The sequence below is a fragment of the Larkinella knui genome (assembly GCF_003858645.1).
GTDB classification, from domain to species: domain Bacteria; phylum Bacteroidota; class Bacteroidia; order Cytophagales; family Spirosomataceae; genus Larkinella; species Larkinella knui.
Genome location: NZ_RQJP01000003.1, coordinates 403,701 through 519,043 on the forward strand (window position 1 = coordinate 403,701; position 115,343 = coordinate 519,043).

Below are 115,343 nucleotides of genomic sequence, written 5' to 3' on the forward strand. Positions count from 1 at the left end.
AGGCAACCAGTGTGTCGTAAATGTTTTTTTTCCAGATCATAACGGGTACACTTTCTCGGGTTAGTTATTCATAAAAAGTGGCTGAAAACCGCCACACGTGGCCTGTTCAACTATAAGCGGTTCCTCGGGATTCAACAAACCGCTGGCGCGCCCAGACCCGCGCTTCATTGATACTGGCTGAAATGACTTCTTTCTTGTCAGGGCCACCCTGTTCTAAAAGTGAATTGGCAATTTCGATGGCCTTTTCACGAACACTGGGAGGGAGCGAACGCATCGCTGCGGGAAAATGAGTTTGATTCCAGACCATGTTCTTGTTTCGCTTGTTGATGCCAATCCTATTGAGATAATTATGCCATTTTATTCCACCAGAAGCTCATCAATTTCAGAATAGCTATAGAACTATCAATCAGTATCTTACACCAAAGTTATCTCGGTAAAACACAACACCGGCGCATGTGGATGGAATCGATTTGTAGAAATCAACTTCCTCACTGTAGAACTATTTCCACAATGAAATTCGCAAAAAAATGGTCCCGGAAAATTCCGGGACCAGCCAGTGATTTTGAATTTAAGCAATGAATTATTTGGGGAAAATTAATCGAAATGTTGTCCCTACTCCTTCCTGACTTTCCACTTCGATAGACCCCCGGTGACTATTGATAATATTTTGAGTGGTGGTTAGCCCCAGCCCCATACCGCCCTGTTTTCCGGTAAAAAACGGATCAAAAAGACGCTGGCGGTTCGCTTCCGAAATTCCCGACCCATTGTCTTCCACACAAACCATTATAGCTCGCTCGTTGATCGGAATGGTTTTCACCGTCAATACCCCCGAAAACTCCTTCATGGCCTCAACAGCGTTGATCAGGATGTTTAGTAAGGCGGTTTTGAACTGTTCTTTGTCGAGGGGAACTTCGCAATCTTCCGTGGTAAAATCGGTTACCAATTTCATTCCTTTCAACTGCAACCGGTCATGAACCAGATACAGGGTTTCCCGTACGGCGTCATTCAGATTGTGCGAAGTCAATTCCAGATCACGTGGCTTCGATGAATTGAGCATTTCAGTAATCAGCTGACCAATCCGTTCGGCATTTCGGCGTATAATATTGAGATACAGCGTCAAACCCGGATCATCCGCTGGTAAATCTTCCTTAAGCTGCTCGAGGGCCAGGTGCAGATTCGTCAAAGGATTTCGCACTTCGTGGGCAATACTGCGGGCGATCTGGCCCGTCATACTCAGTTTTTCAGCAATCAACAGATCCCGCTGCGCCTTCTTTTGCTGCGTTACATCGCGAACAATGGCCTGATACCAGTTGGTCACCCCGCCCTTGTCGGGTATGGCCACCACCGAAAGCAGGCAATCGATCTTTTTGCGGTCTTTACTGACCAGCACGATCTCCGTATCTTTAACCTGCTCCGAACCGTCGATTTGCTGACGCAACTGGTCGTAGACTTCCGTTTTGTCAAACAGTTCGCGGACGTCCATCTTCTGCAATTCTTCGTTTGAATACCCCGTCAGTTTTTCCAGCGAAGGATTTATTTCCTGAAATTCAAAATTGCGGTCAGTCACAAAAATGGCATCGATCGAGCGCTCGAATAACGAACGGTATTTATTTTCTTTTTCGGCCAGTTCGCCCACTACGTTAGCCTGCCGCAGGGCGTAGCGAATACTCCGGCCGAGCAGCTGGGCATCGATCCGGCCTTTCACCAGGTAATCGGCAGCTCCCAGCTTCAAGGCCGAATAATCGACCTCCAGATCGTCCTGACCCGTCAGCAGGATCATGGGCGTCTGGCAACCGGCTTTAAAAGCTTCATGAATCAGCTCGATACCGGTCCGTTCGCCCAACCGGTAATCGACCAGATAAACGTCGTAGGCATTGCGGTAAATATTTTCTAAAGCCGAGTCAAAATCACTGACCCAATCGAGGTGAATATTGGCATTATCGCGGGTGGAGACCAACGATTTTGTCAGGACAAAATCATCTTCATCATCCTCAACCAACAGAACCCGGATAGGCTTTTCCGATAGTTCATCGGGCTGAGTCATCAGGTAAGGAAACGGTGTCAATCCAGTATTTTTTTATAGTGTTTGTAATATCCAGTAACGTACTGAAATCGAACGGCTTGGAAATGTAGGAACTCACGCCCAAATCGTAAGTTCTCAGGATGTCTTCTTCGGCCGTCGAAGTCGTCAATACAACGACGGGAATTTGCCGGAATTGCTCATTAGCTTTGATTTCCCGAAGGGCCTGAATGCCGTTTTTCCGCGGCATATTCAAATCCAATATGATCAGACTGGGGCGCATAACCGATTCATAGGGAGAACGTTGATAGAGGTAATCCATCAGATCCTCTCCATCTTCCACAAAATGCAACTCTGATGTCAGGTTGCATTCCCGGAAAGCCTGCTCGATCAGCATGCGGTCATCCGCATCGTCGTCAGCAATCAGTATACTGGTATTAAATTGCTTATTTGTCATTTTAGTGGATATATTGACATCAACACTTTCCCGTATTACTCACTAAAGACAAAGTTAGAAGTACTCTCCTTGTTAATAGGAACAAGTTTGCCTGGAAGGTGTTTTTTTAATTCGATAAATTTTACTCACCATCTTCTACAGTTTGAGTATTAACTTCCACAAAGCCACTTGCTGCAATTGGACTACAATAGAATAAAGGCTCTCCTATGCATTATTTCAACTGACTGGTTTACAAAACATTACACCTATACCCGGGTATAATGTTTTCGATCTGGCACAGATTTATCAGCATCGTTACGGTATACCAACCTTTTTTTAATTCATGAAAAGCGCGATTGTTACCGTATTATTTTCAGCAGTGCTTGTTAGTACAATACCGGTTTTGGAAGTTTCGGCCCAGACGAAACCCCGCACCGGAATTAAAGGCGGTTTAAATGCCAGCACCCTGTATCTGAATAATGTAGATGATCGGAATGAACGGATTGGTTTTCACATCGGCGTTTTTACGCAAATACCGGTAAGCTCATTTTTTGCTATTCAACCCGAACTACAGTACACGACCAAAGGTGTCTCCGCCAACTACAATATTCTGGGTGCCCGCGGAAAAAGTACATTCAAGTTGAATTATGTAGAGCTTCCGGTGTTGGCCACATTCAAGTTAGGCAATTCAGTTGATTTGCAAGTGGGTCCGTATGCTTCTTATCTCATCAATTCGAAAGTAACCTCAGACGGTGATCTGGGTTCCGATTACCGGGATATCAACCAGGACAATTTCAATAAATTCGATTACGGTATCGCCGGTGGATTGACGATTTACTTCGGTCCGGCTTTACTGGGATTACGCTATGGGCAGGGTTTACAACCCGTGGCTAAAGATGAGGCCGCCCGGTTTGTAATGAGAAAATCCAAAAATGCAGTCGGACAGATTTCGGTAGGATTTACATTTTAAACGAGATCGCTGGACCGAAAACTGGTCGGCTTGCGGTCCAGCGATCTTACTTTCACAAATGAATGTCGTAGGCTTTGAGCTTGTTGTAGAGCGTTTTCCGGTCAATGTTAAGAACCTCGGCCGCTTTCGTTTTATTGTAACCGGTTTTTTCCAGCACTTTAATGATGGCAGCCCGTTCGGCATTTTCGGAAACCGACTTGAGGTTATTGGCGGGAGTAACGGTGGAGACTGCCGAGCCGCTCTCTTCGATCATATAGCTGGGCGATATGATTTCATAAGGCAGGCAGTCCAACGTGATCATGTCGCTTTGTGACAACAAAACAGCCCGCTTGACAACGTTCTGAATTTCACGCAGGTTACCGTGCCAATAGTAGTCTTTCAGTTTATCTTTCACTTCGTCGTCAAACCCCAGCACATTCTTTTCAAGCTGGTCATTTGCCAATTCCAGAAAGTGTTCCGCAAAAAGCAGAATATCGGCTTTCCGTTCCCGCAAGGGCGCCAGATCGATCCGGAATTCGTCCAGACGGTGAAAAATATCTTCCCGAAAACGGCCCTGACGAACGGCTTCACGGAGATCTTCATTGGTGGCGACCAGAATACGGACATCCACGACAATGTCGGTGTTGCTGCCGATCCGCCGGATCTTACGCTCCTGCAAAACCCGCAGCAGTTTGATCTGGTTTTCGTACGAGAGATTACCGATTTCATCCAGGAACAGAGTGCCGCCATTGGCATACTCAAAACTACCCATTTTATCGGAAGTTGCCCCGGTAAAGGCACCTTTGGTATGTCCAAACAGCTCACTACCAGCCAATTCTTTTGATAAAGCTCCGCAGTCGATCGCAACGAATGGTTTACCCACCCGCTTACTTTTCTGATGGATGGCGTTGGCAACAAACTCTTTACCCGTTCCGGTTTCGCCGGTGATAATCACCGACATATTGGTGGGGGCAATCAAGTCGATGTGTTTCTGAAGCATTTCGGCAGCCCGGCTTTTTCCGAAGATAAACCGTTTGCCGCCGTTGATAATCGTGGCGGCTTTTGCAGTTCTGGCAACGGGTTTTACCGGACTGATTTCGGGCATTTCCTCGCCTTCATGGTCCGAAGCAGCAATAGCAACCGGCCGGGCATCAGTCCGCTGACTACGCCGGTCGAGTGCACTTTTGATGGTATAGAGAATTTCGTCCGGATAAAGCGGTTTGGTAACGTAATCATACGCACCATGCTTCACGGTCTGCACCGCCATTCGAACATCGGAATAGCCGGTGATGATGATAACAGCGGTAGTGGGGTCAAGTATTTTTATTCGGCGCAGCATTTCAAGACCATCGACATCCGGCAGCTTGAAATCGCAGATAACCAGTTCGAACGAGTCTTTACGCAGCAGAACCAAGGCGTCATCTCCTCGTTGAACAGAAGCCGTCTTATATCCTTGTTTTGACAAAAAGCGTTCTAAAAGCAGGCATATATCCGTATTATCGTCAACGATTAAGATTCTTTCCATAGAGGGACAGTTACAGTGCCCAAATACTTAATGAGGGGATAAAGTTAACTAAACTTGGATATATTGTAAAGCCTGTTCGATGGTCTTGCGATTAAAAGGTTTGCCAATAAAATAATCGGCTCCTTCCTGTGAGGCACGTTTACGCTCAGCAAGGCCATCAAAAGCACTGATCATGATCACTTTCGTGTTGGTTGTACTCATTCTGATGTGAGACAACAATTCAAAACCAACGCCATCGGGTAAACTTAAATCTAAAAATACGGCATCATAGGCCTGCTGCGCCAGCCGTTGCCGGCCTTCTTCCAGAAAATTTGCGCAGGTCGGTTGATAACCCATTCTTTTCAATAAACCGGAAAGCAAGAGACAAATATCAGCTTCGTCGTCGACGATAAGTACCCGTTTCGTATTTGTCATGTTCGATAGTACCGGCTTATACTGAGTTCCGGTTTGCCAGCCCCTCATGCTCTCCACGATTTTGTCCCGTTTTTCATCATACAAATGTTACGTCAGACTATAGTATAGATAATAATGTGCCTAACTATTACTCATGATCGTAAATACGGCTCAATAGCCTGATTTAACACTAAATTAATACGTTCGGAGGTAAAAAACATCAAATGGGGATACGCTTAAACCCGAAAAATATTTTCCGGTTTGGGTAGAAAGATGTTTTTTTTCTACACTTATTTCTACAACTGTGGATAATATTCTACACTATCCGAAACGTACGTATGAATTCACTAATCAACAAGCAATCATTTTTTCGAGGAATGGTACCAATATATCAGCTTTTTTTGTATTTTTTCAGGATAGTACAACAAGTTTGGCCCGTTTGGCATAACATTTTCATAGAAAGAGTCAGAAGCATACACTTGCTTTGTCGTTTTTACACTTAACCGATTGCTATGGGAAACTTACTTTACACAGTTGCAGTAATATTAATTATTATTTGGGCTTTAGGTTTTTTTGGCATACTCGGGACAGGAATAGCAGGTAGTAACCTGATTCACATATTATTAGTCATTGCAATCATTGCAATCCTGCTCCGCGTGATTCGCGGAAGAGGAGTCTGACATACGCACATCATTTAAAAGCGCCGTTGACCCAACAGTCAAACGAAACATAGACACCATCGCTACGATAACTAGTCCGGCGATACGTTTAGGTTTAGGTGGTTTCATTTTAGGTTAAGTACAAGTTACGGTGGGTACGGAATCCCTGCACCAGATTTGAGTGCAGGGATTTTTTGTGCTTAAACCAGGCCAGCAAGCAGCGTGACTACGGTGGCTTTTACAGCTTGATGGGTGAAGGACACCGCCCGGACACTGGCGCAGAAAGCAGATTGATTCTACAGTATGTAGAAATTATTCCTCACCGTCCCACCGGTTTGCTTTTTTGAAAGAGGAGAAAGTAAAAAATAAATAGTACTGTCTATCAAGAGGTTACCTCTTCTTTTTAACAGCCTATGCCGAGTGTGGTACGAATTTTTCTATATACGTCCTGTATCCGCCGTGAGCGGTAATTATTCACTTAAACCGTTTGAAAGGTTATGAAACCGAATTTCAGTGGTCTACTAGTTGCTATTTTGACAGGAGCAGCCCTGGGTCTTTTACTGGCACCGCGTAGTGGAAAAGATACCCGTAAAAAAATTACCAATGATTCCGATAAATTCCTGAAAGATTTGCAGGATACCATCACCAATGGATTCAATAGCATCCGGAATCAGTATGATGATGCAAAAGACAACCTGACTTCAAAATACAACGATGCAGTTGACACGGTAGCATCCCGGTCAAAAGGCGCTGTAGAGCGAGTTGAACGTAATTCTAAACATTAATAGCATTAATTTGCTACCTTCATAAGTCGCAAACTTAAAATTCAGGAAACACCATGAAAAGTACAAGAGATTTTCTGCTGGGATTCATCACAGGCGTAGTTGCCGGGATTTTGACAGCACCAAAAAGCGGTCAGGAAAGTCGGCAATGGATTCAGGATGAAGCCGATAAGCGCACCAAAGATCTTCAGGATCAGTGGAGCAAAGGGGTTGAGCAGGTAAAAACACAGGTTGAGCAAGTGAAGTCACAGGTCAATCAGTGGACAGGCAAGCTACAGGAAGAAGGCGAACAGAAAAAAGAGAAGTACAATGATCAGGTCGAAAATCTAGCCGACAAAGCGCACGGCAGCGTTGATGATGTAAAACAATCGATCAAAGCGGAATAACCTGACTACCCAACCGTTTGAAAGCCAGACTTTCAAGCCATTCATTTGATTTACTCAACGATATGATAAGTAGCGAAACGCCTGGTTAGCCAGCGTTTCGCTTTTTTTGTACTCAATTAATCTGCACAAATTCCCTTCAAACGAATAAATTTAAATTTTTACAGATTTTGATATTTGATAAGAAAACGGCATTTTTATAACCTGTAGGCCATTTTTTCAGTTAAATTGCATTGGCATCTGACTGAACCAGAAAATAACTAAGTATTTTTCTTTGCTTTTTTGGAGATACTTTAGTGCCGATGCTGTAAACAACTATTATATTTGCATACTAATTGTAGAAACAACATATTGAAGATATGGATCTGATTTCATTCAGGTCGCAAACAAAGACAGCCTAAGCCTGAACGGGCGGCTGTTTTTAAATGGTGTGGATATAGTCGGAAAGCTATTCGGGCAGTCTCGGATAGCTTTTTTGTTTTCAGGCATTCGTGATTTCACCGGTTTTTAACCTGTCTTTAACTTGGGTTTAATCTGCTGGTTCTACTTTTGGTCGATCAAATTTCCGCTGTAAGTCAGCTAGTTTCTTACAAAAGGGAGGTTGAACATCAGAGCTGATGTAAATTAGCTTTGAATGGTGTGGATAGGATGAAAAAAGCTACCTGAAGATATATTTCGGGTAGCTTTTTTGTTTTATTGCGTTATATATGGTATTTCGAGCCGGATTTACTCACTTCCGGGCAAGCTAGCCTATGCAATTATGAAAATTCTGGTAGTAGAAGACGAACCCAAACTCGCTTCATTCGTTAAAAAAGGCCTGGAAGAACAATCGTTTGAAGTTGATGTGGCATTCGATGGCCAGATTGGGCGGAATATGGCATTGAGTACGGGCTATGATGTCATTGTACTGGATGTAAATGTCCCAAAAATGAATGGCTACGATCTGGCGAAATCGTTGCGCGCTGAAAACATCAAGACGCCGATTCTGATGTTGACCGCCATGGGATCACTGGATAATAAAGTGGCCGGTTTTGAAGCCGGTGCCGACGATTATTTGGTTAAACCGTTTGAATTTCGGGAGTTACTGGCTCGATTGCGGGCGCTCAGCAAACGAACGATCGATACGAGCCTACAGGCCAATCTGCTGAAAGTGGCAGATCTGGAACTGGACCTGAATGAGAAAATTGCCCGGCGGGGTGGCAAGCGTATCGAATTAACGGCCAAGGAATTTGCACTGCTGGAATACCTGATGCGAAACCGGAGTCGGGTGGTTTCCCGAATCGACATCGCCGAAAAAGTGTGGGATATTCACTTCGATACCGGTACTAACGTCATTGATGTTTACGTGAATTTCCTGCGGAAGAAAGTAGATAAAGATTTTCCGGTCAAGTTAATTCACACCGTGATCGGAATGGGATATATGTTAAAAGAGGAATGATAGAACCCGGAAAGAGGACTCCTCTCCTGCCCTTTCCGGGTCTGTTTTACGGCTATGAACATCAGAACACGGCTAACTGTACTTTTTGCGCTGCTGGTTGGTTCGATCATCCTGCTGTTTTCGCTCACGATTTATTATTTATTCGATCAGTACCGTGAACGGGAGTTCTATGAGCGGCTCCGTCAGAACGCTTTTGCAACGGCACAATTGCTGGAAAATGTTGAAGTTAGCGGCATTACCGACAAGATGCTTCAACAGATTGAGCTCAATTACATGTCGTTGTATAAAGGCCACGTGACCATTTATCTGCCCGATAACCGCATTTTGCATTCGACCGACTCGAAACGGGAGATAGTTTCACTCCAGTTTCTGGAGCAGGTGCGCAATGGCAAGGAAATCTTCAAACGCAACGGAATGGTGGAAACGCTCGGCATCCGTTTTGCCGACCGCCACAACCGCATGCTGGTGGTGGTTGCTACCGCCATCGACCGCTACGGTTTCACAAAAATTGAATGGCTCCGCGATATCCTGGTGATCAGTTGGATCGTCAGCATGGGCATTGTCCTGCTGGCCGGGTGGTTTTTTGCCGGTGACGCCCTCAAACCGGTTTCTGATATCATCGACCAGGTAAAGGATATTTCGGCCACTAACATTTATGCCCGGCTGCGCGTTGGGCGACCCAAAGACGAACTCGCCAAACTGGCCGCCACCTTCAACGAAATGCTGGAACGGCTGGAACAGGCCTTCATTCTCCAGAAAAGTTTCGTTTCCCATGCCTCCCACGAGTTGCTCACGCCCTTAACCGTTATGATGGGTCAGGTCGATGTGGCCCTGATGCAACCCCGTAACGAGCTGGAATACAAACAGGCCCTCGAAAGCGTTCTGGAAGAAGGTAAAAAGATGAACAGCCTGGTTAACGGCCTGCTCGAACTGGCCCGGGTTAATGCCGATGCCGCTACACTGTCGTTCAAACCGGTTCGGATCGATGAGCTGCTCTGGCAGGGGCGTACTCGGTTGTTGCAAAAAAATGAGGAGTACCGAATCGATATTGAATACGAAAAATTACCCGGTAATGAAGAAGAGTTAATCGTTATGGGCGAAGAATCGCTCCTGCAGATGGCTTTTCAGAATTTAATCGAAAATGGATGTAAATACTCTGAAGATCATCACATTATTGTAACCTTAAATGCCGGTGATGACCAGATCAAACTGACTTTCACGGACCATGGGTATGGCATTCCGCCGGAAGATCTTCCTCATTTATTTGAGCCCTTCTTTCGCTCCGAAACGACCTCCGGCATTATCGGTCACGGTATTGGGCTGGCTTTGACGCATCGGATTGTTACCATTCACAAAGGTCAAATCCGCGTAGAGTCTGAAATAGGAAAAGGCACTACCGTTGAAGTAACGGTACCGGTCCGAAAACCGATAACTTCCGAAAAACCAGTGGTTTTCGAACTGGATGAGTGACCGGAGAGACCGATTTAACCTGTTTTTAACTTGCCATTAATTCACTTTTAACAGCATTCCATCAATTTTGATCTTTGAGTCACAATTTGATGGCGTATGGAGTCTGCTGTTTTTATATTTACTGCTGCTGGTAGCCTCGGAGTGTTTCTCTTCCGGGGTCAGACGAAATATTTCTACAGCCTTTTTCTCCATATTTTACTCATCGTTACCGCATCTTCCTGGGCTTTTCGGGCTTTATCGACGGGCGGGTTGATGCAATTTAATCTTCTGGAAAAAGCCCGGCTTTTTTTACCCGTCAACATTGATAGCTTATCCGCCTTTTTTCTGGCCGTTATCAGTCTGACCCTGCTCATGGGCATACTCTACGCCCGGGGCTATCTAAAACTGTATCGGCAGACGCGCTCCGATCTGCAATTATCGATTCATCACCTGGCACTGCTGTGGCTGCATATTTCCATGTTGCTGGTTTGCACCCTGCGCGGAGGAACAGCCTTTCTGATTGCCTGGGAACTAATGGCTGTGGCGTCGTTCGGATTGGTAGTGTTCGAAGGCGAACGCAAAGACATCCTCAAAACCGGTCTTATGTATCTGCTCCAGATCCAGATCGGTTTCGGAATGATACTGGGAGCCTTTCTGATTGCCTATTCAAACGGTCACGCTTTTGGTTTCGACAGCCTCGGGTTCTACTTCACCCACCACGAGCTGTTACCGGTTTTTCTGCTGCTATTTATTGGTTTTGGGAGTTATGCGGGGTTTGTGCCCCTGCACAACTGGCTCCCTCAATCGCAGCTGTCGGCTCCTTCCCACGTGGCAGGCATCATGTCGGGCATTCTGATTCAGATGGGTATTTACGGTATTCTACGGGTTCTAACGTATATCCATTCGGAGTTGCCCACGGTTGGCCTGATTGTTCTGGTGGTGTCTCTGCTATCAGGATTTGTGGGTATCCGGTATGCCTTTATCCAACAGGACGGCAAAAAACTACTGGCTTACAGCAGCATCACGACCACCGGAATCATTGGGATTGGAATCGGTGCCGGGCTGCTGGGAGTTGCTTTTAAATCCCCCGCGCTGGCCGCCCTGGGTTTCACCGGTGGTATTTTACACATCGTCAATCACGCCTTATCCAAGTCGATGCTCTTTTACAGCTTTGGCTCCATTTACCGCGCTACGCATACCCGGAACATCGAACAGTTGGGTGGTTTAATCAAAACGATGCCAAAAACGTCGGCCACTTTCCTGCTTGGATCCCTTGCCATTTGCGGATTGCCGCCTTTCAACGGGTTTGTTTCCGAATTCATGATTTTTATGAGTCTTATAAAAGGCATCGGCACTGAAACCGGATATCTTAACTTATCATTTTGGATCGTCCTGGTGGGCCTGACGCTCATTAGCGCCTTAACCCTGGCGGGTTTCAGGAAGTTATTCGAAACTGCCTTTCTGGGAACTCCCCGCTCCGAAGCCGCTGCGCACGCTAAAGAAGTTACCGATGACATGATTATGCCCAAGGTGCTGGCCGGAATTTTCATCCTGGCAATCGGATTGCTGCCAGGCATTTTTTTGAAACTGACCAGCAAAGTGACCGCGTTATACGTCACCGATCTGAAACCACTCGACGCTGTCGTTCCGGACCTTCTTTATTCCACCGTCATTGGAGCTATTTTGGTTGGCGTAACACTCCTGTTTCTGTGGACCCGGAATAAACCCCCAAAGCCCGTAAGGATCGACTACCAGCAACCGAATTCGTTTCATAAACCCAAAAGCGAACACTGGTTTGGCTAATTATTTTTAATTCTAATTGTACACTGTAACTACGTCCTATGCACCACGTCCCTACTACCGGCCTAAAGGGCTTGAAAGAAAACTGGCAGTCCGATTTATTATCGGGCTTTTTAGTATCGCTTATTGCACTCCCCCTATCCCTGGGGATTGCTTCTGCGAGTAATTTTCCGCCCATTATGGGTGTGATGACCGCTATAGTGGGTGGTATTATCGTCGCTTTTTTTGCGGGATCAGAGCCAACGATCAAAGGGCCGGCTGCGGGGCTTATCGTTATTGTTGCCGGTGCAGTTGAAGAACTGGGTCGCGGAAACCTTGAACTCGGCTGGAAATTGGCGTTGGGTGTTATCATCGTAGCCGGTGCGCTTCAGGTGCTGCTGGGTTTGTTGAAAGTGGCCAAGCTGGCTGATTTCTTTCCGCTAGCCGCCGTCCACGGTATGCTGGCAGCCATCGGGGTAATCATTATGTCGAAGCAGCTCCACCTGGCGGTCGGTATTTCGCCTGCCGAACTCAAAGGCAAAGAGCCGCTGGAACTCATTGAGATGGTTCCCCACAGCCTCGCTCACATGGAATGGCACGTGGCACTCATTGGTCTGGTCAGTCTGGCTATTTTATTTGGCCTTCCGATGATCAAGAATAACCTATTGAAAAAAGTCCCCCCCGCACTCATCGTGCTGATCGTATCCATTTTTATGGGCTTGGGCTTCCACCTGTCGGATGTTCATGAATATGGCAACATCAAACCCCTGGTAAATCCGGGCGAATTCAGTCTGAAAGTAAATGCTATTTTTGGTGCCTGGAGTGGCGACCTCTTGCCAATTGCCTTTAAATATCTGGCCATGTTTACACTGATCGGCAGTCTGGAATCATTGCTGACCGGTAAAGCCATCGACTTACTCGATCCATTTAAACGGAAATCCAACCTGAGTAAAGACCTGACGGCCGTAGGAATCGGAAATATGGTTTCAGCCGTACTGGGTGGGTTGCCCATGATTTCGGAAGTAGCTCGGAGTTCGGCTAACTTAACCAACGGCGGCAAAACCCGCTGGTCCAACTTCTTTCACGGTTTGTTCCTGCTCTTTTTTGTGGTCGTATTGACTCCGTTTATTAAAATGGTCCCGGTAGCTGCTCTGTCGGCCATGTTAATCGCCGTCGGTTTCCGGTTAGCCAATCCGAAGGAGTTCCGCCATATGTATCATATTGGGAAAGAACAGCTTGTTGTCTTTGTCGTAACGATCATTGCCACTTTAGCTACCGATCTATTGATCGGGATCGCCGTTGGCATTGCCGTTGAATTTCTGATTCAGGTCATTTTGGGCATGCCGGTGAAATACATGTTCAGCCCCGTAATCAGTGTAGACACCACCGGAAAATCGCACGTGATGACGGTTCGTGGCGCTGCCGTTTTCACCAATTACCTGTCCATCAAGAAGCATTTGGATCGATTACCGCTTGGCGAAGAAGTCGTTATCGACCTTGAACATGCGCTTTACGTCGACCACACGGTTATGGAAAACTTGCACAACTATAAACGGGATTATCTGTCGAACGGAGGACAGTTTACCGTTGTCAATATCGATGAGCATAAACCTTTGTCGGAACATCCCCTGGCAGCCCGTCGGAAAACCAAAGTAACTACTATGGCAACCCGTTAATTATCTGTAATTATTTAGGTTATTGAAGTTCAGACCGGTCAACTGACCGGTCTGACTTGTTTTAGTTAGTTCAGAAGTCCTTCCAGCGAGGCTGGCGAATAATTCACATTTTTCAGGGTCTTGTTGTCAGCCGTGCGATACACCAGGTATTTGCCATCCGATTCAACGTAATGACAGGCCACACCTTTAGCCTCGTAATGTTTCACCGTTGCCTCGGCTTCTTCAACCGTCAGGCAGGCTTTGCTGAGGTTCGAGCGCTGCACTTCGTCAAATAAGGCTTTGAACTTTTCGCCCAGGCCGAATTCCAGAATTGCGCCCGCCAAAACGTATTGCAAATCGCAGAGCGCATCAGCCACTTCGACCAGGTCTTTTTCAAGAATTGCGACTTCCAGCTCTTTCAATTCTTCGGCCAGCAAAGCAACCCGAAGCTGACAGCGGGTTTCGGATGGAATCTGGGGCTGCTCTAAAACCGGATGATGAAAAGTTCGGTGAAATTCGGCAACAGCGTTTAATGAATCGGGGGTCTGCACTATGATTTCAGTGATTAAAGTGATAAACTATGATTTCAGAGGTCAACGATGGCTAGAAATTATTTTTGATGAGCTTGATTGAAATCGCCAGCAAGATAATGCCGAATACCTTCCGCAAAATATTGATGCCCCCCGGCCCAATCCGGTTTTCAATCCATTCCGATGACTTCAGCACGGCATAAATCAGCACCAGGTTGATCAGGATGCCCACCAGAATATTGGCGGTTGCATATTCAGCTTTCAGTGACAGAATGGTGGTCATGGTCCCGGCTCCGGCAATGAGCGGAAAGGCGATCGGTACAATGTGTGACGAACCGGCCCCGTGGTCGTCCGCCTTGAAAATATTCCGGCCCAGAATCATTTCCAGCCCCAACAAAAAGATAATCAGCGCCCCCGCCACCGCAAATGATGACACATCGACGCCAAACAGTTTCAGGATGGATTCGCCCACAAACAGGAACGCAACCATGAGCAAAGCCGATGCCAGGGTTGCCTTTTCGGACTCGATCTTGCCCGTTTTCTTCCGAAGGTCAATGATAACCGGCAACGTGCCGATGACATCGATGACCGAAAATAAGATGAGCGTGACGGAAATAATTTCTTTGAAGTTCAGCATTCGTCCCACGAACGAAAATCCGCGATTTAGTTGATTAGAAATCCATCCTATAAAAAAGTAAACTCAGAAGCCATAGAGCCATCCTTCGGTCAATACGTACGCAAAAAGCTTTTCAACTGCTCAATTTCCCACTCCTCAATAGCCGGAAAGTTAGCAATTCGAAATGTAGTCGATTTCCAGTCGCCGTATCCATTTCCGAGGGTAATACCGCTTTTCAGGGCGTCGGCTTTCACCGCCCGAATCGCTTCTTCACGCCCGCGAACCGCAATAACCGTGTCCGATCGCTGTTCCGGTTTCTGAATGAGAAGTTCCCACCCGGTTTCATTTTCGAGAAACTGATACCAGTCCGCAGCCCGGTTTCGGATCAGTTCATCCACATCAGAAATAGGCGGAACCTGCTGCATCACCCTCATTAATAAATAGATACCTAAACCGTTCGGTGTAAACGGGGTCTGGTCTTTCGCCATATTTTCGTGAATGAACAACAGGCTATTGTAATACTGCCGGTCATGGATGATCTCCGCCTGTTTCAGGGCCTGGGGCGAATAAATCAATACCGCCAGACCCGCCGGCAAACCGAGGCACTTCTGAACCGAAGCAAACCAGACGTCTGCCAGCGACCAGTCGAATGCCAAACCGCCCAGCGACGAAACGGCATCCACCGCAATCAATCCGCTAAACTCGCGCCGGAACTGGGCCAGCGTGTCCATCCGTACCTGCGTGCCGTTCGACGTTTCATTCTGAACCACACACAACACATCGGCTTCGCCGGGCACAATCATCGGTTTGATTCGATGGGCGTATTCCATCCATTTTTTCCCGAAAGCCCCGCCGTAGGGATGCAGGCTCGTGGTAACCGTCAGCGACTGGGCAACGATTTCCCAGCATTCCGTTGCGGAGGAGACAAAAGCGATGTGATAATCCGACGGAATCGCCAGTTTCTCGTGCAACAATCGCCGTGTTTCCTTCACAATGTCCATAAAACCGGCGCTACGGTGATTCAGACTAACCACACCCGACCGAATCGCTTCCTGGGCATAATCGGCAACCTGTGAGTAAACTTTTGAAGGACCGGGATAAAAAGTAATCATTTTCAAGAAGCTGTTTTTCAGCTTTTTACTTCTCTAAACTCACTAAATACCGTACGGCCAGATCGTAGCCCAACAGGCCCAGTCCAACGATAACTCCTTTGCATTTGGCCGATAAATAGCTGTGATGCCGGAATTCTTCGCGGGCGTGAACATTGGAAATATGCACTTCCACTGCCGGGGCCGGAACTGCCGATAGCGCATCGGCCAGCGCAATGGACGTATGCGTGTAGGCACCGGCATTGATCACAATTCCGTCGATGGTAAAACCCAGTTCGTGAATTTTATCGATGAGTTCGCCCTCGTGATTAGACTGAAAATACCGAATCTGGATGTCCGGAAACGCCTGCTCGATGGTTTCCAGATAATCGACAAAAGTGCGGCTACCGTAAATTTCCGGCTCGCGCTTACCGAGCAAATTGAGGTTAGGGCCGTTTAGAATGAGAATTTGTTTCATGAATGATAAAGTATGGTCGCCGGACGCCCCCTTACGAATTCCGGACCCCAGGCATTGCGTATCTCCGAATTAAACCGTAATTCGCAATCTGTAATCCGTAGGTGACACCGTGTGGCAAAGTTACATTAACGCTTTTAAAAACTACCTGAAACTGGAACGTTCGCTGGCCGAAAATTCCGTTGAAGCGTATCTCCATGATATCAGCAAGTTACGGGAGTTTTTGGAATTGTCCGGCTCACCGGTTTCGCCAATGCTGGTTACGGAGGACCTTATTTTCAGTTTTCTGGCCTACCTGACCGACCTGGGCTTATCGGCCCATTCGCAGGCCCGAATTCTGTCCGGCCTGAAAGCTTTTTACAAATTTCTGTTGCTGGAAAATGAGATTCAGATCGACCCCACGCAACTGATCGATGGTCCGAAACTAAGCCGAAAACTACCCGACACCCTCAGTTTTCCCGAAATTGAAGCCATTTTGAATGTGATTGATCTGTCGACTCCCGGTGGCACCCGCGACCGCGCCATGATCGAAATGCTATATAGTTCCGGTTTGCGGGTTTCCGAATTACTGGACCTGCGACTGACGAGCTGTTATTTTGAAGTCGGCTTTATCCGAATTACCGGAAAAGGCAATAAAATGCGCCTGGTGCCGATCGGGAAAGACGCAATCAAATACACAACGATTTACATCGATCACGTTCGGAGCCAGCTGGAGATCCAGAAAGGAGACGAGGATACGGTATTTTTAAACCTTCGCGGCAGTTCGCTCTCCCGCGTATCGGTTTTTAAGACGATCAAAAAGCTGGCCATCGAGGCCGGTATTCAAAAGGAAATCAGCCCGCATACATTCCGGCATTCGTTTGCTACCCATTTAATTGAAGGTGGAGCCGATTTGCGGGCGGTTCAGCAAATGCTTGGTCACGAATCGATTACGACAACGGAGATTTATACCCACCTCGACCGCGACTATTTAAAGCAGATCATTACCGACTTTCACCCCCGGTCGTAGCAAACAAAAGTACCCGCCATCAAAAATAGCGGGTACTAATCTCGTCGGTTAACCCTAACCCAAATCACATTAGCTTTTATGATTCGCCGGCCGTCTTTTCGCCGGAAAAATAATGTTCTGGTTGCTTGAACAGAACATTGAATGAGGTCATGCTTCCGTATATACGGGTGATGTATTGCTGCATATTGACTTTCTCTTCGTCATCAATCGAACTGGCATTGATCCGTTGTTCCAACACCCGCAACCGATCGCGCATCATCACAATTTTATGAAAAAAGGCATCGATCGGTAGTTCTTTAGACGCTAAATCCGTTCGTCCCGGTTTCAAAATCAGTTTGCCGCCTTTCCATTTATCGCCTAATGGCACGATTTCCGACACATCCGCCCACTTTTGCAGGATTCTGGAAAGTGATTGTTCAACATCGAATAAGCTGACCAGGTCCGTATCCGGTTCTACCAATTCGATGATCTCCAATGGCGTGGTCAGCTTTACTATTTTGACGCCAGTTTCAATAAAAGTCACAACATAGCCGTTCGATTTTACATTAATTACCACACCAATGCCAAATTCGGCGTGCCGCACCCGCGACCCGATTCCTAAAATTGTATCCATAAAAAGCAGTTTATCAATGTTTGTACACAAACCACATACCAAAAAAGTGAAGAGTTAAAAGTTAAGAGTGAAGAGTTGGCGGACGCACTCGTTTCAGCTTGCGTCCGCCAATTCTTAACTCCTAACTCTTGATTTTCAAAGGAATCAGGACTTTGCAAACGCAGGTGGATTTGGAGGTGACGGTGGTGGCTTCATCCAGAAGCTCAAAGCCGTCTTTGATGCTGGTCCAGAGCTCGTCGCTGTGTTTGTGGTTATTGATGGTAACAATCAGCAACCCGTTGGCTTTCAGATACGTTGCGTAGCGCTGCAGCGTTTTGAGGGGATGTTTACTATAATAGATCGACTCATTGAAAATGATCAGATCGAACTGACCGCCGGGTTCGTATTTATCCATGTCGGCCACCAGATACGTGCATTTTTCATCGGCCTGCGCCTGAGCCGCCTGAATAGCACTGTCCGAAATATCCAGCGCCACAAACCGACCATAGTTCTGAGTTTGCAGCCGCTGTTGCAAAAAACCGGCACCACACCCAATTTCCAGCAATTCGGGCTGACCGGGTTTGAGGTATTTTACATACCCGACAATCACACTGAATCGGGCCAGTTCATCGAGTCCTTTCAGCCCATCCCACAAGCCTTTATCATATTGATAATTCCAGCGGTCGCGATCGATACGAAGAATTTTACGTTTGAAAAATGAAGTAAGAGATTGCATACGGCTCGGTTGATTTGCAAAATAGGGCTTCAGGAGTTCGTTATCGACTGGTACTATCGTCAACAAACAGCGTGTCGGCTACGTCCAAAGCCGACGTATCGAGGCCCGTACCATCCGGCTCCATGGGCAGAGCCCGTTCAAGCTGACGTTTTTTATTCCAGGGTGCTGTCGTCCGTCGGCCCATGTCGATGGCCACAATGACAACAATGATGGTAAAGATTAAGGCTACCGTGAACAGGATACGCCGGTTTTTATTCATGATTCTTTCATTTTTTTAGGCGAAATCAGGTCGATCAAATGCCCCGTCCGCCCAGACACGGCCGCCCAGTCCAGATCTTCAAATTCAATAATGGCCACGGCTCCTTTACTCATTGAACCCACATCTGCATGGGTCAGGTATTCGGCGAAATAGGAAATGTCGGGATTATGACCGAAAAGCATCACCGACCCGCAATGTTGGTCTACGCCGTTAATAGCCGCAATATACGCCTTTGGGCCGCCATCAAACAATTTCGGCTCCAATACCATCTTTTCAGGGTCAATGTGCAGTTGTTCGGCCATTACTTTACCCGTGTCCCGAGCCCGGTTGGCCGTGCTGCTGATCAAAAAATCGGGTTTAATGCCTTGGTCTGCCAGATGACGACCGATCCGGGCGGCTGCCATAATGCCCTCCGGAACCAGTTCCCGGTCGTGGTCACGCTGGAAACTGGCCCGGTCTTCGGCTTTGGCGTGCCGGACGAGGTATAACGTTCTCTTCATGTGAGTAGGTTAAGTAAAGCAGTTTTTTCTCAAAACTAATAATTCTGACGAAAAGACAATCAGTCAACTCGCCGAGTCTGCGTATTGTTGCTCAGACGGCCCCTGAAAAATTCGTATCTTTGTAGTTGCCATACTAAAAGAATTAAAAGTGGTCCGCCAGCGGCCAAATACGAATGAGTACACTAGAAGAAATCAGCCGTCGCCGAACGTTTGCGATCATTAGTCACCCGGATGCCGGGAAAACGACATTGACCGAAAAACTGCTGCTCTTTGGGGGCGCCATCCAAACAGCCGGAGCCGTTAAATCGAATAAAATCAAGAAGTCGGCCACCTCGGACTTCATGGAAATTGAAAAGCAACGCGGTATTTCGGTGGCTACATCGGTGATGACTTTCGAGTATAAAAACCTCAAAATTAATATCCTCGACACCCCTGGTCACAAAGATTTTGCCGAAGATACCTACCGGACACTGACAGCTGTCGATAGCGTGATTCTCGTCATCGACTGCGTAAAAGGCGTGGAAGAGCAAACCGAACGGCTGATGGAAGTGTGCCGGATGCGCGACACACCGGTTATTATTTTCATCAACAAGCTCGACCGCGAAGGCCAGAATCCCTTCGATTTGCTGGATGAACTGGAGTCCAAGCTCAACATCCGCGTTCGCCCGCTCACCTGGCCCGTCAACATGGGGTCAGATTTCAAGGGCGTTTACAGCCTGTACGATAAAACGATGAATTTCTTCCGCGTCAATAAAACGAAAGTGGAAGAGGATATTCTTGAAATAGATATCAATACGCCGGTTCTGGAGCAGAAAGTGGGCGAACGTGACGCCGAACAACTGCGCGAAGATACTGAACTCATCGAAGGTGTTTATGATCCTTTCGACCGCCAGACGTATCTGGAGGGAAAAGTGGCTCCGGTATTTTTCGGATCGGCGGTCAACAATTTTGGCGTCAAGGAACTGCTGGATACGTTTTGCACAATTTCACCCGAACCGATTGCCCGCGCCACCGACAAGCGCGTTGTGTATCCGGACGAACCCAAGTTTACCGGCTTTGTCTTCAAGATTCACGCCAACCTCGACCCGCGCCACCGCGACCGGATTGCCTTTCTGCGCATTTGCTCGGGCGTTTTTGAACGGGGAAAGTTTTACCACCACACCCGGCTGGATAAAGATGTACGGTTTTCGAGCCCCTTCAGCTTCATGGCCGACAGCAAGAGCATTGTGGATGAGGGCTTTCCCGGCGATGTGGTGGGGCTGTATGATACCGGTTCGTTCAAAATTGGCGACACGCTGACTGAAGGCGAAGAGATGCGGTATGTCGGCATTCCGAGCTTTTCGCCGGAAATTTTCAAGGAACTGATCAATACCGATCCGATGAAATCCAAGCAGTTGGACAAAGGCATCCAGCAATTGACCGACGAAGGTGTGGCTCAGTTGTTTACGATGATGAGCGGCAATCGAAAAATTGTCGGCACGGTGGGTGAACTTCAGTTTGACGTCATTCAATACCGTCTCGAACACGAATATGGGGCCAAATGCCGCTGGACGACCATGCCAGTTTCCAAAGCCTGCTGGCTGACGTCGGATGACAAGAAGAAACTGGACGAATTTATCCGGCTGAAGGGTCTGGCCATTGCTTACGACAAAGACAGCAATCCGGTTTTCCTGGCTGAATCAGACTGGATTCTACGAATGAATATGCAAAATAATCCCGAGATCAAGTTTCACTTTACCTCGGAGTTTAAGACGGCGGTGGAGGCTTAAATCCAGCTGCGTTCCATTTTACTTTTGAATCATACCATGTTGCAAAATACGTCCGTTACCAAGCGGTTTCTTCGTTACGTCCAAATTGACACGCAATCCGATCCGCGCTCAACGACTAATCCGTCGACTGAAAAACAGAAAGATCTGGGCCGGGTTCTGGTCGAAGAACTGCACGAAATTGGAATCACCGACGCCGAACTGGATGAATTTGGATACGTTTATGCAACCATTCCGGCCAATACGGACAAGCCAAACGTGCCGGTTTTGTGCCTCTGCGCCCACATGGATACGTCGCCCGATGTGACGGGTGAAGGCGTAAAACCGCTGACCCACCACGGCTGGGACGGTGCCGACATCGTGCTCCCCGACGACCCTACGCAGGTCATTCGTCTGGCCGATCACCCGGATCTGCACGACCAGATCGGCAATGACATCATCACCGCCAGCGGAACCACGTTGCTCGGAGCCGACAACAAAGCGGGGGTAGCCGAAATCATGGCTGCCGCAGAGATCCTTGTTAATCAGCAGGTTATCAAACACGGGCGAATTCGCTTGCTGTTTACACCCGATGAGGAAGTGGGACGCGGAACGGAGAAAGTGGATATGAAAAAGCTCGGTGCCGATTTTGGGTATACCATCGACGGCGAAATGCGCGGTACGCTGGAAGATGAGACGTTTTCGGCCGATGCGGTTAAAATTGTGATCCAGGGGGTGAGTACCCATCCGGGTTTTGCAAAAGGCAAATTGGAAAATGCGCTAAAAATTGCCGCCGATCTGCTGGCCGCTTTGCCCAAAGATACCCTCTCTCCCGAAACGACGGAAGGTCACGAGGGCTTTATCCATCCGGGCCACCTGGAAGGCAATCAGGATCAGGCCATCGCGGAATTCATCATTCGCGATTTTAGCGTTGCCGGTTTGCACGAGAAAGAACGGCATCTTCAAAATATGCTAACTACCGTCCTGGAATCCTATCCTAATTCCAGCGCAACGTTTGAGGTCCGGGAGCAATACCGCAACATGAAAGAAGTGCTGGATCAACATCCGGCCGTTGTCGAAAATGCCCTCGAAGCCATCCGACGGAGTGAGCTGACGCCCGAACGCCGAAGCATCCGGGGGGGCACCGACGGTTCGCGGTTGTCGTTTATGGGCCTCCCCTGCCCCAATATTTTTGCGGGTGAACACGCCTTCCACTCGCGCCTGGAATGGGTTTCGGTTCAGGACATGGAAAAAGCCGTCGAAGTGATCGTCAACCTGTGCCAGGTTTGGGAAGAAAACGCGTAGCCCAATTGATCTAAAGTCAAAAAGCCTTTTGCAGGATAAAGAAATCCTGGCAAAAGGCTTTTTGATAAACAACTAGTTTTCAGGCAATTGTCTTCGTCACACCTCCATCGACCCGAATAGCGGCTCCGTTCGTCGCCGATGCCAGGGGGCTGGATAAATACGCTACCATACTGGCAATTTCCTGCGTCGTCGCAAACCGCTGAATAATGGAGGTTGGGCGGGCATTCTTGAAAAAATCCTTTTCCATTTCTTCCACGGAAACCTGGTTCATCGTCGCCATATTTCCGATAAAATCACCGACGCCTTCCGAAAAGGTGGGACCGGGCAAAATGGAATTGACGGTCACATTGGTCCCTTTCGTAAGTTCAGCCAATCCCCGCGAAATGGCCAGTTGAGCGGTTTTCGTCGTTCCGTAATGAATCATTTCCGTCGGGATTTGCAGGGCAGACTCGCTGGATATGAAGATGATCCGCCCCCAGTTTTTCGCCAGCATTTTCGGGAAATAATGGCGGGAAAGCCGGACGCCACTCAGTACGTTGACTTCGAAAAACCGCATCCAGTCCTCATCGGGTATGTCTGCAAAATTTTTTGGCTCGAAAATACCGATGTTATTGATCAAAATATCCACTTCGGGCAACTCCGCCAGCAGGTGGTTAACGTCATCGACCTTGCTAAAATCGGCGGCAATTCCCCGAAACCGGGTGCCGGGCCATTCATCCGATAATTTCTGAACCAGCGCATCGACGCGTTCCTGGCTCCGCCCGTTAAGAATCACGTCCACGCCTTCCTGTGCCAGCGTTCGGGCCACTGCCAAACCAATTCCGGCCGTTGAGCCGGTCACTAAAGCGGTTTTTCCGCGCAATTGTAAATCCATACCCGTGTTGTTTTTAAGAATACCGTTCCGTGATGGTTCTGGCCCGCTCCCGCGTTTCAGCAATCAACGGATGAACCGGTTTGGCAAGTGCTTCCACCACGTCCGAAACCGTATCCTTGAACAACAAATTAAGCGGTAATTCGTGCCGGTCCTGACCGGTTTTTAACACCACAACCGGTCGGCTTTGTCCCTGAGCTGCCCGCTGCCCATACCAGGTTTTGGCTTCCTGCCAGGTGGCCTCAACGGATTCGGCGGTTGTATCCAGCACAAACTCCTCCGAAGGCAGGTGCAGGTTTTTCCGATCAGCCATCCGAACATCCAGATCGGCCAGTTGCTGGCGCAAGCGGACGGTATCCTTGCCCGTACGAATGCGTTCACGCAGCGACTGACGGATAAAATACGTAATGGCTTGCGTCACATTCAGTCCAATTTCGGCCATTTGCTTGAAAATGAGCGAGGTCGGTGACATCCCGGGAATGGTGTTCGGATCGTGGAGCAGCACACGACCCGGCTCATCGGTTTGATCGGGCGTTAAAAAACCGTCGATCCGGGCGCAGACATTCATTCCCAGGCGGGTGAAAACGTCGGCGACGTTCAACTGAATTTCGCGATTGTGTTCCAGGCTGGTCTCGACCGGAATCCGCTTTTTCGTTGTGCTGGACTGGTATTTCGATTTGAAATCGAAACTCGTAACATTGTAGATTTCAGTGGGTGGCAGCGCAACAGCCACGCCGTCGTCATCCTGAAGAACGCCACACGAAAACTCCTGTCCGCTGATGAATTCTTCAAAAAGCAGCTCATCTTCGGAATTCGCCGACGCAATCACCAGCGTTTGATTGCCCGATGCGGCCCAGGAATCCGCTTTTTCGAGCAAATCCTTCGGATGATAAACGAATTCACCGGTTTCCTCCAGTACGATGGGAAATCCGATACCCGAATCCAGTTCGGTAATGTCCTGAACAAAACTTAGTTTACTAGCTTCCGAAAGCTGATTCCAGGCTTGCAAATCGATTTCCTGCCGGAAAAAGCATTGGTCGACGGCTTTAATGAATGTACTCAGGTCATTCTCCCGAACGATAACCACGCCGATGGAGGAGCCCTGGTGCGGAGCTTTTACGACGATGGGCAAACCTAACAGGCTTTGCAAGGATTCGAATAAACCGGCTTTGTCGGATTGGTCCCAGGCACTGCGGCTAACGACCGACATTTTTTTCTGTTGCCCATTGATTAGTTGAATCAACTCGTTTTGCAGAATTTTATTGATACCCACTGCCGAACCCATTAAACCGGGTCCGGTATACGGTATTTTATACCATTCGAGCAGGCCCTGAATACCGCCGTCTTCACAGTCGGGGCCATGCATGGCCAGAAAGGCCAGATCGAAATGCTGGGTAAACGCCTGCGGTTGAATGCGCTGACCAATCAGACTGATTTGTCGTTCCAGTTCTTCTGCGGACAAGCCGGCTAACGATTCGATGTAAACGCTGAAGCGGCTATCGGATTGCTGCGGATAAAACGCCCGGATCGATCCCTTGCTCAGAAACTCTTCCCGAATCAAAATGAAATTGCCAAGACCATCTACAAACACCATGACGGGTTGAAACAATCCTTTGTCAATGTGGGTCAGGGCCGTACGGCCACCGGCAAATGAGACTTCCCGTTCACGTGACGGGCCACCGAAGAAGATTCCTATTTTCATTTTATGTAACCACGGACCGCACGGGCGGCCCCGTTTAGTCCATGAGCGGATTAGAATGCCGATGTAAAGTATCAGTTTATACAAAAACACGGATGTTAGTCCGTGGGTACGTGGTCGCAAAATAACAAAAAAGCCGCTTTTCTATCAGAAAAGCGGCTAAACTCTTAACGAGTATCAGAATCTTGAATTTTCAACTATTAAAATGCCGGCGTTAAATTGATCGCTTCAACCCGTGAAACTTCCGGGACGGCTTTCAGAATTGCTTCTTCCAGACCGGCTTTGAAGGTCATGGTTGACATTGGACAGGAGCCACAGGCACCGACCAGTTCCAACCGGACTACTTTATCGCTGGTTACTTCCAGCACTTTCACATTGCCACCATCTGCTTCCAGATAAGGCCGGATGCTATTCAGCGCCTTTTCGATACGATCTACTAATATTTCGTTATCCAGTACAGTTTCCATTCTAACAGTAAACAAAAGGTGGTCAATGACTAGGGTAAAAATACGTTTTTTCCCTCTTAAATCCAATAGCTACGTCCTATTGACGAACAATTTCGACGGGCCGGGTTTTATCGAGTGTCGCGTTGCGAACCGATATCTGCTGAGCGAGTGCTTCGGCGGCTGACCGGAAGGCTCCAGAGGTGATGGGGTCGTTTTCCGTGACGACGGGCTTGCCCTCATCGCCTGCTTCCCGAATGCTCTGCACCAGCGGTACCTGCCCCAACAGCGGCACATCAAATTTGTCGGCCAGCAGTTGGCCACCGCCTTTACCGAAAATATAGTATTTAGCATCAGGCAGTTCAGCCGGAGTAAAATAGGCCATATTTTCGATTACACCCAAAACCGGTACGTTAATTTGGGGCTGCCGGAACATCGCCAGTCCCTTCGTCGCATCGGCCAGGGCCACTTTTTGCGGTGTCGTTACAATCACGGCTCCGGTTACGGGTACGGTCTGCACCAGTGTCAGGTGAATATCGCTCGTGCCCGGTGGCAGGTCGATCAGCAGGTAATCGAGTTCGCCCCAGTTGGTGTCCGCAAAAAATTGCTTCAATGCCTGACTCGCCATTGGCCCGCGCCAAACAACGGCATTATCTTTCGGCGTCAGAAAACCGATCGACATCAGTTTAACGCCAAATTGCTGGATCGGTTGCAGCATATTCCTGCCGTTCACCTGCCCCACCGCCGGTTGCAGATCTTCCGCTCCAAACATAACCGGGATGGAAGGCCCGAAAATATCGGCATCGATGATTCCGACTTTCGCACCGGATTTATACAACGCCACCGCCAGGTTCGCCGTGACGGTCGATTTGCCGACACCGCCTTTCCCGGAAGCAATCGCAATGATGTTTTTCACACCCGGCAACACTGGCGCATTGAAACGGGTTGAGCTGACATCAGCCGTCAGGTTTACCAGAACCTCAATATCCGGGCCGATGTAAGTATGAATCGCATCGATACACCGTTTCCGGATCAGTTCTTTCAACGGGCAGGCCGGGGTGGTGAGCACCACCGTAAACCGAACCTGATCAATTCCCAGTTCAATGTCTTTCACCATGTTGAGCGTAACCAAATCACGCTTCAAATCCGGTTCTTCGACATGCCCAAGGGCGTTTAAAACACTTTCTTTGGTAAGTTTATACGTTGACATAAATACAAGTCTGTTGGGTGAACAGCGAATCAGGCGGCCTGGTTCGCACCGGGGTCAATCGTTTTGAAGGCACGCAGCCGACGTTCTACTTCTTTTTTCTCCTGCGTAACATCTGCTTTTTTAGAAACGGCCTCCAACTGCTTCAGCAAATTCTCCAGAAACCGCCGGTGCGACTCGGTTCCTTCGTGAAAAGGCCGGTGTTCCAGCGCTTTCCGCAAATTTTGCCATTCAGTGATAAAGCTGCGAAGTTCGTCATCAAATGCGCTTTCGGCAAACTTTTGGAAAATATAGGTTTCGGCGATGGCATTGGGATGAATCAGATCGGCTTCGTAAAAACGATAATCGCGCAAATCGTCCATCATAAGTTCGTAAGCCGGAAAATAATGCACCTGATCGTTCCAGACATTCAATTCGTGGCTTACCGCCCGCAGAATGGCTTTGCTGGCCTGATTCAGCGGCAGCGAATCCTTGGTATGGCGCACCGGACTAACCGTCAACAACACGCGCAGAGCCGGGTTGACCCGCTTCATTTTTTTTAGCAGATCGGTCAGCGTCTGCTGAACGTGTTCGTAAGCATACAGATACTTTTCAAACAGAAAACCGGGCATTTTCTGGCAGTTGGCTACCACCTTCCCGGTTTCGAGATGCCGGTAAACCATGGCAGTTCCCAGGGTGAGAACGAGCCAGTCGGCTTTTCTGAGCGCGTCACCGGTCTGGGTCAGGCATTCCGTCAGACGGCCGTGGAGTTCGTCACGCGTGCGGCCCCACAGGGAGGAATGGAAATCGTAATGAAACCACAATCCGTCGCGTTCGACGTACAGATCCGGGTCCGGTTCTGCTTGCTGAACGGCCGCCAGAATCAGCTTGGCGATGGATACGGGGTTGAACAACGTACCGAACGGATTGCTCAGTATATCCATTTTGTTATCGGTTAACTGGCGTCCCAGCACTTCGGCGAAGCACGAGCCAATGGTCACCATCCGGGCGTCGGGCCGGATCAAAGCCGGTAGTTTTTCCGGCGATAGTTCAGTACGAAAGTCCATACTTTACTAACAAAAAAGCGGTTCGAAAAGCTCCGAACCGCCTAAAATAATTTACACATTAACGTGCTGATTATCACTATTATTCAGCCGCAACAACGTCAAATTTGATCGTTTGTTTGACGTCTTTATGCAGGTTGACAATGGCATTGTAAGAACCCAGCACTTTGGCTTCGTCGATGGTAATTTTCTTCCGGTCGATGTCGAATCCTTTTTCTTTCAGGGCATCCGCCACCTGGGTGTTGGTCACCCGACCGAAGATTTTACCGCTTTCTCCGGCTTTGGCCAGGATGGTCAGCGACAGTTGACCGATGGCTTCGGCAATGGCCAGCGCATCGTTCTTGGTTTTTTCGGCTTTGTGGGCTGCCTGCCGAATATTTTCGGCCACCACTTTTTTGTTTGATTCCGTGGCCATCACGGCATACCCTTGCGGAATCAGGTAATTACGGCCATAGCCGGGTTTTACGACCACCATGTCGTTCTTAAAACCCAGTCCGGCGATGTCGGTTTTCAGTATGATTTGCATGATTTGAATGAGTTTTCCGTTTATGGTACGCGATTTTCAGTAAACGGTTTTTGGTTTTCAGACAAACTGATCGCCGTAAACTGTATACCGTAAACCGAACACCCTAAACTTATTTCAGTGAATCGCCTACGTAAGGTAATAAGGCCAGATGGCGCGCACGTTTGACCGCCTGCCCAACTTTACGCTGGAATTTCAGGCTCGTACCGGTGATTCGCCGGGGCAGAATTTTGCCCTGCTCGTTCAACAGTTTCAGGAGAAAATTAGGATCCTTGTAATCAATGTATTTGATACCGGACTTCTTGAAACGGCAATATTTCTTGCGATTTTCGTTTTTGCTAACGGGTTCGTTCTGCAGACTCATGATTATTTGGCCTCCTCTCCTGCTTTTTCGGTTTGTTGTTTACTCTTACCAAGTTGTCCTTTCCGACGACGCTCATTGTAAGCAATCGCGTGCTTATCCAGAACCGTCGTCAGGTTGCGAATAATACGCTCATCGCGACGGAACTCGATATCCAGTGCTTCGGGAACCTTCGTCTCAGCCGAAAACTCAAACAGGAAATAGTACCCTGTATTTTTGTGTTGGATCGGGTAAGCGAGTTTCCGCAGACCCATACTCTCTTCGTTTACAATTTCCGCACCGTTATCGGTTAAAATTTTGCGGAACTTGTCGACAGTGTCCTTTATCTGGGTTTCAGATAAAACGGGAGTTAAAATGAACACCGTCTCATAGTTCTTGGTGAACTGCATGACAATTGTGTTAAATGGATAATGATTTCAAAATGAGGACGCAAAGGTACGAACAATGCCGGAAAAGTGAAAGGGAAGAAAGGATTTTTTGTCTCCTTTTCCGGCTCGTTGCCTTATTTTACGGTAAACTCGCCCTGACCGATCTTAAACCCTTCCGAATACAGCTCAATCTGGTGCGTCCCTTCCTTGAATGGAATGCTGCCGCGACCGTAAATAAAGGCGACTTGTTGCCCGGTATTGTCGTACGTAACGGTTTGCCTGGCCGTATATACCATCTCCTGACCACTGAAAATGAATTGTCCGGAACCCGTTGCCATATCCGAGATAACCGACCCGCTCGGGTCCAGAATTCGCAAATAAATCTCCTTCTCGTTTTGTTCTGCCAGCGGATTGGTGGATAACCGAAAGCTGATTTTTATTTTTTCGATTCGACGGGCCCGGTATTCGCCCCCGTCACTTTCTTTTCCGCGTCGGTTTATAGCGTTCACAACCAGATTTTCCGCCTTAAGTGCCGAAGCCAGGGTCACTTTTTCGGCCAGTTCCCGGTTTTTTTCCGAGTAATTATTCACCGTATCGTTCAGGGCCTGCCGTTCGTTTTTAAGGCTGGCGTTTTCCTGGGTAAGTGTTTGATTCTGCGAGGTCAGAATGCTGTTTTCTTCTTTTAGCCGACCGATTTCCTTGTCTTTTTCGTCCAGTATGGCCAGGTAATCCTTGATTTTTACACTGTATCTTTTGATGTCAAAAGCGGCCACATTTCTCAGATTTCGCTTATCGGCTTCCAGTCGCTCTTTCACCTTCAGCAGCGAATCGACGCGCCCTCCCAACGACTGAATTTCGGCAATTTTCGCGTCCAGCTGGGTTGAAATGGAATCCAGCCGCGTTTTGGTCGCCAGCATATCCTGCGTTTTGTCGGTCAGGGTGGTCTGCTGTGATTTATTGGTTTGTCTTTCCTGATAATAAAAATAGAGTAGTAACAAATTCAAGGCGGCCAAAATCCCTAAAGCCACTAATAAGTAATTTTTACGGTTATTACGTCGGTCCTGGTTATACGACTCCATGGATAGTATTCCTTAATTTGATTCGTGTTATTTGACGTAAAGTAAGAGTTTCCCGTACTTATTTCAATGAAACCGGGTATTATTCTTTACTATTTTCCAGCCATTGGGAGCTTGATCGGATTCCCCGGAGATTTAATTTACATAGTTTATCTTTGGGACTAAATTGAGTAACAACAGAATGACAATTGCCGCCAGCATCCAACAGATTGAAGGCCAGTTACCGGCCCAAACCAAACTTATTGCCGTTACGAAAACCAAGCCTGTCGCGCTGCTTCAGGAAGCCTACGACGCGGGTTGCCGCCGGTTTGGCGAGAACAAGGTGCAGGAAATGGTCGATAAACAGCCCCAGCTGCCGCCCGATGTCGAATGGCACCTGATTGGTCATTTACAGACCAACAAGGTAAAATACATGGCGTCGTTTGTCAGTCTGATCCATTCGGTCGATAGCCTGAAAGTGCTTCAGGAAATCAACAAACAGGCCGCCCGCCACGACCGCGTCATCGACTGCCTGCTCCAGATTCACATTGCGCAGGAAGAAACCAAGTTCGGATTTGACGAATCGGAAGCCGAAACGCTGCTCCAGTCTGGTCACCTGGATCAACTTCCGAACATCCGTATTCTGGGTCTGATGGGGATGGCGAGCAATACCGACGACGAAGCGAAAATCCGGCAGGAGTTCCGGGGACTCAAGCAACTCTATGACCGGCTAAGCGGTATGCAACGCGCCAATGTGGCTTTTCAGGAACTATCGATGGGCATGAGCAGCGATTATTTGATCGCAATTGAAGAAGGCAGTACGATGGTACGGGTTGGAAGTGCGATATTTGGAACACGAAACTGACAAACACCGCTGCCATGCATAAATTTTTTTTACAATCCGGGGCCATTCTGGGTTTTCTGGGCGTCGCTCTGGGCGCTTTCGGGGCTCACGCCCTTCGGGCCATGCTTGAACTATCCAAGCGGGGAGACACGTTCGAAACCGCCGTAAAATACCAGTTCTACCACGCCCTGGCTTTGGTAGCAATCGGCATTTTGCTCCAGTTACCGGCGACGTCGGCGGCTTCGGCAAACTATTATACCTGGGCAGGCTACGCTTCGCTGTTCGGCGTTATTATCTTCAGTGGCTCACTCTATGCCATCTGTTTTACCGGTATTACCAAATTCGGCGCCATTGCTCCCATCGGCGGGCTGCTGATGCTGGCAGGTTGGGCGTTGTTGCTGATCGGGAGTTTGAAAAGTTAAGTGCCTATGAAAAAACATCACGTCCTTACGAGTTTGGCAATGCTGGCAGCCGGATGGTTCACTTTGTCGGCCTTGTCGCCGGCTTCGTCTTCCCGCCAGACCAAAATTCCGGCAGTCGCCGACTCATTGAAACAGGATCCCGCTACCGGATTAGTCGTCGATGAGCGGCTCAATCTGGTGGTTGCCCAATGCACGGCCTGCCATTCGAGTAAACTGATTCTGCAAAACCGGTTCACGCGGGATGGCTGGAAGGAAAAAATCCGTTGGATGCAACGTACCCAGAAACTCTGGGACCTGGGAGAAACCGAGCCCGTGGTGCTGGATTATCTGGTGAAGTATTATGGCCCGGAACAAAAAACGTTCGATGGTCGGCGAAAACCGCTCCCGACGGTGCAGTGGTATAAATTGTAAGCACAAGAAATGAAAAAAAACGCTTACCACTATCTTTTTGGGCAAGATACGCTGTATCAGGCCGATGAACCGGAGCCGGTTCATCGGGAGCCGGTTCTGCCCGGCCCACCGGTTAGTCAACCCGAAATCACGGTCGATCAAGTGGAGGTTGAACCGGAAATCGAACCGGTAAGACCGGAAGTAATGCAGCCAGTTGCGATAATTCAGCCGGTTGCGGTAGTTGAGCCCGTACTACCGCTTGTGGCTTCGGCCGAACCGGAAACCGTACCCTCTCCGGTCCCGATCATTGAGTCGAATACCCCCGGCCCACTGCCCCAAAAACCTAAAGTCCTTATTCTGATTGACGAAGAGTTAACGCCCGGCGAGTTGATTTTTCTGGAAAACATTCTAAAAGCCATTCATCTGAATCTCAACGAGATCGACATTTTGAATCTGGCCGGATCAGGACTAGTGGATTTCCACGCGGTTCTGGAAAACAAAACGCTTCACCATTTCATCTCCTTCGGCGTTCCCTTCAAAACCATTCACCTGAACATTCAGATGGACCGTTACCAACCCATCCGGATTTTCGGTATCACCTTTTTGCTGGCCGACCCGCTTTCGGCCATTGAAGCCGACTCGAAACTGAAACGTAAATTGTGGGAAGTGCTGAAAAAAGTATTTTTGGATTAATCCTAAAAATGACTTTTATTTAGATGGCAGTCCCGAATCCCGCTGTTTCGGGCCATACCCTTGTACTTTTCCCGTATATTTTTTACTTAACAGATGGTCGAATCCTCTACAGATTCCACGCCGGTGCATTCCGACGAGTCGACGGGCCAGCCCGGTTTGCGGAAAGTGATTACGACCGCGCAGTTGTGGTCGATTGCTGTGGGTATGGTGATTTCCGGCGAGTATTTTGGCTGGAATTACGGCTGGGCCGTGGCCGGCACCATCGGTTTTCTGGTGGCAACCTTGCTGGTTACGGTCATGTATCTGGCCTTTATATTCAGTTATACCGAACTCACCGCGTCCATTCCCGACGCGGGCGGGCCGTTTACCTACGCCAACCGTGCGTTCGGCTCAACGGCGGCTTTTATTGCCGGTTTTGCCACGCTCGTCGACTTTCTGATGGCTCCACCGGCCATTGCCGCTGCGCTCGGTGCTTATGCCAACTTCCTGAATCCGGCGCTGCCCGTCCTGGGCGTGGCGATGGTCACCTACATCGTTTTCATCACCATCAATATTCTGGGCATCAAGGAATCGGCCAATTTTTCGATGATCATCACCGTTCTGGCGGTGGTCGAATTGCTGATTTTCATGGCCCTGGTTGCGCCCTCTTACCAAACCAAAAACCTGGTTGCTAACAACGAATCGTTTGGAGCGGGCGGGGTTTTTGCCGCGCTTCCGTTCGCCATCTGGTTTTATCTGGCCATCGAAGGTGTGGCGATGGTGGCCGAGGAAGTAAAAAATCCGAAGAAAACAATTCCGCGGGGCTATCTGCTCAGTATCGGAACGCTGGTTTTTCTGGCACTCGGTACCATGATCCTCACCGCCGGTGTGGGCGACTGGCGGCTTTTGAGCAAAATCGATTATCCATTGCCCGAAACGCTGGCGATGGTGCTGGGTCGCCACAGTCCCTGGTCAAAAGTTTTCGCCAGTCTGGGTTTATTCGGGCTAATTGCCTCCTTTCACTGCAACACCATCGGCTATTCCCGGCAGATTTTCGCCCTCGCCCGCAGCGGTTACCTGCCCGGTTTTCTGGCTACGGTCAATCGCCGTTTCCAAACTCCGCACTGGGCACTCATTGGGGGCGGTGTAGTCGGATTTATTGCCCTGTTTTCCGGCACAACCGGCGATATCATCATTCTCTCGGCGCTCGGTGCCGTTGTCATGTACATCAGCAGCATGGTCAGTCTGTTTAAATTACGCCAGAAAGAACCGGCGCTGGAACGCCCTTTCATGGCTCCGCTCTATCCGTATGTTCCGGCTATTGCGCTCATTTTGTCCTGCATCTGTCTGGTGGCCATCATCTATTACAACGTTTGGCTGAGTATCCTTTTTGCGGGTTTGCTGGCGGTTTCATTGCTGCTGTTTCGAATCATTGGCATCCGTTTGCCCGATTCCCCACCCACCCGTTAGCAAAAAGTCCCGAACCTTTCAGAAAAACCGGTTGTTAAACAATATTATTCGGCCAGACCGGTTTTTATACAGCACGCAGGCAGGTAGTTAACGTTCCGCTATGACGTTTGAAGAGCAGCTAAACAACCATACGACTTTACCGGATTTCGCCACGTATTCTTCCGAACCGCTACCGGATTGGCTGGAAGACGATGATCTGCTCCGCGACGAAGCTGCTCTCCTGGGTTTATCCGATGCGCGGCTGGACGAAAAAACAACGCTGATCAGGCTGTATTTTAAACGGCAAACGGCTTTTCTTGAACGCGAACGGGAGCAGGTTGGCGAAAAAATCGGCGAACTGAATTTACTGATTGAGCAGAAAGCAAACCGGGTTGATGAATTAAAACAAAAAATCGCCCGCCTTGAAACAACCAAACCGGCCGGCGAACCCCAGTTTCTGCGAACCGGTAGTGGCTTGCTGGCGTTCCTGATTCTGCTCATCGGCACCTATTTTCTGATCGCTGAAACCCTAAAACCGCATTTTCAGGAAAGCCGGTTTATTGCCATCGGCGTGTTACTAGCCGGCGTTTTTGGACGTTATGACCGAACGACTGTTGCCAGCGAAGCCGCTGTAAACGTCACGATCCGGCGGCTACTGGCCGAAACCGGTTTGCCATTGGCGGCTTCATTTTTTGTGAGTATGCAGGCCCTCGAAACGCAATCTGCTTTGAAAACCGCCGGCCTTTTTCTCTTTATGTTCTTTCTGTTTGTAGCCGCAGGCAAATCCATTCCCAGCCTGCTGACGGCTTTACAAAACGATTTTCGGTATTGGCAGCAGGGAAAAAAGCTCGAAAAAGAGCGAATCCCGAAAACAGAAGCGTGGGAAAATGAGATTAATGGAGTAACCATCAGCCTTGACGCCCTCCGGGTTCAGAAGTGGCAACTGTTGCCGCAGCTGAACCGGGCCGACGCAGAATGGCACCGCATCAACACCCGGCGGGATGTGTTGATCCAATTGTTTGAAAACGAATTTAACCTGGCCCGCAGCCTTCGCGACCGGCTTTCGGAGCGCCAGAAACGGGCCATTGTGGCGAGTTAACGAGTTGTCGGCATCCAGTGTGCCCCAAACTCTTAAACTGAAAAAGATATGAATGAGCAGCAGCCAAAAGATAGTCAGGATTTTCAGCACGGCTACACCAGCGGAGTTGAAGGCACCGATCGCCAGAACTACGAGGGGTATTTGTCGAGTCAGGTCAGTGACGAATGGATTAAGGACCGGGTTGATAACAAGCGCGACGAAATCCGGCAAATCGATCAGAAACTAGCGGATACCACGGCCCAGCGTCGGGCCGCCTATGACCGGCTTCAGGATCACATTATGCAAACGACGCTGGCTGGCAAAAGCGCCGAACACCTGGAAGCTCAAATCAAAACCGTGGAGGACGAGCGCGAAAAACTGAAAGAACGGCGCGAAAATACGGCGTCGGAATATTCGCTGCTGGCCGGTATTATCTTTGTGGTCGCCGGTATTTCGTTCGTTGCCGGTGACCTGATTATCTCGCATGAAATTGTGGCCTACGCGCTCAATATCCGCAATAACGTCGAAGCCTGGATGTTTGCGGTTGGTCTGGCGATGGTTTCGATCCTGTTAAAACCGGCTTATGATCGACTGATCGAAGAACCGTATCTGACCAATTCTTCGCCCGAAGCGTCTCGCCGGTACGGCTGGTTCAAGATGGGACTGGCGATTTTGTCGATTGTTACGCTCGTAATCCTGGGCTGGTTCCGGTATGATGCGTACCGGACTGACAAACTGAAAGAAGCGATCAATAAAAGCATCAAAAATATTCAGCTGAATGCGACTCCGCTGGACCCAACCAACCCCAATCCGGTTGCCGACCAACGGGTTTTGCAAAAAATTGAACGGCAACTCCAGCAGTCCGACGAACTCAATCTGCAACTTGTCAACAGCCCGTGGGCCCTGATGTCGTTTGTGCTGAGCGGGGTCTTGTTTGCCCTGGCGGGTGCCGTGTGTCTGGGAATTGGATTACCGGTTTTGCAGAAATTCTGGTTTCGGTGGTTGCAGGCCGACCCGCGTTTGTGGCGGCTACGCCGTCGGCGCCGGAAACTGGAAAAGCAGCATCAGGCGGTTCAACAGGAAATTGCCAAACATCTGACTCAGAAGAACATCATGGATCATGAGTTGGCCGTTCTGCCGTCGCTCGACGAACTGCGTCAGCGCAAACAGCAACTTGTCGACGACATCGATCGCCTGAACGATGATCAGAAACTGGCCCGAACCGACAGCCGGATTGCGTCGTTCAACGATGGCTATGAAAAAGGAATGGCGGCCCGGCAGGCGATGAGTGAAGAAGAATTTAATCAGTTTCGGAACGGTTTTTTCTCCGTTTCCAACCTCGCAACGAAAGCCCGCTCCGCTTCTGATCAGGAACGGCTGGCTTCCGGCAAAACTAATTTTACCAACCCGCGCCCCGTCAACGGATTGCGTCCCCATCAGGCCGTCCGAAAGCACCTCGCCGATGGATTGGACACTGATAATGAATGAATTGTGACTGGGTGATTGAGTGAATAGCCTGCCGGATTCTTGGCATTTTATTCACTCAATCACGCATTCAAAACCCATGCCTTGTTATTGAATCGGTGAATAATCCGTTGGTTTCATGTAAACGGACTCGACTTTGGTAGTGAGCGGTCCGTTTTTCTCCGAATCCGCTTTTGCCTTCACCCATTTCGGGTCGGCCCGAAACTCATCGAAATGTTTTTTCCCTTCGGCTTCGCTCGGGTGAGCCAGAATATATACCAGTTTCGGCTGACCACTTTCGTCCGGCTGAGTCGTTAACCAATACCCGATGTTGGTCATCCCGTGTTGCTTGAACAGCTTGATTGTGTGATTTTTAAAGCGGGCAATCAGATCGTTCAGTTTGCCGGGAGCGGGCGAATACGTACGCAATTCGAAAACGCGCCCCGGTTTTTTGGACGCTTTGATTTTGGGAGAAATTTCGGCTTCCGTCATAAAAATCTGGTCGACTTTCGCCACGATCTTCCCGTTTGCTTCGGTTTTTGCTACCACTTCCTTCCATTCCGGATCGCTGCCAAACGCCTTCCAGGAAGCATCGCGGGCTTCGCGGTTTGGGTACGAAAGAATGTAAATCAGTCTTTCCTGCGAAGCGTCGGTCGGCGTCCAGTACCCAACGTTGGTCATTCCGTGTTTTTCGAAAATTTTAGTGGTGTATTTCCGGAAACGATCGATGATGTTCTCATAATTACCGGGAGTCGGGTAATAAATCCGGACTTCGTACAAACGCGACGGATCGGCGGGTTTGGTGGTTTCGGGGCCCGAATCAGCTACCGAAAAACTTAATGCAGTTACAATAAGGCTACAGGTTAACAGGAAATTTCTCATTGATACGCGGCTGTTAGTTGAATTACAAAAATAAGCACAGTTTAAACAGAATTAATTGTTTAACCTTTATTTTGACTAAGACGCTCTTTTCAGATAAAAACCTATCTTTACAAAGAATATATCCCTATAAAATTTTGATTTTATGCTGAGTCGCGTTGCAAACTCTATCTACTGGATGAACCGCTATATCGAACGGGCCGATAATTATTCCCGTTTTATGAGTGTCAATTTTAATCTGGCCTTGGATTTACCACCCAATGTCGACGAACAATGGGAACCTCTTTTAATTGCCACTGCCGATAATTACCTGTTTTACAACTACTACCAGGAACCAACCCGCGAGAATGTCATCGATTTCATGACCTTCGACAAGCGAAATCCCAACTCCATTGTCAGCTGCCTCAACAACGCCCGTGAAAACGCCCGCACGATTCGGGAGAGCATTTCGAAGGAGATGTGGGAGAATATCAACGATCTGTATTTGCGCGTTCGTGACACGACCACCAAAGGCGAATCGAACCTCAACCGCCTGCAGGAGTTTTTAAACAATGTAAAAAACGGTTGCCAGCATTTTTACGGGGTGATCGACTGCACCATTACGCGGAACGAAGCCTGGCATTTTGGCCGGGTTGGCCGGTTTTTAGAACGCGCCGACAAAACATCGCGGTTTCTGGACGTAAAATATTTTACCCTTCTCCCCGACGCCGATGCGGTGGGCTCAACCCTCGACCTGATGATCTGGACGGCGGTTTTGAAGTCGGGCAGTGCGTATAATATGTACCGCCAGCAGTACAAAATGATCAGTTCGTCGACAATTGTTGAGTTTCTAATTCTGGACAAACTCTTTCCCCGCTCGGTAGCCCACTGCATTCGCCAGGCGGAGTTGTCACTTTACGAAATTTCGGGGAATGTGATCACCAATGGTTTTAAGAACGAAGCCGAAAAAGCCTTGAGCAAACTGCGGTCAGAAATTGAGTTTACCGAAACCTCCGAACTTTTCAAAACCGGCTTACACCAATATCTGGATCGCTTTCAGACGCGGACCAACGAAGCCGCCAAAGCCGTCTACGAAACGTATTTCAGCCTGAAACCGGTGGAAGTGTAGCGAATTGCCCCGACTTTCTGTAGGATGCGGTATAGACCTTCAGAAAGTCGGGGAATTTTATTTATAGAAGGGAAATGTCAGCGCCACATAGGCCATCGACGCCCGGTTGCGGAAACGCTGGTTATCGTCGTCAATATTCACATTGCTCGCTCTCATTTCGGTCGTAATCCACTGATAGCCAGCCTTCACGCCCAGCCGCTCCAGCACCTTCAGCCGAACGTAAACTTCGGTTGATAACGAACCCAGGTCATTGTCTCCCAGTAATCGTGCGTTAAACCGCTGGGGTTGTGCGTATTGTTTTGGATGTAGCTGAAAGCTTAGGTTAATGGCTTTACCAGACGTGTCGGCACCTTCAAACCGCCCCGTCGACGACCGGTAACGTCCCTCACGGGATTTTCCAAAACCGACTCCGAGCAAATCGGCACCAGCCCCAATTTCCACCGGCCCCAGGCGAATCTGAGCCCGCAATCCAAAATTGATGGCCGTAGCCGTTACCAGGTCAAACCGCATGGTGTCGAGATTGGCGGGCACGAGCGGGGCCGACAGGGCGGCAAACCCGGATTTTTCACGCGTAAGTTTGGCGGGAGCCGTGGTGTAATTCAGATTGTCTCCGTAAAAAGTATTCAGTTTTGCGGTCCAGCCAATGGAAAAAATCCGGTTGGCATCCAGATTCAGCAGTTCGTAATACGTAAGTGACGGAACTACATAATCCTTTTTGAACGCGGCCCCAACATCCAGCCCGCTGCTGATGCGAACGGAAGTTGGTGTTTGTGAGAAAGCGACAGCAGAGATGAGGATAAATACTAGTGTTACTATTTTTCTCATATGGTGAACTTACTTTGTAATGCAAAGTTAATGGGATAAACGGAAACGGAAAGATTTTGTTTCGGGCCGGAAGCAGCATTTTTTGTCCGGAAATGAATTTTTACCCGACAAAAATCCACCCGGCTTCACTTGACTAGGCACGGTCGGACGGGTGAACTGGTACAGAAGATGGTTTATTTAAAAGACGGATGTCAGGCAGACGCCCCCCCAGCTTCCCTGGTATACCGGAAGTAAAACCGTCTGTTTCCGGCGAACTACCAGGTGTTTCAGCCAGGGATACAATTGGTAGACGGCTTCCGTCGATGCGATTCCGACGCCGGCCCCAAACAGGACATCGGCCAGCCAGTGGCGGTTTTTAATGATCCGAAAGCCCCCAACCGTGGTGGCGGCTGCGTAGCCCGCGAAGCTGTACCAGCCGCTGCGCCCGCCATACTCGTGAGCCAGCAGCGTTGCCCCGGTAAAAGCACTGGTTGTGTGCCCTGAGGGAAAGGACTGATGGCCATTTTGATCGGGCCGGGGATAAGAAACGGCAAATTTAAGCGTCGTCGTGATGCCCTGCGCCACACTGTTTGCCAGCACAGCCAGCACGAGTTGATCGCCAAACCGGTGTTTCCCTTTCACACCCGCAGCTCCTAAACCCAGCATCACCACGGTTGGCGCAAATTGCAGGTAGTTATCTACGGGTGACCTGAAGCCGGGAAATTGTTTCACCACTTCACGCTCTACCTGGCGGCTCAAGTGGCCCTGAGTCAGCAAACCGGCGGTCATCAGGGCCGCCGGGAGGATAAAAGCCTTGGGACGAAAAGCAGGCCGGGTGCTTGCAGCCAGCAACTCGCTCGGAGTTGCCCGCCCGGCACTGGTGGAATCAGCCGGATTTACCGGAGCCTGGGCCTGAACTAGAGAAGTATAGCTAAGAAAAATAATTAAAAACCACTGAACACGTTGTTGCTTCATTATGTGCAAACGGAATGACCCACACTGGTATTGCTGTTTGCAACGAAGGTAGTTGCCAATTCTAAAGAAATTCTGAAGGATGGCTTTCCGGGTTGAGATACCGCACAAACGGGAGATCAAGCCAACGTCCGCCCGGTCTTCAGAAAGAATTCAGAATATATACCTTACTTTGAAAATCGTACCACATCCGGACTTATGAAAGTTTTACTGATTGAGGATGAACCCCTTCTTTTGAACACCATGAAGGTCTATCTCGAAACGGAGGGGTACGTCGTTACGACGGCCGCCACGTTTCGGAACGGCCTGGAAAAAATGTACGATTATGACTACGACTGTGTGGTGGTCGACATTGGCTTACCCGACGGAAACGGTCTGGACCTGATCCGGCAACTGAAAGCACACCAGGCCCAGACGGGCATCATCATCGTATCGGCCAGAGACTCATTGCATGACAAACTAACCGGGCTGGAGCTGGGTTCGGACGATTACCTGACCAAACCGTTTCATTTACCAGAACTCAACGCCCGGATCAAATCCGTGTTGCGCCGACGCCTGTATGGCGGTCAAAATCAGATTCATTTTGGAAAAATCACCATCAATTCACACACGCATCAGGTAGACGTTGCGGGGCAACTGGTGTTATTGACCGAGAAAGAATACCAGATTCTGCTGTTTTTTGTGGCTAATCCCGACCGGTTTCTTACAAAAGCCGCCATTGCCGAGTTTGTCTGGGGCGACCACATGGATCTGGCGAACTCCCACGATTTTCTGTATACCCACATTAAAAACCTGCGGAAAAAGCTGATTGAGAAAGGCTGTCCCGATTATTTACGAACCCGCTACGGCGTGGGGTATCTTTTTACGGCCCATCCATGAAACTGCTGCACAAAATGATGCTGAATTTGCTGCTGGTGGCCATACCGGTGGCTTTGGGCGGAGTGTGGCTTTTCTATTCGTTCATCCACGCCGGCATTCAGTACGAAGTCGATGAACAGCTCAGCAGCGACCTGGAATCCATCCGGTATCAATGGCAACATCCGGGCTCCGACACCCGGCGGATTGCGTCGTCGCGCATCGAAATCACGCGGACCGGTATGCCCATTCTGCCAACGTACAGCGACACCCTCGGGCTGGACCGGCGCGAAAAAATCCTGGTTCCCATGCGCCAGTTAACGGCCACCATCAAAACCGCACCGGGCGTTCAGTACCGGGTTGTGATTCGGCAGCCCATGGGCGAGTTTGATGAAATCGCCCGGCTTCTGTCAATCGGTGTAGCGGCAACTTTTGTGGTTTTGATGGCGGCCCTCATGGTTCTGAATGGCTGGCTAATTCGCCGGTTGTGGCACCCTTTTTATCGATTGATCGACCAGTTACGCCAGTACCGGCTGGACTCCACGGGAAATCCGCAACCGGTGATGACGTTTCCCCAAAGCACCACCGATGAGTTTAACCAGCTCAGTTCGGCCCTGAATACGATGAGCCGCAATCTTCAGGAACAATTCAGGGCGCAACAGCAGTTTACCGACAATGCCGCCCATGAAATGCAGACGCCCCTGTCCATTGTGGGTCATGAACTTGAAAATCTGCTGGCGATCGATCCGCTGAACGCCGAGCAGGTGATCGGGATTGAACGGGCGCAGGATTCGATTCGTCGGCTGGTTCGGCTGAATAAAAGTTTATTGTTGCTGACCCGCATCGAAAACCACCAATTCGTCGGCGAACACATCAACATCAGCCGGATTGTGGACGAACTGGCGCAAACCTACCACGACTTTGCCCGCCATCACGGTTTACGGTGGGAGTGCCGCCTGACACCCGATGTTTACCAAACGATGAACCCCTATCTGGCCGAGGTACTGGTTAGCAATCTCCTGCAGAATGCCATACGCTACAGCGAGCCGGCTTCCAGGGTAGAAATCACGCTCACCCCCTCCTGTTTCATGATTCAGAACCAGGGCGAAGCACTTCCTTTTCCGGCCCATCAGCTGTTCGACCGGTTTAGGAAGCATCCGGCCCACCCCGATTCAACCGGCCTGGGGCTGGCTCTGGTACAGCAAATTGCTCACCTCTACGGAATTGCCGTTCACTATTTCTACCAGACCGATACGCGACTGCATGTTTTTCGCCTTGACCTTCCGCAGCCCGCACCCACCGTCGGTTTCAATACGGTTTAGCATCTTTAGTTTTCCTTCAGAATTAACGGGTAGCTTTGGTTTCCGGGAAATAACTATGAAAAACGTACTGATCATCGGAATTACCCTGCTGCTGACGCATCTGGCACAGGCGCAATCCCTCCACCTTCGGGTCGAAGACAGCGTGACGCACGCGCCCCTCTCCGGTGTTACCATCCGAACCAGTGCCGAACCGCCGACCGGTACAACGACCGATGCCCAGGGACAGGCCCAGCTCGCCAGCCTCCCCAATGGCCCAAACCAACTGATAGTCACCCTCGTCGGTTATCAACCGTACCGTTTTCGTCTGACGTTGCCCCTGGCCAGTCCCGACTCTGTGGTCCTGATTGAACTCGCCCCGACCGAAGCGGCTTTGGAAGAAGTTACCGTTACGGCCACCCGAAGCAATTCGCGCCTTGAAGACTTGCCCATCAAAGTAGAAGTGCTCGGTCTGGAAGAAATGGATGAGGAATCGGCCGTTGTTCCCGGTAATGTGGCCAGCATTCTGGGTGATATTTCAATTATTCACATTCAGCGTACGTCGCTGACAACCGGTAATCAAAGCATCCGCATGCAGGGGCTCGATCCGAAATACACGCAGATTTTGCGGGATGGGCTGCCGCTTTACGAAGGCTTTTCCGGTAATCTGGGCGTGTTGCAGATTCCACCGCTCGATCTCAAGCAGGTGGAGGTAATCAAAGGGTCTGCTTCCACACTCTACGGTGGAGGAGCCATCGGCGGATTGATCAATCTGGTGTCGCGCCAGCCGGGCGCCGAGCCGGAACTGACAATGGTTTTAAACCGGTCCAATCTGCGGGAAACAAACCTGAATGCCTATTATGCCCGCCAATACAATCCCAAAACAGGGCTGACGGTTTTTGCCGGACTCACGAACCAGCCCGCCGTCGATGTCAACCAAGACGGTTTTTCGGATGCACCGCTCATTCACCAGGTTACGGTTCACCCCCGGCTGTTTTTAACGCCCAGCACCAGAAACCGGCTGAATCTGGGCTACACGTTTATCACCGAAAAACGCAGCGGGGGCGACGTAACGGCCCTAAAACAACCCGAAGGGCTGCATACTTACGTGGTCAGCAACACGATTCAGCGGCATTCGGCAGACGCCACGTTCGACCACCGGTTTTCGGAAAAACACACCTTCACGGGTCGCGGAACCCTGAGTTTTTTCGACCGGACGGAAGTGAACAACGGCTTTCATTTTTCCGGACGGCAACTCTCCGGTTATTTCGAAGCCGCCGATTACTCGCAACGCGGAGCGCACGCGCTGGTTGCCGGTGCCAACCTGACCCTGGAACACTTCCGGAAAGGAGCCAGCGACAGCAGCCGGATTTCAGATTTTACCTACAATACCGTGGGTTTATTTCTTCAGGACGACTGGCGGGCGGGCAACAAAGTTACGCTTCAGGGTGGGTTGCGGCTCGATCATCATACCGTGTTCGGCAACTTTTTCCTGCCCCGGCTATCGGTCTTGATCAAACCAAACGAGCAGTGGTCGGTGCGAACCAGCGTTGGAACGGGGTATAAAACCCCCAATATTTTCGCGAACCTGACGGCGGCCGATTCCCGTACCCAAAGCCGGCTGTCGTACCGGTATCTGCTGCCGTTGCGTGCGAATCTGAAATCGGAACGGTCGGTGGGACTCAATCTGGACGTTGCCTACAAAAGCACGCTAGGTGAACACCTGACGGTTCAACTCGATCAGGCATTTTACTACACCTTCATCAGCAATCCCATCGTCGCCCTTTCGACCGATACCACCGCCAACCGCCGGACTTTACTACAGAATGCCAACTATGACCTGCGAAGCGTGGGCACGGACACGTACCTCCGGTTAGAATATGATGAAATCGAATTTTATCTGGGCTACAACCATACCCTGGCCCGTCGGCAGGCCGCTAACGGCACGAACCTGAGCGAAAATACGTACGTTCCTTTCAGCCCACAGGACAAGTTTTCGCTGACGCTGGCGTATCATATTCCGGAAAAATGGCGGTTTGGTATTGAATCCAGCTGGGTTGGCAATCAGTATGTGTACGATAACCGGCGGGTGGCCAATTACTGGTTCTGGGCCGCAGCCATCGAACGGATGCTGGGTCATTTCAGCCTGATCCTGAATGCCGAGAACATCTTTAATATCCAGCAACTCAAGTACGGTCCGGTGGTGACGGGACCCATCAACAACCCGACAGTTCAGCCACTCTGGGCTCCCCAGGAAGGGCGGATTGTCAATCTGGCGATCAAGTATAAATGGCATTGACGCGGTTTACGCAAGTGGATGGGAACGCGGATCGAACAGATCAAAACAGCGTTTAATCTGCGTTAATCCGGGCCATCCGCTCAATCCGCGTTCCCATCAAAAACGTCAATTTCAATTATTCTGGTATTTCAGCACCACGGCTGCCAGGGGCGGAATGGTCAATACAACCGAGGTTGAACGGCCGTGCCATTCCTGCGGCTCCGAAACGATCGGCTGGGTATTGAGCAAACCGCTGCCAAAAAAAGCTTTGTCATCGCTGTTGAATACCTCAGCCCAGGTGCCGGCTACCGGAACACCAATTCGGTAGTCGGTTCGCGGTATGGGGGTCATGTTCAATACAATCACGACCTGTTCTTTCGTGCGCGTACCTTTCCGGGCATACACAATGGTGCTGTTTTCGCGGTCCATGGTGTCGATCCACTCAAATCCATCCTGAACGAACTGCAGTTCGTGGAGGGCCGGTTCGTTCCGGTAGAGCTTGTTCAGCGCCTTGACGCATTCTTTCATGCCCTGATGAGGAGCAAAATCGAGCAGGTGCCAGTCGAGACTGCCTTCAAATTTCCACTCCGAGGTTTGTCCGAATTCACAGCCCATAAACAGTAGTTTGGTGCCGGGGTGCGTAAACATGTACGTAAACAACAACCGCAGATTGGCAAACCGCTGCCATTCGTCACCGGGCATTTTGCTGATCAGCGCCTTTTTCCCATAGACCACTTCATCGTGGGAAAACGGCAGCATGAAATTCTCCGAAAACGCGTATACCGTACTGAATGTCAGCTCGTCCTGGTGCCAACGGCGGTAGTAGGAGTCGCGCTGGAAATACCGCAAGGTGTCGTTCATCCAGCCCATCATCCACTTCATGCCGAAGCCCAAACCGCCGGCATAGGTAGGTCGCGTCACGCCCGGAAAAGCCGTTGACTCCTCCGCAATCATCTGTGCTTCCGGAAAATCCTTGTAAACCGCTTCGTTCAGTTCCTTGAAGAGCGAAATGACCTCCAGGTTTTCCCGGCCCCCAAATATATTCGGCTCCCATTCCCCGTGATTGCGGGAATAATCCAGGTACAACATCGACGCAACCGCATCGACGCGCAACCCGTCAGCATGAAAGCGGTCCAGCCAGAACAGGGCATTACTAAGCAGAAACGCCCGGACTTCGTTGCGTCCGTAGTTAAAAATGTAGCTTTTCCAGTCGGGATGGTAGCCCTTCCGCATGTCGGGATGCTCGTACAAATGCGAACCGTCAAATTCGTACAACCCGTGCGCATCACCCGGAAAGTGCGAAGGCACCCAGTCGAGATACACACCGATATTCTCCTGATGCAGCCGCTCGATCATCTGCATGAAATCCTGGGGAGTACCAAACCGGCTCGTCGGTGCAAAATAACCGGTCACCTGATAGCCCCACGACGGATCGTACGGATGTTCCATGACGGGCATAAACTCGACGTGGGTAAAGCCCAACTCCTTGATATATGGCACCAGCGCATCGGCAACTTCCTGGTACGACAACTGCCGCGTGGGTTCCGAAGGGTCCCGTCGCCACGAATTCAGGTGGAGCTCATACACGGAAATGGGCTTGTTCAGCGCGTTGAATTTGCCCCGGTTTCGCATCCAGTAATCGTCTTTCCACTCATGCCAGGTATCCCAGATCACCGAAGCCGTCCGGGGCGGTATTTCCCACCAGAGGGCAAACGGGTCTCCTTTTTCGACTTCACGGCCGCTGGTGTGCGTAATGGCATATTTGTAAACCTCTCCCCGGCCAATGTGCGGAACAAATCCTTCCCAGATGCCCGAACTGTCCCAGCGTGCGTAGAGCGGATGGCTTCCCTTGTTCCAGCCGTTGAAATTTCCGATCACCGACACGTAGCGGGCCGACGGAGCCCAGACGGCAAAATACGTACCGACAACCCCGTCTACCTCAACGACGTGAGAGCCCAGTTTTTCGTACAGCCGCGTGTGTTTTCCGGCCCGGAACAGATAGATGTCAAATTCGGTCAACCGACTGTAAGCCCCTTTTTCTGTTGGCTGTTCCGACTGAGTCGTGGGTACCGTTTCCGGTTTTGCGTCAGTGGTGGTGGTATTTTTGGTGGTCGTACGTTTCGCCATTGGAAAGCTATTTCGTTTAGCTCGTGAAATATAGACAAATTTTTCTCTGATGAATCACCGTGATTCCATCGGATTTATTCTTCGAAACCTTTGTTCAAATCAATCTGCAAGTCCTGAAAAAACCGGCGTCAGCAAGTCGGTCTTTACATAAGGATGTTGCCGATCCAGTGTCCGTGCTCAGGAAGCGTATAGACCAGTACGTTATTCCATTCCGGCAGCACAACCCACTCGTCCCGAACGCCCGTTGCTTCGCAGGCATCAAACCTTTTGCTTCCTTTCTTTCTTCATCCCGCTGGTCCAGACCGGTTATTTCCATAGAAAGGCTCGTTTCCACAAACTTACTCTTTTTTCGTCTGCAACAGCCCCATTTGTAGCAGGGGGAGGTCCGAATTTCGGGTGGGATCGGCAATCCGTATTTTTTCAATTTCCCGAATCACATCCATGATTCCCTTCAGCGGGATTTTGACCCAGGCCGGGCGGTAACTGATTTCATACCCGAGTTCATAGACGGCTTTTTCCAGTAGGTAAACCAGCAGCAAAAAGTTAACTTCACTGTTGTTTTTATACAGCGGATGCGGACTGCCAATGGTTTCCAGGTAAGCGTCCATGTACGTGTCCCGAATGAGTTTGTACCAGCGTTCGGAAACGCGTTGCAGGTGGTCGGGGTCGATGTGTTCCGTTTCGGTACTCCCAAAAAGCTTGGCCGAAACCGCATAATGGTACGACCGAATCATGCCCGCAACGTCTTTCAAAGGCGAGTGTTTGATTTTTCGTTCCGAAATACTGCTTTCCGGTTCTCCTTCGAAGTCGATGATAATGAAGTCGTTACCCGTTGCCAGCACTTGCCCCAGGTGATAATCGCCATGAATGCGGATGCGTAGCGATTCAAGCGGGCGATGGCGAAAATCGTTGACAAACTCATCGATCATCTCCTTTGCCTCCATAAACACCCACGCCAGCCGCTGCGCCAGTGGGTCCAGTTTCGCGTAATTGTCGATCACCAGCGTATACCGGCGTTCCAGCAGACTTTCAAACCGCCGGATGATAAACTCCCGGTAGTCGTCGGTAAAGGGTTCGGGCGCAAACGAAGGGTCGTTCGATTCAGGACTGTAGAGGGCCAGATGCATCTGCGCCGTTCGGCGGCCCAGCAACTCCACCCGATCAAACACATCTTCCTTGATGGTAAACAGACGGTGTGGCACCGCATACAGAAAATCGTTGAGGTAGTCGCCGGTTTGATTCCAGCTATCCTGCTGATTTTCAACCATCAACTGCATCATTCCGAGCGTAACATCCGGAACGCCTTCCTGTTGCCAGATCAGGCTTCCGGCATACGCCGGAATGTGCGTAAAGTGGCTGTGTTCCGTCAGAAAGCTAACCAGATCCACTTCCGGGTTGGTTTCCTGAAAGAGTTTGCGGTATAGTTTCAGGAAATAGGTTTCGCCCTGATTCGGGACGCCAAAAACCAGTGCCGAATTACTCGAATCGACCGGAAGCACCCGGCTCGTCACCTCCGCATCGATGTGTTCAGCCGCCAGCCCACGACCCCGGTGGAAGACGATCCGGCCGGTTTTCTGGGCCAGTGCGTTCTGGTGGGCCAGATTGAAATACAGCACCTGCCGAAACCGCTCGTCGTAAATGGCATCGACAATCAGCCCCGGTTTTTGATCGAAAACCGCCGTTGTCACAATTCCTTTGGGCAACACATCCGGAACATCGGGCCGATCGGTTTCTATAAAAGACAGCGGGAGCAGGTAGTTTTCCGTCTCCCCATTGGCGTATCCGGCTTCAACGATGATCAAATACGCTTTTTCGGCGGTGTAAGAATCGGAACGAAACGGAATTTCGTGAACAAAACGAATCCGAAAGTGCTCCTGCTGGCGGGCTTTACCGGCAAACCAACGGCACGAATTCAGATACGGCGGCAGAATCGTTGTTTCCAGAAACCGGATTGCGTCCTGGTCCTGAATCAGATTAGCCCACGCAGATGAACTGGTCAGGTTTGAAGTAGTTGAGTCGAACATGCAAACAGAGGAGTGACAGGTAAAGCGGTTCTACCCGTAATAATACAAAGTGATTCGACAAATAAGGCTATTTTATGTGCATAAAAGACTATACATCTTACTCTTCCACCAGATAAGCGGTCAACGTCTTCCATTGTATCTTCTGGTAGAACAGCCAGCCGGCTCCGGCAATTACGGTATTGACGGCGCCCCGGTTGCCTGATTCCGCGTCTTCGTTGTTAACACGCTCATTTTTACCGATCTGGCAGGCCGTGATCGTGAGTCCTTCCCGTTCTACGTGGAAGGTACTGGTTGACGTATCCGAAAAAAAGTGTTCGGTTTCGGCGGCTTTATCGTTCGGATCGGCGCAGGGCCGGGCCGTAAAACCGGCGCGGGTTTCTTCGTCGATGATGTGAATCACTTTCACCCAGTTTTCCGGCGCTGGTCCGGGCAAATCGACTTTGATGTAGTCGCCAACGACCGGACTGCCGGTTGTTTTCCGGTTTCCGGCCTGGTCATACAGGTGAAAATCCGCCGTCAGACTGGAGAGATCAGACCAGCGGTCGACCGCAAACAGTTTTTCTTTGGCCCGGTCAAAGGCGCGTTGGGCCGTCGGCTCGTCGGCGTGGGTTTTGTCGCTGCAATAGGTTTTGTCGACTGTTTCTTCGCCTTTCAACAGGTCAACTCCGTGTCGAATCGTATCGATGATGCTGGTGAGTTTCATAGAATTTGGAGGAAAACAGGTTCAACACTGATGTATCAAAAACCCATTCCAGTTGGTGGCCGGAATGGGTTTTAGAAGCTTGAAATTCAAAAAGCCGCCGGGCTAGTTGTTGGTATCTTTTCCGGTATTGCCAAACGTCCGCCCGTTGCTACGGTCTTTCTTGGGTTTCGGATACGACTTATCCCGGCTTTTGCCGGATACGGCACCGTCGGCCGTCGACGGAGCGCGGGAAGTGCGCGCTTCCTGCCCGCCCGTACGGCCAAATTTATTGGATAACCGGTTGCTGTCCGGGCGCGAGCCGGTTACGTTGCGGCTGGTTCCGGTCCGCGATTTTCCGGCATCGGACCCCGGATCTTTAGAACTGCCATTTCGGCTCGGAGCGGCATTGCCAGCCTGGCCTTCCGAACTACTCGTTTGTGCCTGCGTTGGCAGCGATGTGGCCAGAATGGCCACCAGCATGGCTGCCGACATAAGTATCTTTTTCATGCGTTTTTCTGTTGAGTAAACTCGTTTCGTTACTTTTTTTCGTCTTCGTCGTAGTGGTAAGGGGTTCCCGAAGTAACCTCGCCACCACTCGTCCAGAGACCACCACCCCGCTCGCCGTCATTTTTGGTATTTTCACCACTGGGGCCATCGTCCGGTACATTCCGTTTTTGCGTGGGATCGGTATCCTCGATATGCCCTTTGGGAGCTTCTGCGATGGTGTCACGAACTTTCTGCGTTGGTCCTTTCGTTTTCATCCGTTGCGTCGATTAGTTGGCGTATTGCGTTTCCTGGCCGGGTTAGTTTCTGATCCCGCTCGCCTTTGTATTCCGTCCGGAATGTTGCCCAAAAAACCGTTCCGATGCCGGGCTTTCCGATCCAATTCGGGCGGAATTATTCTTGATTAACTCCATTCCGGCGGTATTGTTAAGGAAAACCGGCCTCTGGCCAACCGATTTCTATTCACTGGACTCCCGCGTGTGCGGCCGAATGAGGATTCGGTCCGACGGCTTTAGCGGGTTGAGAATCCTCATTCGCTTTGCCGGAGCAATCGGTTCGGCTTACGGCTGATTGGCCAGGGTTTTCTTCTGCTGGTAAATAAATTCATGGAGACTGCGGGACTTTTCGCGGGTTTCGCGGGCTTTCTCCGAAAACTCTTCGGCGGCTTTGTGGTTACCGGCCTGCGCAAACTGCTCGGCCGACTGATCGAGCAAAAGAATGGTTTCTTCCAACCCACGAACACTTTTCCACAACGCTTCTTCAACGTTTTGGGTCACTTCCGCCAGCAAGGCAGCCGCCGTATACGCATGGCCGGTATGACACCGGTACCGAATCAGTTTTCCTTCTTTAATACTCACCAGGACACCACTGCATTCGGGACAGGCCAGCGGACTGAGTTGACCCATTTTCAGGATTCCCATATCGAAGGCGTTTTCTTCAGCCGCAATGGTAATTTCGGCCGCCATCCGTTTTTCTTCGTCCACCGAAAGTTGGGGTTTGCCAGCAATCTCCTCGGTGGTCAACCGGTTCAGCAGGTCGACCATATCAGCAATCGGAACGATGTAATCGACATCGACGTACTCCAGCACGCTGTCGGGCATACTGGGATACAGGGCCTCTTCGGGTTGTTGAATGATGGTTACTCCACCCAGCCGTTTGACGGACCACATGCCCGATGTCCCATCGTTCAGCATTCCGGTCAAAATAATACCGATCACCCGGGGACCGTACGTATACGCGGCCGACCGGAACAAGGCATCGATGGAAGGCCGAAACCGGTTTTCTTTAGGCCCCTGTTTCACAACCAGCTGATTATCCTCAATCAGAATATGGTGGTCGGGGGGAGCCACGTAAATCTGACCGGCCTGAATAATTTCACCATCCTTGGGATGAGTCGCTTTTATCGAGCCGGAATGAGTCAGAATCTGGGGCAATAAACTCGGAGAATGCGGAGATACATGTTGCACAATAAATACGGAAGCCGTAAAATTTAGCGGAAGGGTCGCCACCAACTGTTTTAAAGCCGTTACGCCCCCCGCCGAGGCCCCGATCACCACGATATCGCGTTTCGCCATAATTGTCAATTCCAGGAACTTTGGATAATTAGATAGATAGATAGATAATTTTTACAACCGGCTTTTGTTTAAATTTGATATAATTACTTTTCAAGTCCGCTAAATACATATACATTCATATTCATCAAAAATCCAGCTTTCTTCGTCAATCGATCCCGGTAACGTTGGGTTTGACCTATTTTATGAGTAAAAAACCGCCTGTTGAACCTCTATCTACCGACGTGATTGTCCCGGTTGTGGCCATCGGGGCTTCCGCCGGGGGACTGGAAGCCGTATCTCAACTTTTTGAAAATCTATCGTCTACCACGGGATTTGCCTTCGTATACATTCAACACCTCGACCCGAATTTCGAAAGCCAGATTGCCACCATCATCGGCCGGGTGACGGCCATGCCGGTGCGGGAGGCTGAACACGAAATGCGAATCGAGCGCGATTACGTCTACATTATTCCTCCCAATAAAGACATTGAAGTGGTCGATGGCGTACTGACGCTTTCGCCCCGACGCCCGCAGCCCCACATTCAGATGCCGATCGATCAGTTCTTTACTTCGCTGGCCAGTCGCCAGCGGGAAGGCGCCATCGGTATTCTGCTGTCGGGCGCAGCATCCGACGGCACGCTGGGACTGAAGGCCATAAAAGCCGCCGGTGGCATCACCATTGTGCAGGATGAAACCGCTCAGTTTCAGAGTATGCCAAAAACGGCCATTCACGAGGGGGTGGTCGATTTTGTGCTTCCGCCGAAAGGGATTGCCAAAGAACTGGAGCGGCTGAGTCATCAAACTTTTCTTTTCCGGCTAACGGCGCTGGCGGAAGGGCCGAATGATGTTCAGACGCCGGACGAGGACCTGAAAGCCGTTATTCAATTTCTGAAGAAATCGACCGGCGTTGATTTTACCCACTACAAGGTGTCCACCATTCGCCGGCGCATCATCCGGCGGATGCTGCTGTATAAACTCGAACACCTGCAGGACTATATCCAGTATCTGAAACAGCATACCTCCGAAGTCGATGCACTCTACAGCGACTTGCTGATCAACGTAACGCACTTTTTCCGGGACGAGGAGACGATGGATTATCTCAAGAAAATCCTGCTGCCTCAGATCATCAAGACGAAGACGGCCCGCGAACCGCTGCGGATCTGGATACCGGCCTGCTCGACCGGCCAGGAAGCCTACTCGATTGCCATGCTGATTCTGGAAGTGCTCGACGACCGGACGCCGGGCATGCCGGTTCATATTTTTGCTACCGACCTGAGCGAAACCGCCATTGCCAAGGCCCGGCACGGCAGCTACTCCCGGAGCGAGGTGATGGATATTTCACCCCAGCGACTGCAACGGTTTTTTACGAAAGTTGACGATCAATACCGCATCAGCCGAACCATTCGTGACCTGTGCGTATTTGCCCCGCACAATATTTTTAAAGATCCGCCCTTCTCCCGGCTCGACCTGATCAGTTGCCGAAATCTGCTGATTTATCTGGACAATGTACTTCAGAAAAAAGCCATCGCCACGTTTCACTACGCGTTGAATCCGACCGGTTATTTGCTTTTGGGAAAATCCGAAACGATTGGTTCCTCGGTATCGTTTTTTGCTCAGCTCGAAAAAAACTACAAGATCTATGTCCGCAAAAACGACGTTGCCAGTCGGCCTTCTTTTGAAATGAACCCCCGGTTGCCAGCCACTGAGCTTATGGAAGAACCCAACCGAATACCGCCCGCTCCCAAATCCGGGGCAACCGCCCCGAATCTGGATAGCCTGGTAGACAGCCTGTTATTGAGCCAGTATGTTCCGGCCAGCGTCGTGGTCAATCAGGATCTCGATATCCTTCAGTTTCGCGGGTCAACGGGTCTTTTTCTTGAACCGTTGCCGGGAAAAGCCAGTCTGAACCTGCTCAAAATGGCCCGCCCGTCGCTGCTCTTCGAATTGCGCAATACCGTTCATAAAGCGCATAAATCGGGCGAATCGGTGCGGAAAACCGGTTTGGAAATCAAACTGAAAAACAAAACCCATCAGGTGGCTATTGAAGCGGTTCCGCTCAAAACCGACACGGAAGAACGGCTTTTCCTGATCATTTTTGAAGAAATCATAGCCTCTTCGGTTCCCGAAGCCGGGTTGGCGGGTGTTCGCAACCGGCGGATCAAGCAACTGGAAGATGAACTGGCTACGCTGCGGGAAGATCTGCACTCGATCATCGAGGAGCAGGAAGCCAACAACGAGGAACTGCAATCGGCCAACGAAGAAATTATCAGCAGCAACGAGGAACTGCAAAGCATCAACGAAGAACTGGAAACCAGCAAGGAAGAGATCGAGTCATCGAATGAAGAGCTTCAGACCATCAACCAGGAACTCCAGCAACGCAACGACCAGTTGACCGAAGCCTATGAGTTTGCCGAGGACATCTTCGCCACCATCCGGGAGGCCACCGTCGTTCTCAACCGCGACCTGAAAGTGATGAGTGCCAACCGGGCCTTCTATTCCATTTTTCGGGTGCAGGAAGACGACACCGAAGGGCGAATGTTCTACGAACTGGGCAACCGGCAGTGGGACATTCCGAAGCTGCGGAAGATGCTCGACGAAGTTCTGGAGCAGGACGCCAAATTTGTGGGCTTCGAGGTGTCCCATAGTTTCCCGGAAATCGGGGAAAAAGTGATGTATCTCAACGCCCGCAAGGTAATCCGGCAACACAGCCAGGAAGCCATACTGCTGGCCATCGATGACATTACCGAACACCGGCAGGTGCAGCGCATGCTGGCCGAACAGGAAGCCTGGTTTCATACGATTGTGGACAGTGCGCCGGCCCTGATCTGGGTGGCCGGCACCGACGGGCGCTACAATTACCTGAATACCGCCTGGTTAGGCTATACCGGCCGGCCGCTGCAGGCCGAACTGGGGCACGGCTGGCCGGAAGGAATTCACCCCGACGACCGGCAAAATTACCTGGCCCGGTTTCACGTCAGTTTTGAGAAACGGCAGCCGTTTTCTTCCGAATACCGCCTGCGTCGACACGATGGCGAATACCGGTGGATGCTCGAGCACGCCAGTCCTATTTTCAAATCTGACGGCTCGTTCAACGGCTATTTAGGGACCTGTTCCGATGTGCATCTTCAGAAGACACTCAACCGGGAGCTGGATCTACGGGTGCAGGAACGTACCAGGGAATTACACACCAATGAAACCTTGCTCCGGCAACGCGAAGAACAGCTGCGCACGCTGGTCGAAAACACGCCCGACAACATTACCCGCTGGGACACGGATTTAAGGCTTCTTTTTGCCAATTCGGCTTTCGAAACCATCACGGGCGCTCCCTTTGAATCCTCGGTTGGCAAAACGTTACAGGAAATGGGGATTGCCGACGAAATTGCCGTTCCCTACATGGAAAAACTGAAACGGGTGTTTGAAAGCAAACAGCCGGTTAACCATTATTATTCGTTTCCGACCGAAACGGGTGAGGTTTCTTTTTATACCAATATCGTTCCGGAACCAGACTCTGACGGAATCGTCACCAGCGTACTGGCCATTTCCCGTAACATCACCGAACTCGTTCAGGTGCAGCGGACCATCAAGGAAACGGCCGATAGCTTACAGGCGGTTTTGAACAGCTCGCCCGCTTCGATTGCTTATTTCAAATCGGTTCCCGGCGTCGATTCTATTGCTGATTTTCAATTAATTATCTGCAATCAGAAGTTTGCCAATCTGAACTCAAAATCCATTAGCCAGATGCAGGGCGAACTGGCCAGCCACCTGTTTCCTACCCAGTGGCAGGAGGGCATGTTCGATCAGTTTAAACAGGTGGTTGAAACGGGCCAGTCCATTTACCTGGAACAATACGACCAAAGTCACGGCATCGACCGCTGGTGGGGCACGTCGATTATCAAATACGATGGGGGTCTGGTCATGACCGGGTTAGACATCACGTCGCTGAAACATTCGGAAAGCCAGCAGAACCAACTGTTGCAGGAACTGAACCGCTCGAACGATAGTATTCAGGCACTGGCCAGCCTCCGCCAGCACGTAAAAGACCGGGGCGAATTTCTGAGAAGGGCCTCCCACGATTTACGGGGCAGTTTCGGGGTGATTCAGGGAGCGGCTTCGCTGCTCGACCTGATGGACACGGAGGAAGAACGCAGCCAGATGCTGGAGATGATGCAGCGGAATTTGCAACAGATGACGGTGATGCTGACGGAACTGCTGGACTTTGCCCGGCTGGAAGCCGGTCAGGAACAGGTGCAGAACATCGCGTTCGACGTAGCCGACCTGCTGCGGGATCTCGGCGAAAGTCTGAGAACGATGGGCGACGGGCGGGGCCTGTGGATTCAGATCGATGGCCCCGCCCAGTTGCCCGTGGAAGGTGACCCGGTTATTGTTCGCCGGATTGCCCAGAATCTGCTGATCAATGCCCTGAAATATACCGAAACCGGGGGCGTCACCGTACACTGGGGGCGCGATGACAAAACCCGGTCCTGGTGGCTGACGATCCAGGATACGGGGCCGGGCCTACAACCCAATCTGGTCAGGCTGCTGATGGACTATCCGGTTGGAAACGAGGAATCCTATGGAACGTCCGAATCGCTTTCCCGCCAGAATTCCGGCGAAGGAATCGGGTTGTCCATCGTCAAACGGCTGTGCGAGCTGGTAAACGCTAAACTGACGGTGGAAATCCCGCCGGATAACGGTACCATTTTCAGGATCCGTTTTCCCGTATCGGAATCGCATCCAGGCTGACAGGCCCGCCCGACTTATTTTTATGAATAGGCCGATTTAGTCTGATAATCGATAACTTATTAGATTTTTTCGGGTTACTACTTTGTGAAGTTGTCGTGTAGCAGAAACGTAAATTGAATACCGGTATGAGCTTAGTAAAATCAAAAACAAACACGAATCGGCTCCGGAACGCCCGCATTCTCATCGTTGAAGATAATTCTGACCACTTGGTATTGATAACGAAAGCCATTCAACAGAGCTTTACGGGGGTTGAATCGGTCATGGTCACGGATGAACACGCGGCTATTAACTACCTCCGGGAGTGTGTCCAGACGGGCGTACGGCTTCCTCAGTTAATTCTGCTGGATTTATACCTGCCCGAGCGTCAGAATGGCTGGAATCTCTTGAAGATGATCAAAAGCCATACGCCGGAAATAAGCCAGATTCCCGTCGTGATTTTCAGTAACTCGGATCATCACGAAGACATCACCGAGTCCTACGACCTGGGCGTTACGTCATACGTTGTGAAGCCAATCAATTACGATGAATGGGTTGATTACTTTCAAACGCTGAAAGATTACTGGTGGGAAACGGTTTCCCTGCCCGACAGCCGTTCGACGTATTAACATCCCGCTTCCGGCGATCAGGCCACGGCCGCGCGGATGCCCGCCGACACCACCTGCGGGGGCGAAGCCATCGACAGCCAGTACCGAAATATTTTTTCCAGAACCTGGATAAATCGGGTCAGGTCGGTTGGGTGAATGATAACGGAGTTGGCTCCGGACGCATAGCCCTGCTGGGCCAGATCGTGGCTGGCTGCCGATGTCAGCAAAATAGTCGGAATAAACCGGAATCGGGGGCTGCTTTTGATCAACTGCAGCGTGACCATACTGGTGGTTTGGCCACCATCCAGAACAATCATGGCCGGCATTTCCGCATCGTCGACGCCCAACAACGCTTTTTGTAATCCGGTGCTGGTTTCAAACAGGAGCAGGCGCCACTGCGGCCAGTTTTCCGCCATATACTGCTGCAATAAACCACCTTTAATCTCATCGGCCATCACAACCCAAATGGTTCGGACAACCGGGTTCCGGCTCGCTTTTCCGCCCGATTCAACCAGGGGCGGAGTTAGCGCCGACAGTCCGGAATCTTTATCGGCCTGGAACGAAGCGGAAGAACTCACCAGTGCTACGGACAGCAGATCGATGATCTGGCCCCAGCGCCGACGGCTTACGGGCAGCGTTACGCCATCCTTTAAACTAATCGAACCCGCCATCTTATGCCCCGGAGGAGCTTTGAAGTCCATGATGTAATACGGATTGACCAGCGCCGTTTTATGTACCCGAAAAAAACCCGGTAATCTCTTCTCAAAAAAACAGAGCGATTTAGCCACCAATACTTTACGCCCGTCACAATAATGCAGCCACGTATAGTTGCTGAATCCTTTCAGGTATTTAATCAATGCGGGATACTGAATTGCTTTCTGAATCATATGCGTACTTTCGACAGAATGCGTCTTTGCATTCTATACCAAGTAACTTCATTAGCGGCATTTTTACACCTATTTCTTAGGCAATGGTTCCATTTCAGTGAATAAACGGGTCCGAAATGGAACGTCATCCTTCAATTTTCAGCAAATGCATCGGCAACAGGTACGGATCGAGTTCGACGTAGTTCCACTGACCTTTCCACGTATATTGGGCACCGGTAAGCAAATCGTGCACCACATAGTCCTGCCCTTCAGCAATTCCCAACTGCCAGATCGGCACCTGAACCATACCCGCCCGGCGGTTGTAGGCGTCGGTATTGATCACCATCAGCAGCCGGTTGTTGCCGGTTACTTTCAGATAAGCCATCAGCGCGTCGTCGTCGATCCGGCAGAACGTCAGGTTGTTGGTCGTTTGCAGAGCCGGGTTTTCTCTCCGCAGTCGGTTGACCAGGCCAATCAGGTAAGTAAGCCGGTTGGTACGGTTCCAGTCCCAATACCGGATCTCGTACTTTTCCGAATCGATGTATTCTTCCTTGCCCGGAAACGGCAGGTGTTCCATCAACTCGAACGACGGCCCGTAAATTCCGTAATTCGACGACAAGGTGGCCGCCAGCAAATACCGGATCAGAAACTGGGGTTCGTGACCGGACTGCAGGCTATACGGGTTGATGTCGTGGGTGGTCGGCCAGAAGTTCGGGCGGTAATAATACCGCATCTCGCTCCGGGTCAGTTCGTTCATGTATTCTTCCAGTTCGTACTTGCTGTTGCGCCAGGTGAAATAGGTGTACGACTGGGCAAAACCTCGCTTCGCCAGTTGCTGCATCACCTTCGGTTTGGTGAAGGCTTCGGCCAGAAAAATCAGGTCGGGATACTGTTTTTTTACTTCCGTAATCAGCCACTCCCAGAACTGGAACGGTTTGGTATGCGGATTATCGACCCGGATGATGCGGACGCCCCACGACGCCCAGGTCAGCATGGTTTCTTTCAGTTCAAGCCACAGGCTTTGCCAGTCGTCGGTTTCGAAATAAACCGGGTATATATCCTGGTATTTTTTGGGGGGATTTTCGGCATACTGAATAGTACCATCCGGCCGTTTTTTAAACCATTCGGGATGGTCTTTGGCCCACGGATGATCGGGCGAAACCTGAATGGCCAGATCCATAGCCACCTCCATTCCGTGATTTTTGGCAATGGCAATCAGGTGTTTAAAATCGTCGAGCGTTCCCAGTTCGGGGTGAATGGCGGTGTGGCCACCGAGTTCAGAACCAATACCGTACGGAACGCCGGGCTCATCCGGTTCGGCCACCACGTTGTTGTTTTTCCCTTTCCGGAACGCGTGACCAATGGGGTGAATCGGCGGCAGATACAGCACGTCGAAACCCATCGATTCGATGCGCGGCAGCAGCTTTTCCACATCCCGGAAGGTGCCGTGGCGACCGGGTTCGGGGGAAGCCGAACGTGGAAAAAGGCAATACCACGTGCTGAAACCGGCTTTTGGCCGATCGACATCCACCACCAGTTCGCGCTCGAAGCGGGACGGATGATTCCGTTCAGGATAGCGGTTTAGCAGTTCCGTAAACTGCGCACTTTGAGCCAGCTCGACGGCTTGATTATACTGGATTTCGTTGTATTCCTCCGCCCCTTCCCTGAACAAACCGGCCATCCATTCCAACGTCGACCGGTCGTCGCCTTCCGCCCGTTGCGCCATGCCTTCCACATAGACCGCCCCGGCTTTCAGTTCGCTCAGAATCCGCTGACCAGCCGCCACTTTGAGCGTCACTTCGTGCTGCCACGAGGCAATGTGATCGACCCAGCCTTCGATGGTATAGACGTAGGCACCCGGTTTTTCGACCGAAAAGGACGCGCCCCAGCGGTCGTTGTTGATAAACACCATCGGCACTTCGGTCCAGTCCGGATCGTCGGGGTGTTTGAAGAGCAGGCGGGCGGCCAGTTTGTCATGACCGTCCAGAAAAATATCGGCTTCAACGGCAATGACCTCGCCGGGAACCGCTTTAATGGGGAAACGCCCCCCGTCGAGTTCGGGCGAAACCCGTTCGATAACAACGCGAATGCGGCCGTCGGCCGGCAGATTCGCCAATTTATAAGCCGCAGCGGCCGTTCGGGATAATTTGGTGCGGGTGGCCATAATCAACCTCAAAAAGTGTGTGTTTAACCGACCGATATGCTCCCGCATACCGTCAGAATTTCATCCATCATCTCGTTATAGCCTTCCTTCGTAACGGGTTTGGATTTCACTAAAACCGCCCCCAGCTTCCGGCCTTCATCGATGAGTTCCCGGCCCACGTAGGTCGAATAAATGACAACTTCCATTCTGGAAAACCAAGTGGTCGATTTGATGGAGCGCAACGTTTCGATTCCGTTCATTTTAGGCATGTTCTGATCTAAAATGATGATGTTCGGGAGGGCTTCCGGCCAGGAAATTCCGCTGAGGTAATCGATCACTTCCACCCCGGTCGTAACACTGGGCAGCAGCTCGATATCGGTTCGGTCGCCTAAAAAATCAACAAAAAACTGTCGGTCGTCTCCGTCATCCTCAGCCAGAAGAATTTTCTTTTTAGAAAGGTCAGAAGCCATTTCAAGCCGGTTTATTTTGCCTCAAAGGTAAGCTAATAATGAATGTAGACCCTATTCCTTCTCTACTATGTGCTTTAATTTGGCCGTTATGTTTGTCAATAATCCGTTTGGTAACCGCCAGACCGATGCCCGACCCTTCGTAGACATCCTTGGTGTTCAGGCGCTGAAACAGCGAAAAGATTTTGTCAACGTACTGTTCATCGAAGCCAATTCCATTATCGGTAATGGTAATCGAACAGAATTGTTCATCGGAGTGACCGTCCTGCCCGCTGAACTGGCTGCTTTTAATTTCAATGACCGGGGGCTGGCTGCTTTTGGAAAACTTCAGGGCATTGCTGATCAGGTTTTGAAAAACCTGCCGGATTTGCCCCTGGTTCACTTCCACCGTGGGTAATTTGGCAATCATCACGCGGGCTTTTTTCTCCTGAATACGCAGTTCAAAGTCTTTTAAAACCTCGGTAACCAGTTCGTTCAGGTCCGTCAACACAAAGGTATCCGAATGGGTAGAAAGCCGGGAATAGCTCAGAATATCGATAATCATGGTTCTCATCCGGTTCGATGAGTCGATGATTTTCTCCAGATACCGCACGCTGTCGGCCGGCAGATCGTCGATGTGCTTGTCTTTCAGCAGTTCAGAAAACATCTGGATTTTGCGCAAAGGCTCCTGCAAATCGTGCGAAGCCACCGAGGCAAACTGCTGCAAATCGTGGTTGCTGATTTCCAGGGCCGTATTCATTTCCTCCAGCCGTTCATTGTTGGTTTTCAGCAACTTCTGGGTCTCTTTCTGAAGGGTCAGATCAGTTATGATCACACTCATGGAAATACCGCCATCCAGTTCCAGCGTTGTGGCCGAAAGCTGGCAGGGCACCAGTCCTTTGTCGCTCAGAATGGAGAGTTCAATTTTGCGGTCGGCCGTCCAGCCCTCACTAAACAGGCTGGTAAACAGGGGTTTGCAATCGGCTGGAATGAAACTATCGAACGGCAGGGCAATGACTTTGGAAAGCGGCATGCCGACCATCGAGGCAAATTTGGAATTGCAATACAGAATCAGTCCTTCCTCATTGAGCGTCACCGCGCCCTCATTCATCGTTTCAATAAAAACGCGGTAGGTCTGATCGGCGGTTTTCAGGCTATACAGTTCGTGTCCATCCTTGCCATGCACCACCAGCGCATCCACCTGACCCGTTCGGATGGCATGAATCGTATCGGTAGCCTCCTCCAACTGAATGAGCAGGGCTTCGTTTTCCTGGACAAGCTGATCGTAGGTTTTCGCCGGCTTCATCAAAATCAATGAGATATGCCCAGGCCTTTGAGCACCTTTACGGTGTCCGACATATCGCCGATCAGCCTACGCTGGGGCAAGGGCATTTTTTTTATTAATAAAGGTAACGCAATGATCTGCTCGCTTTCGGCGAGCGTTCGTTGCTGGTACACATCGATTATTTCCAGGGAATATTTCCCCGGGATATACGTTTCACAAATGTGTTTCAGATTTTCGATAGCCCGGGTGGAATTGATCGAAGCACCGGTAACAAACAAACGCAATTCAAACAGCTCTCCGCCATCCGAATCCGTTTCCAATTGTGTTAATTGCTCGATCATTCTATTTTTTTGCCGGACGAATATTTAATCCTACCAACACTTTTTCTTCATTCGACAAATCGCCAATAATTTTCCGAATTGGCTCGGGCACTTTCTTTACCAGCGTGGGAATGGCCAGAATCTGGTCACCTTCGGCTAATTGGGGTTGAATCAGCAAATCGATCACTTCAATGACGTACTTTCCCTTCAAATGCTCTTCACAATAGCGTTTCAGATTGGCCAGCGCCGTCACGGATTTTGTCGTCTTCCCGGCTACGTATAGTCTTAACTCCCAGATTTCGTCTTTTGTTTCCATGCCATTCTACTTGCTACTGCTCATTGTGGCGGTTTTTGGTCATTTGCTCCCGGTTTTTCTCCATCACTTCCTTTCGCAATTCGTCTTCAATATAAGCTTTGTTCAAATCGTCCTGCACCGACTCGAACTCTTCTCTCAAACTGGCAATTTTCGCTTCCAGTACCAGCCGTTTTCGTTCAATTTCCCGGTCTTTCCGGGTTACTGCGTGTTCCCGCAAAGCAACTCCGGTAACATCCAGCAGTTGCTGGGCTTCCCGCGCCGATCCCGTCAGCACGCCTTCCGGACTCAGGAACACATCGACCAGATTCAGCCCCCCGTCGGTAATGACAAATTCACGCACCTGGTTGGAATGCTTCATACCCCGGGATTTCATGACGTATAAGCCCCGGTTTCGCTCGCCGTTGGACTCAATATCCCGCACCAGCAACCAGGCATCCACCAGCGACGATACGCCTTCGTCCGTCTGCTCGCTCACGATGGTGGAAAGGGCCAGCGCCGTAAACATCACCGTAATCTGTCTGGCCTGTAAAAAATCAATCAGGCGGATCAGCATCGACTTCACTTCGCTTACCGAGCCGACGGTAATCAGGTTCGTAATCGGATCGACGATAACCGCCTGAGGATCAAAATCCTGGATGATTTTATGAAGCGATACCAGGTGCATTTCAAGACCGTTCAGCGTGGGCCGGGCGGCATGAAACTTTAAAAGTCCACCGTCGATATGACTCTGTAAATCGATGCCAATCGAGTGCATGTTGCGGATAATCTGCTGCGGTGATTCCTCGAAGGCAAAGAAAATACAGCGTTCTCCCCGCTTGCAGACCGAATCGGCAAAACTGGCGGCAATGCTGGTTTTGCCCGTTCCGGCCGTACCGGAAACCAGAATGCTGCTGCCTTTGAAAAAACCTTTTCCTTCCAGCATTTTATCCAGGGCCACAATTCCGGACGAGATCCGCTCGGACGAAACGCCGTGCTCCAGCGTCAGCGAGGTAACCGGCAAAACGGAAATGCCTTCTTCGTTGATCAAAAACGGATATTCGTTGGTGCCATGCACCGACCCCCGGTATTTGACAATGCGCAACAGCCGGGTCGAAATCTGGTTGGCTACCCGATGATCGAGCAGAATGACGCAGTCGGATATATACTCTTCCAGCCCGTGCCGCGTCAAGGTGCCTTCGCCCCGTTCGGCGGTGATGATGGCCGTGACCTTTTTCTCTTTCAGCCATTCAAAAAGCCGCCGGAGTTCCGCCCGCAGAATGCTCTGATCGATCAGGCCCGAAAACAGATTTTCGATGGTATCCAACACCACCCGCTTTGCCCCGATGCTGTCGATGGCGTGTCCCAGGCGGATGAAAAGTCCATCCAGGTCATATTCGCCGGTTTCTTCAATTTCGCTCCGTTCAATGTGAACGTGGTCGACCCTGATCAGTTTGTCCGTTTGCAGCTTCCTGAGGTCGTAGCCCAGAGAGGCCACATTCAAAGCCAGTTCCTCGGCTTTTTCCTCGAAAGACATAAACACACCCGGTTCGCCAAACGAAAGCGCACCGTTCACAATAAATTCAATGGAGAACAGGGTTTTACCGCAACCCGCACTCCCACAAATCAGCGTCGGGCGATCTTTCGGTAATCCTCCTCGGGTTATTTCATCCAGACCAATAATACCGGTTCTGGTTTTGGGTAAAGCATGAAGAGGTACGGCGGGGTTTTCTAAGAATTCCAAGCTCATTTATCGTTGATTTTTCAGAAACGTATGGTAAACAAACGATGTCCAATTGCTCCGGTTTTGTACGTATTACCAACTGTATTGATTTTGCAACCGGATGGCAAGACCACAAATTATTTTTAACAACCATAACCTGAATTGATCAGCGAGTGTTTTATTTTCCGACAATTGCGCTTATTTTGTTCATCCTGCAAGTTCTAAAAATCAGAATAAAATCAAATAGGCGACCGGTTTTCAGGCGATAAAAATTAGAAATAAAACCGCACGATTTTTATCTCTTACGAACCCATTTTACCTGAATGAACGAAAAAATCAAACGTGCGAATAAAGCGGTTTCATTCGACTCACAAAATAGCCCCTCGCCCGTCGTTTTTTCACGGCTCAAATCATAAATACCGCGATGTGGCCGGGTGAAACGTCTCCCACGAATGCAGGTATTCCTGCGAAGCCGGGACCCGGGTCAATTTCTTTCCTTTCAGCAGCCCTTCCGTACAGATTCCGTGACGATTCCAGACCGATCCGGTTTCCCTGTCCCGAAACGTGTCGGTCGAATCCGCCGTAAATTGCAAAATCTGGCCGTTTACTTTCCGATTCCAGACGTGGAACGTGGCGCTGTCGGCGGCAACCATCAGCAAGAGTGGCGTACCGGCCAGGCTGTCGTTCGTAATTTTCTGTTTCTGCAACTGGCTCCAGTCGTAGGCCCGGGCCGTTTTGTTCTGAACCACACCCACAACCCACGATTTGGGTTTCCACGCTAGGCTGTCACGTCGGGTAAGGGGGCGCTGGGTTTTCCCTTTTTCGTAGGGTTCCATGTTTGCATACGCTTCTTTAAAGGTCGAATCCGGTTGAAGAACCAGCGTTTCGGGATGCAGCTCGGTCCAGGCCCGCAGCGTCATCTGTTCGGACTGAAAACCGGGTAGATACTGGCCCTTCAGCGGTCCGGCAATGGCCTCCCCGCTCACCTGCCGCCACCAGCTCCCGGTGGTTTTGTCTTCGAACAAGGCGTTGAAATGATCCATACCCACCAGCCGAAACACCTCCGGATGATTCTCAACCAGTGGCCGAAATACGCGGCCCGTGCGGCAAACCGTACAATACGTAATCATGACGGGTTCTCCGCCAACCGTATCCCGAACCTGGTGGTGATACCCGATGAACTGAATCGGATAGGCCCGCGCCTGCCCGTTCACGACCAGCCCCAACACCACTTTATCCGCCGGAATTTTACTGTTTTTCACGTCCAGCAGGACGGTTTTGGTGGGCTGGTAGAACATTTTCTCGGCCAGAAGCCGGAAGTTGAACAGGTAAAAAACCGCACCATAAACGGCCATCAACACCAGCACCACCGCTTTCCGACCGACCCGCTTCGGTTCTGTCACGAGTTTATAGGTCGGATAAGCGATCAGCAGCCAGCCCACCACCCGGATAATCCAGACATTCTGGTGAATCCAGTAGGCGAAGTCGATCGTGTCGGCTTCCTGACTGCCCGGCATCGGCATAATAAAGTAGACTTTCGCTATTTCGGTCGCCGTCAGCAGCAGTATACCGATCACGAAAAAGAACATTCTGTTCATAGTGGAGGAATTAGAATGGGATTGAATGAAGGCCGGAGCCCTGTCCTGTTTCTGATTATTGAGACGGTATTTTTTAGCATAAAACTCCAGAAGAGCGTTCTGAGACCGTTTTTAGGCCGATCCTCCGGAGCTTCCCGGTGGCTGAGTGTCTTTGTTTCTATCAACAGATCGCCCTTCCAGGGCTTGCCGATCAACACAACTAGCCTGGCAGGATTTACGGTTGGCTGATGCCTTGAATTTAAGCCTGCGCTAGCCAACCGAAAACTGTAAACCGAATACCGAAAACTTACTTTGGCATATAATGATCATCTGCCGTGTAGCCGGATTCGGCAATTCGGGTTGCCCGGAACTTGTACAATTCCGGGTTTTCGGGTGCCCAGGTCGCTAGCCCATCGACGTAGCGGTTGAACATGCAAAAGGCAGCCGCAATCAATACCGTATCGTGGATGTCTTTATCGGTCGCGCCCTGTTGGCGGGCCTCCTGGACCTGTTCCGGCGTCACCTGTTTTCCGCCCTTCTGCACACTGCCGGCAATCGCCAGCAGCGCCTTCAATTTAGCAGAAATGGCTGTTAAACCGTAATTTTCCTTGACAGCTTTGACAAATTCGCCGTTCTCATCGCCCCAGTAATAGCTGGCCACGGCACCGTGGATGGTCTGGCAAAAAAAGCAGTCGTTTTCCGACGAAACATACGTGGCAATCAACTCGCGTTCGGCCCGGCTCAGTCCCTCGTCGGTCTGAAGCAACGCGTTGGCTAATTCGTTGAGCGGCTTGGCTGTTTCGGGGCTAAACGCCATCGGCCCACGAATACCGGGCAATCCTTCGGGCAATTGAATATGAGGCATAGGGTTTGGACGATTAAAGGTGAAAACGGATCGAAACCGGATGAAATATTCCTGACCGCAGCGCGGTCAGGAATACGCTAACCTATTATGAATCATGAACTTGTATTACCTCTTATTTCTTGATTGCATCATTTAGCGATTGGGTTGGCATAACGTAACCGATGGTTCCCATGCGTTCGCCCATCGCTTCGTAAGCTTCCGGGTTGGTGGGCGTCAGCGTGGCCAGGCCATCGACGTAGCGGTTGAACAGGCAGAACGTAGCCGCAATCAATACCGTGTCGTGGATGTCGCGGTCGGTGGCACCGTGGTTGCGGGCCTCGGTCACGAGTTCGTCCGAAACCGTGCGGGCGTCCTGCTGAACGTGTTTGGCAATGGTCAGCAACGCTTTCAGTTTGTTGGAAATGGGCGCGGTCCGGTAATCCGCAATGACCTGGTCGACCAGCTCTTTTTCGGAACCAAACAGAAACCGGGCCGCTGCCGCGTGACTCCCGGCGCAGAAATTACACTCGTTCAGTGACGAAACAAAAGTGGCCATCAACTCCCGCTCGGCTTCGCTCAGCGGAGATTCGTTTCGCAACAGGGCCTGCGCCAGCGCGTACAGATGTTGGCCGGTATCGGGCCGGTACATGACCAGACTGCGAATACCGGGAATGCCTTCAGGAACTTGAATGTGTGCCATATTTTACTGATTTAGGTGTATAGTCTCCGTTGGGGGTTGGGGTAGTTTTGACGACTGCGGACCGCTCCAGATGGCGATAAAGCCGATGACGAACGTACCGGAAAAGGCAAAAATGGCCGAGCCGTAACCGCCCAAAACCGCCACCAGCGGGCCAATGAAAAAGACCGCCGTTGCGGTGACCAGGCGTCCGATGTTAAAGCAAAAACCGGTGGCCCGGCCCCGTAGCCGGGTTGGGAATAACTCGGGCAGATAGGCCGACATGGTTCCCTGGCTAATGCCGAAAAGCAACGCCAGCGTCGCAATTTCGAGGTAAACGATCGGGGAAAACGCCGTATTCGTCTTGAAAACAACAGCCGCCATGATGAAGCAAGCCGCAAAAACGAACAGCATGGTTCGCCGGTGACCCACCGCCTTGACGATAAAACCGGACAGAATTCCGCCCAACACGCCCCCACCGCCCATCAGAACCATCGATAAGCCGCGCTCCTTCTGTCCGGTGCCCGTTACCAGACTTTGTACCCACGTTGGGACCCACGAAAAAACCGCCCACAACCCGACTAGCATGGCGCCAAACGCCAGCGAACCCAGCCACAACGAACGCCGGTGTTGGGCGTTGAACAGGGCGACATCCGCCGTTGCGGGTTGCCGATGAACACGCTTCCACCCTTCCGATTCCTGAAACAAACTGGCAATCAACGCCCCCAGTACCAGCGGAATTCCGCCGATCCAGAAAGCCTGCCGCCAGTCGGGCAGGAAATAGTTGACCAGACCGGACAGCAGAATGCCGACCGGAAAAGCCACCGCCAGAATGCCCAGCGCGACGGGCCGGTTGCGCTCCGGCCAGATTTCAGCAACGACGACGGTGGTCAGAACCAATACCCCGCCAATGCCGAATCCGGCGGCAAACCGCAGGACGACGACGGTCATCCAGTTGGGAGCAAAAGCCGTCAGCAACGTACAGCCGCCATACAGCACCACCGCCCCAACCAGCGACCGGACGCGCCCCAGCCGGTCGCCGAAATAGCCAAAACTCATCCCGCCGAGCATCCAGCCGTACAGAAACGTGGCCCCGACGTAGGCGCTCACCTGATCGAGTTCGGCCTTATTGGCCTGACCCAGCAGGTCGCGGACCACCACCGGCAGGTAGGTCGACATCAGCGTCGAAACCGTTCCGCTGAAGCTATACACCAGCATACAAAGGGCAAAAACCTGGCTTCGATAGGCCGCTGTCGGCGGGGTTGTGGGGAGTTGAATCGTTTCCATATTACCGCATGCCCTGGTCGAAAGTGAGGGAAATAAAATATAACCCGCCCACGGCCGGCGAACCGTAAGCCTGCACGATGTATCGGTTGGTCAGGTTGCTGGCCCCAACTTTCAAGGCGGTTTTCAACGACGGAATCCGGTAGGTTACCTGCGCATCGAGCAGGTGATAGGCCTGAATCCGGCCCGGACGAAGGTCGTTGAACGAGCCTACCCAGTCGAACGAATCCTGCCAGTGCCAGGCCACGTTGAAGCCGACATTTTTGGCGACGTTGCGGTTTCCGACGGTCACATTCGTTTTGTATTTCGGCGTATTAAATGCCGGAATGTTGTTTGGATTGGCCCCTTTCAGGTTAAAAGCCGACCAGGTTCCGTTGCCGCCAATGGTGTAGCCTCCCGGCGCGTAATAGGTCAAACCGAGGGTTGCGCCCTGGGCCGTTACGCGGTCAGACGCGTTGGTATACAATTGAAATACCTGGTATTTTGTGTTCAGAATGTCCTGCGCGGCTGCGGGATTGATTGTTCCGTCGCTGCCCAAAACCGGGCTGTCGGGCCGGATGACGACCTGATTCAGGATGAAATTCTGGTATTCACCGAAGTAATAGTTGGCATCGACGGCCAGGCGATTGTTGATCAACCCGCGGTAGCCCACTTCGAAACTCTGTACTTTTTCGGGTTTGATGTAGGCCACATTCGATTTTTGCAACTTGTCCTTGTTGTTCAAAACCGCCTGCTGGGGTGTTTTGCCGGATTGCACATCGGCGAGAAAACCGTTGACAAAACCGCCGACGGACGGCGAGTTGAGCGAGTTTTCGTAGACGTTCATGCCCGCGCTGTTGGCTGGTGCGCCCCCCAGAATCGTGATGGGGCCAACGTTGAGCTTGATGAACTGGTCGCTTGGGGTCGGATTCCGAAAGCCGGTCTGAAATGATGCGCGGAAATTATGCGCTTCCGTGGGCGAAAAAACGACCGAAGCGCGCGGGGTAAAATACCCGGCAAAATTCTGGTTCTTGTCATACCGACCCGAAACCGTCACTTTCAGTTTGTCGGACAAAAGCCGCTGGCTGGCCTGCACGAACGTTCCAAATTCATTGTAGAGAATGCGTCCACCCTTGTCGTCGAACAGCGTTCCATTGGTAAACAGACTGAACTGCCGGAAATTACCGCCCGCCAGCACTTCGGTTTTGGCTAAGCCCGCCTTTTCCAGCGCCGACGAAAAATTGTACTGCGCATCGGCGTGGTACATCTTGGTCTGGCTCAGAATACCGGCCCCGTTCAGCCCCTGAATCTTTTTCAACCGTTCTTTTTCGCGATCAAATTCGGCCGACCCGGGCAGATACCGTCCCTGGTCGGCAAAGTTCCGGGCGGCCGTGGGGTCGGCGGTCGTTACGCCCTGCACTTTCCCCTGAAAAGCCGCCGTATAGCGCGTAAACCACATTTCGTCGGCCTGACTGGCCGGAACGACAGTGCCATTCAGATCACGCACCCACGTCCGGTTCACCTGCTGACCCAGCGAGCGGGAATTGAACGAGTCGTGCGAATCTTCCTGATTGGTATAACCGCGGACGAAGAAATTGGCACCCCGCAGTTCGATCCGGTGCTGGAGCAGGGAAAAACCGTTCACCGAAAACCGGTTGCTCCCCGTATAATTGGCCGTTCCTTTTGAATAACTGTAGGAATAAATGGCTTCCAGATTGGGCGTTAGGCGATAATGCAACGCGCCGTTCAGTTTCAGACTATATACGTTATAATCGGTCAAATACCGCTCTTCGTAGCCTGTGCGGGCCACTTTTCCAATGCCGGTAATCGTGCGGTTTACTTCGTCGCCGTATACGTTCAGTCCGTTGTAAGCCGGGTTGTTTCGGCCTAACTTTTCGGCGGAAGTGGTCGCGTCAACGTCGGTATAATCGGTGGCAAACCAGTCCAGGCCTTTCATGTAGGCGACATTGAGCTTGAAAGCCAGCTTGTTGGTAAACGCTTTTGCATATCGCAGCGCGTAATCGTGATACAGGGCGGCACCGGTATTCGGATCGTTGACGTGGTTGACGCCCACTTTGGCCTGGGCACTCAAGCCCTGAAACTGAAACGGATCTTTTGAATGCATCAGCAACGCGCCATTGAATGCGGCCGGGCCGTATAAGGCCGAAGCCGCTCCCGGCACCAGCTCGACGCTTTCGACATCCAGATCCGACAGACCGAACATATTGCCCACGGAAAAACCGAAACCGGCGGGCTGATTGTCAATTCCGTCGATCAGCTGCAAAAACCGGCTGTTGCCCGTACTGGCAAAACCGCGGGTGTTGATCTGCTTGTAGGTCAGTCCGCTGGTGACCATATCGACGCCCTTGAGGTTGTTGATGCCTTCGTAAAACGTCGCGGAGGGCGTTTCACGAATCGCCCGACTGTCCATTTTTTCGATGCTCACGGGCGCTTTCAGGATGTTTTCCTCCACCCGCGAAGCGGCCACCACCACATCCTGCAACACCTGCGTACTGACTTTCAGCGCCACGGCAACGGGCTGACCGGCATTGGTCACCGGAACGAGTTGTTTTTCGTAGCCCACCATCGTGACCACCAGCGTCCACGGTCCCCGGCGATTGGTGGTCAGATTGAATTGCCCGTCTGCATCAGCCGTGGTACCCGTCAATTGATCTTTAAGCGTTACGGTGGCTCCGGCCAGTGGCGCTCTGGTTTCAGCATCGGTGAGCGTTCCCCGCAGGCGGGTTTGCTGGGCGAATGCGGCCGTGCCAACGACCGTTAGCAAGCCCAGCAACAGGATAAATTGGAATCGTATAGAAGTCATAAAATCAGGTCAAAAAGAGTGAATAAGGTGTTTTGGGGATGGTGCCAGGCTCGATTGATGCTCCAAAAGGCGTAATTCTGTCAAAGACAGGGCTTTTCCGTCTCAAAAAATCAGGGTTTCGGCGGAACCGGAAAACCGCCTTCGGGCCGCAGATAACCGCGGGTGATGCGTTCGCCGAGTCGTTGGTAGTAGGCCGGGTCGGTTGGCGTCACGCTGGCCAGTCCATCCACATACTTGTTATAGAGGCAGAATAAAGCCGTAATCAGGACGGTGTCGTGGATTTCGCTGTCGGTAGCCCCGGCCAGTCGGGCCCGTTCGATGGCTTCCGGCGTTACGGCTTTTCCGCTCTTTTGGGTGAGGGCTGCAATCGCCAGCAACGCTTTCATTTTCTCACTGATGGGTGCGGTTTCAAAATTCTGCTTCACGGCCCAGGCGGTTTCGTTTTCTCCCAGCAGCAGGTCGGCCGCTTTGGTGTGGGCCGCCGTACAAAAGCGGGTTTCATTCCGGAAAGACACCAAAGCCGCGATCAGTTCGCGTTCGCCCGGTGACAACGTCGATTCTCCGCGCAGCAGAATCTGCGTGAGTTCCCGAATGGGCAAAGCCGTATCGAGCCGGTATTCGAGAAGGCCCGTAATTCCGGGTAAGTGTTCAGGAAGGGGAATATGAGGCATTTTAATGAGGTCAAAAGGTGATTGATACGGACCGTTTCGGTTTTTACAACTTGATTCCCAACGTTAACACCCCGGTTCGACCGTCCGACGGCCAGATCCCCGGCCCCGGATAAAACGTCGGGCGTTTGGTGAAATAGCTGGTATTCAACAAATTACTAACACTTCCCCGCACGGTGAAATGTCGCCCGATGCGCCAGGTCGTGTTTAAATCCCAGATTCCGTAGGCCGGAACGGGACCTTTTGCGCCGTTGGCCGTCGGCTTGGACGTGTTCAGCGCATCCGAAAACGTCTCGCTTACATAGCTATACTGCGCCGTCAGACTAAACGTGCGGTAGCGGGCGGTCAATCCGTTGCGACTGGTCCAGCGCGGAGCCGATTCGACCCGATTACCGTCGATGGTTTTGTTATCCGTACCGGTCGAAACGCGGGCATTCCGGTAACGGGCATCCACATACGCCGTCGAGGTGAAACCGGTCAACGCAAACTGATTGGTTCGGTAAAACTGAGCTTCAACCAGGGCTTCAACCCCCTTCGTACGGCTGTCGCCAACGTTGGTCCGGAACACATAACTCTGGCCGTCCGGGTTGGTCAGCACCAGACTTCCGAGCCGGTTTCGATACGGCATATAAAAAGCACTGACGTTGAGGTGCACCCCCTGCCAGTAGCCATCCATCCCGATTTCGGCATTATACCCCGTCGCGTCTTTCAGATTTTTGTCGACCTGTTCATACACAGAGGTCGGAATAATGTCCTTGAAAATAACCGGTCGATAGGCCTGCGACCAGCCGCCGTACAGTTTCAGTTCCGGATTAAACCGGTATTGGGCATTGATTCCGAGTAGCGCAAACCGGTGGGCAATGTCGTTCGGCAGCTTGAGCGGATCGTAATAGCTGATGGTTCCGCGGAGTTTGGTCAGCCCACTTTCCACCCGAATACCGGGCGAAACCGTCAGTTTCGGCGTCAGATGAAACTGACTTTCGGCAAAAACCGCCACGTTGCTGGTATAAAAGTGCAGATCGCGACCAAAGGGACCGGTAATCGACAGATCGAAATCTGCACCGGTCGTTCCTTTGCCCAACTGCCGCCGGTTCAGATCGTTGTTCATGATCTGAACCCCGACTACGCCCGTTGCCGACACATGGCCCAACTGATACGCATGTAAAACACGCCATTCGGAGGTATAACTGTGGAACTTGTCGATATCGACCTGCCGGTTCCGCAGTTGGCCGGTGGCCCGGATCACCGTATCCGGAATCGTCGCCAGGGCGTCGAACATCACGCTGTTGCGCGCGCCCACTACCGCCGAAGCGAGTCCCATCAGCCGGGTTCGATCGGTAATCTGCCAGTCCAGCCGCAGCGACGGCACCCAGATGTCGGGATTGAAATAATTCCGATTCCGGCTGGCCTGCTGCGGATTCTGCGTGAACATGTCTTCGGTCAGGGGTCCCGGAATGCGATAAACGTATTCCGAACGGCCCAGTTCTGCCCGCAATCGCAACCGGTTCGTGGCTTGGTATTGCAAACTGATGAGCTGAGCCTGCGAATTGGAAGTGGCGTTTTCGCGATAGCCGTCCGAGTGCCGACGGTAGTAATAGCCGTAATACGTCAGTTTGCCAACCCGCTCGCCGATGGCGTTGTAGGTACTGCGCAGCCCGTAGGAACCCACCGAATTGATGGTTTCAAACCCAAACCGGCGCGTGGTGTCGCCCGACTTGGTGACGTAATTGAGCATCCCGCCAAACTGCGCTCCGTATTGCAGGGAAGCCGTTCCGCGCACCAGTTCGACGCGCTCGATGCTTTCCATCGGTGCCGAATAGTGGCTGGCCGGATAGCCGTACATATCGGAATTGGTCAGAACGCCGTTCTGGCGGATGTTGTATTCCCACGAACGGTGCGGGTCCAGACCGCGCGTGGCGACGTTCATCTGGTTGCCGGTTCCGTCCATGTCGTAAACGAACAACCCCGGAATCCGGGCGAACACCTGCCGGGCGGTTTTCTCGGCAATGTTGGCGTCGACGTCCGACAAACGAACCACCTCACTCCGCTTGCCCCCCAGCAGGAACGTTTCCTGCACATCGGGCAGCGACTGCGTCAGGCCTTCCCGAATACCGGTCACCTGCACTTCGTTCAACGTGTGGGTACGGACGGAATCATCCGTTGTTTTCCGGGATTGCGCCTGCGCAAATCCGAAAAACAACAGACTCATGACCAATCCCATGCCTCCGCGCAGAACACGACATGCGTTCTCATGATAGCGCATAGCTAGCTGATTAAAGCCCCGATCCGTCGGCTTTCGCCCGGGTAATGGCGTATTTCCCAACCTCAGTCCCGGCTTTCAAACCCACTTCACAATCGAAACGATAGTGAATCAAACCATACATGCGCGATACGGATGCTTCCTGAGCCTGTTTGGTAAACGTTTCCGCCTGCTCCGGAAAAAGGTAACCCATCACCGTTGCGGCTGCCGCCGAGAAGGTCGAATGCCCGGAGGTATACGACGGAAAGTTGGGTAAACCCACGGAAGTCTTGACGTTAAACTGCTGCGGACGCGGGTAATAATAGTAGTATTTTGTATCCCAACACGTAATAGCCGCATCCATCAGGGCCGTGCCAACCAGCGCCAGATTCCGCGCCATCCGTACTTCGCTGTGCTTCGCTTCGTAGCTGGCATTCGCAGCCGTCCGGTGCCAGTGGCCGGGGGGCGTGTAGCTTCCCGCGCCATCCGCCCAGTAATTGGCGATGCGCGCCTGTTCGCGGGTCTGATTTTTCTGAATGGTCTGCAACTCCTCCAGATTTTTCTTAAACTCGGGACTATCGAGGGCCGGTGGCGGACCGGGACGCAGCGTGACAACGGTTGCTCTATCAAAATTCCACGGCAACACGGCGCCGTAATTCGGCAACATGGGTGGGCGAAGTGGCAATTCCTGGCTCAACCACACTTCCCGCAGACCCCGTTCTTTGGCTTTGTCGATCATCCCCGCCGTTAATGCCTGGTTATTGGCAGCGGCCATTCCGTCGGTTTTGGCGCGCGCCATCACCCTGGCAGCCACGGCATTACCAAGATCCACCCCGGCAACAAGGTCGCTTTCCACATTCATTCCGGCCCACTGGCGGCTTTCCCGGTGTTCTTTCATTTTAGCTTCCAGAAAAGGCACCTCACCCGGAAACATCGCCTTCAGAATCGTAACCGAAGCAGCCGCCACTACGGCATCTTCCGAGGGATAGGTTGGCAGGCCGGAAACCGGTAAAGCGACCGGAATCGTTGCGTCAGTTTTGGAAGGAGCCGCGCGTTTGTATTTGTACTTGTAGTTCCAGGCCGCCACGAGCGCATCATACTGGGCTACGCTCAGATAGGCCAGGGCGCGGGAAGCATACGGCGGATTGGCAAACGGAAACTTCGGGTCGGCCAGCGGATTGGCCGCGTCGGGCACCGGATATTTGCCATCGGCATTGTAGGCCGGCGGAATGTTATACCGGGCCGACAGCTCCCGGGCAATTTCGTTCCAGCGATAAACGGCTCCGGCACCCCAGTAGTCGACGGCTTCCCGCTGCTCTTTGGTCAAACTCGCCGATTTCTGTTTCAGACTCGCCAGTTCGGCGATGTACTCGGACGAAGAAACCGGTTTTGGCTCGGCTACCGGTATTTCAGTTGGCGAATTCAGCAGGTACGTTTTCCAGGTACCGGCATTTTCATCGATCGAAGCGGGGGCATAGCCCGTCCGCTGCGGTTCATCGATGGTTTTATCACAGGAAGTCAAAACAGCCACTACCCACAAAACAAGACTGGCCGTCTTTATCCAATTGGTATACGTTTTCATACTAGTATGTTGTTAATCAGGCGATTGAACTAGTCTTGACCCGACCGTTCATCCCACTCACGATTGATTTTTACAATTTGAAAAGATACAGCACGCCAACCGAGTAGTTGGTACTTTGCCCCACGTTCCGCCCGTCGACCACGTAGCCGACGCGGGCGTTCAGCCCGATGTTTCGGGGCTGAAATTTCCCGTACCAGCCCACGGTCGATGCCTGCATGTTGTTGGTTGGGAAGGGCATATCGTTCCGACGAACGTAGTCGCCGTGGGTGCAGGAACTCCGCTCGGCCCACAGTTCAGTTTGCCACATTTTCCGCAGAACACCCAGCCGAAGGCCCAGATCATAGGCATTCGGAACGCCCACTTCATCGGTATTATACACCCGGTTGTCGGCCTGATACGCATCCCGGTCCACCTTAATGTTGCTGCGCCACAGGTAGGTACCGTGGGCATTGACATACAAACCGGTGGGGCGGTGTTTGTAGTTGGCAATCAGCCGCCCGGAAACGGTTTTGCATTGCAACCCGATCGACATCGGCAAAAAATCCGGCACATACTTACCAATGGGCAGCGAGGCTCCGGCAACCGCGTGCAGCGAAAAACCGTGCGTCGACAGGACTTTGTATTTCAACCAGCCCGACAGATCCTGCAGGCCTTTCTGGCCCAGCAGGTTTCCGGCACTGGTCTGGGTCCAGACATACGGCAGGTTCAGAATCACGTTCAGTCGGTTCGTAATGCCAATCGCGGGCATCACCAGGACGTTCTGGGTGGTGTGCATCCCGATGTTGGAATTGGAGCGTTTGAGCGAGTTTTCCCAGTAATTTGTCCAGGTGCTTTTGCCGTACAGAGTGGCCACACAAACCGATCCTTTGGACATGTAAATGGCATCGTGCGGCATTTGAGCGTTTACCTTGCCCGTTACGAAAACCGCACTGACTACCAGGACTTTGATAAAATTTCTCATGGTGTAATAAGGTGGATACGTGTCGGAAAGACAGCAAATGAGTGACTAAAACCAGCGGCTCAGCGAAATGGACACGGAATAATCGGCAAAAGCTGCATCGCCGTGGCGCAGGCCCAGGGGGTCGAGTTTGTCGGAGTAGCTTTTGATCCGGTTGCGATAGAGCGCCACCGGCACGGTTGCCGTTGCCGAGAACCGGCCTTTCATGTAGGCCAGACCGGGTTCGACCGACACGATATAACCGGGGCGACGGAAACCGCTGCTGCCGCCAAAGACATCGGAGGACGGAACGCCTTCGACCCGGCCGCCGAGCATGAGGGCCAGACCCGGAACAAACCGCAACGACTGACTAACGCCCACCCGGGCGGCAAACTGGTCAGCCACCGAGAAGTAGCCCGTTACGAGATCGACGGTGGTGGATTCAGGATTGCGGAGAACGTGGTTCGTTTCCCGTGGATTGAAGAGGTAATAGCCCGTAAAATAAGCCGTTAACCCGCCGGTAAGCTGCGCATAGCCCTGGCCTTCGACGCTAAAGCCGACGCCCCCATCGCCCAGCTGAATGGACTGATCGACCGGTTTGTTCACCACGTAATCGCGTTTCTCTTTGTCGAGTTTGTGAAAGTCGTCGGTTACCCCCGGATTGCCGGTGGGCAATTTGATTCCGAGGCCCAGGGCCAGGTTGGCCTTCGATTGTTTCGCCGGATTCACCAGCCAGTAACTTCCCGAAATCCGCAAATCGCCGATGCCCTGCGAGCCGGTATGAAACCGCTTTTGCGCGGGATTGGATGCCACCGGATTGCCGTAATGTTCATACAGCGAAGAGCGGTCGTTGTACTGAATCGGCAGGTTGACCGAAAACGACAGCCGGGGCGTTGCCAGGTACGTAATACCCAGATCGAGGGCGTGCGACAGGTTGACGACCTCCGTATGCTGTTCCAGCCGTTCTTTCTGCTCAACGTCGCCTTTAAAGTGCCGGAAGGACCGGAAATACCGGTAGCCCATATTGACCTGCCACCGACCGGTCCGCTGTTTGAAAAAATCGGCCGACGTCACATTGCCCGGAACGGCACAGCCCATGTGCCGAACGGCTACGCAGCCCTGGGCCGACACCTGAGAATAGAATAGACACAGGCATAACAATGCCATTGAAAACGGGTATATTTTTTTCATTGGTTTGAGTGGTCATGAATGGTTCACAGCCCACACGGCGAATGCAGCTCGGAAGGGCATCGGCCGAGGGGTTCATTTGGGAATGAACTGTGATCAATAGCCTGAATGGAACCGAAGCCCATCGACCCGCTTGAGGGGTGAATGTTCAGCAGCTCATTCGTGGCCGAATTACGAATATGCACGAGTTACCCACAACCGGGATCGTAGGTGTACAAGCGAATCGATGAAATACCAATCAGGACAACAACTCGGGGGGAGGAGAAAATACCGGCAGACTGCGGGTTGACAAATGGGAAACAAATGAAGGAATTCGCACCGATTTTTCGTTCCAGTCGTACAGGAAAAACAAGGTGCGGGCCCGGTTAATGGGCGAATACTCTTTTAGAAATAACTTGAGCAGGTTACTGGCTTTTTTGGCCGATTCAGAGGTGCCGGTGGCAAATTGCTCTTTAACGAAAGACAGCAAATCCCGTTGAAAAAATGATTTGGTCTTGTTGACGTAACCGGTAATGTGCAGCGTATCGCCCGAAACATCCAGGTTAACGATTTCGTAGAAACTACCCCGGTATTTGAAACCTTCCTGCTTGCTCTGCGTCAGAATGGCCTCATTCGGGTGTTTTTGCAGCGGAATCTGAAACTCGACGATGTGATCTACCGAGGAATAAACCGTCAATCGCTCCGATAATTCGTGTTGTTCCTGCCACTGCACGCTGATGAGCACCAGCAGATGCCCCAGCATGTGGTAAAGCAAAACAACGAATAAACCGAAGGAGATAAACCGTTTCACAAATCTTTTATTCGGTAAAATTTACTCAAATATACTATATCCTTGGAATCTTACTACTTATTGTAAAAATTTTCAAGTTAAAACCTGAAATAAAATCTCCACCGAAAGTTTACTGGGCGGCCAGTTCAACGGTAATCGAAAACCGCGTTGGCGACATCGTCGGCCCGCTAAAACTGCCTCCACCGCCCCCACCGTAGCCCATGCCTCCGCGTCGGCCATACATGCCCCCGCCATAGCCCATGCCACCCATTCCGCCATTGCCCATGTTACTCGAATTGGACATACTTTGCTTGGGCCGCTCCGGAACGCCGGTTTCAAACCCAATGGCGAGGGGCGTATCCGAACCCGGTTTGGCATTGATCAGCGCCAGCGGAATCGTCAGTTGGTAAACCAGACGGCCGGCTTTTTCTTCCAGATGGCCCGTAATACCGGACGGATCGCGGGTGGCCGGAACCAGCATTTCGTCGTCGGCAACCAGCCGGATGAGTTTCATTTCGATTTTCCGGTCGATCATGCTTTTCATCATCGTTGCCTTGTCGGTCGGTCCTGCCTTGGTGCCCATCGACAGCGGACGGCCGGTGGCCGGGTCCAGCTCTTCGGGGAGCGGAAATTGGATGCCGCGCCAGTTTTTCCTTTTGCCTTTCTGATCTAGCCAGATGGTGCTGCCAAACAACAGGGATTTAAACTGATCCTGGTCATTATCCAGTTGAATGGTCAGGAATAATTTCTCGGCGTTATTGGTCGCCACAAGGTGAATCTTCGCATTTTCCAGATAAACTTCACCCGGCGCAGCGCCCCCCTGCTCGGTCGAGGTCGTAGCGGTTGGCGAAGTGGTCCACGTACTTTTCACCGGTACGGTTTTCTGACCCATCACCACGCCCGCAGTCAGAAAAAGTGCCGTACTGATCAATGCTGTTAGTTTCATCACCTGAGAGTAGTAGTTTAGTGGACGGGTTTGGACCTAGTTCCGACCGGCTTGCGAAGGTACGGTTTTTTCGCGGAAACCACGACGCGTGCCAGTCGATACGGTCTTGCGTTTTTCACAAACTGTTGACACAAAAAAGCGTTTCTAGTAGTTTACCACACAACATGATCTAACCCCACCTGTATTTCATGCACCCGACCACGACCAACAATCTGAGCAACCATCAATTACTGGAACAGATTACCATGATGCAGGCCGTTCTGGATGCCTCACTAAACGGGATGGCTTATTGTGAAGCGATTCGTGATGAAACCAATCAAATCGTCGATTTTTCCTACCGGATTGTCAATCAGAGTCTGATCAAGCTACTTGGCATTGAACGCAATCAGCTCATTGGACACCCCCTGACACCCGGTTTTCCCGTCCTGAAGCAAAGTGGTTTGTTCCAGCAAATACGTGATGTTTTTGAAACCCAGGAGCCCAAATCCATCGAGTTTCAGTATCCAACCCAACCCCATGAACGCTGGTTTTTTATCGCCGTAACGCCTGTTCTGGCCGGCGTGGTGGTTTCAATTGTCGATATCACCGACCGAAAACAGGCCGAAATCGGGCAGCGGGAGCAGGCGGAACTCCTGCAGGCCACCCTGGATGCATCGCTCAACAGCATCATTGCCATGCGGGCGATCCGGGACGAAAGCGGGCAGATCATCGACTTTCTGATGCAAACCGCCAACCGGACCGTGGAACGGGATCTGTTTCTGCGCCCCGATCAAATTGCCGGACACCGGCTGCTGGAGGTTTTTCCGGGAAACATCGAATCCGGTTTGTTTGCCTTTTATCAGCGCGTTACCGAAACAGGAAAAACCGACCGGACAACCCAGTATTACATTGATGCAAACGGGCTGGAAGCCTGGTTTACGGTGGCCGCCGTCCGACAGGCACCCGACCGGATCGTGATCACGTTTATGAACATTACGGAGAGTACGTTACAGGAACTGCAACTGAAAAAATCGAATGAAGATTTGATCCGGTCGAACGAATTGCTCGAACAATTTGCCTACGGTGCCAGCCATGATTTGCAGGAGCCGCTGCGTAAAATTCAGGCCTTCAGTGATCTGCTCCTCGATCAGTATAGCACCCGGTTGGGCGACGGCGTTGCGGTCCTGCAACGCATGAACTCGGCCGCCAGCCGAATGTCGGGCTTGATTCAGGATTTGCTGACGTACTCCCGGTTGTCTACCCAAAAACCCGCCCCGGTTGCCGTGCCGCTCAATACGTTGATCAAAGACGTGCTGTCGGATCTGGAACTGATGATTCGGGATAAAAATGCCACTATCGATGTCGGTAAACTGCCAACGATCAACGGCAGTGTCAGCCAGTTACGGCAACTGTTTCAGAATCTGTTGATTAATGCTCTCAAATTTTCGCTTCCCAACGTCACTCCCCACGTTCGGATTTCCTGCCGGGAGCTGCCGCTGGGTGAGTTACCGGCCGGTTTAACGTTTCCGGTTCTTCCCGTTGCCTTAAAACCGCTCCAGAAAACGATCCGGTTTTACGAAATCAGCGTTCAGGACAATGGGATTGGCTTTAAACCCGAATACCGCGATCAGATTTTTAAAGCTTTCCAGCGGTTACACAGCCAGAACAGTCCTTATTCCGGGACCGGTCTAGGACTGGCTATTGTCAAAAAAGTGGTTGAAAATCATTTTGGTGCCATCGCGGCCGAGAGCCAGCCGGGACACGGTGCGACTTTTCGGATTTACCTGCCGACGCGGTACTGAGTTCCTGAAACCGACCCGCTTTTGCGCAGTGTTTAGTCAATTTTAAGAGGTGGGCCAACCACTTTCATGTCGTTGGCGGCAAACAGCCGGGCCATTTCTTCGGTCGTTGGGACGGTTTTCAACCCGGCCACGGCTAAAAAGAAATCTTCCATCTTGCCGGCTGGCTGAAACGTCACAATCATTTTCCCTCTTTCGCTGGCCTGGGTCCATGCGTGAGGCACATTGCGGGGCAGAAAAATGCTATCGCCCACTTGCAACCGGAACTTGTCTTCACCAACCTGAAATACATACTCCCCTTCCACTACATAAAATTGTTCATCCTGAAACGGGTGAACGTGCAGGGGTGTCCCGCGTTTTGGCGATAAACTCGTCTGTTCGAGTACGGCCAGCGCGCCGTTGGTATCCTTCCCCGATATTTTCACATCGAGAATGTTTTCGTTGACGCCTTTCAATTGAATGTGTCCGTAAAAACGGCCTTCACCCGCTTTCACTTTAAACCCTTTATCCAGTCCGGTTTTATTCGGAAGTGACGATGACGTGGCCAAAGGTGCAGCCAAGCTGGTTTGAATAAAATCTCTTCGTTTCATAATTCCCTGGCTTGTAGTAAATTATATACAGGAAGGTATTGATTTTCGGTGAATCGTCACAAATAGGCTGCCTGGTTTTTACTAAGCGGTCGGTAGTGGCCGATGAGCGTCTATGTTTAAACCGCACCGGGTCTCACGTCTTTTACCGCTTTCGCCAGCAAAAAAACCGCCTGTTCGAGTTCGTTCGCATTCATCGAAGCAAACCCCAGCCGGATGTTGGAGCTTTGTACTTTTTTGTAGAAATAATTTTCCCCGCTATCCACCCGCAACCCCAGCGCGTCGGCCCGCTCCGAAACGGCTTTGCTCGTTACGTTGCCCGTATACGTAGCCCAGACGCTCATACCGCCGTCCGGAACGCCAAAATGAATCCTGTCGGCCAGTTCATCGCGCAGGAGTTGGCAAAGGACATCCCGCCGTTCGTGGTAGATTTTGTTGGATTTGCGCAGATGCCGGGTGATATCACCATTCTTGAGCAAATTAGCCATCGCTTCCTCCAGCAGGCTTTCGCCCTGCCGGTCGATCAACCGCCGGAGTCGGGTGGCTTGCTCGATCAGGTTTTCGGGAGCCACCAGAAAGCCGATCCGAATCGCCGGAGCAATGGTTTTGCAGAACGACCCGACGTAAATGACATTGCCGGAATGATCGGCGCTGGCCAGGGGCAAAACCGGGCTCGATGCATAGTGAAAATCATAATCGTAATCGTCTTCCAGAATTGCAAAACCGTACTTCATGGAAAGAGCGAGCAACTGCATCCGTCGTTCGGGACTCAGCGTAACTGTAGTAGGATGGTGGTGATGCGGAACCACATACAGCAGCCGGACCCTTTTACGGCGGCAAACCGCTTCAACCGCATTCAAATCCAGTCCGCGCGCATCGACCGTGACACATTCGAGCCGGGCGCCCGCCTGTTCGAAGACGTCATTTGCCCCGAAAAATCCGGGATCACCAACAATGACGGTATTTCCCGGAGCAATCAACAATTGCGCAATCAGATACAGCGCCATCTGTGAGCCCTTGGTAATCAGAATGTTGCTGGCCGACCCGTGCAGACTTCGGGTTTCACTCAGGAAACGGGCCAGCTCGACGCGCAGATTTTCCGAGCCCTGCGCGGGGCCATAGTTCAGGAATTTCTGCGTAAACTGAAAATTGGCAAACCGGCGGTATTCCCTAATCAGCAACTCCGTCGGAGCCAGCCGCGTATCCGGAAATCCGTCGTTAAAAACCCGGACCGGCGTTCGGGCCGGGGTAGAAAACCGTAGCGGAGGGGTTCTATCCTCGCGGACGTCGAAAAACGTCTTCTTGGGATAAACGCTTTGGGGCTGGGTCGCCGGAATCGACCGCGGTTTGACTTCCGGCAGGTTTGCCGCGACAAAAACACCCTTCCGGGGTTGGGTCTCGATCCAGCTTTGCGCCGTCAACTCGTCATAAGCCGCCCGCACGGTTTTCCGCTGAATATGAAGCTGTTCGGCCAGTTCGCGGCTACCGGGCAATTGCGAACCGGTCCGGATGTATCCCCGCTGAATCTGGAAAATGATGGCGTTGGCGATTTGCAAATAAACCGGAACCGCGAGGCTTTTATCAACATGTATCGGCATCATAAACGTACTGGGCTACCTGAATTGATTTTCCTGGGCTATAAAGATAGCCCAATGCCGTTTTATACTTGTACGATAAATACGGCACCGGCTGACGGTATCGTCCATTCAGAATCAATACGTATGCAAAAGCGAATTCTTGTTAAAGAAGCCAACCCGGCGGCCTACCAGGCAATGCTGGCGCTGGATAGTTATGTGGCCCAGACGAATCTGGACCAGACCATCAAAGACCTGATAAAAATCCGAAGTTCGCAGCTTAACCGGTGTTCTTTTTGCATCGATAAGCACACGAAAGAAGCCCGCCAGCACGGGGAAACCGAACGGCGGCTGTTCAACCTCGCCACGTGGCACGAAACACCTTTTTTTACGGATGCGGAGCGGGCGGTTTTGGCATTCACGGAAGCCGTCACGCTCATTGCCAGTCAGGCAGTACCGGACGAAGTGTATGCGCAGGTTGCGTTGCACCTCAGTGACAGTCAGATTGCGGATCTCATTCTGGCCATCAGCTGCATCAACGCCTGGAACCGGATTGGCGTCTGTACGCTGCGGACACCGGCTTTATAAAGCGTCGGCATCAAAAACGAAAAAGGGACGCCCGAGCGTCCCTTTTTCGTTTGAAATAAGTCTTCTTCACACCCAATCCCAGTCGAACAGGGGTTGAATTTTGCGTTTGGCAGCCAGAAAAACCTGCCAGAGCCGCGTCCGGCGGAACCGCAGCACCCGCAATCCGAGCAAGGCAGTCATGGCCATCGGCGTTTGGGCGGGCGAAGCCGTCATCGATGTCGAACCGGCGTCAGAAGCCGCACCGGAATCTTCCGAATCTCCGGCAATCTGCGCCAGTGTTTCTTCCAGCAAATTGCGGCTGCGGGGTCCCCAGGTTGGTTCCGGTTCCAGACCCGGCTGTCCGGATGAATGCACAAACGGCATCACGCCCGGCTGGAACCGCTCGCCCGGTAAAGGCCGGGTCAGGTCAGCCAGCAGCCCCGGCGACAACATATCGCTGTACATTCTTGGACGGGTCAACAGCTCCTTGTAGGCCAGAACCCGGTACAGATACGTGCTGGTTTCGCGGTGGAGCCGCAGGTTGTAATAACTCCGGATGCCCTGCTGGTCGATGCGGTTCTGGACGTGGGTCACACCGCTGTTGTAGGCTGCGGCCACCAACGTCCACGAGCCCAGCTCATGGTGCAATTCGCGCAGGTACCGGCAGGCGGCCATTGTCGATTTTTGCAAGTCCCGGCGCTCGTCCAGGCCGGATCTGACGATCAGGCCAAAATCGCGGGCCGTTTGGGGCATCAACTGCCAGTAGCCACCGGCTCCTTTGGGTGATGTGCTGGTTCCGGTCAGGTCGCTTTCGACCAGGGGCAAATACTTGAAATCCCTGGGAATCTGGTACTTTGCCAGAATCGGTTCGATAACCGGAAAAAATTTAACTGCCCGTTTCCGAAGCCGGATCAGATAATCCCGGTGCCGGGATTGCTGCAATAAAACAGTTACCCAGCGACGGGTAACATTGGATTGTCTAAGGGGGACAAATTCCCCGCAAAATTGGACCGGCTGTAAACTTTGGATGGTTTCAGTTCCGGGCAACATCACGCTGACGGTGCCGTTGGAATGGGACGTAAACTCTCTTGAGTGGACGTCTTTGGCTGTCGCTAAACCGATCGGTTTTAGGGTCGACAGAATTAGAAAAATACTCGCTTCTTTTATCAAAACAGACTTAGTTGTTGTTTACGTCAACACGACGGTCACGGATTAATAAAATGTCAATTCTACGAAGCTAGTTGATTTTCTGGACTTTACCAAATTTCCATCCTGTTAAAATTACTAAACGGACTTTCTACTTAGGCCATAGATTACTCAGAGAATCCGTCCCAGCAGGGCCGCAACGATCCTGATTTTGGTGTAGTCATACCGCCCCTGAAGGGCGTCATAGACCGGCTTCAACGCGTTATTTTCAACGCCAACCCGGGCAATTGCCCGCTCAATGTCAAGCCGTTCGGCGGTGTCGACCAGAGCGGCCAAATCAACATCATACCCATTTCCCGAAAGGTAAATCAGGTGCATGGCGATGGTCGATGACGAGAGTTTTCGTTCCTCCGCCATTTCGTCAACGGTCATGCCACGCTGGTAAAGTTCGTAGGTCAACAGATGCGTGGCGCCCTTCAACTGCGTGCCTTCGCGGGCCTGTCCGGTGAGGAATCCGGCGATGACTTCCATGAACCGTTTTCCGAACAAGTGCAGCTTCCGGTCCCCCACCCCGCTGACGTTTCGGAACGCTTCGGGTGTGGTGGGCCGCAGCCGGGCCATTTCTTCCAGCGTCGAATCGGTAAATACCACATACGGCGGCACGTTCTGCTCGTCGGCGAGTTGTTTCCGCAACACCCGTAACCGTTCGAACAGATCGTCGCGAACCACTTCGGTTTTGGTTTTTGGCTTCTGTTCGGCTTTGAGCTGGGCCGCGTCTTCGGGTTTGATCAGTTGAATTTTCCGGTCCTGAAACAAAACCGCATCCGCCAGAATCCCGCGTCGCAGGGCGTAGTGGTCGTCATACGCAATTTCAATCACGCCGATGTTGATGAGTTGCTGGATGTAACTTCGCCATTCGTCAAACTTCAGGTCGCTTCCGGCACCGTAGGTTTTAATCAGGTGGTAGTTGTTCTGCATGACCGTCTGGTTGCGCGAACCACGCAGGACGTCGATCAGCGTATTGACCGGCACCTGTTCCTTCAGCCGGATAATCGCCGAGAGGGCTTTCTGGGCCAGCACCGTACCGTCGAACATCACCCGCGGACTCTGGCAAACGTCGCAGTTGCCGCAGGGTTCCGTCAATTCTTCCGAAAAATAACTCAGCAAAATCTGCCGCCGACACGAATGCGCTTCGGCATAGTGCTGGATTCGCTCCAGCTTCGCCATTTGCAGCCCCAGATTCGCCGGGGCATTTTCGGACAGCATATCTTTCCAGCTCGCCACGTCGGCAAAGCTGTAGAACAGAACCGTATCGGCCGCCGAGCCGTCGCGCCCGGCCCGGCCGATTTCCTGGTAAAAGCTCTCCAGATTTTTGGGCATGTTGTAATGAATCACCCAGCGAACGTTGGATTTGTCGATGCCCATCCCAAACGCAATCGTGGCGCAGATGATGCGAATGTCGTCGCGCACGAACTCTTCCTGCGCCTGCGACCGGCTTTCGGCGCTCATACCGGCGTGGTAATATCCGGCCCGGTATCCTTTTTCCTGAAGTTTGGCCGCCAGACTTTCCGTCGATTTGCGGCTTTGGCAGTAGATAATGCCGGAATTGTCGGGCTGTAAAGCCAGAAACCGCTCGATTTGCTGAATCCGTTTGAGACCGGGCAACACTTTCAGACTCAGGTTCGGACGATTGAACGACGCCACAAAAACCGCCGGATCGTTCAGATGCAGCTGGTTGATAATATCCTGACGGGTTAATTTATCGGCGGTGGCCGTCAGTGCAGCCACCGGCACATGGGGAAAATGCGTTTTCAGCATGGCCAGTTGCGTGTATTCCGGGCGGAAATCGTGGCCCCACGACGAGATACAGTGGGCTTCGTCGACCGCAAACAGGCTGATTTGCAAGGTTTTCAGAAATACAAAAAACGATTCCGACAACATTTTTTCGGGCGAGACATACAGCAGTTTCAACTTGCCGGACTGGCAGTCCTGCTCAATTTCCCGCTGTTCGCGATTTCCCTGCGTGCTGTTCAGAAAAGCCGCCGGAATACCGTTCAGTAACAGGGCTTCCACCTGATCTTTCATCAACGCAATCAGGGGCGACACCACGATGCAAACCCCCGGTTTCATCAGCGCCGGAATCTGAAAGCATACGGACTTGCCCCCACCCGTCGGCATCAGCACGAGCGAATCGCGGCCCTCCAGCAAGGTCCGGACGACGGTTTCCTGCATGGGCCGAAACCGGTCATACCCGTAATATTGCTTCAGAAAATCAACCGGTTGCAGTATTTCTGTTTCGTTCATTGGTTTTCTTGTTTACCGACACCCCACTCCTAAAGCGGAGGTCGCTACTTAGTCCGGTTGGTGGCGCGCCCTGTCTTTAGATGACGGGGGCAAAACCAATCGTTCCGCTTTCGTGGGCAAAATGGTGTTAAAATTACCCCAAAAGCGGTCGTCAAACCCGCCACGCTGCTTCGGCAGGTTTTCGGTGGTCACCAACACCTCGGTTGCTTTCACGGCCTGCCCGTTGGATTTGGCGTATTCACTGGTGCCGAAATGTAGGCGAATAACGGCCGTCATCTGCCCATTGGTGGCATAGGTAAACCGGGTCTCCAAAACCAGTTGCGAGTCCTGCAAAAACCACTTGCCGTTCAACTGGCGGTAGTTGCTCTGGCTGGAAACGCGCTTCACTTCCTTTTTTGATCGACCAGCCAGGTTATCAAATACCGATTTCAGACTGGTTTTTAACACCTCACCGGCGGCTTCGGACGTGAAGTCATACGCAATCCGAACGATGGCCCGGCTGGCGGTATCGATCAGGATCTCGCCTTTTCGGGCCGCCCGCACCCGCCGACCGGCCACTGGCTCAAACGTCAGCCGGTATGCCGGGCGGTTGTCACAGCCGGTCAGGACCGAATCGAGCCGGAAGTCGTAATCGTTCAGGTGATCTCCTTCCAGATAATCCGGCGGGCCCAGATTCATGCTTCGCGTCACGATAGCAGCCCCGTTCGGAAACGCGTAGCCTTCCAGCGTTTTGGGCAACGGATCCTGCACCCACTGCCGCCCTGTCACGAGTTTTACTTTTTCCGGCAGCTCCGTTTGCAGGTCGGGCAGTTTTTCCACCTTCAGGATGGCTTCCCGAACCGTCCAACAGGCCGTGTCGGTCGAAAGCGTCTCGCGGTAGAAACCGGTCAATACCGTCGGCGACGCCTGAAAATTGGCAGGAATCGATTTGAATGCCGAAAAAACCAGCAATCGCGCATCGGTCTGCTTCCGAAATACCGCTGCCGTTTCTGTCCTGGCAACGGGTTCCAGACCAACCGAAACGGAATCGACCGGCTGCCGGTTTTTCAAAGCCACCAGCGCATTCTGATACCCGGCTGCCGAAATAACCAGTTCTTTTTGGGAGTCAATTCCGGGGTATTTCAACAAAAAATGACCATCTTCATTGACCCGCGTTCCCCAGGCTTTTTCCCGGACACTGACATAGGCAAACCCAACCGGCTTTCCAGTCATTTTATCGACAACCTGGCCCCTGACTTGCTGGTAACCTTGTGCCCATGAACCCGTTATCCCGACCAGAACGAAAAAGCAGACCCTCAAAAATCGTTTCATTCAACCAAAAGAAAGAACTCAAAACCCGGCTCATGGGGCCGGAACAAACCGGGTTCCGTTTTCAAAAATACAAAATTCAGCCCGTTTATCCCATGAAATTGACTGTAAACATAGGAGTTGTTTTTGATTGCCTATACAAAAGCGCTGCCATAGTTTTGATGCGTTCACTCCGCGGTAATTCGGTTACAAACCCGATTGCCCACGTCCTGAAAGCCGCCGACGATGAACCGTCCGAAAATCGCGGATTATCCGTATGTTTGAAGGCGAAAGACTTCTTCTTACTTCGCGAATCTCATGAACAAAATTGGATTGATGAGCGGCTTTTTGCTGCTATCGCTGGCAACGCAGGCACAAACTCCGCTCACGCCTGAACAGCTCTGGAAATGGGGCCGGGTGTCGGGTGTGGGCCTTTCTAAAGACAAGCAGTTTGTTATCTATTCGGTCAGCACACCCGATGCGGCAGAAAACAAGAGCACTCGAAAAACGTACAAAATGCCGCTGACGGGGGGAAATCCGGTGGAAATTCCCAACGCCGACACCTTGCTGGTGAATTCGAAAATCTCGTCAGATGGCAAACACATCCTTAGCAGTGATGCCGTCAAACTGGAAGAGGTAACCGGCATCGATAAATACCCGGACCTCAAGAAATCAAACGCGTACGTCTACACCTCGCTGAATTACCGCCATTGGGATACGTGGGAAGACGGCCAGTTCGATCACGTTTTTGTGGCTCCGCTGACCAACGGCAAAGCCGGAACGGCCAAAGACATTATGCCGGGCGAAAAGTTTGATTGCCCGCAAAAACCGTTCGGGGGCGACGAGGATTACATCTGGCATCCCGACGGCAAGCACATAGTTTATGTAACCAAGAAAAAAACCGGAACGGCGTATGCGGTCAGTACGAACACGGATTTGTATGAATACGACATCACGACGGGAAAGACCCGGAATTTAACGGAAGAAAACAAAGGCTACGACGTCAATCCGGAGTTTAATGCGAAAGGTCAACTGGCCTGGCTGCAAATGAAGCGGGACGGTTATGAAGCGGACAAACAGGACCTCATCGTTTCCAATGGCGTCACTAAACTGAACCTGACCCAGCAGCGGGACGATATTCACGTGGCCGGTTTTAAATGGAGCCAGGATGGCACGTCACTTTTTTTTCACGCGCCCATCGATGGCACGATTCAACTCTTTAAAGTGACGTATCCGGGCCTCACGAAAATGATGCCGATCATCACGCAGATCACCAAAGGCGATTTCGACATCACCGGTATTGTCGGACAGTCGGGCAACACCCTGATCGTTTCCCGAACCGACATGAATCATCCGACCGAACTCTACACGGTCGATCTGACCAACGGCTCGATGCGGCAACTGACACACGTAAACGATGCGGTGTTGAAAACCACCGGAATCTGCAAAACCGAACGCCGGTTTGTGACCACGACCGACAACAAAAAGATGTTGGTCTGGGTGATTTATCCACCCGGTTTCGATGCGTCCAAAAAATATCCGACGCTGTTGTATTGCCAGGGCGGGCCGCAATCGCCGTTAACGCAGATGTATTCATACCGCTGGAATTTTCAGTTGATGGCGTCTCAGGGCTACATCGTTGTGGCGCCAAACCGCCGGGGCATGCCGGGCCACGGCACCCAGTGGAACGAGCAGGTGAGCAAGGACTGGGGCGGGCAGGTGATTCAGGATTACCTGAGTGCCATCGACGACGTTTCCAAAGAACCGTATGTAGACAAAAACCGGCGGGGATGCGTGGGACCGAGTTTTGGCGGGTATTCGGTCTTTGCGCTGGCGGGTGTTCACAACAAGCGGTTTAAAACGTTCATTTCGCACGACGGCGTCTTTGATTTCAAGAGCATGTACGGCACCACGGAGGAACTGTTTTTTGTCAATTGGGATTTGGGTGGCCCTTATTGGGACAAAAAGAACGCAGCCGCCCAGCGGACCTACAGCCAGTCGCCGAGCAACTTCGTGGATAAATGGGATACGCCCATCTTCATCATTCAGGGCGGGCGGGACTACCGCGTTCCCATCGAGCAGGGTTTGCAGGCGTTTCAGGTGGCCCAGCTGCGGGGCATCAAGAGCAAATTACTCTATTTACCCGACGAAAACCACTGGGTGCTGAGTGCCCAAAATGCGCTGGTCTGGCAGCGGGAGTTCTTTTCGTGGCTGAAAGAAACCCTGAATTAAAACCGCTCAGTCCATATTTCCTTTCACTTTCAGCCCGCTGGGGACGCGGGTCGGCACGGTTTTGTCAAACGAATCGTCGTTGAGGGTGTTGATGAATTCAATGATGCTGGAAATATCCCGGAAATTGACGTCCATTTTCCGGGCCAGCGGATCGATCTGGTGGGCGGTTACGTGCGGGTTTTCCACTTTTCCACCCGCAACGTCCTCATAAAATAGCAAAACCTGATCCAGCGTGACGAATTTCCCGCTGTGCATATAAGGTGCCGTGTAACGCAGATTGCGCAGGGTAGGCGTCCGGAACGCGTAGTTGTTGTTGATGCCCGCATCCGATTCTTTCCGGTTTTGGGTATCCGGAACGCCCAGTGTGTGGAGTTTAAAATCGGACAACATCGGGCCCTGGTGGCATTTGGCGCAGCCCGTTCGCAGAAACAGATTCAGGCCGTCTTTTTCGCTCACGGAAAGCGCGTTGCTGTCACCCCGCATGTACTGATCAAACCGGGAGTTGTTGGCAACCAGCGTCCGTTCGTAGGCAGCAATTGCTTTCGCCAGGTTTTTGGCCTGAATGGGGTTCGTCTCGCCCGTAAAAGCGGCCGAAAACAGCGCCTGGTATTCGGGGATTTTACGAATCCGGGTGATGATTTCAGTCAAAATCGTTTCTTCCGAATAGGCCTCTCCCCGCATCTCCTCCAGGCTCTGAATGGGAATCAGAGCCTGTTCTTCCAGACTTTTCGCCCGCAAATCCCAGAACATGGGAGCCCTGACAGGATCATAGTCGACGTGGTTTTGGATTCCGTTAAAGGCGGTATTGAGGACAGACTGCGAGTTTCGTTTGACAAACGGAATGGTGTTGGGCGTTCGGAATTGCCGTTTGCTGTCATGGCCGGTCCCGTTGACGCCAATGGAGGTTTCCAGGAATTCGGCGTAGTTAAAATCCGGCTGGTGGCAAGTGGCACAGGCCACATCCCGATTGCCTGATAAAACCGGATCATAGAACAGATACCGCCCCAGTTCAACTTTTTTCGCGCTCGTCGGATTGTCCGGCGGATCAACGACGGATTCCGGCAACGCTCCCAAAACCGCAATCGATTCGGAGATGCGCTTTTCCTTTTTTGCCTGCGATGCCTCCTCCTTTCCGCACGACACCAAAGCCAGCAGAATGACACTCAGCACCGGTAAAGAAAACCATCCACCAAAACGCATTTCACCCAAACGCACAAGAGTTAACAAACAAATGTTAAAGTAGTTACTCCTTCGTATTTACTAGGATCGGGCCGGAGTTTTATTAAAATGACCTTAAATTCTCGGGAATTTCCTTATTTAATATTGAAAAAACAATAATTTACCAGCTCATTGGTCTACCATTCACCCTTTAATCACTTTACATCGCTATGAAAAAGTCACTGATTCTGCTCTGTTTTCTTTTCAATCTGGCACTGGTGACGGCGTGGGCTCAGACCGCCAGTGAAAATAAAGCGGCCCGGAAGGAAACGAAATCTGCCCAAAAAGCCGCTGACAATCCGGACAACAAAGCCGCCATGAAGGAGGTCAAAACCGAAAAAATTACGACCAGTCGTAACCCGGATGGCACGTTCAAAAAAGCCGAAAAAACAGCCACCAAAGTTGAGCGCAATGCCGATGGTACCTTCAAAAGTAAAACCGACAAAACCGTTAAGACGGAAACCGCAAAGGTTGAAAAAGAAGTAAAGGCCGTTCCGGCAGATTACAAAGCCGCCGTTGACAAGAGCCAGAAAGGACCCGGTGGCGAAACGGTTTATGCTGGTCCGCGCGGTGGAAAATACTACATTACCAAAGCTGGCAACAAGCGGTATTTGAGCAGCAAATAGATAGGAACACGGATTCAGCGGATGGAACGGATTTGCACGGATTAATAAAAATCTGTTTTGATCGGCGTAAATCCGTTCCATCCGCTGAATCCGTGTTCCTATCTAAATTTTGTAGACCTGAAATAATCCCTTACATTTCGTTCGACAAGCAATAATTGCAACCAATCATAACAAACGATGAAACGAATCTTAGCAGGGCTGGTAGTGTTTCTATGTCTGACAACTACCCTCGATACGCTGGCGCAGGCGGCCCGGGAAAAGGTCAAAAAAGAAAAATCGGACCAGAAAAAAGACAAGACCGATGCGGAAAAAGCCGCAGCCAAAGCCGAGAAAAAAGCCAAAAAAGCGGCCATGACCGATGAAGAAAAAGCCGCGGCCAAGGCAGAGAAAAAAGCGAAGAAGGCGGCTATGACGGACGACGAAAAAGCCGCAGCCAAGGCGGAGAAAAAAGCTAAAAAAGCCGCCATGACCGATGAAGAAAAAGCTGCGGCCAAAGCCGAGAAAAAAGCCAAAAAGGCATCGGAAAAAGACGAACTGAACGGAAAACCCGGCAAAAAAGACAAGAAGGAGAAAGCCGAAAAAGAAGTAAAGGCCGAACCCGCGGATTACAAAGCGGCCATTGATAAGAGTCAGAAAGGGCCCGGTGGCGAAACGGTTTATACCGGCCCGCGCGGTGGAAAATACTACATTACCAAAGCTGGCAACAAGCGGTATTTGAGCAGCATTAAATGAGGAGCGGGAAGACAAATGGGCCTGTCTTCCCGCTCTCCTATCAAAATTCGGCGCTTTTGGGTGTTCTTGGGAACGGAATTACATCCCGGATGTTGCCCATGCCGGTAACGAACAAGACCAGCCGCTCGAAGCCAAGGCCAAAGCCCGAGTGCGGTGCGGAGCCAAACTGGCGGGTTTCGAGGAACCACCAGATGGATGCCGGATCGATACCGACCTCTTCCACGCGCGCCAGCAGTTTTTCGTAATTGTCTTCCCGTTGCGAACCGCCGATAATTTCGCCGATACCGGGAAACAGAACGTCCATGGCGCGTACCGTTGGGCCCGGCGCGCTTTCGTCCACGTCATCCTGTTTCATGTAGAAAGATTTGATTTCGCGGGGATAATTGGTCAGAATAACCGGTTTTTTAAAGTGCTTCTCAACCAGAAACCGTTCGTGTTCGGATTGCAGGTCGATTCCCCAACCCACGGGATACTGGAACTTCTTTTCCTTGTGCGGTTTCGATTGCAGCAGGATGTCGATCGCTTCGGTGTAGGTCAGGCGTTGAAAATTGTTGTTGAGCACAAACGACAGCTTTTCGAGCAACGGCATGGGGCTGCGTTCGGCCTGCGGTTTTGATTTTTCCTCGTCGATCAGGCGGTTTTCCAGGAAGGCCAGATCGTCGGCGCAATGCGTCAGGGCGTATCCGATGACGTATTTCACAAAGTCTTCGGCCAGATTCATGTTGTCTTCCAGTTCGTAGAAAGCCATTTCCGGCTCAATCATCCAGAACTCGGCCAGGTGGCGCGTGGTGTTGGAGTTTTCGGCGCGGAACGTTGGCCCGAAGGTGTAGATTTTCGACAAAGCCAGCGCGCCCAGTTCGCCCTCCAGCTGGCCGGAAACCGTCAGGTTGGTTTCGCGGCCAAAAAAGTCCTGTTTGTAATCGATATCGCCTTCGTCCGTTCGTGGTAATTTGTTGAGGTCCAAGGTGGTTACCCGGAACATTTCGCCCGCCCCTTCGGCATCCGAAGCCGTGATGATGGGCGTATGGAGGTAGAAGAACCCGTTGTCGTTGAAGTAGTTATGTACGGCAAAAGCCAGCGCGTGCCGAATGCGGAGAACGGCGGCAAAGGTATTGGTTCGGGGGCGCAGGTGGGCAATTTCCCGCAGAAACTCCATCGAGTGTTTCTTGGGTTGCAGCGGAAATTTGTCCGGATCGGCGGGTCCGTAAATATGAATGTCCGTTGCTTTTACTTCCACTTTCTGACCCGAGCCCATCGATTCTACCAGCGTTCCGGTCACGGCCACACACGCGCCCGTGGTTACTAACCGGATGGTTTCTTCACTAAACTGACCCGGTTCGGCAACGGCCTGCAGGTTATGGATGGTCGAACCGTCGTTAATGGCAATAAAAATGGCATTTTTACTTTCGCGCTTCGTACGAACCCACCCTTTGACGGTGATGGTATGGCCGGTCGTTTCAGACGCGAGTAATTGTTTGACAGGGAGAAGACTCATTCTGAAAAGTAATAAGTGAAAGACAGCTGTAAAGTTACGTCATTCGGTGAAATATGAAGCGGTTTCTTGCGAAGTGAAAAATCCGCTTACTAGGAAATTAACTACTTAATATCTTATCCACCAACCCGTTAGATTCGCATCTGCAAAATGAAGTAGGACATAAAACATTTTTTTTTAAAATTGGTCTGGAATTTGATAGGCGCGACCATTAGTACCCGAGTCAGGAATTGTGGCCTGCGAATATAGTATGTGATTATGCAAAGACTCAGCCTTACCCAATCTCTTCAACAAAAGCTGTCTCCGCAACAGATTCAGTTTATTAAACTGTTGCAAATTCCGACGGCCGAACTGGAGACACGCGTTGAAGAAGAACTGGAAATTAACCCCGCCCTGGAAGAGGGACCGGATACGGAATTTGAAGAAACCAACAACGACGATCCGTTTTCGGATGAGTATGACGACGACTATAAGGAGCGGAATGACGACGTCGATTTGGGGAGTTATCTGAACGAAGACGACTACAACGGTTACAAAATGCAGGGCGACGGTAATTACACGGAAGAAGACCGTGAAATGCCGGTGGCAAACCGTTCTACGCTGACTGATATGCTCATGCAGCAATTTGGGTATCTGAACCTCGATGAGCGGCAGGAAGTCATTGGAATGCAGCTTATTGGCAGTATTGAGAATGACGGGTACATCCGGCGTTCGATGCAGGCTATCGTGAACGATCTGGCCTTTTCGCACAGCATTTTCACGGATACCAACGAGTTGGAAACGGTTCTGAAACGGATTCAAACGTTCGATCCGCCCGGCATTGCCGCCCGGTCGTTGCAGGAATGTTTGTTACTGCAACTACACCGGAAAGACTCGGGCGATCCCGCCGTGCCGCTCGCCATCCGAATCATTGAAGATCTCTTCGAGGAGTTTTCCAAAAAACATTACGACAAGATCCAGAAGCGACTGAATATCAGCGAAGAGCAGCTTAAAAAGGTCATCCAGATCATCACGAAACTGAATCCGAAACCGGGTTCGGTGGAGGGCGAAGACAGCGCCGTGCAGTACCTGATTCCGGATTTTATTCTGACCAACAACGGCGGAAAAATAGAGCTCACGCTCAATTCACGCAATGCGCCCGAGCTGCGCATCAGCCGGTCGTTTGCCGAGATGCTCGACACGTACGAAAAAAGCGACAAAAATAACCGCTCGCTGAAAGAAACCGTCTCATTCGTCAAACAGAAACTGGACGCGGCCAAGTGGTTTATCGACGCCATCAAGCAACGCCAGGCCACGCTGCTGAAAACGATGAACGCTATCGTGCGGTTTCAGTATGATTTTTTCCTGGAAGGCGATGAAACCAAGCTTCGGCCCATGATTCTGAAGGACATCGCCAACATGATCGACATGGACGTTTCGACCGTTTCGCGGGTGGCCAACAGCAAAGCCGTGCAGACCGAATTTGGTATTTATCCGCTCAAATACTTTTTCTCCGAGGGCATTGCAACCGATTCGGGTGAGGACGTCAGCAGCCGCGAAGTGAAGAATATTCTGAAAGAATTTATCGACCACGAACCCAAGGGAAACCCGCTTTCGGATGATAAACTCGAAAAGATGCTCAACGAACGCGGTTACAACATTGCCCGGCGAACGGTTGCCAAATACCGGGAGCAATTGAATATTCCGGTGGCCCGGTTGCGGAAGCAATTGTAACGTTTTCGGTTTTCAGTGTACGGTTTTAGGCAGTCGATGCGCTCAAATCGCCAAGCTTTGTTAATTTTGTTGAATGATTGATGAGCAACGGCTGACCGAAGATCAGAAACCGAAAACCGAAAGTGTGAATACCAAGCTTGCCCGTGCTTTGTCGGCGGTTTTTCATCCGCTGTTGATGCCCACGATTTTATTCAGCATTCTGTTGTTTGGAGCACCGGGCGCGCTGGGTGTCAGCACGTTCGGAACGGCCTTTAAACTGAGCCTGCTCATGCTGATTTGCATCAGTACCTTCTTTGTTCCGGCTTTCCTGATTTATTTTTTATACCGCACGGGCTACGTCCGTAGCCTGCACATGAATGCGTTGCAGGACCGCCGGATACCATATTTCATGACGGCGCTGCTGTATACGACCACGACGCTGCTGTTCACATTCCGATTGCCCGAGCTCTCCGACATGGCCCCCGAAATCGGTATCGTTCTGGGCAGCATTACCGTGTCGGTAACCCTGGTTGGCCTCATCAGTCTGTTCTGGAAAATCAGCGCCCACAGCGTCGGAATCAGTGGAATGGTGGGTGCTCTGCTCGGTATCGCAATCAAATCCGGCGAAACCACGTTGCTGTATCCTCTACTGGCGATGATCGCTCTGGCGGGGTTGCTGGCCAGTGCGCGCTTGCATCTGAACGCCCACACCCCCTCTCAAATTGCCGCGGGCATGGGGTTGGGACTCGTGGTAAGTCTGACGACGGTGATCTGGCTGGTTTGAAAAACCGTATACCGAAACCCGTAAAAACATGTATAACCACCTCCTATTTTCTGTTTCGGACGGTATTTGCCGCATCACGCTCAACCGGCCGCACGTTCACAACGCGCTGAATCCGGCGTTGATCCAGGAGATCACGAGCGCAATGGAAGCCGCCGGAGCGGATGAAACCGTGCGGGTGGTGGTGCTGACCGGTGCGGGCAACCAGGCGTTCTGCTCCGGAGCCGATTTAAAGGAAGCCGCCGGCCAGCTTCAGAACGAAGGCGGTTTTTCGATGGGTGACTTGCTGCGAACGACGTATCATCCGATGGTTCGGGCCATCCGTACTCTACCAAAACCGGTGGTTTGCCGTCTCAATGGCGTGGCAGCCGGAGCCGGATGTTCGCTGGCGCTGGCTTGCGACGTGGTCATTGCCGCCGACGAAGCGTATCTGTCGCTGCTGTTTGTCGGCATTGGTTTGATGCCCGATGCCGGCTCGACGTTCTTTCTGCCCCGGCTGGTGGGTTCACAGAAGGCGTTTGAGTTGTGCAGTACGGGTCGGCGGGTATACGGCCCGGAAGCGGCCCAATTGGGACTCGTGACGCGTTCGGTTCCGGCGACGGATCTGGATGCGGCTGTGGCCGAAGCCGTCGGTTATTACGCAACCGCCCCCACCCAAGCCATTGGCTTAATGAAATTAGCCCTGAACCAGTCGGTTTATACTGATCTGGAGCGACAACTGGAGCAAGAGGCTCAGTATCAGAATCAACTGGGGCAATCGCGCGACGCGGCCGAGGGAATCATGGCATTTTTGACGAAGCGAAAACCCATTTTTACGGGGCAATGACTCATAAATTTCCGGCTGGCTTTTTGAATCTTATCTTTTTTCTCTTACTTTTGCAGTCCCAACACGGGAAAACGCATTCGTAGCTCAATTGGATAGAGCACCTGACTACGGATCAGGAGGTTTGGGGTTCGAATCCCTACGAGTGCACGAACCAAGCTAAAAACGCCCTATACGCATCGTATAGGGCGTTTTTCGTTTCCTAATCCGGCTCCTAATACTTTTTCCACGCCATTTTTTTCCTAATCTCGTCCGAATGGTTTCGACACAGAACTACTCCAAAAAGGTCATTATTAAGGATGACTATGTGAAGAAAGACGGTACTTCAGCGCTTTACATCTACGTCAGCGTTGACGGCCAGAATGAAAGAATTGCCCTGAAACTGGGCTGGCCACCCAAATTTTTCGATAAAGTCAAAGGAAAAATCCTTCCCAGGGGAAAAGCCGACAAAGATTTTTCAGACTATCAATTGATGATTGATACGGAAATCGGGAAAGTGAATGAAATCTTCAAAGAATATCGGCTGGCCGGAAAAACGCTCACCATTGGGCAACTCCTGAAAGATTACAACAGCTTCACTTCCCGAAAAGACTTTTTCACGTTTGCCGTCAATGATGCACATGAACGCTACAAACGGAAGAAGATCGAATTGGGCAGTAGGAAGGGCCACATGGCCAGCCTGAACAGTTTGAAGGCATTTTATAAGTTTGAACACGACAAGGCCAAAAAGACCACCAAAACGACTCCTGAGCCGGAAGCTGAAGGCGAAGATCTGCAACTTCCATTCAATGCCCTTACGCCCAAATTACTTGAGAACTTCCGGGCCTGGATGAAGGCGGAACGTGGTAATGTTCCCGGCACTGTCGAAAACCACATGAAAAACGTCCGGACGTATGTGAAGCGGGCGCTGGCGGCTGGCAACGTATTCGATGATCCGTTCAAAGTTGTCAAGGTGGCCCATCCGGAAACAACCCCGAACGTATTGGCCGAAGAACAGCTTCAGTCTTTAATTGCGCTTTTCAATAATACTTCTACGCCGGAAAGTTGGGTTTCGGTTTTGCGCCATTTCCTCTTTAGCTGTTTTACCGGCCTTCGAATCTCAGACGCCAAAACGGTAAACCACGACAATATTAAAGGGGACTGGCTGGTGATCATGCCGAAGAAGACCATGCGGTATCACAAGGTGATCCGGATCCCACTGCACCCGATGGCGAAGATATTAATCACCACGTCATTAGGCCGCCTATTTGCCACGTACTCAGAACCCTATACCAATCGATTGCTGGATAAAATTGGCCAGGCCGCCGACGTGGATTTCAAAATAACCACCCACACAGCCCGGCATACCTTTGGAACCCTATTTATCGAATTGGGTGGCGATGTAGTCACATTGAAAGAGTACATGGGCCATGCCGACATCCAAACGACGATGAAGTATGTACACCTGAGTGAAAAGAGAAGAAAGGAGAAGATTAACGTGTTTGACAAACTCTTCAGAAAACCCGACGATGACCTGAAAAATACCGCTTAATATAAAGAATCACCGTTTTATCGGTAGTTAGAGGGGTTTTCATATTGAGAACTCTACCTTTAAAGCTTTACCAATTAAAGGATGAATGCCCAAAGATGGCCTGTTTTACGGGCCATCTTTTTTCAAATCAAGCTCTAAGTTAAAATTACATTAGTTCTCATTTGCGTCTGAGTTCCTTGTGGCCAAGTGTTATGATTAAATGACAATTCATTATAGCAACTAGAATATTAAGGGAGAGATTAATTAAACCTTAAAACTACTAAAGATCAGATTTAAGTATCTTAAACTCTATTCGTCTATTTAATTGTCTGCCTTCATACGTATTATTTGCGACTATAGGCACATTTTCACCAAACCCTTTTGAAGATAATTGGTATGTAGGAACACCCTTAGATATTAAGTACAAAACAACCGAGGTTGCTCTTTTTTCACTTAAAGCAAGATTTGATTTATTTGATCCCAAATTATCAGTATGAGCTTGGATTGACACATGAATCATTGGATATTTTCTTAATGTATCTGCAAGCTTCGAAAGTTCGAAATATGACTCAGGCCTTAACTTCCAATTAGATGGATCAAAGAAAATATTATTTAAAACATGCACACTGTTACTTTTATATGATTTAAGACGTCTTACTTTTTCATGATTTTTCGAATGAATTGGAGAAGTTTTTTTTAGTTTGTTAAAGCTAAACATTAACAACACTATTCCCAAAATAAATAAAAAAAATTGACCTCTTGAGAACCACATCGTACCTCTATTATAAACGTTAAATTCGCCCTTATGCTGTGTGCCAGTAATTGTCCCAAAAACCACATAGCCAAAAAGAACTGAAAGGACAAAGCATAATTCATAATAAATAGTAAGTCCATCAAAAAAGTTAAATTTTTCAAAAAATATTGATGGAGCGAGAATAAATGCTGAGGCTAATGTGACTAATAATTTTGTTTGTTCTAAGTAAGTTTTACAAGCTTCATTTTTTGGATTATCTGCCATTTTTATTTTCTCTTTTCTCCACAAAATGGTGGAATGTTACAAAACTTGTCAGAAAACGCCTTAATTACTGAAATCGAGGATCTTACATTCCGCCTTTGCTTAATTCTATTCCTGTCAAATTCTGCTGGTTCATCTTTTACGTTTTCGATAATCATCTCTAGTGATTCACGCCAATCTCTACTATTAGGGTTAGAATTCAATCCGACAGAATTATCTACATTGCTTCCAATATTAATATTGTATTCTAAAAGTGGCAATATAAGCATTTGTTTAGCGGGTTCACTCAAAAAAATATCATGTTTGGTCTCCAATATATATATATAATTATAGATTTCTAAGTACAGGCCGTCTGTATGATAAGGGCTGTAAAACAAAGAACCAAAAGCTCTATTTGTATGCCCTTCAAGATAGGTATTCCTTTCTAATGACTTAATAAATTCCCTCTGATTTTCATCAAAGTATGTGAAAGCCTTGTCTTGCTCATCTCTTAATTTACCAATGGCCCTATAAGTTTCTTCAGAGACCTTTACCTGCTCCTCAACTGAGCTTAGTAATTGGGTCTCTATTTTCTTAAAATATGTAGTTATCCTTTTATTTAAAAATATAAAAAGAAAAAAAACGAATAGACTACTGCCTACAAATGAAGCAGCAATAAAAACTAAAATTTGCTCTGTGCTTGTCATAAGAGTTTAGCGTGTTAGGAAAGAAAATCGATCTAACCACAATGTAGAAAAAAATTATACCCGCCACAATTCCAGTTCGGCCGGTATTACTTTCTGATCCTTCATCAGCGCCACTTTCATCGACCCCACCAGGTAGTTCACCCCCTTGATGTGGACTTTGTTCCGGAAGCTGAAGGTGGCCAGATCGGCGGGCGTCAAATTCACCACCTTATTTACCCGGAAGGTCGATTCCTTAAACGCTTCAAATCTTCCATATCCGGCATTCACCAGGTTATTCGATCCGTTCCAGATCAGGCTTCGCGTTCCGCAGGTATGGGTCGCTCTGGGCTTGCCGCTTACTATGCCATTCCAGAACAGGATCTTTGGATTGCCTTTGTTCTGGCTATCCTTATTGTTTGGGCTGATCCCTGGCTGGCTGGTCATGGCCAGGCCCGAAACCGGGTTTTTCAGGTAGGTCGATAAACGGGATCGAATCGGTAGCACCGAACCGCCTTCGTTGGCCACCGTTTCGGGCGTGATATACTTATCCATCGATGGCGGGATCGGCTTCATCAGCGCATCATTTGAATCGAGTTCATACCCTAATTCTAAGCGGTTTACGGTTTCGGGCGTTTTCGTGTGGCCAGGATCCGCTTTTGAAGTCCAGTCCAGCAAACAGGGAGCCGCCAGAATGTCATCCACAAAACCGATATCGGCCACCTTCCGCCGAACGTCGAAATCCAGATACAGATTAAACAGCTTCCGAAGCTCGATCAGCAGACCGCCACCAGTCAGATCCGGAAGATGATTGGCGGGAAAGATCGCCGAAGCGCCATCCAACGAATACAGATTCGCCAGGATCAGCCGCGCCAGATCCGGATCATCCAGAAAAACGCCCTGGAAGCGCCAGCCGGTTTTTAATCCAAATTGCGCCAGCACCCACCGAAGAAAGAAGTGGGGAACCCTGGCTTCGGCGGCATAGCTGGACGTTCCCGAATTGTAACTGTTCATGACGCCAGTAAAAGCCTGGTTCCCGTAAAACCCCGGATTTTCGATCGATGGAAAACAGTACGCATCGGCCAGGTGATTCGCGGCCGCCATTGGAGCACCAGGCAGAGCCAGCGAAGCGAAAGGAATTTCCGACAGAGCCAGCCCTTGCAGATCGCCGAAGATTTCGCCCAGGTTTTGCGTAAAAAACAACGTCGTTCCCGCTTCGGCCGACTCCTGGATTTTCACATATCCCGATTCGATCACCTGGCTATCGACGTACTTTTCACAGAAATACCGACGGTTGGTATAACCCGCTTGCGGATCATAAAAATAACCCAGCACCCGGCGATTTAAGGGCGTATCCGGAAGCGTAAAGGTGTTGACCCTGGCCCCTTGCACCGTGGCGAAGTCCAGGATCGGATTATACTTTTCCAGGGTGATCTGGCTGGCCGGATTCAGATCCACCGAATAGCCTTCGATTCGGATATCGAACATTATTTTAAGTTGCTGGCACCGGCCACCACGGAAATGTTATTGAACACGTTTACAAACGTTTGTACAGAAAGATCTTTGGCCGCAATCCGGGCCAGGTAGTCGTTCCCCTGGTTTTCCAGACCGGCCAAATGATCCAGCTTCGTCCGGATAGTCAACGCCAGAAAGGCGTTCCCGCTTTGCTCGGCTTTGATCAGTTGCTCCAGCTGGGCTTCGATCTGGCTCATCAGCAACGAATGATTGTACCCCATTACCTGACGCATCAGCAATAATTCCCCCTGGATCATCTTTTGGGCCTGCTCATTTTGGGCCGCCAGCGTCGTCGCAAATTTGCCCGCGAAAAATTCCTGAAGTTCCGTCATGCCCAAAACCATCGCTTCGGTATTGTCGGCGATGGCTTCCATCATTTCCTGGCTTTTAGCAATCTCTTCATTGGTGGCGTCCAGGCTGGCCGCTGCCGATTCCGCGCCCGCTGATCCATCCCCCGAAGATCCGTAATTAGCGCCCGAATCACTTCCACCGCCACCGCCGTCGGATAGAAAATCATTGGCATTGTAGGAAATGCCACCATCGGCGTACTTTCTCCAGCCGGGCGCTTTCGGCACATAATCGCCGTAGGTGCCGCCATCCTGGAAGATCTTCGCCCCGTTTTTGTGCATACTCGAATGCAACAGCAGATCGATCATCGGGCCGTTATTCTTGCGCGTTTCCCTGGAAAGAACCATAAACGGTTCACCCCCTTCCGCTTCGGCCACTTCCAGGCCGGTTGCCCGATCAATCATCGAAATACCGCCTTCACCGGGCCGCGAACCGTGGCGCCCACCCTGAAGCACCCCGGCATTTTTGAAGTACCCAGCGCCAATTTTGCCCCCTTTCTCAAACGTGGGTGGCGATTGCTTTTTGATCATGGCCACCTGGACCGCCGTGGCCACAGCCGCCCCGGCCACTCCGATCAGTCCCAACGGCCAGCCCATTGTTCCCAGCGATTTCAGGGCCGCTTGCGCCCCGTTGACGATCGCCATCGTAATGTTCAAGGCCTGTTCCCGTTTCCAAGCTTTCAGCTTTTCTTCCTTGATTTTGGCGTCCGATTCCTTCGTTAGTTCCAGTACTTTTTCGTCGTACTGATCCTTACTGATCACACCCTTATCATACTGATCTTTCCAGGCGGTAATCTGGGTGTTTTTTTCTTTGGTGATTTTGGCCACCTGGCTATCCAGGTACTTCTGATTCAGTTGTTGCATGACCCCGATCACCTGGCCCGCTACCTGAAGCGTTTCCTGGCCTTTCTGGGTGAAGTCCTGAAGGGCTTTCTGGTTCTTCGCTTCTTCGTTCGATAGCTTCAGATTCAGGATGTTTAGAAAGCCCGAAAAGTCGCCTTTCATCAGCCCATCCACCGCCGAAAAGAACTGTTTCTGGTTCTCCAGGCGTTGGGCGGTTTTCTCGGCCGCCAGCGCCGTCTTTTCCGATTCATACCGGATATCGTTCGATTTCAGTTCCGCTTTCAGCCGGTCATCGATCGCCTTGTCGGCCACCGCCCGCCGATCCTTATCGGCGATCAGTTCTTTATTTTTCTCCTTTTCTTCGGCCGCTTCGCTGGCCAGTTTTTGCTTGTTGTAGTTGTACTCCGCCGTCAGCCGATCCAGCTTTGCATCGTATATAGCCTGGGCGTTATTCTTGGCCAACGATAGATTCAGATCCGCATTGGCCACGGCGGCCTGGAATTGGGCATCAAACAACTGGCGTTCGCCCGCCAATTCTTTTTCCCGTTTTTCCTGATTCTTCTGGGTTTCCTTCTGGCGCTGGGCGTCGTTCTCCAGCTGGATATCCGAGGAAAGTTTTTTATTGATCAGATCCAGGGCATCGGCTTTGCGCTTATCGTCCGAGATGGTTCGTTCCACTTCCGCCTTTGCCTGGGCGGCCTGAAACCGTAATTCTTCCAGCTTCCGTTCGTGCTCATCGGTGATCATGCTGATCAGCAGTTTTTTCTGAGCATCGGCCGCGTCCTGATCTTCTTTCGTCTTTTTATCCCGGTACTCTTTTTCGATAGCCGCCTTCCCGGTTTCATACGCTTTATCGGCGGCTTCATACTGGGCCACTTTCAGCTTTCGATCCGCCACGCTTTCCTGGATCTTCTGTTTTTCCTGATCCAGTTCAAATTTCAGTTGGGCAATTTTCCGGGTTTGTTCGTCGGCGATGGCCGCGATGTTGGCTTTCGTGGTGGCGTCGATTGCATCCTGGTTGGCTTTTTTCTTCGCTTCGGCTTGCTGTTTTTCGTGCTCCTGGCGAAGCTTCTGATCGTTCGACAAATAGCCCGCGTTATCCGTCGTCATCGTGGCCAGGCCGCCCTTATTGGCCAGGGCCGCATCCTTCGCCGACAGTTCGCCCCCGGTTTTGCTGGTGGCCACCTTTTTATCCACATGGCTTTGGTGATCCGCTTCGATCAGGGCTTGTTCGGATTTGATCTTCTCCGAATAGCCTTTTCCGTAGGCTTCGGCGATTTTGGCCCCGCCACCACTCCAGATTTTAGCCGCCCCGGCAAAGTCCAGATTTTTCAGCGCCGAACCGAAATCACTTACCAGCTGAAGACCGGTTTTCAGGGCTTCCCAGACGCCCGCAATGCCCGCCCGAAGCGGTTGGATATTATTGTACAGCAAGGCAAACCCCGCCACCAGCAGCGCCACGGCGGTAATCACCAAACCGATCGGGTTCATTTCCATTACCACGTTCAGCGCCGTTTGTGCCGTTGTTACGGAAGCCGTGGCGATAGTCTGGATTTTTTTGGCGGCTGCAATCCGAAGCGCGTTTGCTTCCGTTACAATCGCCTGGGCGTTGAAGGTAATCAGGGCCACTGTCAGTGCCCCGAAGGCCACCTTGTTATCATTGATAAAAGCCGGAGCCGCCCGAATCGTATTGACAAAGGTTAACAGCGCCGTTCCGCCCGCCAGCACCACCGGAATCAACGCCTGGCCGAAATCCACCGATAGGCCTTTTACCTCTTTGCCCATTTTTGCCAGTTCGGCGGCCGCATTGGTGTTTTTCTTGGTGGCTTCATCGGTCATGCTGGTGGCCTTCTGCATTTCGACCATCGAAAGCTTTTGATTATCCGTCACCAGCTTGGTTTGATCCTTCAGCAACGACATGACTTTTGTGGCTTCCTGCGATTTGATCCCCAAATCCGAAAGCCGTTTCGCCACTTCATCGGCCGGAACCCCCTTCAAACTAGTGGCCAAATCCAGCAGGAATTTATTGGGATCCGTGTTGATGAGGTTCTTCATTTCGACTTCCGTAATGCCCAACTGTTTGGCAAACGCCCCGGTATCTTTGGCCGCCGTCAGCAGAATGTTAGAGACCCCACCGGCCGCAATTTCAGCCGATAGCCCCAATTCCTGAAGGGCCGCGCCCAGCCCCATCGTCTGGGATATTTGCGGACTTAAATTGCCCAGTTGACCCATGCGGGCCGTGAAGTCGGCCACCACCGGAGCCGTGGCCGAACCGGCCGCGCCCAGGGCGTTCAGGGCGGATCCGATTTGATTGATGGCCACGCCCGCCTGGAGATCCTTCGTTTCTTTAAACAGCTTCTGAAGCGTACCGATCGAACTGGCCACTTCTTCCGCCCCGCCCGTAAACTCATCCCCCAGGGCGATCACCGCTTTATCGACCGATTCGACAAACCCTAAAACGTCCTCTTTAGCGATCCCTAACTGGCCCGCCACTTTGGCAATATCGGTCAGATCGGCCACCGCCGTCCGGGTGTTGATTTTGCCGATCTCTTCTACCAGTCCTTCCACTTCCTGGCTGGTCATGTTCGTGGACTTTTCAATATCAGCCATTGCATCCGACATTTGGGCGGCTGCCGTCACGGATTCTTTCCCGAAACTGATCACTTCCTCGATGATGTTTTCCAGACTGAAGGCCGCGAACGTACTGGCAAACCCTTCTTTGATGCGATCCAGCGACGAAGGTGTTTTATCCAGGTGGGTCCGGAGAGCGTCCATTTCCTGGCCCACCTGGCGGATCCGGTTATCCACCCCATCGACCTCTTTCATTTTGTCGATCCAGGCATCGGATCCCACTTTCAGATCCTTCAGTTCCGCGTTCAACTGGCGACTTCGGGCGGTTAATTCCCGCATGGACGCATCCGAAAGATCGATGGCGCTGGTAAACTCTTTAATCTCGGCTTTTAGCTCGGCCTGAAGGACTTTCATTTCTTTCCAGGCGTCGGTTCCTTCTTCGCCCGCTTCCTTCATCCGCCTAATTTCTTTGTTCACTTCGGCGGCTGATTTCTGAAGTTCTTTCAGGGTGGCGTCGCCTTCATCCCCATCGATCAGCAGCTTGATTCTACTTACTTCAAAGTCGTTCATGGCTATCAAAAAAAATGCTTCCGACGAACTTCGCCGAAAGCATTTTCTTACCATAGGACATAAAAACCCACTATTTTTTAGACATTTCCGTCCAGTTGGTTTGCTCGAAATGTAACCGATCCACCAAGTTTTTAAAGTTGCCCAAAGGAAATTCGGTCGTTTTTAAAACAAGGGCTTCGAACAAATTAAACGATTTGCCAATCCAAGGAGGTATACGGGACAGACAAAAACTGCTGTGACAATTGCGAAAAATTGATCTTCCATTCTGTTTCAGCTTTGCTGTAAACGAACGCTAGTAGTAGATCCCTTATACTTACTACATCTAAATAATACGCGAAGGTATAGGTAAAATGAGATTTGGTTCTTGGCGAATATTTGCATCAAATCATAAAATGGATCGGACGCAATAGAAACCCGATTTTATTAATTGAATTACAAAAATCAGTCTCACGTTGTATATATCAAACCCTAAACAATTCTATTACAAAATATTATTTAATATTATCATATCAATAGACAAAAATATTTTAATGTTAAAAAATATTCATGTTATTATATCTGTTTTTGCAATCTATATCAAAAACAATTTGAAAAAATACGGGAAATTTCCCGTTTAATTATATGATTTTTATACTTACCTTTAAAAACATAATCATCAAACAAGGCACTCAAAATGGATGTGTCAAAAGAGGAAAACAAGCCAATTTTAGGTAGTCTTAAGGATGAACTTTTCCTTCTAAGCTTTCTAGTGATATCAATAGGCGTAGTGTATACAGACGCTTATTATCAATTTTTTGGTTTTAAATACCAGTTTTGGAATCTTTCTACTACCCATATAATTTACAAAGGCATTACAACTCTATTTGTATCTCCATTATTGATAATTCCATACTTGACCGCTATTATCCTTATAATTATTGAGCTTATTGCTATTAGGTTAAATTGGTTGATTTTTATTTTTTTTCGAGTACCATTATCTTATTTGGTTCTTTTAGTCCTTTTAGCCATTTTGTATCCACTATCTGCTAGAGCTGGAGAATTACAAGCCCGTAAAGATTTATACGCTCATACAACTACACTACCAAAAATAAAACTCATGGTTGTAGGAGATCTAAAAATTCGGTCCCCTGAAGATTCATGTGTTTTATTTATGTTAGATGGCTCATTTGTAATTTACTTTACCCCGTTAGCTCCTGATGATAAGGCCGCGGCACCAATAATTAAAAGAGTTCAATCTTCTTCAGTCACTATACTAGAAACATATACACATTAAACATGAAAACTATTCTGCTCATTATCCTATGTTTATTAACTTGGTTAATTTCATCTTATATTACACCTACTTTTGATGTAATCGATAATGATAATACCCAATTATATGGAAAAATCATTTCAATTACAGAAGGCCGTATTCAATTCCGCCAGAATTGTGATGGAAGACTTAAGACCTATCCTTTTTCAGATGGTATTAGTATTAAATTTAACACACAATGTAAAGAGCCTGGATATACTATGAGCAGTAGTCCAGTTATTATTTTTAACCCATGTACTCGAAGAAAAATCTATACGATTTCTTTTAAAAAATTTAGCTACTACTACGCTAACGATATTCAACTTGATAGTGAAAAGCTAGTTGTAAACTTTGCAAATGGACAAACAAGGACTTATCTGAGAAACAGCTTGAATGAATCAATCAACTGGATCGTTCTTAGAAATGAATGTGAATCCGAAATTCAAACAAATTTCACTTTGCCGAATGGTTTATAACACCATTTTTGATTCAACTATCTAGATTCAATCAATACGCTGCTTGGAGTTCTGAAAACTAAAGTGATTTCTATATTTAATAAATAAAAATTGTGATTTCATTTTTCGTTATTTTCTCCAAACTTCCGAGCCAAATACGGCGCAATCAATTCGGAATACCGGGATCCTAACTGTTTTTGTGCCTGTTTGATCATTTCCATTTTTCCCGAATTATACCACGTTCCCCGGTAGCCCCGCTTCACCGATGGCACCTTTCGGCGGCCGATACTGATCGCCCAGGCGATTCGCCGGGCGGCATTGGTAACGGTCGGAACCGCCTTTCCTTTGTAGCCCATCACATAGGCGAAGCGATCCAGGCCGATCTTTTCCACAAAGAATTCCATCGCATCCACCGGCGCATTATGCGAATAGCGCAATTGGGCCATATCCTTAAAACGGCCATACTGACGGAAGTCGATTTCGACCGCCAGCGTCGTCGCCGTACGAAGGATGTGATACTGGAAATCCCGCTTCAGTTCATCAGTTAAAATCAGGCCATACTTTGTAATATGTTCCTGGAAGCGTTCGATGGCATCTTTGGCGATTTCCTGAACCAGATCCGCCAGATCGTCGTAAATCTCGTTGATATCCATCGTTATACAAATGCGCCGTGGGTGAATTCCAGATACACTTTATCGCCCGAAACCCCATCCAGGCCATCCGTAAAAAACAGCTTTTTACCCCCGCTGGCATTATACGGAATGAGGGGATAGGTGTTTCGTAAAACGCCATTCACGTATACATTGACCGCCCCGTAACCGCCACCCAGCGGATGTTTCAGCAGAAATTTCCAGATTCCCGGCGTTTGAAGTGGTAAATCTAAATCGTTGGTATTCATCGGATACACGTTCGGGCCGGGCGTCATTCCCCACAGGTTTCCGGCCTTAGGATCCTGATCGTAATAAATGTAAAAGTTTACGGGTGAATTTGATCGGTAGTGAAAGCAACCCACCGGCACCGCCCAGGTGTAGTTTTCAGGGCCGGATATACAGCTTCCGTTCGCATCGGCGTAGGCCTGCGTATTCAGACGCGCCCAGGCGTCGGCTGCTTTGGCGTCCGCGTCGGCCTGGCTCACTTCGCTACCGTAGGCACCGGCCGGAATGGTGATCGTGGCCGGGCCGCCAAACTGGCCAGCCGGACAGGTTTGGCGAAGGTAGGTCCCTACCTGTTCGATTAGCCCATTTTCAAACGGCGAAGCCAGACAGCTGGCCGATTCGACGGGCGAAAGATAGCCTTCCGTTCCGGGAACGTTGGCTTTCAGGGGAACGCCCACCACCTTTTTATGATCGTCCAGGTAATACTTCTCCAGGACTGAAACTTGCATCAAACCGGTTCGTTTGCCATCGCCATCCACCAGGCAGGCCGTGGCTTTAGGCCGCCAGCCGGTCGGCCGCTGAGACAGCGCCGAAATGGCCGGAAGCTGGGAATAATTCCGACTGGCGTTGCCGAATTCAAACACCAGTGTCCGCCCGATCAGTTCTTCATCATCGATCTTCGGCACCAGCTTCTCATCCCCTGGCACCAACGGAATCATGGCCCGATCGGCCACCAGGTAGACTTCCTTCGACAGTTGGAGTTCTTCCAGATACCGCAGGCCTTCGGCCGACAGCCAGCCCGTGGCCACCGACAGTTCCCGGATGCCCGTTACCGCATTGATCACCCGTTCGGAATACGACGGCAGGAATTCCCAGCCCGCATACCGATCGCTGATCGATCGGTTCAGCTTCAGACCTTCCTGGCCCTGGCCGGTTAAACAAAGCGTATCGAACCCGCCCAGGCTATTACCAAATACCAGGAAGCGAATATTCCGCCGATATTGCTGATCCATCCGGAATTCGCGCTTTTCACTGATCCGTTCATCGTTTTCATTCACCAGCCAAACCCGGTATGAAGTCAACGGTTTGGGTTTCAGATCCAGGCCCAGGGCTTTCGGGCCGACTGGCACACAGTAGACCGTATACGGAAAGACGTTTTCCAGTTCGTCCGAAACGCCTTCATCCGATGTCAGATCGCTGTAATAAGCCTGAAAAACCGTCCGTATCCGGGTGGGCGACGGCGTGAAATTGGTCAGGAAGTACAGAAATTCGGGCTGATCAGCCTGGATAATTTTAGGGTTAGCCGCCCAAGTCAGAAACCGGCGCTGTGGCCCAATGAATTCGGTAAAAAACTGCTCTTTAAACTGAGCGTAATCGACCTCAGAAATGCCCGCTTTCACAATGTATTGAACCGGCTGGGTTTCGCTGAAGATCTCTTCGCCATCGTTTTCGATCGACAGAATGCAATAGTACGGCATGGTCAGGCGATCGGCGACCGAAATCCGCGCCTGGTTAAATTCGGGTGCGGTTCGCTCCAGAAGTGGATCCAGTTGGTTCTGAATCTCGAAGAAAGCGCCCTGGTATAACAGGCCCGAACCGGCCGATACGGGCGGTTGTTCGGCCGCTTCCAGGCGAACCAGCTGTTTGAACGTTCCAGCCAGGTAGAATTCGGGAATCATCACGGTACAGAAATACCGTAGATCGCCCCGAAGCGGATACAAATCGGGATCGGCGGCTTCGATATTGACCACGATGGGATTCATCGACAGGCGGGCCGGAAGATAGGTCTGGGTAGCTAAATAATCGATCATCGGAATAAGCGCGTGTTGATGTTAAGATCCAGTTGAACTTCCATGCGGTAGCCATAATGGGCATCGATCCACAGCTGATTAATGGATTCGAGTTTCAACGTATTCAGATCGAAGTGGATCAAAGCCCGATTATTATCCTTCATCAGTTTTGCCATTAGATCGTTCAGGATGGTCAGACTATCGGCGTAGGCGTCGATTTGCTGTTCCAGTTCATCGATGGGCGCTTTGATCAGGATCGAAATTCCGGTAAAGTAGCGAAGACACAAGTGGCCCGCGCCATTATCCGACGGCTGTAAAACGGGTTGTTCGAGCCAGCAAAAGGGATAATCGAAATCTGGAAGGGAACGGGCGAACTCGATTCCTTTTTCGACCGATCCGAAACAGAAGAATTTAATTTCCGGCGTAGCATCCGCCCAGTCCTGGAAGTACTTGATATACGATTTCAAATCGCCTACGATCATCATACGAATGGGTTTTTGATCGAAGATCAGGATCCACATTCGCACCTGGTAGGACGCAAAAAAAGCCAGTCTGTTTGTAGAATGGCTTAAATTAGAAACCCTAATATTTAAGATTCGATATAGGATTTAACGGCGATTATATCTTCATCTGGCATACCACTCAAATACATAGAATAGTAACCTGTCCATATAGAAAACCAAGAAAAAAAGTCGATGTACTGCGCAATAGTTAGAATCACTTTTCCATTCGACATTCTTTTTAATTCCTTGATTTTAATGTACACAACATCATCAATATCTTTTCTGTTTCTGAAAATTGCCACACCTTCTTCATGGTAAAATTTGGAACCCGTACGACGAAAAGTAAACCTTAAACGGCCACATGAATCTGTTCTAAATGTGCAGTAATCAATTCTTGGGATATTTCGGTAAAATGCAAAAGCGGAGAAAGATGCTCGTACATCATATTCCTGCAATCTGGCCATAAATTTATGTCGGTTCGAAAATGCAATTTACATAGTTTTCAGTCTTGGTTCTGTTCTGCCCGCTGATTGGCCCGTTTAATCTTCAGATTGTTATCCCGAAGAAACAGCCAAACCGTGTGACCGTTCTGTTTGCAGACGTTTTCAAAGTCACCAAATACGCCCAGCTTGGCGATATCCATAAACGTCGTAACCAGGCCTTCGCCGTTTTCATACAGGGGCGCTTCATCCTGATCTTCCGATGGCTCATAGGCCAGTTTATAGCCTTCTAAAAACCGGTTATTGGTAAACTCGAAGTACTGAAGGATCGCCATCACCACACCGATCGGCAAGTTCTTTTCCTGGAACACCTTCGCCCGTTCGTCGGATAGAACCGTATTGTACAATTCCCGCAAATCGCCGTTCCAATCCGTTGAAGACTTGAACGTTTGGGCGTCCGGGCGAATCGGCCGGCATAGGGTGGCCACCAGCTGAAACACCGCATGGATCACGGGCTGATCCTTCCGAACATAGGCGATATAATTGATATTGGCCATTGCGATTTCGATGGCGCTGGTATTACTAAAGCCTCCTTCCGGAAGAAGATAGGTAATACCGTCAAAGGTGAACGAATCGAACGGTTTGGCCTGGATCTTCGTCGTAAAGACCCAACTGGCCAGCCGCATCAGCCGCCATTTCTGGCTGGCGTTTAATTGCTCCAGTAATTTTTCCGAAGCCGATAAGAGCATTTTAGCGGCCGCGAATTTTAACAGGGCTGAAGACCCTGGCGAAGTGGTATCCGGATCCACCAGCTGAAGCGGAAGAAGCGCCTGGATTTGTTCGGGCGTACATTCCGCCCAGCCTTCCGGCATGGTAAATGATTTCGTACCGATTTGAATATTCTTCATCGCAGGAGTTGAAATAAAGTGATACCGGCCAGGATCCGCCAGGCCCAGGCTTCCAGCTGAAGCTTTTTTCGCCGATCGCCTTCGGTCGTTTTATCGTCCTGGGCTTTCTTCAGGTCACTCTTCAGCTGGGCTTCGCTCGCCTGGCTCACCACCAGGATATCTTTACAGGTTTGAAACCGGGCCTGGGCGATGGTGGCCGATTCCTGGGCGAAGTCGCCACGGATCAGATCGGCATGGATCCGCCTGGCATTCTCCATAAATTCCGCCCGAATGATGGAATCAGTTTCGGCTTTTATACCGCTGATTGATTGCCCGCATAGCTTCGACCAGGGAAAGGCGATCAGCAGAATCCAACGCCATTTTTTTACGTAGTTCCAGAATTTCATTCGCTTTATCTAAAAGTAAAAGATCTTTTTCCTTCAGCTTTTGGCCGTACTCAATCGACAAGCGAAACGCTTCATCCGCCCGAACTTGCCGAAGCAGTTCCACCCGTTCATCCTGGCAGGTCTGAAGACTTCGCTGGTTGAGAAAATACCCCACCGCCCAGCCGACGGCAGAAACCAGCATCGCCAGCCCCATTTCCCAGGCAAATCGGCGTCCATCCTGGCGAATGAATTGAAGAAGTGCTTTCATCAGTCCGCATTCGGTTTAAAGCTTTTCCAGTACGGGCTGATCCAGTTGGCGATCGCCTTGATCTCGCTGGTTTTGCGGAAATTGATGTAACAGCCATCCTTCGTTCCTTTGCCGCCCGATGTATTGAACCCGATACACTTCACCCGATCATCTTCATCCGGATCATACCGATCCTGGGCAATGCCTTCGATGTGGCTGGCGAACAGCGAAACGGCATCCATCCGCCCCGGTTTCAATCCGATCCGCTGGTTTCCCCGCCCGTTTCGTTTGTAGATGATGGTCTTCGGCTGGCTGAAGTACGATCGAACCATTCCCACACCCCGAACCGGTAAGACCACCGAATTAATGGCGTGAACGTAGTAAAAAGCACTGGCGCAGTAGTGGGCGCGGGTCGGCAGATTGCTAAACCGGTTAATGGCCGCAATCCAAACCGCATCGTTCCGATCGGTTCGTTCGGTTTTGCCGACAAAGGTGGCCGCCGAATCATACACCGCCTGGCGAAGCTGGGCTTCCGATTCAAACACCAGCGGCCCCCGTGGAAGCGGCCGCTTCGATTCACCGGCCAATTTAGCCAGCGACGAAGCGGCCGCTTTTTTGGGGGTTTGCCCGTTTACGGTTTGACCGAATGCGACAAGGCCAGAAAGAATAATAAGCCTAAACAGAAAATGGTAGTGATGAGCGATCGTTGCCACGGCGTTAGTTCTTCGTTGAATTCGGTATAAAAATCCTTCTTCGAGCGCAGAACGGGTAGGACATAAAAACCCATGAAGGGAACAATCAGAAACAGGATCGCCAGCGCCACCGGCAGATCCGAAAACACCACCAACTTTTCAAAAAAGAACTTCTGGATCGATGTGATATCGTACGGCTGAAGGTGTTTTTCCGCTGGAAGCGTTTCGTTTAGCCCCTGGATGTAGGTCTGAAGCCCCATAAACTGGCGGTAACAAAAGGCGATGGCCGCCAGGATCCCCACCACCTGGAGCATGGCCACCACCGGCCGCTTCAGCAGCGGGAGCCTGGGCTTTTCTTCGCCCCGATCCGGAAGGCTCTGATCCAGCCCCAGTTCCTGGCCGATCTGAAACGCCCGCTGTTCATCTTCCCGCGCCAGGCGCAGCAGCGTCCGTTTTTCTTCTTCGTCGGTTTCCTGGCGGGCGATGGCGCGAAAGTTTTCAGCATCCATCAGATGGGTTTCGCGCACTTGACCCAGCCGGGCGCGTTGGGCGATAATTTCCGATTGTTCTTCTTCCTGAAGCCGCAACAGATCCGCTTCGGCGGCCTGAATGGCTTCCTGGGCTTTCTGGCGCTGGGATTCCAGGGATTCGGACTTCAGCCGGTTCGGCTTGAACGGATGGCCGTTCAGTATTGA

General features: G+C 50.8%; 107 protein-coding genes and 1 tRNA gene (2 of these 108 cut by a window edge). 37 read left to right on the top strand and 71 right to left on the bottom strand.

Going from position 1 to position 115,343, the window contains the following annotated elements:
* The 4 genes from EHT87_RS15675 to EHT87_RS15690 all read right to left on the bottom strand — a co-directional run.
* Positions 1–40: the beginning of a four-helix bundle copper-binding protein gene (locus EHT87_RS15675; protein ID WP_124907596.1), read on the bottom strand. 365 nt of this gene lie to the left of the window's left edge; 40 of the gene's 405 nt are visible here — the first part of the coding sequence; its start codon is at positions 38–40; its stop codon lies beyond the left edge, outside the window.
* Between the two features lie 66 nt (positions 41–106).
* Entirely contained in the window at positions 107–274 is a 168-nt protein-coding gene (locus EHT87_RS15680) for a DUF2188 domain-containing protein (protein WP_229321122.1), read from the bottom strand.
* Positions 275–580: 306 nt separating this feature from the next.
* Entirely contained in the window at positions 581–2,044 is a 1,464-nt protein-coding gene (locus EHT87_RS15685) for a hybrid sensor histidine kinase/response regulator (RefSeq protein ID WP_124907598.1), read from the bottom strand.
* Complete coding sequence (locus tag EHT87_RS15690) at positions 2,028–2,477, bottom strand: response regulator (RefSeq protein WP_124907599.1); 450 nt, start codon at positions 2,475–2,477, stop codon at positions 2,028–2,030. Before EHT87_RS15690 ends, EHT87_RS15685 begins: the two co-directional genes overlap by 17 nt.
* A gap of 322 nt (positions 2,478–2,799) precedes the next feature.
* Between EHT87_RS15690 and EHT87_RS15695 the strand changes: the two genes are divergently transcribed.
* Positions 2,800–3,426 (top strand): porin family protein, encoded by a 627-nt coding sequence (locus EHT87_RS15695; RefSeq protein ID WP_124907600.1) that lies wholly within the window; start codon positions 2,800–2,802, stop codon positions 3,424–3,426.
* A 52-nt stretch (positions 3,427–3,478) separates the two neighbouring features.
* On the opposite strand, the gene EHT87_RS15700 is transcribed toward EHT87_RS15695, so the two are convergent.
* Together EHT87_RS15700 and EHT87_RS15705 are read right to left on the bottom strand one after the other, a co-directional pair.
* Entirely contained in the window at positions 3,479–4,930 is a 1,452-nt protein-coding gene (locus tag EHT87_RS15700; protein ID WP_124907601.1) for a sigma-54-dependent transcriptional regulator, read from the bottom strand.
* Between the two features lie 48 nt (positions 4,931–4,978).
* Positions 4,979–5,344, bottom strand: a complete 366-nt coding sequence (locus EHT87_RS15705) for a response regulator (RefSeq protein ID WP_124907602.1) — start codon at positions 5,342–5,344, stop codon at positions 4,979–4,981.
* Between the two features lie 491 nt (positions 5,345–5,835).
* On the opposite strand from EHT87_RS15705, the gene EHT87_RS15710 reads away from it, so the two are divergent.
* The 7 genes from EHT87_RS15710 to EHT87_RS15740 all read left to right on the top strand — a co-directional run bounded on the left by EHT87_RS15710 (position 5,836) and on the right by EHT87_RS15740 (position 13,489).
* Entirely contained in the window at positions 5,836–6,003 is a 168-nt protein-coding gene (locus EHT87_RS15710; RefSeq protein WP_124907603.1) for a lmo0937 family membrane protein, read from the top strand.
* Between the two features lie 476 nt (positions 6,004–6,479).
* On the top strand, positions 6,480–6,767 hold the full coding sequence (locus tag EHT87_RS15715) for a YtxH domain-containing protein (RefSeq protein ID WP_124907604.1): 288 nt from the start codon (positions 6,480–6,482) through the stop codon (positions 6,765–6,767).
* 53 nt (positions 6,768–6,820) lie between these two features.
* A complete protein-coding gene (locus tag EHT87_RS15720) occupies positions 6,821–7,150 on the top strand; it encodes a YtxH domain-containing protein (RefSeq protein WP_124907605.1) in 330 nt (109 codons plus the stop codon).
* Between the two features lie 757 nt (positions 7,151–7,907).
* Entirely contained in the window at positions 7,908–8,585 is a 678-nt protein-coding gene (locus tag EHT87_RS15725; protein WP_124907606.1) for a response regulator, read from the top strand.
* Positions 8,586–8,639: 54 nt separating this feature from the next.
* Positions 8,640–10,055 (top strand): HAMP domain-containing sensor histidine kinase, encoded by a 1,416-nt coding sequence (locus EHT87_RS15730; RefSeq protein WP_124907607.1) that lies wholly within the window; start codon positions 8,640–8,642, stop codon positions 10,053–10,055.
* Positions 10,056–10,151: 96 nt separating this feature from the next.
* Positions 10,152–11,837: a proton-conducting transporter transmembrane domain-containing protein gene (locus EHT87_RS15735; RefSeq protein WP_124907608.1), complete on the top strand. Its 1,686-nt coding sequence runs from the start codon at positions 10,152–10,154 to the stop codon at positions 11,835–11,837.
* Between the two features lie 38 nt (positions 11,838–11,875).
* Positions 11,876–13,489: a SulP family inorganic anion transporter gene (locus EHT87_RS15740; RefSeq protein ID WP_124907609.1), complete on the top strand. Its 1,614-nt coding sequence runs from the start codon at positions 11,876–11,878 to the stop codon at positions 13,487–13,489.
* A 65-nt stretch (positions 13,490–13,554) separates the two neighbouring features.
* Here the strand turns inward: EHT87_RS15740 and EHT87_RS15745 are convergent, their stop codons facing one another.
* The 4 genes from EHT87_RS15745 to aroQ form a co-directional block, all read right to left on the bottom strand.
* Positions 13,555–14,019 (bottom strand): pyrophosphohydrolase domain-containing protein, encoded by a 465-nt coding sequence (locus EHT87_RS15745; protein WP_124907610.1) that lies wholly within the window; start codon positions 14,017–14,019, stop codon positions 13,555–13,557.
* A gap of 52 nt (positions 14,020–14,071) precedes the next feature.
* Positions 14,072–14,635, bottom strand: a complete 564-nt coding sequence (locus EHT87_RS15750; protein WP_124907611.1) for a MarC family protein — start codon at positions 14,633–14,635, stop codon at positions 14,072–14,074.
* Positions 14,636–14,724: 89 nt separating this feature from the next.
* A complete protein-coding gene (locus tag EHT87_RS15755) occupies positions 14,725–15,726 on the bottom strand; it encodes an aminotransferase class V-fold PLP-dependent enzyme (protein ID WP_124907612.1) in 1,002 nt (333 codons plus the stop codon).
* A 25-nt stretch (positions 15,727–15,751) separates the two neighbouring features.
* Positions 15,752–16,180 (bottom strand): type II 3-dehydroquinate dehydratase, encoded by a 429-nt coding sequence (gene aroQ, locus EHT87_RS15760; protein WP_124907613.1) that lies wholly within the window; start codon positions 16,178–16,180, stop codon positions 15,752–15,754.
* Positions 16,181–16,289: 109 nt separating this feature from the next.
* On the opposite strand from aroQ, the gene xerD reads away from it, so the two are divergent.
* Positions 16,290–17,186 (top strand): site-specific tyrosine recombinase XerD, encoded by an 897-nt coding sequence (gene xerD, locus EHT87_RS15765; RefSeq protein WP_124907614.1) that lies wholly within the window; start codon positions 16,290–16,292, stop codon positions 17,184–17,186.
* Between the two features lie 76 nt (positions 17,187–17,262).
* Here the strand turns inward: xerD and EHT87_RS15770 are convergent, their stop codons facing one another.
* The 4 genes from EHT87_RS15770 to EHT87_RS15785 all read right to left on the bottom strand — a co-directional run bounded on the left by EHT87_RS15770 (position 17,263) and on the right by EHT87_RS15785 (position 19,273).
* A complete protein-coding gene (locus EHT87_RS15770; RefSeq protein WP_124907615.1) occupies positions 17,263–17,799 on the bottom strand; it encodes a DUF8685 domain-containing protein in 537 nt (178 codons plus the stop codon).
* Positions 17,800–17,920: 121 nt separating this feature from the next.
* Positions 17,921–18,514 (bottom strand): class I SAM-dependent methyltransferase, encoded by a 594-nt coding sequence (locus EHT87_RS15775; protein ID WP_124907616.1) that lies wholly within the window; start codon positions 18,512–18,514, stop codon positions 17,921–17,923.
* Between the two features lie 40 nt (positions 18,515–18,554).
* Complete coding sequence (locus EHT87_RS15780) at positions 18,555–18,773, bottom strand: hypothetical protein (RefSeq protein ID WP_124907617.1); 219 nt, start codon at positions 18,771–18,773, stop codon at positions 18,555–18,557.
* A complete protein-coding gene (locus EHT87_RS15785) occupies positions 18,770–19,273 on the bottom strand; it encodes a SixA phosphatase family protein (protein ID WP_124907618.1) in 504 nt (167 codons plus the stop codon). Before EHT87_RS15785 ends, EHT87_RS15780 begins: the two co-directional genes overlap by 4 nt.
* 173 nt (positions 19,274–19,446) lie before the next feature.
* Between EHT87_RS15785 and EHT87_RS15790 the strand changes: the two genes are divergently transcribed.
* Complete coding sequence (locus EHT87_RS15790) at positions 19,447–21,042, top strand: peptide chain release factor 3 (RefSeq protein WP_124907619.1); 1,596 nt, start codon at positions 19,447–19,449, stop codon at positions 21,040–21,042.
* Positions 21,043–21,078: 36 nt separating this feature from the next.
* Positions 21,079–22,323: a peptidase T gene (pepT, locus tag EHT87_RS15795; RefSeq protein ID WP_124907620.1), complete on the top strand. Its 1,245-nt coding sequence runs from the start codon at positions 21,079–21,081 to the stop codon at positions 22,321–22,323.
* Positions 22,324–22,402: 79 nt separating this feature from the next.
* Here pepT and EHT87_RS15800 read toward each other — a convergent pair whose 3' ends face one another.
* From EHT87_RS15800 to EHT87_RS15840, 9 genes are all read right to left on the bottom strand, one after another.
* Positions 22,403–23,197 carry an SDR family NAD(P)-dependent oxidoreductase gene (locus EHT87_RS15800; protein ID WP_124907621.1) on the bottom strand — a complete coding sequence of 265 codons (795 nt, stop codon included), beginning with the start codon at positions 23,195–23,197 and terminating at the stop codon, positions 22,403–22,405.
* 13 nt (positions 23,198–23,210) lie between these two features.
* Positions 23,211–24,896, bottom strand: coding sequence for a D-alanine--D-alanine ligase family protein (locus EHT87_RS15805; RefSeq protein ID WP_124907622.1), 1,686 nt, complete (start codon positions 24,894–24,896; stop codon positions 23,211–23,213).
* A 197-nt stretch (positions 24,897–25,093) separates the two neighbouring features.
* A complete protein-coding gene (locus EHT87_RS15810) occupies positions 25,094–25,360 on the bottom strand; it encodes a NifU family protein (RefSeq protein ID WP_124907623.1) in 267 nt (88 codons plus the stop codon).
* Positions 25,361–25,436: 76 nt separating this feature from the next.
* Complete coding sequence (locus EHT87_RS15815; protein WP_124907624.1) at positions 25,437–26,546, bottom strand: Mrp/NBP35 family ATP-binding protein; 1,110 nt, start codon at positions 26,544–26,546, stop codon at positions 25,437–25,439.
* 29 nt (positions 26,547–26,575) lie between these two features.
* Positions 26,576–27,589 (bottom strand): GSCFA domain-containing protein, encoded by a 1,014-nt coding sequence (locus EHT87_RS15820; RefSeq protein ID WP_124907625.1) that lies wholly within the window; start codon positions 27,587–27,589, stop codon positions 26,576–26,578.
* Positions 27,590–27,668: 79 nt separating this feature from the next.
* Positions 27,669–28,112: a 50S ribosomal protein L9 gene (rplI, locus tag EHT87_RS15825; RefSeq protein WP_124907626.1), complete on the bottom strand. Its 444-nt coding sequence runs from the start codon at positions 28,110–28,112 to the stop codon at positions 27,669–27,671.
* 109 nt (positions 28,113–28,221) lie between these two features.
* Complete coding sequence (gene rpsR, locus EHT87_RS15830; RefSeq protein WP_111629733.1) at positions 28,222–28,473, bottom strand: 30S ribosomal protein S18; 252 nt, start codon at positions 28,471–28,473, stop codon at positions 28,222–28,224.
* Positions 28,474–28,475: 2 nt separating this feature from the next.
* Complete coding sequence (gene rpsF, locus EHT87_RS15835; RefSeq protein WP_124907627.1) at positions 28,476–28,859, bottom strand: 30S ribosomal protein S6; 384 nt, start codon at positions 28,857–28,859, stop codon at positions 28,476–28,478.
* A 113-nt stretch (positions 28,860–28,972) separates the two neighbouring features.
* Positions 28,973–29,917, bottom strand: a complete 945-nt coding sequence (locus EHT87_RS15840) for a DUF8428 domain-containing protein (RefSeq protein ID WP_124907628.1) — start codon at positions 29,915–29,917, stop codon at positions 28,973–28,975.
* A gap of 178 nt (positions 29,918–30,095) precedes the next feature.
* On the opposite strand from EHT87_RS15840, the gene EHT87_RS15845 reads away from it, so the two are divergent.
* From EHT87_RS15845 to EHT87_RS15875, 7 genes are all read left to right on the top strand, one after another.
* Positions 30,096–30,758 carry a YggS family pyridoxal phosphate-dependent enzyme gene (locus EHT87_RS15845; protein WP_124907629.1) on the top strand — a complete coding sequence of 221 codons (663 nt, stop codon included), beginning with the start codon at positions 30,096–30,098 and terminating at the stop codon, positions 30,756–30,758.
* Between the two features lie 14 nt (positions 30,759–30,772).
* The gene (locus EHT87_RS15850) at positions 30,773–31,159 is read left to right on the top strand and encodes a DUF423 domain-containing protein (RefSeq protein ID WP_124907630.1); all 387 of its coding nucleotides are present in this window, start codon (positions 30,773–30,775) and stop codon (positions 31,157–31,159) included.
* 6 nt (positions 31,160–31,165) lie between these two features.
* Entirely contained in the window at positions 31,166–31,570 is a 405-nt protein-coding gene (locus EHT87_RS15855) for a hypothetical protein (RefSeq protein WP_124907631.1), read from the top strand.
* A gap of 9 nt (positions 31,571–31,579) precedes the next feature.
* Positions 31,580–32,242 (top strand): hypothetical protein, encoded by a 663-nt coding sequence (locus tag EHT87_RS15860; protein ID WP_124907632.1) that lies wholly within the window; start codon positions 31,580–31,582, stop codon positions 32,240–32,242.
* Positions 32,243–32,335: 93 nt separating this feature from the next.
* Positions 32,336–33,691 carry an ethanolamine permease gene (gene eat / locus EHT87_RS15865; protein ID WP_124907633.1) on the top strand — a complete coding sequence of 452 codons (1,356 nt, stop codon included), beginning with the start codon at positions 32,336–32,338 and terminating at the stop codon, positions 33,689–33,691.
* 100 nt (positions 33,692–33,791) lie between these two features.
* On the top strand, positions 33,792–34,769 hold the full coding sequence (locus EHT87_RS15870; RefSeq protein WP_124907634.1) for a hypothetical protein: 978 nt from the start codon (positions 33,792–33,794) through the stop codon (positions 34,767–34,769).
* Between the two features lie 48 nt (positions 34,770–34,817).
* Entirely contained in the window at positions 34,818–36,236 is a 1,419-nt protein-coding gene (locus EHT87_RS15875; protein ID WP_124907635.1) for a hypothetical protein, read from the top strand.
* Positions 36,237–36,320: 84 nt separating this feature from the next.
* Here EHT87_RS15875 and EHT87_RS15880 read toward each other — a convergent pair whose 3' ends face one another.
* Positions 36,321–37,094, bottom strand: coding sequence for an NIPSNAP family protein (locus EHT87_RS15880; protein WP_124907636.1), 774 nt, complete (start codon positions 37,092–37,094; stop codon positions 36,321–36,323).
* A gap of 142 nt (positions 37,095–37,236) precedes the next feature.
* Here EHT87_RS15880 and EHT87_RS15885 point away from each other — a divergent pair, with 142 nt between their 5' ends.
* Positions 37,237–38,199: an alpha-E domain-containing protein gene (locus EHT87_RS15885; RefSeq protein WP_124907637.1), complete on the top strand. Its 963-nt coding sequence runs from the start codon at positions 37,237–37,239 to the stop codon at positions 38,197–38,199.
* A 57-nt stretch (positions 38,200–38,256) separates the two neighbouring features.
* Here the strand turns inward: EHT87_RS15885 and EHT87_RS15890 are convergent, their stop codons facing one another.
* Together EHT87_RS15890 and EHT87_RS15895 are read right to left on the bottom strand one after the other, a co-directional pair.
* Positions 38,257–39,024 carry a hypothetical protein gene (locus EHT87_RS15890; protein WP_124907638.1) on the bottom strand — a complete coding sequence of 256 codons (768 nt, stop codon included), beginning with the start codon at positions 39,022–39,024 and terminating at the stop codon, positions 38,257–38,259.
* 177 nt (positions 39,025–39,201) lie between these two features.
* Entirely contained in the window at positions 39,202–39,978 is a 777-nt protein-coding gene (locus tag EHT87_RS15895) for a phosphatase PAP2 family protein (protein WP_124907639.1), read from the bottom strand.
* Between the two features lie 195 nt (positions 39,979–40,173).
* Here EHT87_RS15895 and EHT87_RS15900 point away from each other — a divergent pair, with 195 nt between their 5' ends.
* The 3 genes from EHT87_RS15900 to EHT87_RS15910 are packed head-to-tail and all read left to right on the top strand — an operon-like array spanning position 40,174 to position 44,427.
* Positions 40,174–40,854: a response regulator transcription factor gene (locus EHT87_RS15900; RefSeq protein WP_124907640.1), complete on the top strand. Its 681-nt coding sequence runs from the start codon at positions 40,174–40,176 to the stop codon at positions 40,852–40,854.
* Positions 40,851–42,152, top strand: coding sequence for a sensor histidine kinase (locus EHT87_RS15905; RefSeq protein WP_124907641.1), 1,302 nt, complete (start codon positions 40,851–40,853; stop codon positions 42,150–42,152). The genes EHT87_RS15900 and EHT87_RS15905 overlap by 4 nt, the downstream gene beginning before the upstream one ends.
* Positions 42,153–42,207: 55 nt before the next feature.
* The gene (locus EHT87_RS15910; protein WP_124907642.1) at positions 42,208–44,427 is read left to right on the top strand and encodes a TonB-dependent receptor; all 2,220 of its coding nucleotides are present in this window, start codon (positions 42,208–42,210) and stop codon (positions 44,425–44,427) included.
* Positions 44,428–44,538: 111 nt separating this feature from the next.
* Here EHT87_RS15910 and glgB read toward each other — a convergent pair whose 3' ends face one another.
* The 6 genes from glgB to EHT87_RS15940 all read right to left on the bottom strand — a co-directional run bounded on the left by glgB (position 44,539) and on the right by EHT87_RS15940 (position 51,317).
* The gene (gene glgB / locus EHT87_RS15915; RefSeq protein WP_124907643.1) at positions 44,539–46,533 is read right to left on the bottom strand and encodes a 1,4-alpha-glucan branching protein GlgB; all 1,995 of its coding nucleotides are present in this window, start codon (positions 46,531–46,533) and stop codon (positions 44,539–44,541) included.
* A gap of 338 nt (positions 46,534–46,871) precedes the next feature.
* Entirely contained in the window at positions 46,872–48,557 is a 1,686-nt protein-coding gene (locus EHT87_RS15920; protein WP_124907644.1) for a putative maltokinase, read from the bottom strand.
* A gap of 97 nt (positions 48,558–48,654) precedes the next feature.
* Positions 48,655–49,260, bottom strand: coding sequence for a hypothetical protein (locus tag EHT87_RS15925; RefSeq protein ID WP_124907645.1), 606 nt, complete (start codon positions 49,258–49,260; stop codon positions 48,655–48,657).
* Between the two features lie 102 nt (positions 49,261–49,362).
* Positions 49,363–49,746 (bottom strand): hypothetical protein, encoded by a 384-nt coding sequence (locus tag EHT87_RS15930; protein WP_124907646.1) that lies wholly within the window; start codon positions 49,744–49,746, stop codon positions 49,363–49,365.
* Positions 49,747–49,775: 29 nt separating this feature from the next.
* A complete protein-coding gene (locus tag EHT87_RS15935) occupies positions 49,776–50,000 on the bottom strand; it encodes a hypothetical protein (protein WP_124907647.1) in 225 nt (74 codons plus the stop codon).
* A gap of 303 nt (positions 50,001–50,303) precedes the next feature.
* Positions 50,304–51,317 carry a chemotaxis protein CheB gene (locus tag EHT87_RS15940; protein WP_124907648.1) on the bottom strand — a complete coding sequence of 338 codons (1,014 nt, stop codon included), beginning with the start codon at positions 51,315–51,317 and terminating at the stop codon, positions 50,304–50,306.
* Between the two features lie 182 nt (positions 51,318–51,499).
* Between EHT87_RS15940 and EHT87_RS15945 the strand changes: the two genes are divergently transcribed.
* Together EHT87_RS15945 and EHT87_RS15950 are read left to right on the top strand one after the other, a co-directional pair.
* Positions 51,500–56,038, top strand: coding sequence for a chemotaxis protein CheB (locus tag EHT87_RS15945; protein WP_124907649.1), 4,539 nt, complete (start codon positions 51,500–51,502; stop codon positions 56,036–56,038).
* 125 nt (positions 56,039–56,163) lie between these two features.
* Positions 56,164–56,643: a response regulator gene (locus tag EHT87_RS15950; RefSeq protein ID WP_124907650.1), complete on the top strand. Its 480-nt coding sequence runs from the start codon at positions 56,164–56,166 to the stop codon at positions 56,641–56,643.
* A gap of 17 nt (positions 56,644–56,660) precedes the next feature.
* On the opposite strand, the gene EHT87_RS15955 is transcribed toward EHT87_RS15950, so the two are convergent.
* The 19 genes from EHT87_RS15955 to EHT87_RS31320 all read right to left on the bottom strand — a co-directional run bounded on the left by EHT87_RS15955 (position 56,661) and on the right by EHT87_RS31320 (position 79,210).
* Positions 56,661–57,509 carry a LytTR family transcriptional regulator DNA-binding domain-containing protein gene (locus EHT87_RS15955; protein WP_124907651.1) on the bottom strand — a complete coding sequence of 283 codons (849 nt, stop codon included), beginning with the start codon at positions 57,507–57,509 and terminating at the stop codon, positions 56,661–56,663.
* Between the two features lie 124 nt (positions 57,510–57,633).
* On the bottom strand, positions 57,634–59,652 hold the full coding sequence (locus EHT87_RS15960) for an alpha-1,4-glucan--maltose-1-phosphate maltosyltransferase (RefSeq protein ID WP_124907652.1): 2,019 nt from the start codon (positions 59,650–59,652) through the stop codon (positions 57,634–57,636).
* Positions 59,653–59,675: 23 nt separating this feature from the next.
* Positions 59,676–60,101, bottom strand: a complete 426-nt coding sequence (locus EHT87_RS15965; protein WP_124907653.1) for a response regulator — start codon at positions 60,099–60,101, stop codon at positions 59,676–59,678.
* A 1-nt stretch (position 60,102) separates the two neighbouring features.
* Positions 60,103–61,383 carry a sensor histidine kinase gene (locus EHT87_RS15970; protein ID WP_124907654.1) on the bottom strand — a complete coding sequence of 427 codons (1,281 nt, stop codon included), beginning with the start codon at positions 61,381–61,383 and terminating at the stop codon, positions 60,103–60,105.
* A gap of 5 nt (positions 61,384–61,388) precedes the next feature.
* On the bottom strand, positions 61,389–61,703 hold the full coding sequence (locus EHT87_RS15975; RefSeq protein ID WP_124907655.1) for a circadian clock KaiB family protein: 315 nt from the start codon (positions 61,701–61,703) through the stop codon (positions 61,389–61,391).
* Between the two features lies 1 nt (position 61,704).
* Entirely contained in the window at positions 61,705–61,998 is a 294-nt protein-coding gene (locus EHT87_RS15980; RefSeq protein ID WP_124907656.1) for a circadian clock KaiB family protein, read from the bottom strand.
* Positions 61,999–62,011: 13 nt separating this feature from the next.
* On the bottom strand, positions 62,012–63,724 hold the full coding sequence (gene kaiC, locus EHT87_RS15985; protein WP_124907657.1) for a circadian clock protein KaiC: 1,713 nt from the start codon (positions 63,722–63,724) through the stop codon (positions 62,012–62,014).
* Between the two features lie 383 nt (positions 63,725–64,107).
* The gene (locus tag EHT87_RS15990) at positions 64,108–65,295 is read right to left on the bottom strand and encodes a DUF3179 domain-containing (seleno)protein (RefSeq protein ID WP_124907658.1); all 1,188 of its coding nucleotides are present in this window, start codon (positions 65,293–65,295) and stop codon (positions 64,108–64,110) included.
* Positions 65,296–65,581: 286 nt separating this feature from the next.
* Positions 65,582–66,139, bottom strand: a complete 558-nt coding sequence (locus EHT87_RS15995; RefSeq protein WP_124907659.1) for a carboxymuconolactone decarboxylase family protein — start codon at positions 66,137–66,139, stop codon at positions 65,582–65,584.
* Positions 66,140–66,251: 112 nt separating this feature from the next.
* On the bottom strand, positions 66,252–66,818 hold the full coding sequence (locus tag EHT87_RS16000; protein ID WP_124907660.1) for a carboxymuconolactone decarboxylase family protein: 567 nt from the start codon (positions 66,816–66,818) through the stop codon (positions 66,252–66,254).
* Positions 66,819–66,821: 3 nt separating this feature from the next.
* Positions 66,822–68,081 carry an MFS transporter gene (locus EHT87_RS16005; protein ID WP_124907661.1) on the bottom strand — a complete coding sequence of 420 codons (1,260 nt, stop codon included), beginning with the start codon at positions 68,079–68,081 and terminating at the stop codon, positions 66,822–66,824.
* Between the two features lies 1 nt (position 68,082).
* Positions 68,083–70,881, bottom strand: coding sequence for a TonB-dependent receptor (locus EHT87_RS16010; RefSeq protein ID WP_124907662.1), 2,799 nt, complete (start codon positions 70,879–70,881; stop codon positions 68,083–68,085).
* Between the two features lie 110 nt (positions 70,882–70,991).
* Complete coding sequence (locus tag EHT87_RS16015; protein WP_124907663.1) at positions 70,992–71,552, bottom strand: carboxymuconolactone decarboxylase family protein; 561 nt, start codon at positions 71,550–71,552, stop codon at positions 70,992–70,994.
* Between the two features lie 43 nt (positions 71,553–71,595).
* Entirely contained in the window at positions 71,596–73,812 is a 2,217-nt protein-coding gene (locus EHT87_RS16020; RefSeq protein ID WP_124907664.1) for a TonB-dependent receptor family protein, read from the bottom strand.
* Positions 73,813–73,822: 10 nt separating this feature from the next.
* Positions 73,823–75,370 carry a vanadium-dependent haloperoxidase gene (locus tag EHT87_RS16025; protein WP_124907665.1) on the bottom strand — a complete coding sequence of 516 codons (1,548 nt, stop codon included), beginning with the start codon at positions 75,368–75,370 and terminating at the stop codon, positions 73,823–73,825.
* A 70-nt stretch (positions 75,371–75,440) separates the two neighbouring features.
* Positions 75,441–76,331, bottom strand: coding sequence for a hypothetical protein (locus tag EHT87_RS16030; RefSeq protein WP_124907666.1), 891 nt, complete (start codon positions 76,329–76,331; stop codon positions 75,441–75,443).
* Positions 76,332–76,376: 45 nt separating this feature from the next.
* Positions 76,377–77,498: a hypothetical protein gene (locus tag EHT87_RS16035; RefSeq protein ID WP_124907667.1), complete on the bottom strand. Its 1,122-nt coding sequence runs from the start codon at positions 77,496–77,498 to the stop codon at positions 76,377–76,379.
* A gap of 235 nt (positions 77,499–77,733) precedes the next feature.
* On the bottom strand, positions 77,734–78,285 hold the full coding sequence (locus EHT87_RS16040; protein ID WP_124907668.1) for a hypothetical protein: 552 nt from the start codon (positions 78,283–78,285) through the stop codon (positions 77,734–77,736).
* A 109-nt stretch (positions 78,286–78,394) separates the two neighbouring features.
* On the bottom strand, positions 78,395–79,210 hold the full coding sequence (locus EHT87_RS31320; RefSeq protein WP_185716242.1) for a hypothetical protein: 816 nt from the start codon (positions 79,208–79,210) through the stop codon (positions 78,395–78,397).
* 188 nt (positions 79,211–79,398) lie between these two features.
* On the opposite strand from EHT87_RS31320, the gene EHT87_RS16050 reads away from it, so the two are divergent.
* A complete protein-coding gene (locus EHT87_RS16050) occupies positions 79,399–80,991 on the top strand; it encodes a sensor histidine kinase (protein WP_124907669.1) in 1,593 nt (530 codons plus the stop codon).
* 32 nt (positions 80,992–81,023) lie between these two features.
* Here EHT87_RS16050 and EHT87_RS16055 read toward each other — a convergent pair whose 3' ends face one another.
* A complete protein-coding gene (locus tag EHT87_RS16055; protein ID WP_310587558.1) occupies positions 81,024–81,548 on the bottom strand; it encodes a cupin domain-containing protein in 525 nt (174 codons plus the stop codon).
* Positions 81,549–81,694: 146 nt separating this feature from the next.
* Complete coding sequence (gene pdxR / locus EHT87_RS16060; protein WP_124907671.1) at positions 81,695–83,176, bottom strand: MocR-like pyridoxine biosynthesis transcription factor PdxR; 1,482 nt, start codon at positions 83,174–83,176, stop codon at positions 81,695–81,697.
* 120 nt (positions 83,177–83,296) lie between these two features.
* Here pdxR and EHT87_RS16065 point away from each other — a divergent pair, with 120 nt between their 5' ends.
* The gene (locus tag EHT87_RS16065; protein ID WP_124907672.1) at positions 83,297–83,737 is read left to right on the top strand and encodes a carboxymuconolactone decarboxylase family protein; all 441 of its coding nucleotides are present in this window, start codon (positions 83,297–83,299) and stop codon (positions 83,735–83,737) included.
* 66 nt (positions 83,738–83,803) lie between these two features.
* Here the strand turns inward: EHT87_RS16065 and EHT87_RS16070 are convergent, their stop codons facing one another.
* From EHT87_RS16070 to EHT87_RS16080, 3 genes are all read right to left on the bottom strand, one after another.
* Positions 83,804–84,886 carry a lytic transglycosylase domain-containing protein gene (locus tag EHT87_RS16070; RefSeq protein WP_124907673.1) on the bottom strand — a complete coding sequence of 361 codons (1,083 nt, stop codon included), beginning with the start codon at positions 84,884–84,886 and terminating at the stop codon, positions 83,804–83,806.
* Positions 84,887–85,033: 147 nt separating this feature from the next.
* Entirely contained in the window at positions 85,034–87,166 is a 2,133-nt protein-coding gene (gene recQ, locus EHT87_RS16075) for a DNA helicase RecQ (protein ID WP_124907674.1), read from the bottom strand.
* 48 nt (positions 87,167–87,214) lie between these two features.
* Positions 87,215–88,477 carry a carboxypeptidase-like regulatory domain-containing protein gene (locus EHT87_RS16080; RefSeq protein WP_124907675.1) on the bottom strand — a complete coding sequence of 421 codons (1,263 nt, stop codon included), beginning with the start codon at positions 88,475–88,477 and terminating at the stop codon, positions 87,215–87,217.
* Between EHT87_RS16080 and EHT87_RS31325 the strand changes: the two genes are divergently transcribed.
* Positions 88,423–88,848, top strand: a complete 426-nt coding sequence (locus EHT87_RS31325; protein ID WP_185716244.1) for a hypothetical protein — start codon at positions 88,423–88,425, stop codon at positions 88,846–88,848. The two genes, EHT87_RS16080 and EHT87_RS31325, sit on opposite strands and share 55 nt — an antisense overlap.
* Positions 88,772–90,685 (top strand): S9 family peptidase, encoded by a 1,914-nt coding sequence (locus EHT87_RS16085; RefSeq protein WP_124907676.1) that lies wholly within the window; start codon positions 88,772–88,774, stop codon positions 90,683–90,685. Before EHT87_RS31325 ends, EHT87_RS16085 begins: the two co-directional genes overlap by 77 nt.
* A gap of 6 nt (positions 90,686–90,691) precedes the next feature.
* Here EHT87_RS16085 and EHT87_RS16090 read toward each other — a convergent pair whose 3' ends face one another.
* The gene (locus tag EHT87_RS16090) at positions 90,692–91,855 is read right to left on the bottom strand and encodes a cytochrome-c peroxidase (protein WP_229321124.1); all 1,164 of its coding nucleotides are present in this window, start codon (positions 91,853–91,855) and stop codon (positions 90,692–90,694) included.
* Positions 91,856–92,073: 218 nt separating this feature from the next.
* Between EHT87_RS16090 and EHT87_RS16095 the strand changes: the two genes are divergently transcribed.
* Positions 92,074–92,529 (top strand): hypothetical protein, encoded by a 456-nt coding sequence (locus tag EHT87_RS16095; protein ID WP_124907678.1) that lies wholly within the window; start codon positions 92,074–92,076, stop codon positions 92,527–92,529.
* Positions 92,530–92,706: 177 nt separating this feature from the next.
* Positions 92,707–93,261, top strand: a complete 555-nt coding sequence (locus EHT87_RS16100; RefSeq protein WP_124907679.1) for a hypothetical protein — start codon at positions 92,707–92,709, stop codon at positions 93,259–93,261.
* Between the two features lie 40 nt (positions 93,262–93,301).
* Here the strand turns inward: EHT87_RS16100 and asnS are convergent, their stop codons facing one another.
* On the bottom strand, positions 93,302–94,756 hold the full coding sequence (gene asnS, locus EHT87_RS16105; protein ID WP_124907680.1) for an asparagine--tRNA ligase: 1,455 nt from the start codon (positions 94,754–94,756) through the stop codon (positions 93,302–93,304).
* 255 nt (positions 94,757–95,011) lie between these two features.
* Here asnS and rpoN point away from each other — a divergent pair, with 255 nt between their 5' ends.
* The 5 genes from rpoN to EHT87_RS16130 all read left to right on the top strand — a co-directional run bounded on the left by rpoN (position 95,012) and on the right by EHT87_RS16130 (position 99,580).
* Positions 95,012–96,466, top strand: coding sequence for an RNA polymerase factor sigma-54 (gene rpoN / locus EHT87_RS16110; protein ID WP_124907681.1), 1,455 nt, complete (start codon positions 95,012–95,014; stop codon positions 96,464–96,466).
* 73 nt (positions 96,467–96,539) lie between these two features.
* Complete coding sequence (locus EHT87_RS16115) at positions 96,540–97,229, top strand: hypothetical protein (protein ID WP_229321126.1); 690 nt, start codon at positions 96,540–96,542, stop codon at positions 97,227–97,229.
* Between the two features lie 28 nt (positions 97,230–97,257).
* Positions 97,258–98,052, top strand: a complete 795-nt coding sequence (locus EHT87_RS16120; RefSeq protein ID WP_124907682.1) for an enoyl-CoA hydratase/isomerase family protein — start codon at positions 97,258–97,260, stop codon at positions 98,050–98,052.
* 73 nt (positions 98,053–98,125) lie between these two features.
* Positions 98,126–98,199, top strand: a tRNA-Arg gene (locus tag EHT87_RS16125).
* Between the two features lie 106 nt (positions 98,200–98,305).
* Positions 98,306–99,580 (top strand): site-specific integrase, encoded by a 1,275-nt coding sequence (locus EHT87_RS16130; RefSeq protein WP_124907683.1) that lies wholly within the window; start codon positions 98,306–98,308, stop codon positions 99,578–99,580.
* Positions 99,581–99,839: 259 nt separating this feature from the next.
* Here EHT87_RS16130 and EHT87_RS16135 read toward each other — a convergent pair whose 3' ends face one another.
* The 4 genes from EHT87_RS16135 to EHT87_RS16150 are packed head-to-tail and all read right to left on the bottom strand — an operon-like array spanning position 99,840 to position 107,082.
* Complete coding sequence (locus tag EHT87_RS16135; RefSeq protein WP_148096033.1) at positions 99,840–100,577, bottom strand: OmpA family protein; 738 nt, start codon at positions 100,575–100,577, stop codon at positions 99,840–99,842.
* A 2-nt stretch (positions 100,578–100,579) separates the two neighbouring features.
* Complete coding sequence (locus tag EHT87_RS16140; protein WP_124907685.1) at positions 100,580–101,260, bottom strand: hypothetical protein; 681 nt, start codon at positions 101,258–101,260, stop codon at positions 100,580–100,582.
* 54 nt (positions 101,261–101,314) lie between these two features.
* A complete protein-coding gene (locus EHT87_RS16145) occupies positions 101,315–102,724 on the bottom strand; it encodes a hypothetical protein (RefSeq protein ID WP_124907686.1) in 1,410 nt (469 codons plus the stop codon).
* The gene (locus tag EHT87_RS16150; protein WP_185716245.1) at positions 102,724–107,082 is read right to left on the bottom strand and encodes a phage tail tape measure protein; all 4,359 of its coding nucleotides are present in this window, start codon (positions 107,080–107,082) and stop codon (positions 102,724–102,726) included. The genes EHT87_RS16145 and EHT87_RS16150 overlap by 1 nt, the downstream gene beginning before the upstream one ends.
* A gap of 673 nt (positions 107,083–107,755) precedes the next feature.
* Here EHT87_RS16150 and EHT87_RS16155 point away from each other — a divergent pair.
* On the top strand, positions 107,756–108,355 hold the full coding sequence (locus tag EHT87_RS16155; protein ID WP_124907688.1) for a hypothetical protein: 600 nt from the start codon (positions 107,756–107,758) through the stop codon (positions 108,353–108,355).
* 2 nt (positions 108,356–108,357) lie between these two features.
* Entirely contained in the window at positions 108,358–108,849 is a 492-nt protein-coding gene (locus tag EHT87_RS16160; protein WP_124907689.1) for a hypothetical protein, read from the top strand.
* Positions 108,850–108,947: 98 nt separating this feature from the next.
* Here the strand turns inward: EHT87_RS16160 and EHT87_RS16165 are convergent, their stop codons facing one another.
* From EHT87_RS16165 to EHT87_RS16205, 9 genes are all read right to left on the bottom strand, one after another.
* Entirely contained in the window at positions 108,948–109,481 is a 534-nt protein-coding gene (locus EHT87_RS16165; protein ID WP_124907690.1) for a hypothetical protein, read from the bottom strand.
* Between the two features lie 2 nt (positions 109,482–109,483).
* Positions 109,484–111,514 (bottom strand): DUF5977 domain-containing protein, encoded by a 2,031-nt coding sequence (locus tag EHT87_RS16170; RefSeq protein WP_124907691.1) that lies wholly within the window; start codon positions 111,512–111,514, stop codon positions 109,484–109,486.
* Positions 111,511–111,978 carry a hypothetical protein gene (locus EHT87_RS16175; RefSeq protein WP_124907692.1) on the bottom strand — a complete coding sequence of 156 codons (468 nt, stop codon included), beginning with the start codon at positions 111,976–111,978 and terminating at the stop codon, positions 111,511–111,513. The genes EHT87_RS16170 and EHT87_RS16175 overlap by 4 nt, the downstream gene beginning before the upstream one ends.
* A 104-nt stretch (positions 111,979–112,082) precedes the next feature.
* Entirely contained in the window at positions 112,083–112,460 is a 378-nt protein-coding gene (locus EHT87_RS16180) for a hypothetical protein (protein WP_124907693.1), read from the bottom strand.
* A gap of 38 nt (positions 112,461–112,498) precedes the next feature.
* Positions 112,499–113,344: a hypothetical protein gene (locus tag EHT87_RS16185; protein WP_124907694.1), complete on the bottom strand. Its 846-nt coding sequence runs from the start codon at positions 113,342–113,344 to the stop codon at positions 112,499–112,501.
* Positions 113,341–113,601 (bottom strand): hypothetical protein, encoded by a 261-nt coding sequence (locus tag EHT87_RS16190; protein WP_124907695.1) that lies wholly within the window; start codon positions 113,599–113,601, stop codon positions 113,341–113,343. The genes EHT87_RS16185 and EHT87_RS16190 overlap by 4 nt, the downstream gene beginning before the upstream one ends.
* Before the next feature lie 22 nt (positions 113,602–113,623).
* A complete protein-coding gene (locus EHT87_RS16195; protein ID WP_124907696.1) occupies positions 113,624–113,977 on the bottom strand; it encodes a hypothetical protein in 354 nt (117 codons plus the stop codon).
* Positions 113,977–114,669, bottom strand: a complete 693-nt coding sequence (locus tag EHT87_RS16200; RefSeq protein WP_124907697.1) for a hypothetical protein — start codon at positions 114,667–114,669, stop codon at positions 113,977–113,979. Before EHT87_RS16200 ends, EHT87_RS16195 begins: the two co-directional genes overlap by 1 nt.
* A protein-coding gene (locus tag EHT87_RS16205; protein ID WP_124907698.1) for a hypothetical protein crosses the window boundary here: on the bottom strand, positions 114,588–115,343 show its 3' portion. It continues 51 nt past the right edge of the window; the window shows 756 of its 807 coding nt (coding positions 52–807); its start codon lies off the right edge, out of view; its stop codon occupies positions 114,588–114,590. Before EHT87_RS16205 ends, EHT87_RS16200 begins: the two co-directional genes overlap by 82 nt.

Bases quoted from the DNA above. Each gene is read 5' to 3' on its own strand.
- EHT87_RS15910 (WP_124907642.1), top strand. From the start codon at position 42,208: ATGAAAAACGTACTGATCATCGGAATTACCCTGCTGCTGACGCATCTG.
- rpsR (WP_111629733.1), bottom strand. From the start codon at position 28,473: ATGAGTCTGCAGAACGAACCCGTTAGCAAAAACGAAAATCGCAAGAAA.
- EHT87_RS15820 (WP_124907625.1), bottom strand. From the start codon at position 27,589: ATGGACTTTCGTACTGAACTATCGCCGGAAAAACTACCGGCTTTGATC.
- EHT87_RS16165 (WP_124907690.1), bottom strand. From the start codon at position 109,481: ATGGATATCAACGAGATTTACGACGATCTGGCGGATCTGGTTCAGGAA.
- rpoN (WP_124907681.1), top strand. From the start codon at position 95,012: ATGCAAAGACTCAGCCTTACCCAATCTCTTCAACAAAAGCTGTCTCCG.
- EHT87_RS15975 (WP_124907655.1), bottom strand. From the start codon at position 61,703: ATGATCGAGCAATTAACACAATTGGAAACGGATTCGGATGGCGGAGAG.
- asnS (WP_124907680.1), bottom strand. From the start codon at position 94,756: ATGAGTCTTCTCCCTGTCAAACAATTACTCGCGTCTGAAACGACCGGC.
- EHT87_RS15740 (WP_124907609.1), top strand. From the start codon at position 11,876: ATGCACCACGTCCCTACTACCGGCCTAAAGGGCTTGAAAGAAAACTGG.
- EHT87_RS16030 (WP_124907666.1), bottom strand. From the start codon at position 76,331: ATGAGAAATTTTATCAAAGTCCTGGTAGTCAGTGCGGTTTTCGTAACG.
- EHT87_RS15705 (WP_124907602.1), bottom strand. From the start codon at position 5,344: ATGACAAATACGAAACGGGTACTTATCGTCGACGACGAAGCTGATATT.
- EHT87_RS15845 (WP_124907629.1), top strand. From the start codon at position 30,096: ATGACAATTGCCGCCAGCATCCAACAGATTGAAGGCCAGTTACCGGCC.
- EHT87_RS15810 (WP_124907623.1), bottom strand. From the start codon at position 25,360: ATGGAAACTGTACTGGATAACGAAATATTAGTAGATCGTATCGAAAAG.
- EHT87_RS16080 (WP_124907675.1), bottom strand. From the start codon at position 88,477: ATGAAACGATTTTTGAGGGTCTGCTTTTTCGTTCTGGTCGGGATAACG.
- EHT87_RS16190 (WP_124907695.1), bottom strand. From the start codon at position 113,601: ATGGAGAATGCCAGGCGGATCCATGCCGATCTGATCCGTGGCGACTTC.
- EHT87_RS15945 (WP_124907649.1), top strand. From the start codon at position 51,500: ATGAGTAAAAAACCGCCTGTTGAACCTCTATCTACCGACGTGATTGTC.
- EHT87_RS16130 (WP_124907683.1), top strand. From the start codon at position 98,306: ATGGTTTCGACACAGAACTACTCCAAAAAGGTCATTATTAAGGATGAC.
- EHT87_RS15725 (WP_124907606.1), top strand. From the start codon at position 7,908: ATGAAAATTCTGGTAGTAGAAGACGAACCCAAACTCGCTTCATTCGTT.
- EHT87_RS15785 (WP_124907618.1), bottom strand. From the start codon at position 19,273: ATGAAGAGAACGTTATACCTCGTCCGGCACGCCAAAGCCGAAGACCGG.
- EHT87_RS15730 (WP_124907607.1), top strand. From the start codon at position 8,640: ATGAACATCAGAACACGGCTAACTGTACTTTTTGCGCTGCTGGTTGGT.
- EHT87_RS15780 (WP_124907617.1), bottom strand. From the start codon at position 18,773: ATGAATAAAAACCGGCGTATCCTGTTCACGGTAGCCTTAATCTTTACC.
- EHT87_RS15870 (WP_124907634.1), top strand. From the start codon at position 33,792: ATGACGTTTGAAGAGCAGCTAAACAACCATACGACTTTACCGGATTTC.
- EHT87_RS15990 (WP_124907658.1), bottom strand. From the start codon at position 65,295: ATGAACAGAATGTTCTTTTTCGTGATCGGTATACTGCTGCTGACGGCG.
- EHT87_RS15955 (WP_124907651.1), bottom strand. From the start codon at position 57,509: ATGATTCAGAAAGCAATTCAGTATCCCGCATTGATTAAATACCTGAAA.
- EHT87_RS16145 (WP_124907686.1), bottom strand. From the start codon at position 102,724: ATGTTCGATATCCGAATCGAAGGCTATTCGGTGGATCTGAATCCGGCC.
- EHT87_RS16160 (WP_124907689.1), top strand. From the start codon at position 108,358: ATGAAAACTATTCTGCTCATTATCCTATGTTTATTAACTTGGTTAATT.
- EHT87_RS15890 (WP_124907638.1), bottom strand. From the start codon at position 39,024: ATGAGAAAAATAGTAACACTAGTATTTATCCTCATCTCTGCTGTCGCT.
- EHT87_RS15880 (WP_124907636.1), bottom strand. From the start codon at position 37,094: ATGAGAAATTTCCTGTTAACCTGTAGCCTTATTGTAACTGCATTAAGT.
- EHT87_RS31325 (WP_185716244.1), top strand. From the start codon at position 88,423: ATGAACCCGTTATCCCGACCAGAACGAAAAAGCAGACCCTCAAAAATC.
- kaiC (WP_124907657.1), bottom strand. From the start codon at position 63,724: ATGAGCTTGGAATTCTTAGAAAACCCCGCCGTACCTCTTCATGCTTTA.
- EHT87_RS15960 (WP_124907652.1), bottom strand. From the start codon at position 59,652: ATGGCCACCCGCACCAAATTATCCCGAACGGCCGCTGCGGCTTATAAA.
- EHT87_RS16195 (WP_124907696.1), bottom strand. From the start codon at position 113,977: ATGAAAGCACTTCTTCAATTCATTCGCCAGGATGGACGCCGATTTGCC.
- aroQ (WP_124907613.1), bottom strand. From the start codon at position 16,180: ATGAAACAAATTCTCATTCTAAACGGCCCTAACCTCAATTTGCTCGGT.
- EHT87_RS16100 (WP_124907679.1), top strand. From the start codon at position 92,707: ATGAAACGAATCTTAGCAGGGCTGGTAGTGTTTCTATGTCTGACAACT.
- EHT87_RS15885 (WP_124907637.1), top strand. From the start codon at position 37,237: ATGCTGAGTCGCGTTGCAAACTCTATCTACTGGATGAACCGCTATATC.
- EHT87_RS16170 (WP_124907691.1), bottom strand. From the start codon at position 111,514: ATGATCGATTATTTAGCTACCCAGACCTATCTTCCGGCCCGCCTGTCG.
- EHT87_RS31320 (WP_185716242.1), bottom strand. From the start codon at position 79,210: ATGAAACTAACAGCATTGATCAGTACGGCACTTTTTCTGACTGCGGGC.
- EHT87_RS15905 (WP_124907641.1), top strand. From the start codon at position 40,851: ATGAAACTGCTGCACAAAATGATGCTGAATTTGCTGCTGGTGGCCATA.
- EHT87_RS15855 (WP_124907631.1), top strand. From the start codon at position 31,166: ATGAAAAAACATCACGTCCTTACGAGTTTGGCAATGCTGGCAGCCGGA.
- EHT87_RS15800 (WP_124907621.1), bottom strand. From the start codon at position 23,197: ATGGATTTACAATTGCGCGGAAAAACCGCTTTAGTGACCGGCTCAACG.
- pepT (WP_124907620.1), top strand. From the start codon at position 21,079: ATGTTGCAAAATACGTCCGTTACCAAGCGGTTTCTTCGTTACGTCCAA.
- EHT87_RS15755 (WP_124907612.1), bottom strand. From the start codon at position 15,726: ATGATTACTTTTTATCCCGGTCCTTCAAAAGTTTACTCACAGGTTGCC.
- EHT87_RS15850 (WP_124907630.1), top strand. From the start codon at position 30,773: ATGCATAAATTTTTTTTACAATCCGGGGCCATTCTGGGTTTTCTGGGC.
- EHT87_RS15935 (WP_124907647.1), bottom strand. From the start codon at position 50,000: ATGAAAACGAAAGGACCAACGCAGAAAGTTCGTGACACCATCGCAGAA.
- EHT87_RS16010 (WP_124907662.1), bottom strand. From the start codon at position 70,881: ATGACTTCTATACGATTCCAATTTATCCTGTTGCTGGGCTTGCTAACG.
- EHT87_RS15805 (WP_124907622.1), bottom strand. From the start codon at position 24,896: ATGAAAATAGGAATCTTCTTCGGTGGCCCGTCACGTGAACGGGAAGTC.
- EHT87_RS15695 (WP_124907600.1), top strand. From the start codon at position 2,800: ATGAAAAGCGCGATTGTTACCGTATTATTTTCAGCAGTGCTTGTTAGT.
- EHT87_RS16115 (WP_229321126.1), top strand. From the start codon at position 96,540: ATGATTGATGAGCAACGGCTGACCGAAGATCAGAAACCGAAAACCGAA.
- EHT87_RS15700 (WP_124907601.1), bottom strand. From the start codon at position 4,930: ATGGAAAGAATCTTAATCGTTGACGATAATACGGATATATGCCTGCTT.
- EHT87_RS15775 (WP_124907616.1), bottom strand. From the start codon at position 18,514: ATGCAATCTCTTACTTCATTTTTCAAACGTAAAATTCTTCGTATCGAT.
- EHT87_RS15930 (WP_124907646.1), bottom strand. From the start codon at position 49,746: ATGAAAAAGATACTTATGTCGGCAGCCATGCTGGTGGCCATTCTGGCC.
- pdxR (WP_124907671.1), bottom strand. From the start codon at position 83,176: ATGATGCCGATACATGTTGATAAAAGCCTCGCGGTTCCGGTTTATTTG.
- EHT87_RS16050 (WP_124907669.1), top strand. From the start codon at position 79,399: ATGCACCCGACCACGACCAACAATCTGAGCAACCATCAATTACTGGAA.
- EHT87_RS15790 (WP_124907619.1), top strand. From the start codon at position 19,447: ATGAGTACACTAGAAGAAATCAGCCGTCGCCGAACGTTTGCGATCATT.
- EHT87_RS15920 (WP_124907644.1), bottom strand. From the start codon at position 48,557: ATGTTCGACTCAACTACTTCAAACCTGACCAGTTCATCTGCGTGGGCT.
- EHT87_RS16000 (WP_124907660.1), bottom strand. From the start codon at position 66,818: ATGGCACACATTCAAGTTCCTGAAGGCATTCCCGGTATTCGCAGTCTG.
- EHT87_RS16015 (WP_124907663.1), bottom strand. From the start codon at position 71,552: ATGCCTCATATTCCCCTTCCTGAACACTTACCCGGAATTACGGGCCTT.
- EHT87_RS15715 (WP_124907604.1), top strand. From the start codon at position 6,480: ATGAAACCGAATTTCAGTGGTCTACTAGTTGCTATTTTGACAGGAGCA.
- EHT87_RS16135 (WP_148096033.1), bottom strand. From the start codon at position 100,577: ATGGCAGATAATCCAAAAAATGAAGCTTGTAAAACTTACTTAGAACAA.
- EHT87_RS15925 (WP_124907645.1), bottom strand. From the start codon at position 49,260: ATGAAACTCACCAGCATCATCGATACGATTCGACACGGAGTTGACCTG.
- EHT87_RS15970 (WP_124907654.1), bottom strand. From the start codon at position 61,383: ATGAAGCCGGCGAAAACCTACGATCAGCTTGTCCAGGAAAACGAAGCC.
- EHT87_RS16155 (WP_124907688.1), top strand. From the start codon at position 107,756: ATGGATGTGTCAAAAGAGGAAAACAAGCCAATTTTAGGTAGTCTTAAG.
- EHT87_RS16120 (WP_124907682.1), top strand. From the start codon at position 97,258: ATGTATAACCACCTCCTATTTTCTGTTTCGGACGGTATTTGCCGCATC.
- EHT87_RS15950 (WP_124907650.1), top strand. From the start codon at position 56,164: ATGAGCTTAGTAAAATCAAAAACAAACACGAATCGGCTCCGGAACGCC.
- rpsF (WP_124907627.1), bottom strand. From the start codon at position 28,859: ATGCAGTTCACCAAGAACTATGAGACGGTGTTCATTTTAACTCCCGTT.
- EHT87_RS16180 (WP_124907693.1), bottom strand. From the start codon at position 112,460: ATGGCCAGATTGCAGGAATATGATGTACGAGCATCTTTCTCCGCTTTT.
- EHT87_RS15840 (WP_124907628.1), bottom strand. From the start codon at position 29,917: ATGGAGTCGTATAACCAGGACCGACGTAATAACCGTAAAAATTACTTA.
- EHT87_RS16020 (WP_124907664.1), bottom strand. From the start codon at position 73,812: ATGCGCTATCATGAGAACGCATGTCGTGTTCTGCGCGGAGGCATGGGA.
- EHT87_RS15685 (WP_124907598.1), bottom strand. From the start codon at position 2,044: ATGACTCAGCCCGATGAACTATCGGAAAAGCCTATCCGGGTTCTGTTG.
- EHT87_RS15690 (WP_124907599.1), bottom strand. From the start codon at position 2,477: ATGACAAATAAGCAATTTAATACCAGTATACTGATTGCTGACGACGAT.
- EHT87_RS16035 (WP_124907667.1), bottom strand. From the start codon at position 77,498: ATGAAAAAAATATACCCGTTTTCAATGGCATTGTTATGCCTGTGTCTA.
- EHT87_RS15680 (WP_229321122.1), bottom strand. From the start codon at position 274: ATGCGTTCGCTCCCTCCCAGTGTTCGTGAAAAGGCCATCGAAATTGCC.
- EHT87_RS15750 (WP_124907611.1), bottom strand. From the start codon at position 14,635: ATGCTGAACTTCAAAGAAATTATTTCCGTCACGCTCATCTTATTTTCG.
- EHT87_RS16095 (WP_124907678.1), top strand. From the start codon at position 92,074: ATGAAAAAGTCACTGATTCTGCTCTGTTTTCTTTTCAATCTGGCACTG.
- EHT87_RS15710 (WP_124907603.1), top strand. From the start codon at position 5,836: ATGGGAAACTTACTTTACACAGTTGCAGTAATATTAATTATTATTTGG.
- EHT87_RS16140 (WP_124907685.1), bottom strand. From the start codon at position 101,260: ATGACAAGCACAGAGCAAATTTTAGTTTTTATTGCTGCTTCATTTGTA.
- recQ (WP_124907674.1), bottom strand. From the start codon at position 87,166: ATGAACGAAACAGAAATACTGCAACCGGTTGATTTTCTGAAGCAATAT.
- EHT87_RS16085 (WP_124907676.1), top strand. From the start codon at position 88,772: ATGAACAAAATTGGATTGATGAGCGGCTTTTTGCTGCTATCGCTGGCA.
- glgB (WP_124907643.1), bottom strand. From the start codon at position 46,533: ATGGCGAAACGTACGACCACCAAAAATACCACCACCACTGACGCAAAA.
- EHT87_RS15720 (WP_124907605.1), top strand. From the start codon at position 6,821: ATGAAAAGTACAAGAGATTTTCTGCTGGGATTCATCACAGGCGTAGTT.
- EHT87_RS16185 (WP_124907694.1), bottom strand. From the start codon at position 113,344: ATGAAGAATATTCAAATCGGTACGAAATCATTTACCATGCCGGAAGGC.
- EHT87_RS15900 (WP_124907640.1), top strand. From the start codon at position 40,174: ATGAAAGTTTTACTGATTGAGGATGAACCCCTTCTTTTGAACACCATG.
- EHT87_RS15995 (WP_124907659.1), bottom strand. From the start codon at position 66,139: ATGCCTCATATTCAATTGCCCGAAGGATTGCCCGGTATTCGTGGGCCG.
- EHT87_RS16065 (WP_124907672.1), top strand. From the start codon at position 83,297: ATGCAAAAGCGAATTCTTGTTAAAGAAGCCAACCCGGCGGCCTACCAG.
- EHT87_RS15895 (WP_124907639.1), bottom strand. From the start codon at position 39,978: ATGAAGCAACAACGTGTTCAGTGGTTTTTAATTATTTTTCTTAGCTAT.
- EHT87_RS15875 (WP_124907635.1), top strand. From the start codon at position 34,818: ATGAATGAGCAGCAGCCAAAAGATAGTCAGGATTTTCAGCACGGCTAC.
- EHT87_RS15965 (WP_124907653.1), bottom strand. From the start codon at position 60,101: ATGGCTTCTGACCTTTCTAAAAAGAAAATTCTTCTGGCTGAGGATGAC.
- EHT87_RS16005 (WP_124907661.1), bottom strand. From the start codon at position 68,081: ATGGAAACGATTCAACTCCCCACAACCCCGCCGACAGCGGCCTATCGA.
- EHT87_RS15860 (WP_124907632.1), top strand. From the start codon at position 31,580: ATGAAAAAAAACGCTTACCACTATCTTTTTGGGCAAGATACGCTGTAT.
- EHT87_RS15980 (WP_124907656.1), bottom strand. From the start codon at position 61,998: ATGGAAACAAAAGACGAAATCTGGGAGTTAAGACTATACGTAGCCGGG.
- EHT87_RS15770 (WP_124907615.1), bottom strand. From the start codon at position 17,799: ATGGATACAATTTTAGGAATCGGGTCGCGGGTGCGGCACGCCGAATTT.
- EHT87_RS16150 (WP_185716245.1), bottom strand. From the start codon at position 107,082: ATGAACGACTTTGAAGTAAGTAGAATCAAGCTGCTGATCGATGGGGAT.
- eat (WP_124907633.1), top strand. From the start codon at position 32,336: ATGGTCGAATCCTCTACAGATTCCACGCCGGTGCATTCCGACGAGTCG.
- EHT87_RS15940 (WP_124907648.1), bottom strand. From the start codon at position 51,317: ATGGCGAAACGCGATATCGTGGTGATCGGGGCCTCGGCGGGGGGCGTA.
- EHT87_RS16175 (WP_124907692.1), bottom strand. From the start codon at position 111,978: ATGATGATCGTAGGCGATTTGAAATCGTATATCAAGTACTTCCAGGAC.
- EHT87_RS16025 (WP_124907665.1), bottom strand. From the start codon at position 75,370: ATGAAAACGTATACCAATTGGATAAAGACGGCCAGTCTTGTTTTGTGG.
- rplI (WP_124907626.1), bottom strand. From the start codon at position 28,112: ATGCAAATCATACTGAAAACCGACATCGCCGGACTGGGTTTTAAGAAC.
- EHT87_RS15735 (WP_124907608.1), top strand. From the start codon at position 10,152: ATGGAGTCTGCTGTTTTTATATTTACTGCTGCTGGTAGCCTCGGAGTG.
- EHT87_RS15815 (WP_124907624.1), bottom strand. From the start codon at position 26,546: ATGTCAACGTATAAACTTACCAAAGAAAGTGTTTTAAACGCCCTTGGG.